Annotated in this window: 85 protein-coding genes and 8 pseudogenes; 57 read left to right on the forward strand and 36 right to left on the reverse strand. The window is 69.4% G+C overall.

Annotation, left to right across the window (positions count from 1 at the left end; genetic code table 11):
• From N4G66_RS29615 to N4G66_RS29630, 4 genes and pseudogenes are all read left to right on the forward strand, one after another.
• Nucleotides 1-481 (forward strand): annotated as a pseudogene (locus N4G66_RS29615) (IS200/IS605 family accessory protein TnpB-related protein); the annotation flags it as partial.
• Between the two features lie 226 nt (nucleotides 482-707).
• Complete coding sequence (locus N4G66_RS29620) at nucleotides 708-1559, forward strand: aldo/keto reductase (protein ID WP_261707319.1); 852 nt, start codon at nucleotides 708-710, stop codon at nucleotides 1557-1559.
• A gap of 41 nt (nucleotides 1560-1600) precedes the next feature.
• Nucleotides 1601-2416: a DUF427 domain-containing protein gene (locus tag N4G66_RS29625; protein WP_261707320.1), complete on the forward strand. Its 816-nt coding sequence runs from the start codon at nucleotides 1601-1603 to the stop codon at nucleotides 2414-2416.
• Nucleotides 2417-2500: 84 nt separating this feature from the next.
• Entirely contained in the window at nucleotides 2501-3640 is a 1140-nt protein-coding gene (locus N4G66_RS29630; RefSeq protein WP_261707321.1) for a winged helix DNA-binding domain-containing protein, read from the forward strand.
• 100 nt (nucleotides 3641-3740) lie between these two features.
• On the opposite strand, the gene N4G66_RS29635 is transcribed toward N4G66_RS29630, so the two are convergent.
• The gene (locus N4G66_RS29635) at nucleotides 3741-5285 is read right to left on the reverse strand and encodes an alpha/beta hydrolase (RefSeq protein ID WP_261707322.1); all 1545 of its coding nucleotides are present in this window, start codon (nucleotides 5283-5285) and stop codon (nucleotides 3741-3743) included.
• A 113-nt stretch (nucleotides 5286-5398) separates the two neighbouring features.
• On the opposite strand from N4G66_RS29635, the gene N4G66_RS29640 reads away from it, so the two are divergent.
• A complete protein-coding gene (locus N4G66_RS29640; RefSeq protein ID WP_261707394.1) occupies nucleotides 5399-6298 on the forward strand; it encodes a helix-turn-helix domain-containing protein in 900 nt (299 codons plus the stop codon).
• A gap of 64 nt (nucleotides 6299-6362) precedes the next feature.
• On the opposite strand, the gene N4G66_RS29645 is transcribed toward N4G66_RS29640, so the two are convergent.
• Complete coding sequence (locus N4G66_RS29645) at nucleotides 6363-6920, reverse strand: pyridoxamine 5'-phosphate oxidase family protein (protein WP_261707323.1); 558 nt, start codon at nucleotides 6918-6920, stop codon at nucleotides 6363-6365.
• A gap of 84 nt (nucleotides 6921-7004) precedes the next feature.
• On the opposite strand from N4G66_RS29645, the pseudogene N4G66_RS29650 reads away from it, so the two are divergent.
• Nucleotides 7005-7094 (forward strand): annotated as a pseudogene (locus N4G66_RS29650) (GNAT family N-acetyltransferase); the annotation flags it as partial.
• Between the two features lie 107 nt (nucleotides 7095-7201).
• Here the strand turns inward: N4G66_RS29650 and N4G66_RS29655 are convergent.
• On the reverse strand, nucleotides 7202-7459 hold the full coding sequence (locus N4G66_RS29655; protein WP_261707324.1) for a hypothetical protein: 258 nt from the start codon (nucleotides 7457-7459) through the stop codon (nucleotides 7202-7204).
• Between the two features lie 1323 nt (nucleotides 7460-8782).
• Between N4G66_RS29655 and N4G66_RS29660 the strand changes: the two genes are divergently transcribed.
• The 13 genes and pseudogenes from N4G66_RS29660 to sbnA all read left to right on the forward strand — a co-directional run bounded on the left by N4G66_RS29660 (nucleotide 8783) and on the right by sbnA (nucleotide 22830).
• Entirely contained in the window at nucleotides 8783-9550 is a 768-nt protein-coding gene (locus N4G66_RS29660; protein ID WP_315903706.1) for a virginiamycin B lyase family protein, read from the forward strand.
• 115 nt (nucleotides 9551-9665) lie between these two features.
• On the forward strand, nucleotides 9666-10382 hold the full coding sequence (locus tag N4G66_RS29665) for a maleylpyruvate isomerase family mycothiol-dependent enzyme (protein WP_261707326.1): 717 nt from the start codon (nucleotides 9666-9668) through the stop codon (nucleotides 10380-10382).
• Nucleotides 10383-10582: 200 nt separating this feature from the next.
• The gene (locus tag N4G66_RS29670) at nucleotides 10583-10792 is read left to right on the forward strand and encodes a hypothetical protein (RefSeq protein ID WP_261707327.1); all 210 of its coding nucleotides are present in this window, start codon (nucleotides 10583-10585) and stop codon (nucleotides 10790-10792) included.
• A 58-nt stretch (nucleotides 10793-10850) separates the two neighbouring features.
• On the forward strand, nucleotides 10851-11165 hold the full coding sequence (locus tag N4G66_RS29675) for a DUF6980 family protein (RefSeq protein ID WP_261707328.1): 315 nt from the start codon (nucleotides 10851-10853) through the stop codon (nucleotides 11163-11165).
• Between the two features lie 309 nt (nucleotides 11166-11474).
• On the forward strand, nucleotides 11475-11909 hold the full coding sequence (locus tag N4G66_RS29680; RefSeq protein WP_261707329.1) for a hypothetical protein: 435 nt from the start codon (nucleotides 11475-11477) through the stop codon (nucleotides 11907-11909).
• Between the two features lie 99 nt (nucleotides 11910-12008).
• A complete protein-coding gene (locus N4G66_RS29685; protein WP_261707330.1) occupies nucleotides 12009-12575 on the forward strand; it encodes a YceI family protein in 567 nt (188 codons plus the stop codon).
• 194 nt (nucleotides 12576-12769) lie between these two features.
• Complete coding sequence (locus N4G66_RS29690) at nucleotides 12770-13441, forward strand: SDR family NAD(P)-dependent oxidoreductase (RefSeq protein ID WP_261707331.1); 672 nt, start codon at nucleotides 12770-12772, stop codon at nucleotides 13439-13441.
• A gap of 180 nt (nucleotides 13442-13621) precedes the next feature.
• Nucleotides 13622-13879, forward strand: a pseudogene (locus N4G66_RS29695) (histidine kinase dimerization/phospho-acceptor domain-containing protein); the annotation flags it as partial.
• Between the two features lie 766 nt (nucleotides 13880-14645).
• The gene (locus tag N4G66_RS29700) at nucleotides 14646-17162 is read left to right on the forward strand and encodes a Pls/PosA family non-ribosomal peptide synthetase (RefSeq protein ID WP_261707332.1); all 2517 of its coding nucleotides are present in this window, start codon (nucleotides 14646-14648) and stop codon (nucleotides 17160-17162) included.
• The gene (locus N4G66_RS29705) at nucleotides 17159-19636 is read left to right on the forward strand and encodes a non-ribosomal peptide synthetase (RefSeq protein ID WP_261707333.1); all 2478 of its coding nucleotides are present in this window, start codon (nucleotides 17159-17161) and stop codon (nucleotides 19634-19636) included. Before N4G66_RS29700 ends, N4G66_RS29705 begins: the two co-directional genes overlap by 4 nt.
• A gap of 25 nt (nucleotides 19637-19661) precedes the next feature.
• Nucleotides 19662-20669 carry a TauD/TfdA family dioxygenase gene (locus N4G66_RS29710; protein ID WP_261707334.1) on the forward strand — a complete coding sequence of 336 codons (1008 nt, stop codon included), beginning with the start codon at nucleotides 19662-19664 and terminating at the stop codon, nucleotides 20667-20669.
• Entirely contained in the window at nucleotides 20666-21736 is a 1071-nt protein-coding gene (gene sbnB, locus N4G66_RS29715; RefSeq protein ID WP_261707335.1) for a 2,3-diaminopropionate biosynthesis protein SbnB, read from the forward strand. Before N4G66_RS29710 ends, sbnB begins: the two co-directional genes overlap by 4 nt.
• Nucleotides 21737-21828: 92 nt before the next feature.
• Nucleotides 21829-22830, forward strand: a complete 1002-nt coding sequence (sbnA, locus tag N4G66_RS29720; protein ID WP_261707336.1) for a 2,3-diaminopropionate biosynthesis protein SbnA — start codon at nucleotides 21829-21831, stop codon at nucleotides 22828-22830.
• Between the two features lie 633 nt (nucleotides 22831-23463).
• On the opposite strand, the gene N4G66_RS29725 is transcribed toward sbnA, so the two are convergent.
• The 4 genes from N4G66_RS29725 to N4G66_RS45715 all read right to left on the reverse strand — a co-directional run bounded on the left by N4G66_RS29725 (nucleotide 23464) and on the right by N4G66_RS45715 (nucleotide 26948).
• On the reverse strand, nucleotides 23464-24750 hold the full coding sequence (locus tag N4G66_RS29725) for an MFS transporter (protein ID WP_261707337.1): 1287 nt from the start codon (nucleotides 24748-24750) through the stop codon (nucleotides 23464-23466).
• A 190-nt stretch (nucleotides 24751-24940) separates the two neighbouring features.
• The gene (locus N4G66_RS29730) at nucleotides 24941-25864 is read right to left on the reverse strand and encodes an RNA polymerase sigma-70 factor (RefSeq protein WP_261707338.1); all 924 of its coding nucleotides are present in this window, start codon (nucleotides 25862-25864) and stop codon (nucleotides 24941-24943) included.
• A 55-nt stretch (nucleotides 25865-25919) separates the two neighbouring features.
• Complete coding sequence (locus N4G66_RS29735; protein ID WP_261707339.1) at nucleotides 25920-26393, reverse strand: carboxymuconolactone decarboxylase family protein; 474 nt, start codon at nucleotides 26391-26393, stop codon at nucleotides 25920-25922.
• A gap of 390 nt (nucleotides 26394-26783) precedes the next feature.
• On the reverse strand, nucleotides 26784-26948 hold the full coding sequence (locus N4G66_RS45715; protein WP_315903707.1) for a hypothetical protein: 165 nt from the start codon (nucleotides 26946-26948) through the stop codon (nucleotides 26784-26786).
• Nucleotides 26949-27880: 932 nt separating this feature from the next.
• Between N4G66_RS45715 and N4G66_RS29745 the strand changes: the two genes are divergently transcribed.
• Nucleotides 27881-28381: a GNAT family N-acetyltransferase gene (locus N4G66_RS29745; RefSeq protein WP_261707340.1), complete on the forward strand. Its 501-nt coding sequence runs from the start codon at nucleotides 27881-27883 to the stop codon at nucleotides 28379-28381.
• Between the two features lie 445 nt (nucleotides 28382-28826).
• Nucleotides 28827-29273, forward strand: a complete 447-nt coding sequence (locus N4G66_RS29750; RefSeq protein WP_261707341.1) for a hypothetical protein — start codon at nucleotides 28827-28829, stop codon at nucleotides 29271-29273.
• 35 nt (nucleotides 29274-29308) lie between these two features.
• Here N4G66_RS29750 and N4G66_RS29755 read toward each other — a convergent pair whose 3' ends face one another.
• The 4 genes and pseudogenes from N4G66_RS29755 to N4G66_RS29770 form a co-directional block, all read right to left on the reverse strand.
• A complete protein-coding gene (locus N4G66_RS29755) occupies nucleotides 29309-29845 on the reverse strand; it encodes a 2'-5' RNA ligase family protein (RefSeq protein ID WP_261707342.1) in 537 nt (178 codons plus the stop codon).
• Between the two features lie 132 nt (nucleotides 29846-29977).
• Nucleotides 29978-30583, reverse strand: coding sequence for a hypothetical protein (locus N4G66_RS29760; protein WP_261707343.1), 606 nt, complete (start codon nucleotides 30581-30583; stop codon nucleotides 29978-29980).
• A gap of 368 nt (nucleotides 30584-30951) precedes the next feature.
• Nucleotides 30952-31914 carry an NAD(P)H-dependent flavin oxidoreductase gene (locus tag N4G66_RS29765; RefSeq protein WP_261707344.1) on the reverse strand — a complete coding sequence of 321 codons (963 nt, stop codon included), beginning with the start codon at nucleotides 31912-31914 and terminating at the stop codon, nucleotides 30952-30954.
• A 153-nt stretch (nucleotides 31915-32067) separates the two neighbouring features.
• Nucleotides 32068-32257: pseudogene (locus N4G66_RS29770) on the reverse strand (SDR family oxidoreductase); the annotation flags it as partial.
• A gap of 314 nt (nucleotides 32258-32571) precedes the next feature.
• Here N4G66_RS29770 and N4G66_RS29775 point away from each other — a divergent pair.
• Nucleotides 32572-33072, forward strand: coding sequence for an SMI1/KNR4 family protein (locus N4G66_RS29775; RefSeq protein WP_261707395.1), 501 nt, complete (start codon nucleotides 32572-32574; stop codon nucleotides 33070-33072).
• Between the two features lie 174 nt (nucleotides 33073-33246).
• Here the strand turns inward: N4G66_RS29775 and N4G66_RS29780 are convergent, their stop codons facing one another.
• Nucleotides 33247-33864 carry a TOPRIM nucleotidyl transferase/hydrolase domain-containing protein gene (locus N4G66_RS29780; RefSeq protein ID WP_261707345.1) on the reverse strand — a complete coding sequence of 206 codons (618 nt, stop codon included), beginning with the start codon at nucleotides 33862-33864 and terminating at the stop codon, nucleotides 33247-33249.
• A 708-nt stretch (nucleotides 33865-34572) separates the two neighbouring features.
• On the opposite strand from N4G66_RS29780, the gene N4G66_RS29785 reads away from it, so the two are divergent.
• The 4 genes from N4G66_RS29785 to N4G66_RS29800 all read left to right on the forward strand — a co-directional run bounded on the left by N4G66_RS29785 (nucleotide 34573) and on the right by N4G66_RS29800 (nucleotide 40595).
• Nucleotides 34573-36471, forward strand: a complete 1899-nt coding sequence (locus tag N4G66_RS29785) for an N-acetylmuramoyl-L-alanine amidase (RefSeq protein WP_261707346.1) — start codon at nucleotides 34573-34575, stop codon at nucleotides 36469-36471.
• 797 nt (nucleotides 36472-37268) lie between these two features.
• Nucleotides 37269-38486, forward strand: a complete 1218-nt coding sequence (locus N4G66_RS29790; RefSeq protein WP_391858905.1) for a PP2C family protein-serine/threonine phosphatase — start codon at nucleotides 37269-37271, stop codon at nucleotides 38484-38486.
• A 52-nt stretch (nucleotides 38487-38538) separates the two neighbouring features.
• Nucleotides 38539-40149 (forward strand): sensor histidine kinase, encoded by a 1611-nt coding sequence (locus tag N4G66_RS29795; RefSeq protein ID WP_261707348.1) that lies wholly within the window; start codon nucleotides 38539-38541, stop codon nucleotides 40147-40149.
• Nucleotides 40146-40595, forward strand: coding sequence for a response regulator (locus N4G66_RS29800; RefSeq protein WP_261707349.1), 450 nt, complete (start codon nucleotides 40146-40148; stop codon nucleotides 40593-40595). Before N4G66_RS29795 ends, N4G66_RS29800 begins: the two co-directional genes overlap by 4 nt.
• 108 nt (nucleotides 40596-40703) lie before the next feature.
• Here N4G66_RS29800 and N4G66_RS29805 read toward each other — a convergent pair whose 3' ends face one another.
• The 6 genes from N4G66_RS29805 to N4G66_RS29830 all read right to left on the reverse strand — a co-directional run bounded on the left by N4G66_RS29805 (nucleotide 40704) and on the right by N4G66_RS29830 (nucleotide 54075).
• Nucleotides 40704-41123, reverse strand: coding sequence for a CBS domain-containing protein (locus tag N4G66_RS29805; RefSeq protein ID WP_261707350.1), 420 nt, complete (start codon nucleotides 41121-41123; stop codon nucleotides 40704-40706).
• Between the two features lie 344 nt (nucleotides 41124-41467).
• The gene (locus N4G66_RS29810; protein WP_261707351.1) at nucleotides 41468-43390 is read right to left on the reverse strand and encodes a hypothetical protein; all 1923 of its coding nucleotides are present in this window, start codon (nucleotides 43388-43390) and stop codon (nucleotides 41468-41470) included.
• Nucleotides 43387-47025 carry a vWA domain-containing protein gene (locus tag N4G66_RS29815; protein WP_261707352.1) on the reverse strand — a complete coding sequence of 1213 codons (3639 nt, stop codon included), beginning with the start codon at nucleotides 47023-47025 and terminating at the stop codon, nucleotides 43387-43389. Before N4G66_RS29815 ends, N4G66_RS29810 begins: the two co-directional genes overlap by 4 nt.
• Nucleotides 47022-48182 (reverse strand): ATP-binding protein, encoded by a 1161-nt coding sequence (locus N4G66_RS29820; protein ID WP_261707353.1) that lies wholly within the window; start codon nucleotides 48180-48182, stop codon nucleotides 47022-47024. The genes N4G66_RS29815 and N4G66_RS29820 overlap by 4 nt, the downstream gene beginning before the upstream one ends.
• 116 nt (nucleotides 48183-48298) lie before the next feature.
• Nucleotides 48299-53212, reverse strand: a complete 4914-nt coding sequence (locus N4G66_RS29825) for a DNA-binding protein (protein ID WP_261707354.1) — start codon at nucleotides 53210-53212, stop codon at nucleotides 48299-48301.
• A complete protein-coding gene (locus N4G66_RS29830) occupies nucleotides 53209-54075 on the reverse strand; it encodes a DUF4132 domain-containing protein (RefSeq protein ID WP_261707355.1) in 867 nt (288 codons plus the stop codon). Before N4G66_RS29830 ends, N4G66_RS29825 begins: the two co-directional genes overlap by 4 nt.
• Before the next feature lie 257 nt (nucleotides 54076-54332).
• Here N4G66_RS29830 and N4G66_RS45995 point away from each other — a divergent pair, with 257 nt between their 5' ends.
• Both N4G66_RS45995 and N4G66_RS29835 read left to right on the forward strand, forming a co-directional pair.
• Nucleotides 54333-54509 (forward strand): DUF6368 family protein, encoded by a 177-nt coding sequence (locus N4G66_RS45995; protein ID WP_391858906.1) that lies wholly within the window; start codon nucleotides 54333-54335, stop codon nucleotides 54507-54509.
• A gap of 41 nt (nucleotides 54510-54550) precedes the next feature.
• Complete coding sequence (locus tag N4G66_RS29835) at nucleotides 54551-55342, forward strand: inositol monophosphatase family protein (protein ID WP_261707396.1); 792 nt, start codon at nucleotides 54551-54553, stop codon at nucleotides 55340-55342.
• Between the two features lie 187 nt (nucleotides 55343-55529).
• On the opposite strand, the gene N4G66_RS29840 is transcribed toward N4G66_RS29835, so the two are convergent.
• Complete coding sequence (locus N4G66_RS29840) at nucleotides 55530-56102, reverse strand: DUF6197 family protein (protein WP_261707356.1); 573 nt, start codon at nucleotides 56100-56102, stop codon at nucleotides 55530-55532.
• 436 nt (nucleotides 56103-56538) lie between these two features.
• Between N4G66_RS29840 and N4G66_RS29845 the strand changes: the two genes are divergently transcribed.
• Nucleotides 56539-57297 (forward strand): hypothetical protein, encoded by a 759-nt coding sequence (locus tag N4G66_RS29845; protein ID WP_261707357.1) that lies wholly within the window; start codon nucleotides 56539-56541, stop codon nucleotides 57295-57297.
• 226 nt (nucleotides 57298-57523) lie between these two features.
• On the opposite strand, the gene N4G66_RS29850 is transcribed toward N4G66_RS29845, so the two are convergent.
• Nucleotides 57524-57937 carry a (R)-mandelonitrile lyase gene (locus N4G66_RS29850; protein WP_261707358.1) on the reverse strand — a complete coding sequence of 138 codons (414 nt, stop codon included), beginning with the start codon at nucleotides 57935-57937 and terminating at the stop codon, nucleotides 57524-57526.
• Nucleotides 57938-58186: 249 nt separating this feature from the next.
• Here N4G66_RS29850 and N4G66_RS29855 point away from each other — a divergent pair.
• Nucleotides 58187-58330 (forward strand): annotated as a pseudogene (locus N4G66_RS29855) (IS5/IS1182 family transposase); the annotation flags it as partial.
• 24 nt (nucleotides 58331-58354) lie between these two features.
• Here the strand turns inward: N4G66_RS29855 and N4G66_RS29860 are convergent.
• Complete coding sequence (locus N4G66_RS29860; protein ID WP_261707359.1) at nucleotides 58355-58738, reverse strand: winged helix-turn-helix transcriptional regulator; 384 nt, start codon at nucleotides 58736-58738, stop codon at nucleotides 58355-58357.
• A 94-nt stretch (nucleotides 58739-58832) separates the two neighbouring features.
• Between N4G66_RS29860 and N4G66_RS29865 the strand changes: the two genes are divergently transcribed.
• The 4 genes from N4G66_RS29865 (at nucleotide 58833) to N4G66_RS29880 (ending at nucleotide 64421) form a co-directional block, all read left to right on the forward strand.
• Nucleotides 58833-59477 carry an NADPH-dependent F420 reductase gene (locus tag N4G66_RS29865; protein ID WP_261707360.1) on the forward strand — a complete coding sequence of 215 codons (645 nt, stop codon included), beginning with the start codon at nucleotides 58833-58835 and terminating at the stop codon, nucleotides 59475-59477.
• A gap of 151 nt (nucleotides 59478-59628) precedes the next feature.
• The gene (locus N4G66_RS29870; protein ID WP_261707361.1) at nucleotides 59629-60561 is read left to right on the forward strand and encodes a hypothetical protein; all 933 of its coding nucleotides are present in this window, start codon (nucleotides 59629-59631) and stop codon (nucleotides 60559-60561) included.
• 182 nt (nucleotides 60562-60743) lie between these two features.
• Entirely contained in the window at nucleotides 60744-61766 is a 1023-nt protein-coding gene (gene denD, locus N4G66_RS29875) for a D-erythronate dehydrogenase (protein WP_261707362.1), read from the forward strand.
• Nucleotides 61767-62021: 255 nt separating this feature from the next.
• On the forward strand, nucleotides 62022-64421 hold the full coding sequence (locus tag N4G66_RS29880) for a beta-L-arabinofuranosidase domain-containing protein (RefSeq protein WP_261707363.1): 2400 nt from the start codon (nucleotides 62022-62024) through the stop codon (nucleotides 64419-64421).
• 131 nt (nucleotides 64422-64552) lie between these two features.
• Here the strand turns inward: N4G66_RS29880 and N4G66_RS29885 are convergent.
• Nucleotides 64553-64972: pseudogene (locus tag N4G66_RS29885) on the reverse strand (NUDIX domain-containing protein); the annotation flags it as partial.
• A gap of 450 nt (nucleotides 64973-65422) precedes the next feature.
• On the opposite strand from N4G66_RS29885, the gene N4G66_RS29890 reads away from it, so the two are divergent.
• The 3 genes from N4G66_RS29890 (at nucleotide 65423) to N4G66_RS29900 (ending at nucleotide 67017) form a co-directional block, all read left to right on the forward strand.
• The gene (locus N4G66_RS29890; RefSeq protein ID WP_261707397.1) at nucleotides 65423-65896 is read left to right on the forward strand and encodes a GNAT family N-acetyltransferase; all 474 of its coding nucleotides are present in this window, start codon (nucleotides 65423-65425) and stop codon (nucleotides 65894-65896) included.
• Nucleotides 65897-66148: 252 nt separating this feature from the next.
• Nucleotides 66149-66583: a MarR family winged helix-turn-helix transcriptional regulator gene (locus N4G66_RS29895; protein ID WP_261707364.1), complete on the forward strand. Its 435-nt coding sequence runs from the start codon at nucleotides 66149-66151 to the stop codon at nucleotides 66581-66583.
• Nucleotides 66580-67017 (forward strand): hypothetical protein, encoded by a 438-nt coding sequence (locus N4G66_RS29900; protein ID WP_261707365.1) that lies wholly within the window; start codon nucleotides 66580-66582, stop codon nucleotides 67015-67017. The genes N4G66_RS29895 and N4G66_RS29900 overlap by 4 nt, the downstream gene beginning before the upstream one ends.
• Nucleotides 67018-67382: 365 nt before the next feature.
• Here N4G66_RS29900 and N4G66_RS29905 read toward each other — a convergent pair whose 3' ends face one another.
• Nucleotides 67383-68759 carry a serine hydrolase domain-containing protein gene (locus tag N4G66_RS29905; RefSeq protein ID WP_261707366.1) on the reverse strand — a complete coding sequence of 459 codons (1377 nt, stop codon included), beginning with the start codon at nucleotides 68757-68759 and terminating at the stop codon, nucleotides 67383-67385.
• A 104-nt stretch (nucleotides 68760-68863) separates the two neighbouring features.
• Between N4G66_RS29905 and N4G66_RS29910 the strand changes: the two genes are divergently transcribed.
• Nucleotides 68864-69559, forward strand: a complete 696-nt coding sequence (locus N4G66_RS29910) for a TetR/AcrR family transcriptional regulator (protein ID WP_261707367.1) — start codon at nucleotides 68864-68866, stop codon at nucleotides 69557-69559.
• Between the two features lie 189 nt (nucleotides 69560-69748).
• Here N4G66_RS29910 and N4G66_RS29915 read toward each other — a convergent pair whose 3' ends face one another.
• The gene (locus N4G66_RS29915; RefSeq protein ID WP_391858908.1) at nucleotides 69749-70354 is read right to left on the reverse strand and encodes an HD domain-containing protein; all 606 of its coding nucleotides are present in this window, start codon (nucleotides 70352-70354) and stop codon (nucleotides 69749-69751) included.
• Between the two features lie 403 nt (nucleotides 70355-70757).
• Here N4G66_RS29915 and N4G66_RS29920 point away from each other — a divergent pair, with 403 nt between their 5' ends.
• Complete coding sequence (locus tag N4G66_RS29920) at nucleotides 70758-71231, forward strand: dienelactone hydrolase family protein (protein ID WP_391858907.1); 474 nt, start codon at nucleotides 70758-70760, stop codon at nucleotides 71229-71231.
• 132 nt (nucleotides 71232-71363) lie between these two features.
• On the opposite strand, the gene N4G66_RS29925 is transcribed toward N4G66_RS29920, so the two are convergent.
• Nucleotides 71364-71975 (reverse strand): glyoxalase, encoded by a 612-nt coding sequence (locus N4G66_RS29925; RefSeq protein ID WP_261707369.1) that lies wholly within the window; start codon nucleotides 71973-71975, stop codon nucleotides 71364-71366.
• Between the two features lie 184 nt (nucleotides 71976-72159).
• Nucleotides 72160-72657 (reverse strand): ABC transporter ATP-binding protein/permease, encoded by a 498-nt coding sequence (locus tag N4G66_RS29930; protein ID WP_261707370.1) that lies wholly within the window; start codon nucleotides 72655-72657, stop codon nucleotides 72160-72162.
• A gap of 495 nt (nucleotides 72658-73152) precedes the next feature.
• Here N4G66_RS29930 and N4G66_RS29935 point away from each other — a divergent pair, with 495 nt between their 5' ends.
• On the forward strand, nucleotides 73153-73689 hold the full coding sequence (locus N4G66_RS29935; RefSeq protein ID WP_261707371.1) for a DinB family protein: 537 nt from the start codon (nucleotides 73153-73155) through the stop codon (nucleotides 73687-73689).
• 396 nt (nucleotides 73690-74085) lie between these two features.
• On the forward strand, nucleotides 74086-74721 hold the full coding sequence (locus N4G66_RS29940) for an HAD-IA family hydrolase (RefSeq protein WP_261707372.1): 636 nt from the start codon (nucleotides 74086-74088) through the stop codon (nucleotides 74719-74721).
• 311 nt (nucleotides 74722-75032) lie between these two features.
• On the opposite strand, the gene N4G66_RS29945 is transcribed toward N4G66_RS29940, so the two are convergent.
• The 3 genes from N4G66_RS29945 to N4G66_RS29955 all read right to left on the reverse strand — a co-directional run bounded on the left by N4G66_RS29945 (nucleotide 75033) and on the right by N4G66_RS29955 (nucleotide 78120).
• Nucleotides 75033-75878 carry an alpha/beta fold hydrolase gene (locus N4G66_RS29945; RefSeq protein ID WP_261707373.1) on the reverse strand — a complete coding sequence of 282 codons (846 nt, stop codon included), beginning with the start codon at nucleotides 75876-75878 and terminating at the stop codon, nucleotides 75033-75035.
• Nucleotides 75879-76038: 160 nt separating this feature from the next.
• Nucleotides 76039-76782 carry an MBL fold metallo-hydrolase gene (locus N4G66_RS29950; RefSeq protein WP_261707374.1) on the reverse strand — a complete coding sequence of 248 codons (744 nt, stop codon included), beginning with the start codon at nucleotides 76780-76782 and terminating at the stop codon, nucleotides 76039-76041.
• 180 nt (nucleotides 76783-76962) lie between these two features.
• Nucleotides 76963-78120 carry an ROK family transcriptional regulator gene (locus tag N4G66_RS29955; RefSeq protein WP_261707375.1) on the reverse strand — a complete coding sequence of 386 codons (1158 nt, stop codon included), beginning with the start codon at nucleotides 78118-78120 and terminating at the stop codon, nucleotides 76963-76965.
• A 176-nt stretch (nucleotides 78121-78296) separates the two neighbouring features.
• Here N4G66_RS29955 and N4G66_RS29960 point away from each other — a divergent pair, with 176 nt between their 5' ends.
• On the forward strand, nucleotides 78297-81485 hold the full coding sequence (locus N4G66_RS29960; protein WP_261707376.1) for a glycoside hydrolase family 3 protein: 3189 nt from the start codon (nucleotides 78297-78299) through the stop codon (nucleotides 81483-81485).
• Nucleotides 81486-81780: 295 nt separating this feature from the next.
• On the opposite strand, the gene N4G66_RS29965 is transcribed toward N4G66_RS29960, so the two are convergent.
• Nucleotides 81781-82680 carry an alpha/beta hydrolase gene (locus N4G66_RS29965; RefSeq protein WP_261707377.1) on the reverse strand — a complete coding sequence of 300 codons (900 nt, stop codon included), beginning with the start codon at nucleotides 82678-82680 and terminating at the stop codon, nucleotides 81781-81783.
• A 160-nt stretch (nucleotides 82681-82840) separates the two neighbouring features.
• On the opposite strand from N4G66_RS29965, the gene N4G66_RS29970 reads away from it, so the two are divergent.
• Nucleotides 82841-83839: an Lrp/AsnC family transcriptional regulator gene (locus N4G66_RS29970; RefSeq protein ID WP_261707378.1), complete on the forward strand. Its 999-nt coding sequence runs from the start codon at nucleotides 82841-82843 to the stop codon at nucleotides 83837-83839.
• Nucleotides 83840-83911: 72 nt separating this feature from the next.
• Here the strand turns inward: N4G66_RS29970 and N4G66_RS29975 are convergent, their stop codons facing one another.
• Complete coding sequence (locus tag N4G66_RS29975; protein WP_261707379.1) at nucleotides 83912-84772, reverse strand: SDR family NAD(P)-dependent oxidoreductase; 861 nt, start codon at nucleotides 84770-84772, stop codon at nucleotides 83912-83914.
• 165 nt (nucleotides 84773-84937) lie between these two features.
• Here N4G66_RS29975 and N4G66_RS29980 point away from each other — a divergent pair, with 165 nt between their 5' ends.
• Nucleotides 84938-85789, forward strand: coding sequence for a helix-turn-helix transcriptional regulator (locus tag N4G66_RS29980; protein WP_261707399.1), 852 nt, complete (start codon nucleotides 84938-84940; stop codon nucleotides 85787-85789).
• Nucleotides 85790-86279: 490 nt separating this feature from the next.
• Here the strand turns inward: N4G66_RS29980 and tnpA are convergent, their stop codons facing one another.
• Complete coding sequence (gene tnpA, locus N4G66_RS29985; protein ID WP_261707380.1) at nucleotides 86280-86708, reverse strand: IS200/IS605 family transposase; 429 nt, start codon at nucleotides 86706-86708, stop codon at nucleotides 86280-86282.
• A 48-nt stretch (nucleotides 86709-86756) separates the two neighbouring features.
• Between tnpA and N4G66_RS29990 the strand changes: the two genes are divergently transcribed.
• The 5 genes from N4G66_RS29990 to N4G66_RS30015 all read left to right on the forward strand — a co-directional run bounded on the left by N4G66_RS29990 (nucleotide 86757) and on the right by N4G66_RS30015 (nucleotide 94352).
• Nucleotides 86757-87971: an RNA-guided endonuclease InsQ/TnpB family protein gene (locus N4G66_RS29990; protein WP_261707381.1), complete on the forward strand. Its 1215-nt coding sequence runs from the start codon at nucleotides 86757-86759 to the stop codon at nucleotides 87969-87971.
• A gap of 233 nt (nucleotides 87972-88204) precedes the next feature.
• Nucleotides 88205-89446, forward strand: a complete 1242-nt coding sequence (locus tag N4G66_RS29995; protein ID WP_261707382.1) for an FAD-dependent oxidoreductase — start codon at nucleotides 88205-88207, stop codon at nucleotides 89444-89446.
• 865 nt (nucleotides 89447-90311) lie between these two features.
• On the forward strand, nucleotides 90312-91172 hold the full coding sequence (locus N4G66_RS30005; protein WP_261707383.1) for a PaaX family transcriptional regulator: 861 nt from the start codon (nucleotides 90312-90314) through the stop codon (nucleotides 91170-91172).
• A 205-nt stretch (nucleotides 91173-91377) separates the two neighbouring features.
• Nucleotides 91378-92727: an alpha/beta hydrolase gene (locus N4G66_RS30010; protein ID WP_261707384.1), complete on the forward strand. Its 1350-nt coding sequence runs from the start codon at nucleotides 91378-91380 to the stop codon at nucleotides 92725-92727.
• Between the two features lie 53 nt (nucleotides 92728-92780).
• A complete protein-coding gene (locus N4G66_RS30015; RefSeq protein ID WP_261707385.1) occupies nucleotides 92781-94352 on the forward strand; it encodes an MFS transporter in 1572 nt (523 codons plus the stop codon).
• Between the two features lie 372 nt (nucleotides 94353-94724).
• Here the strand turns inward: N4G66_RS30015 and N4G66_RS30020 are convergent, their stop codons facing one another.
• Nucleotides 94725-95309, reverse strand: a complete 585-nt coding sequence (locus tag N4G66_RS30020; RefSeq protein WP_261707386.1) for a TerD family protein — start codon at nucleotides 95307-95309, stop codon at nucleotides 94725-94727.
• Between the two features lie 541 nt (nucleotides 95310-95850).
• On the opposite strand from N4G66_RS30020, the gene N4G66_RS30025 reads away from it, so the two are divergent.
• The 4 genes and pseudogenes from N4G66_RS30025 to N4G66_RS46240 form a co-directional block, all read left to right on the forward strand.
• Nucleotides 95851-96081, forward strand: coding sequence for a hypothetical protein (locus N4G66_RS30025; protein WP_261707387.1), 231 nt, complete (start codon nucleotides 95851-95853; stop codon nucleotides 96079-96081).
• Nucleotides 96082-96115: 34 nt separating this feature from the next.
• On the forward strand, nucleotides 96116-96265 hold the full coding sequence (locus N4G66_RS30030) for a hypothetical protein (protein WP_261707388.1): 150 nt from the start codon (nucleotides 96116-96118) through the stop codon (nucleotides 96263-96265).
• Nucleotides 96266-96329: 64 nt separating this feature from the next.
• Nucleotides 96330-97037 (forward strand): terpene synthase family protein, encoded by a 708-nt coding sequence (locus tag N4G66_RS30035; protein WP_261707400.1) that lies wholly within the window; start codon nucleotides 96330-96332, stop codon nucleotides 97035-97037.
• A 141-nt stretch (nucleotides 97038-97178) separates the two neighbouring features.
• Nucleotides 97179-97367, forward strand: a pseudogene (locus tag N4G66_RS46240) (N-acyl homoserine lactonase family protein); the annotation flags it as partial.
• 155 nt (nucleotides 97368-97522) lie between these two features.
• On the opposite strand, the gene N4G66_RS30040 reads toward N4G66_RS46240, so the two are convergent.
• Nucleotides 97523-98170, reverse strand: coding sequence for a class I SAM-dependent methyltransferase (locus N4G66_RS30040; RefSeq protein ID WP_261707389.1), 648 nt, complete (start codon nucleotides 98168-98170; stop codon nucleotides 97523-97525).
• Between the two features lie 694 nt (nucleotides 98171-98864).
• Between N4G66_RS30040 and N4G66_RS30045 the strand changes: the two genes are divergently transcribed.
• Together N4G66_RS30045 and N4G66_RS30050 are read left to right on the forward strand one after the other, a co-directional pair.
• On the forward strand, nucleotides 98865-101564 hold the full coding sequence (locus tag N4G66_RS30045) for an alpha-L-rhamnosidase-related protein (protein ID WP_261707390.1): 2700 nt from the start codon (nucleotides 98865-98867) through the stop codon (nucleotides 101562-101564).
• A gap of 119 nt (nucleotides 101565-101683) precedes the next feature.
• Nucleotides 101684-102637, forward strand: a complete 954-nt coding sequence (locus tag N4G66_RS30050; RefSeq protein WP_261707401.1) for an IS481 family transposase — start codon at nucleotides 101684-101686, stop codon at nucleotides 102635-102637.
• Nucleotides 102638-102808: 171 nt separating this feature from the next.
• On the opposite strand, the gene N4G66_RS30055 is transcribed toward N4G66_RS30050, so the two are convergent.
• Nucleotides 102809-103708: a GNAT family N-acetyltransferase gene (locus N4G66_RS30055; protein ID WP_261707391.1), complete on the reverse strand. Its 900-nt coding sequence runs from the start codon at nucleotides 103706-103708 to the stop codon at nucleotides 102809-102811.
• A 333-nt stretch (nucleotides 103709-104041) separates the two neighbouring features.
• On the opposite strand from N4G66_RS30055, the gene N4G66_RS30060 reads away from it, so the two are divergent.
• Together N4G66_RS30060 and N4G66_RS30065 are read left to right on the forward strand one after the other, a co-directional pair.
• Nucleotides 104042-104413 carry a BlaI/MecI/CopY family transcriptional regulator gene (locus N4G66_RS30060; protein WP_261707392.1) on the forward strand — a complete coding sequence of 124 codons (372 nt, stop codon included), beginning with the start codon at nucleotides 104042-104044 and terminating at the stop codon, nucleotides 104411-104413.
• Nucleotides 104410-105351: a M56 family metallopeptidase gene (locus tag N4G66_RS30065; RefSeq protein ID WP_261707393.1), complete on the forward strand. Its 942-nt coding sequence runs from the start codon at nucleotides 104410-104412 to the stop codon at nucleotides 105349-105351. The genes N4G66_RS30060 and N4G66_RS30065 overlap by 4 nt, the downstream gene beginning before the upstream one ends.
• A gap of 228 nt (nucleotides 105352-105579) precedes the next feature.
• Here the strand turns inward: N4G66_RS30065 and N4G66_RS30070 are convergent.
• A pseudogene (locus N4G66_RS30070) lies at nucleotides 105580-105703 on the reverse strand (2-oxoacid:ferredoxin oxidoreductase subunit beta); the annotation flags it as partial.

A 105703-nucleotide genomic window follows, 5' to 3' on the forward strand; every position in this document is an offset into this window, starting at 1 on the left:
ACACGGCCGCCGAAAGAAGTTCCGCAAACTGATCTCCGGCATGCCCGTCGCCCGGCTCCGCGCCCGGCTGGTGTCGATGGCCACCGAACTCGGCATCCCGCTGGTCGCGGTCGACCCCGCCTACACCTCCCGCTGGGGCGCCCAGCACTGGCAAAAACCCCTCACCAGCACCACCAGGAAAACCACCCGCCACGACGCAGCCGCCGTGGCCATCGGAAGGCGCGCCCTGGGGCATCCGATCCGGCGACGGACGGCACCGCCCCCGCACGACCGGAGTGATCGTGCGGGGCATCGGACCGTCCAGGCCGGACCTGGTTCCCCGGGGTGTGAGGAACCCCGCCCCCGCATTCCCGGACCACGGACACGATCCGTGCCGCCCGGACACGGAGCGAACGCGGGCAACCAGAACACCCAACACCGTCCGGGGCGTTCGACTGAGCATGGGTTCTGGCAACAGGACCCACTCCCGCTCAGTCTTTAGGAACGGTGCGCTCAGGTGCCATGGTCTCAGTGTCACACCGCGCCGACCTGCCGGGCGGCGCGATGGGGGCCCTGTCATTGTCCCCGAAGAGCCCGGCCTGCCGCCGGGACGGAATCCGCGGGAGGGTGGATCCATGACCCCCGCGGAGCCCGGGGGCCCGGTGGCGGTGCGGGCCGCAGACCGGCCGGCTCCCCCCGGCCCGCCCGAACAGCGAGGAAAGATCTCCATGCAGACCGTCACTCTCAACAACGGCGTCCAGATGCCCATCCTCGGCTTCGGCGTCTACCAGATTCCGCCGGAGCAGACCGAGCAGGCCGTCACCGAGGCCCTCGCGGCGGGATACCGGCTGCTCGACACCGCCGCCGCCTACGGCAACGAGGAAGCCGTCGGCCGTGCCGTCAAGAAGAGCGGCATCCCGCGCGAGGAACTGTTCGTCACCACCAAACTGTGGGTCCAGGACGCACCGGCCGAGGAGAACGCCCAGCGCGCCTTCGACGCCTCGACGCGCAAGCTCGGCCTGGACTACCTCGACCTGTACCTGATGCACCAGCCGTACGGCGACGTCTACGGCCAGTGGCGCGCCATGGAGGCCCTCAACCGCGAAGGCCGTGCCAAGGCGATCGGCGTCGCCAACTTCTACCCCGACCGTCTCGTCGACCTCGTCCTGAACAACGAGATCACGCCCGCGGTCAACCAGATCGAGACCCACCCCTTCTTCCAGCGCACCGCCGACCAGGACCTCATGCGCGAGCACGGTGTCCAGATCCAGTCGTGGGGCGGATTCGCCGAAGGCAAGAACGACCTGTTCACCAACGCGCTGCTGAGCGGGATCGGTGCCGAGCACGGCAAGTCCGTCGCGCAGGTCGTGCTCCGGTGGCTGACCCAGCGCGGTGTCGTCGCGATCCCCAAGTCGGTCCGCGCCGAGCGCATGGCGGAGAACATCGACATCTTCGGCTTCGAGCTCGACGACGACCAGATGGCCGCCATCTCCACCCTCGACACCGGCACGACGCTGTTCTTCGACCATCACGACCCGAAGATGGTCACCTGGCTCGCACCGCGACGCCTGGACGCCTGAACCAGCCGAATCACCCTGAGCAGTCCGAAGGAGGGCCGGTCATGACCACATTCCCCACCGCGCGAGCCGTCCGGACAACCCCGGAGGGCCTTCTGTGGGAGCCCAGCGAACGCTGGGTGCGCGGCCGCAAGGGCGAGGTCACCGTCGTGGACAGCAGGCACCCCGTCCTCGTCTGGGAGCCCGCGGTACCGGTTCCGCTGTACGCCTTCCCTCGCGAGGAGGTCCGCGAGGACCTGCTCCGCCCCGCGAAGAATCCCCCGACGGGCACGCACACCGGATCGCGGATCTTCTACGACCTCGAGCTCGACGGCGAGCTGATGGAGAACGCGGCCTGGACGTTCCCCGCCGCCGACCTGGCCGGCCACATCGCCTTCGAGTGGTTCCGGCGGGTGGGACGAGGTCTGGACCACTGGTACGAGGAGGAGGAAGAGATCTTCATCCACCCGCGGGACCCGCACAAACGGGTGGACGCGATGCCGAGCAGCCGCCACGTTCGGATCGAGGTCGACGGCACCCTCGTCGCCGACACCCACCGCCCGGTCCTGCTCTTCGAAACCGGCCTGCCGACGCGTTTCTACATCCCACGCGAGGACGTCCGCCTGGAACTGTTCGACCGCACCGACCACCACACCGGTTGCCCCTACAAGGGCACAGCCGAGTACTGGTCGTGGCGGGGTGGCGCCGCCGTCCCGGCGAACATCCTCTGGAGCTACGCGGAACCGCTGCCCGCGGTGGGCACGATCAAGAATCTCCTGGCCTTCTACAACGAGGCGGTCGACATCACCGTGGACGGCGAAGACCTGGAACGCCCCGTCACCCCGTTCACCGAAGCGCTCTCGGAACAGACGCCGAAGTGACGGTACCGACGACGCAGCCGGTGACGGGGAGCCTGCCTTGCACGACCCCGCGCCGGAGACCGGACAGTGCGCCATAATCCGGGCGTGCCCCTCACCGCGCGACAGCTCGCTCTGGCCACCCTGGACCGTCAACTCCTCCTGGAGCGGCGGCGTATCGACGTGGCGGAGGCGGTCCGTCAGGTCTGCGCACTGCAGGCACAGGCTCCGGCATCGCCGTACCTGGCTCTGTGGAACCGAGTTCAGGACTTCGTGCCCGAGGACCTCGACACGGCGTTCGCGGATCACCGGATCGTGAAAGCGACCCTCATGCGCGTCACACTGCACGCCGTCCACGCCGAGGACTACGTGTCCTACTACGCAGCCATGGCGAGCACACTGCGGGCGTCGCGGCTGTACGACCGCCGCTTCACCTCGACAGAGCTGACCGACGCCGACGCCGACGAGCTGCTCCCACAGCTTGCCGGGTTCCTGGCGCGACCCCACACCGGCGCCGAGGTGGAGGAAGAGGTCGCCGGGCAGCTCGGCGAGCACGCGCACCGCCTGTGGTGGGCGCTGCGGACATACGCCCCACTCCACCATGTGCCGACCGGCGGCCCCTGGTCGTTCACACAGCCGAACACCTACGCCGCTTCCCCCACGACCCCGGGGTCCGCGCCCCAGGACGCGGCAGCCGGGGCGCAGCGGCTGCTGCTCGCCTACCTGCGGGCTTTCGGACCCGCGTCGGCCCAGGACTTCGCCCGATTCACCCTGCTGGGGCGCCCGGTGATCGCCCAGGCACTGCACGACCTCGGAGACCAAGTGGTACGGGTGACCGGCCCGGACCGCGCCGTCCTGTTCGACCTGGCAGGCGCCACCGTGCCCGTCGAGGACACCCACGCGCCGCCGAGACTCCTGCCGATGTGGGACAGCACGCTGCTGGCCCACACCCTCCCCGGGCGGGTCATGCCCCAGGAATACCGGCCGCTGGTCGTCCGGCGCAACGGCGACATCCTGCCCACCCTGCTTGTCGACGGTCAGGTCGCCGGAGTGTGGCGCGCCGCCGACGGCGGACTGGAACTGACCACCTTCCGCAAACTCGGCAAGGCCGCGTGGCACGGTCTGACCGACGAGGCAGAGCAGCTGTCGGCGCTTCTCGCCGACCGGGATCCAGCCGTGTACCGGCGCTACCGGCATTGGTGGGACAAAGGGATTCCCGCTGCCGAGACCAGGATGGTCAAGGACTGACCGCGCTGCCGCACCGCGAAATCGGCCCGGTGCCGAGACGCCGACTGCGGTACGGACGGCGATGGCCAGCCGCAGGTGCCCCGGCACGGGCAGCGAAGGCTCAGCCCTTCAGATGACCCAGCACGGACCGCACCGCGCGTTCCACGGAGCGGCGCGCCTGCTCGGTGTGGTCGGTCGTCTCGAAACCGTGGTGGCCGAGTGGTACGTCGACCACCTCGACGTCGGCGTCGCACTCCTTGGCGGCAGCCAGGAACTCCTCGACCGTCACCGCGATCTCCGCGCGCTCCAGTTCCACCCGGGTCAACACGACGGGCAGCCGGCCCGCGGCCCGTACCGCGACCGCCGGGAGGAACCGGGACTCTACAAGCACCCATTGCGGCAGCGGTGCGAGGACCGGATAGGTCACCGCCACACACCGCAACCACGGCGGCGGCGCCGCGAGCCAGTCCGCCGACAACAGCCCGCCGGCGGAGAAGAACCACAGGGCCACGCGGTCTGCGTCGACGCGCGGATCAGCCCGTACGAGCTCGACCGCTTCGGCGATGTCCTCGGCGGCCCGTCCGTAGTCGGCGAGCTCGTGCAGCCGATGGTCCAGGGTGACGCCGACTGCTCCCATACCCGCCACGTAGCGGGCGTAGCCGAGGAACCCCGGCCAGTCGCGTGGAGTCGGCCGCACGTCGGGGTGGACCGGGCCGCCGTGGACGAACACCACCACCGGCCACGGACCTTCGGCTGCAGCGGGGCCGTCGGAGACACCGGCGGGGAGGCCACCGGGGAGGTGGAGATCGACCCGTCCGATCCGCTCGCGGTGCCGCTCCGGTACGTCCATCAGGAACGGGCGAAGATGCGCCGGCTGTTCGCGCACTGTGCCGGTCACCCGGTGGCCTCCTCCCGCGGCGGCCCGCAGCAGTACCTCGGCCACTTCGTCGGCGCGGGAGAGCATCGGCCAGTGCCCGGTGCCGAGTTCGAAGAAGCTCACCCGAGGCTCGGTGAGGACCTGGAAACGAGGGTCCCCCAATCCCACCAAGCCCTCGACCATGGCGATGCTCGAACCGTTGCCCGTACACAGGACGCCGGTCGTCGGCAGCGCGGAGGCCGCTCCCGACAGACGGAGCGGCTGGGTGAGCGTGCCCACCGGCTGCGGGACGGCGTTCTGCGCCAGCCGGGCCAGGACGGCCGACGGGAGATCGGCGACGCTGCCCCAGCGCCGCCACCCCTCAAGAGGCGGCGGAGGGATCAGCCATTCCTTCCCGGCCGCACCGGCCCCGCGCGACAGCCGGTCGCGGACCGCCTCGTCGGGTACCAGAGTCAGGGCCTGGTCGCCGTGCTGGGGCATGCCCGCGTCCAGGTGGACGATCCGGGCGATCCGCTCCGGACGCCGGTCGGCCGCGCCGAGTACCGGGTAGATGCCGTAGCAGTGACCGACCATCACCACCTCCGCCGCGTCCACCTCGTCGATCAGCCGCAGCAGATCGTGAACGTGCGTCTCCAGGTCCGTGTCGGGTCCCGCGGGCCGGCCGCGGTCGTCCATGCCGGTGAGCGTCACCGGATACGCCTTTGCCCCCGACTCCCGTAGCCGGGCGGCCACTTCCTGCCATACCCAGCCGCCGGTGTGGGCGCCCGCCACCAGAATGAATGCCGTCATCGCCGTCTCCTCGCACACTGTGGTCCGCGGGTCCGGCCGTACCGGCGCTCCGCGCTCGCCGGTACGGTAGGAACTCCCCCTGAGGGAGGTTCAAGTCCGTGTCCCCCGACAGCATGTGGAGCATCGGAGAGCTCGCAGAGCGCGCGGGCGTCACCGTCAAGACGGTCCGCTTCTACTCGGACCGGGGTCTGTTGCCCGAAGGCGCCCGCAGTACCGGCGGCCACCGCCGGTACGGGCCTGAGGCGCTCGACCGGCTCCACCTGATCCGCTCCCTGCGCACCCTTGATCTGCCGGTTCCCGATGTGGGACGGATCCTCGACCAGGAGGACACGCTGGAGGACGTCGTCGCGGGGCAGCTGCGGCAGATCGGCTCGCGGCTGACCGCCCTGCGCTGGCAGGAGGCGGCCCTCCAACTGCTCCAGGACTGCGCCCCCGAGGAACGCGCCGCGCGACTGCGGCTGATCGGTGCCGTGTCCGTCCCGCCCAGCACGGCACCACTGGCGCGCTTCTGGCGGCGCTGGCTGCCGCCACGGCTCCCGGCCCGCCTTGTCTCCGCCATCGTCGAACACTCCGTTCCGCCGCTCCCCGAAGGCCCGACGCCGGCCCAGGTGCTGGCCTTCACCCGGCTGCACGCCTTCGTCTCCGCCCCCTGCTCCGGCACGGGCAACGGCCAGCCCGCAGCACACCGGCCCGACGGGGGCCGTCCCGCTGTTCTCTACGACGGTCTCGTCGAGGCGTACGCGCTGGCGTCGCCGCAGCTGCGGTCGGAGCGGCCGCCGCACGCCGGCGAGGCACTCGACTGCTTCGTCTCCGCCTACGCCCGCTCACGCGGCGCGCGGGACACGCCGGCCTTTCGCCGCCGGCTCAGCGGGGTGCTGGCCGCGGACCCCCGTATCGACCACTACTGGAAACTCGCCGCCGAGCTCACCGACTCGTCGGAACCGACCCCCGGCGCCACCCACGACTGGCTCTGCGCCGCGCTGGACAGCGAGATGGCCCGCCCGGCGCACTGAACCGGGCGGGCCTCCCGGTGGCCTTCCCGGTGCCGGGCAGGCCACCGTCCGGTGTCAGCGTCGCTCAGAACGCCCACCGCGTATGGGTGTAGACCCCCTCGTCGCGACCGAAGCCGTACGCCGTGGCCGGGGCCACCGCAAACACCACCACGTCCCCTTTTCGGAACGCGTCCCCGATCCCGTGGAAGGTGCCCTCCGGCGAGGTGATGTGCGCCCCGTATTTCGCCTCGTACGCCGCGATCACCTTTTCCAGCACCGTCGGGTCGGCAACGGGCTCCGCCTTGCCCTCGATCACGAGGTCGAGCCCTTCGGTGAGCGAGTTCCCCCCGGTGGTCAGCGCGCAGTGGGCGTCATGAGCGAGGTTCTTCGCCTTCTGCTCACCAGCGCCGGTGGAGAAGTACAGCACCCCGTCGTGCCAGGCGGCGATCACGGGAGTGACGTGCAGCCGATCGTCCGGCCGCACCGTCGACAGCCAGAAGATCTCGGCGGCCTCCAGTAGCCGCTGGGCCTCGGTCCACTCGGTGGCGGTGACGTCCGCGGCACCCGGGCGGGGATTCAGTGCGGAGCTGTAGCGGGCATCGAGCTCGGCGGTGGGTTCCTTCGCGGAATCCTGTGTCGGCATGGCGGATCTCCCTTCCTCTTCCTGATAACGACCGGTCGCCCGCCCCGAAATCATCGCCGCGCCTGTTTGTTCTTCTCCAAGCTCAACTCCGAACGCGCCGGGTTCGCCCACGCCGCCGACACCACCTCGGTACTGGCCGGTCACCCCCGCATCCTGATGCGGCTCGACCTGCGCCGACGGTCCGGGCAGGCTCCGGAATGTGTGTCCGGGACGCGTCCGGGGCGAGGCGGGTCGGCGCGCTCAGCCCCGCACAGCGGCTTCGGGAGGGGGCCACGGCCAGATCAGGAAGCGACCATGGCGTTCAGCCCGTAGTCCAGCTCCGAGCCGTCGACCAGGACCGCCTCGACCGTGCGCGTACGGGGGTCGATGTCGGCCACGATCCCCTCCCCGGCGTAACGCGGGTAGCCCGTTTCGCCTGTCTCTCCGGTCGCTTCGACGACGGCCGATCGCACAGCCGAGTCCTGCGCGGAGGCAGCGTCCTTGTTCTCGACGTATTCGGGGACCAGCAGAACCGTGAAACGCTGCGACTCGGTAGTCATGCTCCGGTATCTAAGTACCTCTTCCGGCGTCTGTTGCGCAGGCGCACGGTAGGTCTCCGCACACCGGGTCCGTCGGGTGCCGGGCCGAGGAGCGTCCTGGAGGATCGCCGACGGCTCGCAAGGGGCGCCGAAGGGCTCGAGTCCGGAGCCGCCCCGGCTCTGTCGGCGTTCCTCGAAGCCGGCTCCGGTCGCGGTTGCGTGAAGGACGCCATGGCTGACACCTGGCGGATCGGACGCCGTTCGTGCGCCGCTCGGTCGGATCAGCCGGGTGTCTGCAGATCTGCGCGTCCCAGCATGTCGGCGAGGGGAATGCCGGTTCGGGCCGCTGCGATCCGACGTGCCCGCAACTGGGCTCGGGTACGGGGTCGGAACCCGGGTTCCTTGCCGCAGCCGCACGGCTCACGGCCTTCGTAACGCAGCCCGGCGTTGAGCACTGCGGCCACGACGGTCCAGGCCTTGGTGTCTCGGCGCCTCGGTGCCGCGAAATCGTGGCCGGCACAGGCCATGCGCTCTGCGCATCGAGGGCACCGGTGGTCGCCGGGCCCGGGATGCCGTTTGAACGCGATGCGGCAGGACACACACGCGTAGTGCAGCTTGTAGGGCTTCTCGGCGTAATAGCACACGAGCTGAACGTACCTGGCAGCGTGACGGCCGGCGAGACGGTTTCCGTGAGGCCCGCGATGACGGAGTCGAGGGGATACCGGACTCGGTACCAACGCCTGTGAGCTGGGCACCCCGCCGGGGATCCACGCTGCCCTCGACGAACTGCCGACCTCCGCCCCCGGCCGCCGCCCCAACGGCCGGTGGCGTCAGGGCGGCTCGTCGGTGGTTGTCGAGGGGCGCCGCGCAGGGGCCGCACGGGGGCGGTGCCGACGGCCTGCAGGATCGAGTGGGACGCCCGCCTCGCGCATGCTGCCGGGCACGCGGGTCGGCCGAGCGGGCGACGGCAGTGGGACGCGGCGCGTCATGGGGGGAAGGCATCGGTCATGCCGCCGACCTGGTCGCCGCCCGAACCCACGACGGCGTCTCCGCCTCCGGGCGGGCGCCCGTCGTATCAGCGGTGAGGCTCTGCACCTGAGCGGCGGCAACCGTTTCCGCAGACGGTCGGCGACGCGCCGACCGTCGAGAACAGATGGGTGAACAGTGAAGCGCAGGACAACGGAATCACGAACGCGCGAGACGTCGAGCGGTGATGGCCGCAGAGGGAGCTGGGCCCGGCTGCTCATGGCCACCGCAGGGGTCCTCGTGCTCTGTGCACTCCCTGCCGGACCGGCCGGTGCGACACAGGAAGACGGTTCCTCACCGGCCAGACCACCCCTGTTCGTGTCCGACTACGGCAACGACCGCGTGGTGAGACTGCCGGCGAACGGGGACGGTCAGACGACGGTCCCTCTCAACGGCGTGGTGCGTCCGACCGGACTGGCGTGGGACGCAGCCCGCGAGCTCTACGTCTCCGACACGGGTAACAACAGAGTGGTGAGGCTGGGGGCGAAGGGCGGGGAACAGTCCACCGTCCCCACCGTCGGCCTGTCACGCCCGCTGGGCCTCGCCGTCGACGCCCACGACAGCCTGTACATCGCCGACAGCTTCAACGACCGGGTGGTGAAGGTCCCCTCCGACGGCAGCGGCCAGACCACCGTCCCCACCACGGGACTGCTCCACCCCTGGGGCCTGGCCCTGGGCACCGGTGGGGACCTCTACATCTCCGACTTCGTCAACAACCGGGTGGTGAAGGTCCCAGCGGACGGCAGCGGTCAGACCACGGTCCCCACCGTCGGCCTGTCCCAACCGACCGGACTGGCACTGAACGCCGCAGGAGACCTCTACATCTCGGACAGCGGCAACAACCGCGTGGTGAAGGTGTCCGCGGGCAGCGGTACGCAGAGCACGGTGCCCACCACCGGTCTCAGCGGTCCGCTCGGCATCGCCCTGGACGGCCGCGGCTGCCTCTACGTGGCCGATGGACTCAACAATCGGGTGGTACGAGTACGGGAGGCCGGCGGTGGACAGGACACGCTTCCCGCTTCGGGCCTCAACGCCCCGACCGGTGTCGCGTTCCCGCCGATCGAGAAACGACCCACGGGGCACTGACCCCGGTCAGGGCTTTTCAGCCAGCTGTTGACCGGGGTGATTGCCGAACCTGAGAAGCCGTTGCTCAGGTCCGCCCGATGCTCGGTGACGACTACCCCGCCACTACGGTACGAACATGCTCGACACATTCGAGGAAGTCACCCGCTCCGGTGCCCGGATCACCGCCACCGTCGACGCGCTGACCGACCTGGAGATGCGTGCACCCACGACGCTGGCCGGCTGGACCCGCGGCCACGTCATCACCCACCTGGCTCACAGCGTCGGCGCCTACCAGCGGCTGCTCGCCGGGGCCCGCACCGGCATCGAACCCGCCCCGAGGACGGACGCCAAGGCGCTCGCCCGTGCCGTCCGGGAAGGCGCCGACCGCCCCGCGGCCGAACTCGCCACCGATCTGCGCAGCCGTTTTGCGTACCTGGCCGAAGACGTCACATCAATGCCAGTGGAACGTTGGGACACCCTGGTCACGGCACTGGCCGGCTGGCGGCACCCGGCCTGGTACACCCTCCACCGCTGTTGGCGCGAGTTCGAAACACACCACGTCGACCTGAACGTCGGCTACCGCACGACCGACTGGCCCAGCACGTACGTGACCTGGGCCCTCGACGACACCATCACGGCGCTCACCGCACGCGACTTCCCCCTCGCCCGGGTCGAAGCCCTCGACCTCGGCCGAACCTGGACCGTGTCCCCGACCGGCCCCGATATCACCGGCTCGGGCCACGCCCTCCTAGGCTGGCTCAGCGGCCGCGTGCTCGACCCCCCGCTCACGTCCGACCAGCCACTGCCGGTCCCGCCCGACTGGCCCCTACCACCAGCCCCCGGCTGGCGCTGATCGCGAAGACCTCCCTACGGGCCGCCGAGTTGTTCGGCAGCCCCTGCCGGCGTGCAGGGGCGGATCAGGGCTGGGCAGCACTCGTGGCCGGAGATTTCGGTCTGCCAGGTGCAGTTATCGACGGAGCTGCGGCCGTGTGGGGTGCTCGTCAGCAGGTGTGGGGGCAAGCGGCTGCTGAACATCATCATTGGAGCCGTCAAATGCGGCGCGAAGCGCACGAGGGCTTCGTCACGGGTGTCACCGAGGTGATCGATTCCTTTGGGGTCTTCGCGCGTGCTCTCTCGAACGGTGGTCGTGAGGCGGCGCGTGCCGAGACGGTGCGCAAGCTGGATGATCTTCTCTCGCTGGGGAACAGCCCATCCAGCACCGCCCATTGCGCGTCCGTCGGATCTCCACGTGCCACCCGGTGATCATTACAGACCGTGATCTACTTCTGGTCACGATGCCGGTCAACGAGAAGTCGAGGCCATGACCGATCACTGCTGCGAGGCGATGACCAGCCGCGTGAACGTGTGCTGCGACCAGCACGATGACCCCTTCGCCTGCCCGGACGCACTGGTCGACTTCAGCGCCAAGTTCCAGGAGTACGGGCTGATCATCCATGACGGCGGCACGTCGAGCATCACGATCGACTTCTGCCCCTGGTGCGGACGACGCCTCCCCGAGTCGCAGCGGGACCGATGGTTCGACGAGCTGGAGCGCCGCGGGATCGATCCCTGGGAGGACGAGGTGCCTGCCGAATTCCAGGACGACCGCTGGCTCGGCTCTCTGTACCAGGAGTAACGAACCAGCAGCCTCGGGCCACTTCCGTTGCACGGCCTAATACGCAGAGAAGCAGTTCCTGGAACCGGGGGCGGTGACGGTGAAGTCACACGCGACCGTATCGGCGTCCTCCGGCGTCGGGTGCTGCTGCAGGATCGCCGCTGTCGCACGCGTCCCGGCATCGAAGCATGTCGGGTTCTGCTTCACCTGTACTGACCTGGTCCGGGGTCTCCGGGGCCCAGCCGGTGGGGAGAATCAAATCGGCCCCCGTTTGACATGCTTCGAACGGATGGCAGGGTTGTATCTGGGGCCAATGTTGGGAGGCTCGGCATGGCATTCGGTTGGGCACGATCTTCCGCAGCTCGGCAACTTCCGCTCAGGCTCACGAGCGGCGCGTTCTTCCTGAACTCGGGGCTCTCGAAACTCGGTGCGGACGAGGCCACCGCCGAGAGGCTGCAGCAGTTCGCCGCCACGACCTACCCGTTCCTGGGCAGGCACGACTCCCACAAGTTCGTACGGCTGCTCTCCGCCGGGGAGCTCGCCATTGCCACGACACTGCTCCTGCCGGTCGTCCCTGCCGCTGTCGCCGGGGTTGCGCTCACCGCATTCTCCGTTGGCACCCTCGGGCTCTACCTGCGTACGCCGGGGATGCGACAGGAAGGCAGCCTGCGCCCGACCGAGCAGGGAACCGTGCTGGCCAAGGACGTCTGGATGCTGGGCATCGGCGTCTCCCTCATCGCCGAGGGCGTGTACGAACACCGCTGACGCACCACGAGCGCGTCAGCCCCACGGCTGCCGTACGCGCTCCGTGACCGTTATTGGATCCGTCCTGGTTGATGGGGTAAGTCAGGGGCGCATGTGGCCATGACCAAGTGGTTCTTCGAGCCTGGTCATACTGCGGCGGAGTTCCGCGCCAGGCACATGATGGTTACCTACGTGCGGGGGCAGCTCAAGAACGTGCACGGCTTGCTGGAGGTCGATGCCGACGAGCCGGAGAAGGCGCGCGTTGAGGCTACGGTTGACGCGACCCAGGTGTACACCGGTCAGCCCCAGCGCGACGCCCATCTCCGCAGTGCTGATTTCTTCGATGTCGAACACCACCCGACCTGGACGTTCGTCGGGTCGCGTGTTCATCAGGTGAGCGGAACCGAGTTCGAGGTGACCGGAGATCTCACGGTACGCGGCATGACGCGGCCCGTAACCTTCGACGTCACTTACTTGGGACAGTGGGATACCCCTTGGTGGGAGGAAGGGCGGGACCTCGGGCCCAGGCGCCGCGCCGGATTCACCGCCACGACACGTATCAACCGACATGACTTCGGGGTGAGTTGGAACGATGTGATCGACCGCAGCGGAGTGGTTGTCAGCCCCATGGTCGATGTCACGGTCGACGTCGAGGCGGTCCTCGAGCCCATCGAAACGGCCGCCTGAGCACGACCGGCTCGGGTTGCGAGCCGACAGCTTGATAGCGGGCGGCTGTCGCTGAAGCCGGTACCAGGTCTTGGACGACGGTGCGTGAAGAGGCCTGGCTTGTTGTGCAAGCGGACGGGTTCTCTGTGGCGACTGGTCGCCGAGGTGGGCAGCCCGCGTGCCGACGGATTCGGCAGTGAGAGGAGCGCTGAGCAGTGTCTACCGCGTCTACTGAGACCGTTGGGAGCCGGCGGGTCGCGGTCGTAACCGGCGGCGCTGGTGCGATCGGCGGTGCGATCGCCGCGCGGCTTGCGGTCAATCACACCGTGGTCGTGCTCGACCGCACCGGCGATGTCCCGGTCGATCTGGGTGATCCGGCCGATGTGCGCCGGGCCGCGCAACTGGTGCTGGACCGCTACGGCAGGTGCGATGTCCTGGTCCACTCGGCTGCAATGGTCGCCTTCGGACCGTTCGAGGACTTCGAACTCGACCTGTGGCGTCAGGTCCAGGCAGTGAACGTCGAGTCGGCGCTGCTGCTCACCCAGGCCTTCGCGCCGGGGATGCGTGAGCGGGGCTTCGGCAGGGTGGTCTTCATCGTGTCCAACACGTTCTGGCGTCCCCCGGGCGCGCACATGCTCGCGTACGTGGCGTCCAAAGGGGCGTTGATCGGCATGACCCACGCCCTCGCCGTCGGGCTCGGCGGCCACGGGATCGCGGTCACGGCTGTGGCCCCGGGGCTGACTCGCACTTCGGCTACCGGCGTCGTGCCGACGGCGGAGTTCGAGGAGGTCGCGGCGCTCCAGGCGCTGCCCCGGCCGCTCACCCCCGACGACACCGCAGCCGTGGTGGCGATGCTCGTCGGCGAGGACGCCGCCGCGCTGACGTAGGCTTCCAGCGGGCCAGGTGCGGGCGGACACGGCACACGACGGGTCATCACGAGCCCCCTGGCGGCGAGGCGACGGTCCTCTGCTACCGGCCTACTGCAGCTGTGACCCGCCGTCAACAAACCACCGCTAGTGTGATGCGCCAGAAATTCTGAGGGTTAGTTCTCCTCTGTTTTCTGGGTCGGTGACGGCGGCGACTTCGCGGCCCCCGAGGGCCCGGCGACCGCCGAACTCTCCGCGCTCAGCCGTGAGTTGGCGGCCACCAGTCGCAAGCTGGCCGAGTCCCGCGACCGCGAACGCGCCCTGGAGACCTCGCGCCGTGAGCTCGTCGCCTGGATCTCGCACGACCTGCGCACCCCGCTCGCCGGGCTGCGCGCGATGTCCGAGGCCCTGGAGGACGGCGTGGCGGCGGACCCGAACCGCTACCTGCGCCAGATCCGTAGATAGTCGCGGTAAGCATCAACGAGGGTCGGGCTCGCTGTGGCGCGCGTAGCGCTTTGCCGTATTGAGTGCGCACGCCGAGGCGGCGTGCGCACTCAACTATGCTCACGCCCCGGCCGGCAGATCGTGGACCTGCTGCCACCGCTCCTTGTCTCCGAGCAGAGCGTCGGGACGCCTGCGGGGATGCCGGCGACCAGGGTGAGGGTCTGGGCGATGCCGACGCCGTTGACGTTGGCCGCGGTCGTGATGACTCCCAGTGGCGTGCCGCGTCCCTCGCAGATCAGGTGGTGTTTGCCGCCCGTCACGCGCCGGCCGACCGGCGACCCGAGGCAGTCAGCGGATCGTCCGGGCTTGACAATTCCACGCCGGCTGAGGCAAGGCACACCGTTTTTCCTTGGGTAAACAGAGCGTTGCTTCCGCGCGGCGAGCTGACTGGTGGAGAGTGACCGGCGTTCCGTTGCGGCGGCAGTCAAGGCAGCTGTGGCCGGTGGCGAGGCTCAAGGGGGTCAGCGGGCGAAATCTGATATTTCTACCCATCAGGGCAATCCAGCCTCCCTGTCGGCTTCGAATGCCTCATAGAACGTCCGCGTGAGACTCGGACCAGGTGCGCTCCACGCAGAACCTGTCCACGGACGACTTACGGTCCGTGCCCAACGCTCCACGCGTCGTTCGTTCGCCTGGTCCGGTCCCGGGCCCTGCGGGCGACAGTGCCTCGAACCCGGAATACACCGAGGTTGCTGAGGCCGAATTCTCCCAGGGAGTTCCCATGACGGGAAAGCAGGTCGCCACCTTGTCCCAGAGCCCTCGGAATGTCGTGGCCGGCCGCCCGGTCGCAGATGCTCTGTCGCAGGTGCTCGCCGACGTGATGCACCTCGACCAGGTGGCAGCCGACAGTCACTTCTTCAACGACCTGGGTGCCGACTCCTTGATAATGGCTCGCTTTTGCGCCCGAGTCAGGAAGCATCCGGACCTCGGGCGGGTGTCGATGAGAGACGTCTACACACACCCCTCCATCGGGGCCCTGGCGCTCGCGATGGAGGCGTCCGTACCCGCCTATCTCCCAGAGCCGTCGATCCCCTGTCCGTCCACCCGCTCACTGGCGTCTCCCACAGGGAAGGCCAGGTATGTGGTGTGCGGGGCGCTACAACTCCTTGCCTTTGTCGGCTATTCGGGCCTCATCGCGTTCGTCAGCGTCCAAGGCTACGGGTGGATCTCCGCAGGGGCTGGTCTGTTCGATGTGTACCTTCGCTCTGTCCTCTTCGGTGCCGCAGTCTTCCTGGGGCTGTCCGGCCTGCCGGTCGCGGTGAAGTGGGTCCTGATCAGACGCTGGAAGCCCCAGCAGATACGTATCTGGAGCCTGGCGTACTTCCGTTTCTGGATCGTCAAAACGCTCGTCCGTTCGGATCCCCTCGTCCTGTTCGTCGGGTCTCCGCTCTACACGCTCTATCTCAAGGCGCTGGGCGCGAGAATCGGATCGGGCGTCGCGATCTTCTCCCGCAACATGCCTCTCTGTACCGACCTGCTCACCATCGGGGACTCCGCGGTCATTCGCAAGGACTCCTTCTTCGGCTGCTACCGCGCCCAGGGCGGCCTGATCCAGACCGGCACCGTGACTCTCGGGAAGGACACGGTCGTCGCCGAATCATCGGTGCTCGACATCGAGACATCGCTGGGCGACGGCGCCCGGCTGGCCCATGCGTCGGCCCTGCACAGCGGTCAGGCGGTGCCCGCCGGCGAGCACTGGCACGGATCACCCGCGCAGCGCGCCGGGGTGGAGTACGAGGTGGTGGGACCGGTTGCCTGCGGCGCCCTGCGCAGGTCGGCCCACGGCACCACCCAGTTGCTGAGCGCGCTGCTGCTGTATCTGCCGCTGGCTGTCGGCGGGATCGGCATCCTGCTTGCCGAAGCGCCCCAGCTCTCCGCGGTGCTGCAACCAGGGCCTACGGTCCTCACGACGTGGGCGTTCTACCGCGATGCCCTGGCGGTCTCGTTCGTACTGCTCTTCGTGATCACGCCGCTTGGATTCCTCCTGCTCGCGACCCTCCCCCGTTTGCTCAGTCGAACCATCACACCGGACAGGATCTATCCGCTCTACGGCTTCCACTACGGAGTGCACCGCGCGATCGCACTCCTGACAAACCGACGGTTCCTGACGCGGCTGTTCGGGGACAGCTCCGGCATCGTGCCCTATCTCTGGCTGCTCGGCTACGACCTCTCGCGGGTGGAGCAGACAGGGTCGAATTTCGGGACCGAGGTGAAGCACGAGACGCCGTACCTGAGTTCGGTGGGGACGGGAACGATGGTCGCCGACGGGCTGTCCATCAACAACGCCGAGTTCTCCAGCACGTCCTTTCGTGTGTCCCGGGCCACCATCGGGGCGCGCAATTTCCTGGGAAACAGGATCGCCTACCCCTCGCGGGGCAGGACCGGGGACAACTGTCTGCTGGCGACCAAGGTCATGGTCCCGGTCGACGGGAGGATCCGGGAGGACGTCGGCCTCCTGGGCTCGCCCAGCTTCGAGATCCCCCGCTCGGTCCGGCGCGACGGCAGCTTCGACCTGATGAACCGCGGTGAGGCGCTGCGCAGCGGCCTCGCCGCCAAGAATCGGCACAATGCCGCATCCATGGTGCTGTACCTGCTGGCGCGATGGTTCTACGCCTTCGTAGTCACGATGGTCGTATCGGGATCTGCTGAGCTCTACACCTCGATCGGCGCCGAGGCGGTCGCCCTGGGCAATGTCCTCGTCGTGGTCGTCAGCGCCGTGTACTTCGTCCTCGTGGAACGCGCGATCACAGCCTTCCACCCGCCGGGCCCGCTGTTCTGCTCGATCTACGACCGCCGCTTCTGGCGGCGTGAGCGTTACTGGAAGGTTCCGTCGGAGACCTACCTCCAGGTCTTCAACGGGACTCCCTTCAAGAGTGTGATCTGGCGCCTGCTGGGCGTCCGGATCGGCCGCAGGGTTTTCGACGACGGCTGCTATCTGACCGAACGCACGATGGTCACCATCGGGGACGAAGCCACCCTCAATGTGGGCAGTGTCGTCCAGTGCCACTCGCAGGAGGACGGCACCTTCAAGTCCGACCGTTCCACGCTCGGTTCCCGCTGCACACTCGGGGTCGGTGCGTTTGTGCATTACGGCGTGACGATCGGCGACGGAGCCGTGCTCGCACCGGACTCCTTCCTGATGAAGGGCGAAACCGTCCCGCAGGACGCCTCGTGGGGCGGGAATCCGGCCCGCCAGATCCGACCGGGCAGCGCTCCGGAAGAGGAGGCGACACGATGAACACGTCCGCACGGACCAGCGCGGAGTACTGGCGCGATGTGCTCCTCGCGGGTGGTTCCACCTCGGTGCCTCGGTGGACACGGACCCCGATGCCCGGCACTGCGGTGTCCGAGGCGGCCATCCCGGAACCTCTCGTCGCGGAGTTGGACCGTCTGGCAACGTCGACGGGCGTTTCCTCCACCTCCTTGATGCTGGCGGCCCACGCCAAGGTGCTCGCCGCCCTGTCCGGTGAATCCGCCGTCACAACGGGCTATGTCCCTGTCGCGCATACGTCTCCGCAGCTCTGCCGCCTGACGACCGGTACAGCATCGTGGCGGAGCCTGCTCCTGCACGCGCATGCCACCGAGGCGGAACTGCTGGCCCATCAGGAGTTTCCGGTAGAAGCTCTCCGAGAAGAGCTGGGCCTGCCCACCATCGTTCTTGAGACGGTGTTCGATCCGACCGGCGACGGTGTGCCCGTACAGGGCACCGTGCTGCACGTGGCCATCGCACGACACGACGGTCGGTCCGTCATCCGGCTGCGGTACAGGACTGAGGTCATCGACGACGCATGCGCCACCAGAATCGTCGGCTACCACCTCACAGCGCTCAGGTTGATCGCAGCCGATCCGGATGCCACGCACGGCAGGCAGAGCCTGTTGTCGCACGACGAACTCCGTTACCAGCTCGACGGTCTCGCAGGACCCTGCCGTGACCTGCCCGACCTGCGCTGTCACGAACTGTTCGAACAGCGAGTGCGCGCGCACCCGGAGGTCGTCGCAGCCGTGCAGAACGACCGACAGTGGACCTACCGGGAACTCAACAGCCGGGCAAACCAGATTGCACACGCATTGCTGAACGCCGGTCTGGGCCGGCAAGACGTCGTCGCCGTGGTGACCGAGCGGAGTCTGGAGTGGATGTCCGGCGTCCTTGGGGTCCTCAAGGCTGGCGGCGCCTATCTGCCCATCGAGCCCCACTTCCCGGCCCAACGCATCGCCGCCATGCTGACGCGGGCCGGGTGCGCGCTGGTGCTCACCGAATCCGGCAGCACCGCCACCCTTGACGGGGCCATGGAGCACCTACCGGAAATCCGGACGTTGCTCATCGACCGACTCTGTGAGCAGAGCGGCGATGACAGCGACCCCGGCGTCGCCGTCGCTTCCGACGGGCTCGCGTACGTCTTCTTCACCTCGGGCTCCACCGGCGAACCCAAGGGCGCGATGTGCGAGCACGCCGGACTGCTCAACCATCTGTTCGCGAAGATCGACGACCTGGAGGTCGGTGAGGGCGACGCGGTCGCCCAGACAGCGCCGCAGTGCTTCGACATCTCCCTGTGGCAGCTTCTGTCCGCACTGCTGGTCGGCGGCCGTACCCTGCTGGTCGACCAGGAGGCGATCCTGGACGTGGGGCGGTTCCTCGACACGCTGGCCGACGGCCGAGCTGGCGTGCTCCAGGTGGTGCCCTCCTATCTCGACGTGGTTCTGTCCTTCCTGGAACGACACCCGCGCGAACTACCCGATCTGCGCTGCGTGTCGGTCACCGGCGAGGCGGTGAAGAAGGACCTCGTCAAGCGCTGGTTCAGAGCCCAGCCCGACGTCCGGCTGGTCAATGCCTATGGGCTGACCGAGACGTCGGACGACACCAACCACGCGGTCATGGACCGCGTTCCAGACGGCGACCAGGTGCCGCTCGGTCGTCCAGTCAACAACGTGCGCGTCTACCTCGTCGACGAGCACCTCTCGCCCGTGCCGCTGGGCGCCCCTGGTGCGATCGCCTTCTCGGGGATCTGCGTCGGCCGTGGGTACATCAACGATCCCGAGCGGACCCGGGCGGCCTTCCTGCCGGATCCCTACCGGAAGGGCGAGCGGCTCCACCTCAGCGGCGACTACGGACGCTGGCTGCCCGACGGGCAGCTGGAGTTCCTGGGCCGCCGGGACAACCAGGTGAAGGTCCGCGGTTTCCGGATCGAGATCGGCGAAATCGAAGACGCACTACTGCGCGTACCAGGTGTGCACGACGCAGCGGTGGTGGTCGCCGAGGGGGCGGCCCGCGGCCGGCACCTGCTCGCCTTCTACAGTTCCGGGCGCCCGCTGAAGACCACCACCCTCCAGGAGCGGCTGGGGGGCATCCTGCCCGCCTACATGGTTCCGTCCGCCTTCAGCCGACGGGAGGCTCTGCCGCTCACCGACAACGGGAAGATCGACCGGGCGCAACTGACGTCACTCGCCGCGGAATCCAACCCGCTCGACGAGCACGGGGACGACACACCCCGCACTCCCACAGAGCGGCGTCTGGCCGCGGTCTGGGCCGAGGTTCTCGGCGTCCCGCGAAACCGTGTGGGCCGGCGGGACGACTTCTTCGACCGCGGCGGGACGTCCCTGTCAGCTGTCAGGGTGGCAATCTCCCTGGACCGGGAGGTCACGCTCAAGGACCTCGTCCGTCACCCCGTACTCACCGACCTGGCCGAGCTGGTCGACCGCCGCTCCGCGCCCTGAACCGATCGCCACCGTAAGGAGCGACATGTCTTCCATCGAATTGACCACCTCACCGATCGCCCTGGAACGGGAGCCTGGTCAGCCCGCGATGCTGCGGGTCCGGGGTGCCGACGACCCGGCCCGCTGGGCCACCGAAGCCCGGGAGGGGCTCAGTGCCGCGCTCGTCGAGCACGGCGCGGTCATGATCCGCGGGCTAAAGCTGCGCGACACGGCAGACGTCACGGCGGTTCTTGAGCAGTTGGACGTCGAACCAGTGGCGGAGAGGGAGACCTTCGCACAGAGGAAGACCTACACCTCTGGTGTGCATTCCGCGTCTCCCTGGCCGCCGAACCAGCCGATGTGCATGCACCACGAGCTGAGTTACACCCTCGATTTCCCCGGCCTCATGCTCTTCACATGCCTCACTGAGCCCACCGTTGGCGGAGCCACCTGCCTGGCCGACGCGGCGGCCGTCCTCGACGCGCTGCCCCGCGATCTGGTCGACCGGTTCGAGAGAGAAGGATGGCTGCTCACCCGTAACTACAACGACGAGATCGGGGCCACGCTGACCGAGGCCTTCGGCACCGCCGACCGGGATGCCGTGGAGAGCTACTGCCGCGCCCACGCCATCACGTTCGCCTGGCGGCCCGACGGCAGCCTGCAAACCGCCCAGCGCCGCAGTGCCGTGGTGCACCACCCGGTCAGCGGACGGCGCTGCTGGTTCAACCAGATCGCTTTCCTGAACGAGTGGACGCTCGCGCCTGAGGTACGGGAGTACCTGGTCGACGAGTACGGGGCCGACGGTCTGCCGTTCAACACGCGATACGGCAACGGCGACCCCCTCGACGAAGAGGTCGTCCGGCTCATCAACTCGGTCTACGAGGACCACACCGTACGCGTCCCGTGGCAGGCCGGCGACATGCTCGCTGTCGACAACGTGCGCACCGCACACAGCAGGGAAGCCTATGAGGGACCCCGCGACGTGGTCGTCGCGATGGCCTCCCCAACGCGGCTCGATACCTCCTCGCCGACGCTCGAAGTGGGGCTGCGATGAACGCCGGACATGCCCAGTCGACCCTCGCCCACGGCTCCAGCGAGATCATCGTGCCGCCATTCGCGGTGATCCCCGGCAGCCAGGTCCAGCGCGCCCTCGACGGTCGTGAGAAGGAGATCGTGGAGCTGGTCGAGGCCACCTACCGGCTGCACGGAGCAGGCAGAACGGTGAACCCTCCCTCCTCGTTCCTCCGCTTCCCAGACCGCCCCGCCTCGCGGATGATCGCCCTGCCCGCTTCGCTCGGTGGTGAGTCGCCGGTGGACGGAATGAAGTGGATCTCCAGCTTCCCGGAGAACGTGCGGTCCGGCATACCGCGAGCGTCTGCCGTTCTGATCCTCAACGACCCCAGCACCGGATACCCGTTCGCCTGCATGGAGAGCTCCATCATCAGCGCTACCCGGACGGCCGCATCCGCGGCATCGGCCGCCGACCGGCTCAGCCGTGACCGGCCGCGGCCAACACGCATCGGGTTCTTCGGAACGGGACTGATCGCCCGGTACGTTCACATGTTCCTCCAAGGCTCCGGTTGGTCGTTCGACGACATCGGGGTGTACGACCTCTCTCTCGACAGCGCCGCCGGATTCCGCATGTACGCGGAGCAATCCAGGAACGCCACCCGCGTCACAGTGCACCAGGGGCCTGAGGAACTGATCCGCACCAGCGATCTGGTGGTCTTCGCGACCGTGGCCGGAGAGCCGCATGTCAGCGATCCGGAGTGGTTCGACCACAACCCCGTGGTGCTGCACGTGTCGCTGAGGGATCTCGCCCCCCAGGTCCTGATGGCGTCGACCAACATCGTGGACGACATCGAGCACTGCCTCAGGGCTGCCACCTCACCCCATCTGACCGAACAGCTCACGGGAAACAGAGACTTCGTACACGGCACGCTGAACGACGTGATGGCGGGCCGGGTGGACGTGCCGGCAGACCGGCCCGCGGTGTTCTCACCGTTCGGCCTCGGCGTGCTCGATCTCGCGGTCGGGAGCTACGTCTACGACCAGGTGGCCCGCTCGGGCGAACTGCAGACCGTCGACGACTTCTTCCACGAACGACGCCGCTACGGATGACAGAAGCAGGCCCGTCAGTACGGCACCAGAAACACCTCACCCGGGCCACTGCCAGCACGCGCACCTAGCACCACACCGCAGAGGAGTTCGTCATGTCGGTCATATCCGTTCCTCAAGCCTTCAATGAAGAGGAGCTCTATGTCGACGTGGAGTCGATCTTCGGGCACTCGCTGCTCCTCAAGTGCGAGGGTTTCAACTTCGCAGGCTCGATCAAGCTCAAGGCAGCCGCCGAGATGGTGGCGTCGGCCGAACGCGACGGATCCCTGACGGCCGACTCCATTCTCGTCGAGTCCTCGTCCGGCAATCTCGGCGTGGCGCTGAGCATGATCGCGGCGAGCAAGGGATACCGCTTCGTCTGCGTGACGGACTCACGCTGCAACCTGTCGACGCGACTGATGATGGAGGCGCTGGGCAGCGAGGTGCACGTCGTCGTCGGCCAAGAAGCCAACGGCGGCTTTCTCAGTGCGCGGCTGGACCACGTCCGGCTGATGTGCGCCACCGATGACCGGTGCGTGTGGCTGAGCCAGTACTCCAATCCCGCCAACTGGAGGGCGCACTACCTCACGACGGCTCCGGAGATCGCCCGCTCGTTCCCTGAACTGGACGTCCTGTTCGTGGGTGCGGGGACGACCGGAACGCTGATGGGCTGCGCACGCTATTTCCGGGGCTGGCATCGTCCGGTGCGGATCATCGCTGTGGACAGCGTCGGCTCGGTCGCGTTCGGGGGTGCCCCCGGCCGCCGGATGATCCCGGGTCTGGGCATGAGCATGCGTCCGCCACTCCTGGACGAGTCCTACGTGGACGAGGTCGTGCAGGTCGAGGAGGCTGACACCATACGAGCCTGCCGCCGCCTGGCCAGACACGGCTTCCTCTTCGGCGGCTCCACCGGCACCGTAGTCAGCGGCTCGATTGACTGGCTGACGGACCACGGAGCGAAAGCGCTCACTGCGGTGGCCGTCGCACCGGACCTCGGGGAGCGATACCTCGACACCGTCTACCAGGACAACTGGGTCCAGGACCTGTACGGCGAGGACCCGCTCGACGACGCCCAGCTCGCCCCAGCCAGTTTCCCGGCATACCGCCCCGACCGTTGAAACGGTCGGCGGTCGCTCCCTCACACCACCGCCACCCACGCCAAGGGCCGCTCGACGCAGCGAAGAGGAGGCAGATTGGTATGTCATGTTTAGAGGTCGTTTTCATCAGTAGAGTCTGTTTGATCCAAACATGTCGCCGTGATGAGACTCGGCTCTTGAGGCGCCGGTGTTCCTTGCGGTCGGTGAGACTGAGCGGACGACCGGATTGTCTGTCTCATCCCAGCGAGCCTGTCTCATTCCAAAGAGTCGCCGTATCGGCGATTGCGCCTACCGCGGCGCGCTCTGACCCGTTGCGTGAGAGGTGTGAGTGGCCTTCTGGGGATGCTGAAGTGGAACAAATTGCGTGGAAGCGACCTCTAAGCGGGAGTCGGGAAGCGCACCATGGGGGCGGTGTGAGCTGCGAGGGCGACGCGGATGAAGCGGAAGACGATCGGACGACCGTTACGCACCCTCGGGCACGGCACGGCACGGCACGGCACGGCACGGTGCGGGTGGAGGAAGACTCCAGCGGTCGTCAGTGGGCGACGTGTTCGAAGTCGTGCCGAGTCGCTTGTGACCTGCGATGTCTCGTTGACCGGGTCCATGACAAAAGGCCAGGAGTAACCATGACTACCGCCATGCCGGCCGTGTACGTCAGGGTGCTTCCGGTACGGGGACGTCCGCGGGCTGGAGAGGCGGGGCGTCGACGCAGGGATCGGGGACGAATCCGCCGCGCAGTTCCGGCGTCTTCGCGCCGACCAGAGCGACCGCGAACAGGCAGAGGAGCCCGCCGCTGACGAGTGCGGTCGCCCCCGAGGTCCAGCCGGCGACCACACCGCCGCGCAGGTTACCGAGGTTGGGGCCGGCCTGGCCGACGATCTGCTCGGCCGCCGTCACCCGGCCCAGCAGGGCGTCCGGCGTGTGGGTCTGCACGATCGTGCTGCGCGAGATCACCGAGACGGCGTCGGCGGCCCCGGCGAGGACCAGGAGTCCGAGGCCGGCCCACGGATCGCGCGTCAGGCCGAACGCCGCGAGCGCCGCACCCCAGATCCCCGCACCGCAGAGCATCACCGGCCCGGGGCGCCCCAGCCGCGTGACCGGGCCGGACAGCGCGGACGCGGCTGTGCCGCCGACGGCGAGAGCGGACAGGAACAGACCGAGAGTGCGCGGACTGCCGCCGAATCGTTCGGCGTTGACCAGCGGAAAGAGACTGGCCGGCATCGAGAGCACGGTGGCGGCCAGGTCGGTGATCAGGGCGCCGCGGACCGCCCGGTGCCCGGCCAGGAAGCGGAGGCCGTCCAGCACCCCGTGCAGTCCGGCCCGGGACGGTTCACCCGCGGGCGACAGGGCGGGCAGGCCGAACGCGCCGTAGAAGGCGAGCCCGAAGGAGAGGGTGTCGACGAGGTAACAGGGGCCGATGCCGACCCAGCCGAGCAGGATGCCGCCGAGCGCCGGACCGGCGAGCATCATCGCCTGACCGGTGACCTGCTGGAGCGCCAGCCCGGCCGCCACCTGGTCCTTCGGCAGCAGCCTCGGCACGAAGACGCCCGCCGCGGGACCGCCGACCGCCGCACAGCAGGACTGCGCGGCGACCAGGCCGAGCACACCCACCACCGGAACGTGCCCGGTGAAACCCTGCACCGCGAGCAGCAGCGAGACGACCGCCTGACCGACGGTGGCGAACAGGAAGATGCGCCGACGGTCGCCGCGGTCCGCCCACGAGCCGGCGAACAGCCCGAACAACACCATCGGCAGCGCCTGCGCCAGCCCCACCGCGCCGGTCCAGACGGTGCTGTGTGTCATGTCCCAGACCTGGTACATGACGGTGACCATGGTCATGAAACTGCCGAGCACGGACACGGTCCGGCCGATCAGCAGACGCCTGAAGACGGGGGACGTACGCAGAGGCCGAACGTCGATCAGGGTTCGGGCGAGACTCATGAGGGGCGGCGGCATGCGCGGGGGTGGTTCACGTCGCGGAGAGTAGCGGGCGCGCCCTGGCCAGGGCGAATCGTTTTGACCTCAGCCTTTGCTGGTGGTGAGCACGACGAAGAGCTGCGGCGCACGGGCCACGCGATCGTCACACGGCTCGGCTGAATCCCGTAGAAGCCCCCCGTACGGACCTACGGCGTCAATTCATCTGCCGGCGGGCCTGCCTCACCTCGCGATCGACGGCCCAGGCGTCGGCCACCGGCCCGAGGTGGCCGAGCTTGTCGGGATTGATCACCGATCGGATGGCCTGGATCCGCCCCTCGAGCACATCGAGGGCCAGGATGTGCAGGATCTTGCCGTCCCGGGCGCGGAAGATCGCACCGGGCTGGCCGTTGACCTCGTGCGGCTCGAACGTCACATCGATCCGGGCCATCAGAGGGAAGACGGCGGCAAGGAGCCGGGCCACGTTCTCGGCCCCGCTGACGGCCCTCGCCAGACGCGGGGCCCTGCCTCCGCCGTCCCCGACCAGTTGTACGTCGGCGGCCAGCAGATTCCGCAGAGCGCCCACATCGCCGTCTCTCAACGCGTCGAAGAACCGGGCCGCCAGTTCCTGCCGCTCCTGCCGGTCCACTTCGAACCGAGGCCGTCCGGCTTCCATGTGCCGCCGTGCCCGCACCAGCAACTGCCGGCACGCCGCCTCCGAACGTCCGACCGCCGACGCGATCTCGTCGAACCCGAACGCGAAGACCTCCCGCAGCACGAACACCGACCGCTCGAGCGGGCTGAGTCGTTCCAGCAACAGCAGCGCCGCCATCGACACGGAGTCGGCCAGCTCCGCCGAGCGTTCCGGATCCTGGTAGGGATCACTCAGCAACGGCTCGGGAAGCCACGAGCCCACGTACTCCTCCCGCCGTACGCGCGCGGAGCGCAGTACGTCGATCGACACGCGTGTCACCGTGGCGGACAGAAAGGCCTTGGCGGAGGTGGGCGGGGTCGTCGAGCGGTCGAACCGGAGCCATGTCTCCTGCACCGCGTCCTCCGCCTCACTCACACTGCCCAGAATCCGGTAGGCGATCGAGAACAGCAGCGGTCGCAGCTCCTCGAACTCCTCAACCTTGTTCACGGCGAAACCTCTCCCGTGGCCCGGAGCCGGGCCCCGAACCAGTCGCTGTTGCCGTTCAGTGGAACTGTCCGGGCTCGTAGCCGCCGGCCGGCTGCTGGGTGATGATGTTCAGCCGGTTCACCGAGTTCATGAAGGAAACCAGGATCACCAGGGCTGTGAGCTGTTCCTCGTCGTAGTGCTTGACGGCGTACGCCCACACCTCGTCGCTGACGCCCTTGGCCGCATCCGCGACCCGGGTCCCTTCTTCAGCCAGCGCCAGCGCGGCCCGCTCGGCCTCGGTGAAGACCGTGGCCTCCCGCCACGCCGCGACCAGGTTCAGCCGTACCGAGGTCTCGCCGGCAGCGGCGGCCTCCTTGGTGTGCATGTCGATGCAGGCGGCGCATCCGTTGACCTGGCTCACCCGCAGTGCCACCAGCTCCTGCGTGGCGGCGGGGAGCGGCGAGTCCTTGAGCGCCTTGCCCGCCGACATGAAGTACTTGAGGGCCTTACCGGCGGTCGGGCTGGCGAAGTAGTTCAGCCGCGGATCCATGGGGCGCTCCCTGTGGTCGTAAAGGGTTACACCCCCTGAGACGAGGTAGCCCGGCTTCCTGTGACATGGACGAATGCGACCCGCGCCTCATCACCGTCGGCGCGCGGCAGCCGGCGGAGCGCGTGCGGTCAAGGATCTTCGCGTGCGGTCAAGGGATCTTCGAGGACGGCCATGGCCGGTCAGTACTCGATGCCATCTCCACGAGCGTCGGAAGGGGTAAGTCCCCGTCCGACAGCCGCAGTTGCCCCGATGCCGGAGACGGCATTGTCAGTGCCCGTCAGCATACTGACGCCCATGCAGATGACGGAGGACTCACTCAGACGCGCCTGGCACCAGCTGGCCGCAGGTTCTGACCTGCTCGACGACGCCATGCTCCCGGCCATCGGTACATCACGCGACCAGTACGAACGGCTCATGGGTGATCCGGGCGGCCTGTTCCTCGTTCTGGACGTGGAGGGCACTGTGCGCGGCTACCGCAGTCCCTACCAGGAGATCTTCGCGACCCAGGACCTCGACGAGGTGCTGTACCTCGCCGCTGAAGAGGCGGTCCGTCATCTCGCCGAGTACATCGCGGCCCGTTCCCCGGGGCACGGCCCGGTCAGCAACCTCGTCACCGGCCAGGCCCAGATGCTCGACCGGATCAAGCCCGCATGGGGACGTAGATTCCGCAGCGGAGGCATGGACGCAACGCAGTCCGCGCAGCCGTGCGGACGCGACCCACTGGAACGTCTCGCCTGGGTAGCCCACACATGGCGGGACCAGGACCCCTACACCCACCTCGAATTCTTCCGCGGCGAGGGGATCAGCGCCGAACGGATCGCCCTCCTCTACGGAGCCGACCCCGAGCAGACCGCCGCCGGGACACGCCTGTCCGATCTGCGCAGCACGGATGACCCCGGCCGTGACCACTGGGAATCCGACTGGGAGACCTTCTCCTTCGGGCAGGCAGGCGACTGGGTCTTCCTGATGTACCACGACACACCGAGCGGCACCGGGGGCGACAGCGCGGCTCTCACCCGGCTCGGGGTCGCAGAGACGGTGCGGCTGAGCGTCTGCGCCGCGAAGGCCGTCTACACCTTCGCCTACACACGCGACGGCCGTCTCGTGGACGACGGCCGAGGTGGTCTGGAACTGATCTGGTACGACCGTGGCCGCACCCCCTGCTACCGGGGCGGCCGCCTCGACTTCCTCAACCAGGCCATACGCCGCGCCGAACTCGACCACCCGGAACTGACCAGCACGTTCGCACTGTACTTCCACGCTCTGGACGACGCGCTCGGCCTTCAACTGCCCCAGCGGGACATCCAGGAGGCACGGTCCGGGCCGCACGATGGGCCCGTGGTGACGCAGGCCGAGGATGAGGCACGCGGGTCAGCGCGGACACACGTGCCCGCACCGCGCGTTGAAGCAGGAAGCCCCGGGAAAGGTCACACGACCCGGGCCCGGATCACTGGACTTCAGGCCGGGGAGCACGTCAACCTGCCCGGATGTCACCATTGCTGCTTTCCCCTCTCCGCTTCTCCCCGGAGGAGATCACCGAGGTCGTCGGCCTCTACACGAGCAACCCGGAGTACTGCCGTGCTGCGGGCGAGTACGACCCTGAGCGTATTCCGGCCGACGCGGTCGAGGCCGATCTGCGGGAGGAAGCGGAGACCGAGGGCTGTGAGGTCCTGCTCGCCCGCGAGGGGCAGGGCCGGATCGTCGGCTTGTTGTGCCTGCTCGACCGTCACCCCACAGACGGACATCCGTGGATCGGGCTGCTGCTGGTGCACGGGAGTCTTCACCGGCACGGGGTCGGCCGACGGCTGGCCGGGCTGGTGGAGGAGCGCTTCCGCCGCGAGGGGAGGGACGGCATCCGGCTGGCTGTCCTGGAGAACAACCCTGCCGCCTCGGCCTTCTGGAGCTCCCTCGGCTGGCAGGAGATCGACCGCCGCACCGACCGCCAGTACCGGCGTCCCTGCATCGTCATGCACAAGCAACTGATCTGAGGGCTGAGTCGTCCTTGCCGTCCTCGCCGAACCCAAGGGCTGAGGGACGCTGTTGGAGGCATCGCGAGCACGGAAGTGAGTACGGATACTCACGACTGAGGACAGGGAGGGCTCCTAGCATGGGCTCGATCTTGGAGCGGGGGACGCAGAGGTGGGGGAGGGGCTTGTGGGCAAGGGAGCGTCAGGGGAGGCCGGACAGTGGTGGTCCGGGCAGCGCGGCAGGGGTGTCCTGGCGGCGGCTCTGGTCGTCCTGGCGACGGTGTCGCTCGGCGGCTGCGGTACGGAGCGGGTGACCACGGGGGCGACCGGCGGTACCACGACGCATGAGGGATCCGGAAGCACGCCCGGGACCGGAAGCACGCCCGGGACCGCAAGCACGCCCGGGTCCGGAACCACGCCCAAGACCGGAACCACGCCGGGGGCCGAAACCACTCCTAGTTCACCCGTGGGGTCTCCCTACGTGGAACCGGGAGCCGGCGACGGCGCCCCTCACTACCGCGAGAACAACGGCTTCCGGATCGCGGGTCAGATGTCCGCAGCGAGCGCCAAGGACGCCCAGCACGAGGCCGCTCGCATCGAACCGGTGCTCAAGCGGCTGTGGCAGCAGAAGACGTGGGATCCGAAGTCGGTCCGCGCCGCGATGCTGAAGCTCGGCTACCAGGAGGAGCGTTTCGACGCCAAGTGGAACCTGATCGGCGGGACACTGCAGGTCAAGCCGATGGACTCCCGTTTCGAGAACGGCAGGGAGGTCACTCCCGAGGGTGCACGGGTGGGCCTGCGTGTCCATGACGACGCCTGTGTCACGGCGTTCGTGCAGAAGACCAACTATCAGGTCTCCACCAACGGCCCCTACCCGGAAGCGGGTTGCTTCGAGCCGCAGGCCGGTCACTGAGAGCCGACGGCCGAGCGCTCTCGCTCGGCGCGGTGTCAGCGGAGCGCGAACGACGCCCGCTGCTGCCACTGTGATCCGTCATGGACGAAGAGATCGACCGACGACACGCGGGCAATGACGGGAAGCCGGCCGTGAAGGTCGGCTTCGGCCACGTCCAGGACGGCATCGTCTTGCGCCTGGGCGATGGTCAGATGCGGGACGATGTCATCGAACTGCCCGCCGTACGGCGGGGTTTCGGGCCAACGCTGCACGATGGCCTCGGTGAGCCGGCGAAATGACGCGTCCGGTTCAGGGGCGAGATAGAGAGTCCCGGGGAAACGACCGAAGTGCTCGAACCGGGCCTCGAAGGGCTGATGACATCCGATCACACCATCGATGGCGGCCAAGGTGCCGCTGTCGATGCGGGTCTCGTCGAGAAAGGGGAAGAGCACGGTGACATGCGCCGGGACACCCGCCACGGCGGACGGGTCCAGCCGCTCCCGCCACGCCCGTACAACAGGTTCCAGTTCAGGGACCCTCACGACCAGTCCGGACTGCCCTGCCTGAGATTCGCTGGAGTCGTCACCTGCCATCGCACATGTCTATCAGTTCTGTCAGCGAGTCAGCGAGTACAGAAGGCCGCGATCGATTGCTGAAGACGGGCTTTACGGGGTTCCGTCCGATCGTCTGGATCGCTTGCCCTCTCGAGGTGCGCACTTCACGCGTCACGGTCGCAGGCCCGCCTGCCTGAGTGTCACCTTGGACAGATCGGCGATGACCTGCTGGTCTCCGCGCCGCCAGGCATCGGCGAGGCCACCCGGCGGGGCGGAGACCGCGGCGAGATCGCGCTGCGGTCCGGTCAGCGCGCGCAGCGCGAGCAGGTCCGCGCCTCCAGGGGCGTCGAGGAGACGCCGGGTGGTGGCGCTGCGCCGGATCCAGTGGAGGCGCGGCGGCAGCCACAACAGCAGTACGAAGGCCACCGAGAGGACGATCAGGGCGACTGCGGCCAGCGTGGCCACGCGGCCCACCAGATCCTCCAGGGACTGTCCGGCGTCGGAAAGACCGGTGGCGGCATCGGCGGCGGACAGGAGCGGCTTCTTCAGAGAACCTCCGACGAACGGCACCTTCGAAGCCGCGTCGCCGGCGTCACCGAGACCGCCGGCGAGGCTGTCGCCCGCGCTCTGGGCCTTCCTGCCCGGCTCGGCCAGCAGCAGGATCGCGTCGCGGACGGCCAGGGCGAACCAGACAGCGGCCGCGATCAGGACCACGGCGATCAGGTCGGCCAGCACCTGACGGCTCCGACGCGCTGGGGTCTGGGCGTAAAGGCGCATGGGCGTTCTCCTGTTCCGGCGATGCCGTAGACCGGACCGGCCCAGCCACGTGAGGTGCGGTGGTCGTGATGCCGAGGCTCGGCCGGTCGCGTGCGTACGTGGGAGTGGAAGAGGGTCTCGAGGCGCGGGTGTCCACGGCCCGTGAGCTGAGTCGAAGTGGTCCGAGTGGTGTGTCGTGCCGGCTGCCGATGGGTTGTCACGGGGGTGGGTCGGAACAGTTCTTCGGGGCATGGTGACATTCCGTCAGAGCGACTACCCGTCTTTCGCGAAGTTGTGCATGGCGCCGGACGCGGGGCAGACGCCCCTGGCCGTAGTGGCCGACATTCCGGCCATGGTGTGCCGCTCCCGTCCGTGACGTCCGGCTCCCGTCAGTGACGTCCCGCTCGGGCCAGGGCATGGCCGGCCTCCGAGGCAAGGGTGGCGACAAGCTCGGCTGCGGGTGGCAGGTCGGTGACGAGGTCGATGCCCTCGCCCGCCCAGACCGGCGACGCGGGCACATCACCGCGTGCCACATCAGCCTCATATGCCTGGCGGGTTGCCGCGGGGTCCGCCGCGAGCTCTGCTTCCCGGCCCCTCCATCGGTCGAGGTACGGGTGGTCCAGCGTGCGGGCCGAGTACGTCGACGGCCATCGCGAGTTTCGGGCGATGTCGAGGATGCGGTTGCGTTCCGTGTCCTGCCCGCGTCCCTCGACGAGCGCCTTGGCGGTCGAGGGGTCGATGAGTGCCTCGGCCGTCGCCTGGAAGCGGGTGCCGATGAGCGCCCCGGCGGCGCCCAGGGCCAGGACGGCGGCCACGCCCCGTCCGTCGGCGATCCCACCGGCCGCCAGTACCGGCACTGTCTCGGCCAGGTCCACCACGACCGGTACGAAGGGGAGCGTGGATCGCCCGTGCCGGGCGCCGTGTCCACCGCTCTCCGTGCCCTGCGCCACGATGACGTCGGCGCCCAGGGCCACCGCCTGCTCGGCTTCCTCCAGATCGGTGACCTGGATGATCACCGCCGCACCGGCGTCACGGACCCGTTCGACGTACGGGCTCGGATCCCCGAAGGAGAACATCACAGCTCTGGGGCTGTGCTCCAGAGCCTGTTCGACCACGTCCATATTGGTCGCCCAGGCTTGGAACCCGACGCCCCACGGCTTTCCGGCACCCGCCACGATCGGCAGCTCGCGTGCCAGCCAATCCGGGTCGCCGCCTCCGGCGCCCACCAGGCCGAGCCCGCCCCCGCACGAGACGGCGGCCGCCAGTTCGCCGCCGGCCGATCCGCCCATCGGAGCCAAGGCGATCGGATGCTGGACACCGAACAACTTCGTGAACGCCGTCGACAAAGTCATGACTGCCATCGTCGCCCTACTCGGTACACGAGGGGAAGACGGCGCAGCGCCCCCGGAGCGTGGCCGCGCGGAGGCGTGGTCATCGGCGCGCATGGTGAACGTGAAGTCCTCGGCCGGCCGGCTGTCGGTCGCCCCGATGCGGACGGCGCCGCTTCATCCCTCCGCCCCGTCCCGCAGCGCGTCCGACACGGGCACGACACCGCCGTGCGCGGTCAGGCCGTCGTCCACGGGGATCTCCGCAGCGGTGATGAAGGACGACTCGTCCGACAGCAGGAAGGCGCCCCCGGGAGCGATCCCTGGCGACCGTTCCGGTTCGGCCCAGCGGGATCTCGCGGATGTCCGCCGGCATGGTGCAGGGTGGAGGTCATGCTTGCCGATCATCAGGAGTACGAGGTAGTGGTCACGGCCGTGACTCCAGCCGGGACCGCCGTCCACGTGGACGGGCACGACGGTTTCATCGACCAGGCGAAGCACCCCTCATGGTGGTCGGACAGGCCTCGTCCCGTGGTCGGCGACCGAATGCCCGCGGTGGTGCTGGACTCCTCCAGGACCCCACCACGCTTGAGCGCCCTGCCGGGCGACATGCGGGCCGCCCGGAGTCTGCGTCACACCGAACCGCTCTCGCGTATCTGTCCGCCCCCTGGAGACGGCCGAACCGTGGAGTGGGCCGCCGTGGAGGAGGAGTTGGGCGTCGAGCTGCCTGCCGACTACAAGCGGCTCGTTCGGATGTACGGGGGAGGGGTGTTCGCGGGAGTGCTCTGGCTGCTGGAACCGGGCTGTCCGGATCCGATGTACGACATGCTCACCCAGACCGCGGAATGCGAGGAGATCCTCGCCGAACTCTGGGAATCCGGTGAGGACAAGCCGTCAGAACTCCACGAGGGCAACGTCGGACTGGTGCCCTGGGGGTACGCGGAAGGCGGAGGACACTACCTCTACTGGCTGGTCCGGCCCGGCGTCGAGCCCGAGGAATGGAGCGTCATCCTCAATGAGGGACGCGGCCCCCTCTGGGAGACGTATCCGATGTCGTGCAGCCAGTTCCTCCTCGAAGTGGTTGCGGGCACGACGACGTCGTTCTACTTCACCGACCTGGACGACATCGTCGCGCCGGACGACAGGAACCGCTTCGAGCCCAACTCGCGGATCCTCGGCCAGTAGTCGAGCAACTCGCTTGACTGGTGGGGCTGTTCGCTGCGCCGGAGCTGACCAGCGCCTGACGCCAGGCGAGTTGCGGGAACCGCTTTCGACGGATGGTGCCGGGGCTGCGCCCCGGACGCCGGCGGATTTCCGCGCTCGACGGAGTCTTTGTGCCGGGAATGACGGCCCCAGTGGTCAGAGGCTCATGAGCAAGTCGTCGAGCGGAGCGGGTACGCGGTCGGGGGCGAGGGCCTCGACAAGGACGCGGCCATAGTGGATCTTGCGTCCCTTCTTCGTGCCGAGGAAACGCCGCAACTGCTGGTGTGAGGTGCGGCCCCGCTGTGCGGGCTGGCGCAGGAAGGTGCGCAGGGCTCGCAGGTCGCCCTCGGCCCGGACGAGTTCCTCCACGCGTGCCACGCCCAGCGCGCGGATGAGCTCGTCCTCCAGATCCGCCGCGCAGACGAAGAACCCCTGCTCTGCCGCACCGGCCCGCTCCAAGCCGCGGGCGTAGTAGCCACGCTCCGCCTCGTCGCACAGTCCCGTGAGACGGAGGCCCAGGCCGGGCGGCCCGAGGAGACGGGCGAAGCGCCCTACGCTCATGGCACCGCCCATCGCCAGGACGCAGACGCCTTCGGCTTCCAGGTCCCGGTCCCGGCTGCCGGCCAGTGCGTTGACCGCCGCGACATCGCTCGGCCCTTCGAGCAGAACGACCGCTCGGACGGACAGCCGCGCGGCCAGCTCGTGCGCGGGGTCGCCGGGGCCGCCGGCCGCCCACGCCGTAACCGCTCTCCGGAACGACTCCATGTCAGTCACGCGACGAGTCTGATCTCTTCCCGGTCGGCACGGTAGCCAATTTTCCTCGGAACGCCGACCAGCGCTGAACAGTCGGACCAGCGTGTCGGCGAACGCGGTCCGACAAGATGGCCCCTGACGCACTGTCGGTCATGCCGCATGCCGGACGATTCCTCTGGCCGGCCCGGACAGCGGAACCCCGCCAACCGCGGCAGGGGCTTGAACCTGCCGTCGGCAGCTGGGGCGCGTCTCGGCCGGAGGTTGGGGCAGGCCTCGGCAACCGCCGAATGTCCCTCGCTGCCGCCGAAGCCGCTCTTGAACCCGGCGAGACCGCGGATTCCCGGGGTGCTCACAACTCTTCTGCACGGGGCTGTCCCGATGCGGGACGGATTCCGACCTCGTTCGCTGAATGTCTCGCGCTATCGCATTCTGTCCGCGATGGCAATCCCATGGCTCAAAAGGCTGCTTGCACGGCCGAGTTCACCTGCATATAGTTCCAACGCGCCTGATCCATAAGGATTTTGACGCCTCGACATGACATGCGACATCGCGGTGGCCGGTCCTTTCGGGACCGTTCGCCATTCGGCGATCTCGGCATTTTCCTCATGTTCCCGCCTTGAAGCGGCCTCGGCTCGGCCATCCGGCGGACAACGCCGCTCACTCTTTCCCAGCTGTTCTGGAGTACGGAAACACGTGAAGACGAAGAAGACAACGGTCAAGGCTTCCTGCATGCCTGTGGCACGGTATCGGCTGATGGGTCTGGCCGCCGCGAGTGTGCTCACCGCGGGAGCCTTGACCGCCGTGGTGCCGGCGACCGCACAGGCCGGGACCGCTGTGCCGTCAGGGCCGGACACGCAGCAACACGCTTTCGCGGCGGCGGCTGCCAAGTACCGTATCCCCGCCGAGGTGTTGCTCGCCGTGGCGTATCAGGAGTCGGCGTGGGACGCCCACTTGGGCCAGATGAGCACCAGCGGCGGCTACGGCCCGATGCACCTGACCGATGTCACCCCCGCGAGCCTGGCCGGCGGTCCGGCCGGGGCGGTGGGTCGAGCGGACCTTGCCGCGATGGCGAAGGACCCCAGCCTGCACACGCTGCAGGCTGCGGCGAAGCTCACCGGCCTGTCCCCTGCCCGACTGCGCGACGACCCCGCAGCCAACATCGAGGGAGGTGCCGCGCTGCTCGCCTCCTACCAGCAGACCGTGACCGGCGGCCGGCCGTCGGACGCCGGCCAGTGGTACGGAGCGGTGGCCCGCTACAGCGGCTCGTCGCAGAAGCGGGGCGCCACGGCGTTCGCCGACCGCGTCTACGCCACCATCAGGACCGGGGCCGCGCGCACCACCCTCGACGGCCAGCGGGTGTCGATGAGTGCTGACCGGAAAGTCCGCCTCGCGACCGGGCAGTTGAGCACGCTCTCCCTGACCGGCGTCGCGGCATCCGCGGCGACCGAGTGCCCGCCGGAGGTCTCGTGCACGTTCGTGCCGGCGGCGTCGTCCAACGGCCAGGTCTCCAACCGGCCCGACAACGGCATCAGGATCGACACCATTGTCATCCATGACACCGAGTCGTCGTACGAGGCCGCCATCTCGACGTTCCAGAACCCGGGCGGCGGTGCCGCACACTATGTGATGCGGTCCTCGGACGGCGCGGTGACGCAGATGGTGCCCACCAAGGACATCGCCTTCCACGCCGGCAACTACTCGACGAACCTGCACTCCATCGGCATCGAGCACGAGGGTTACGCCGCGCACGGAGGCACCTGGTACACCGAGGCGCAGTACGAGGCCACGGCGTCTCTGGTGCGGTATCTCTCGGACCGCTTCGGCATACCGCTGGACCGTGAGCACATCATCGGCCACGACAATGTCGCCGGCCCCAACTCCAGCCTCGTCGCGGGCATGCACTGGGACCCGGGCACCTCCTGGGACTGGGAGCACTTCATGAACCTGCTCGGCTCCCCGGTGGCGGGAGAGCGCGGGGTCGGGCCGGTCGGCTCGGCGGTGACGATCACCCCCGGCTTCACCGAGAACCAGCAGACCGTGCAGATCTGCCCCGGCGACGACCCCACCGGTGCGACTCCCGCCTGCACCGGTCAGCAGCAGTCCTCCAACTTCGTCTTCCTGCGCACCGCGCCCGGCGACACCGCCCCGCTCTTCGGTGACCAGGCCATTCACAAGGGCGGCGCGGGCACCGACCGGATCAGCGACTGGGGATCCACCGCGCAGGCGGGACAGCAGTTCGTGGTGGCCGACGTCAACGGCGACTGGACCGCCATCTGGTACAGCGGCGCGAAGGTCTGGTTCTACAACCCGGGCGGCGTCAACACCACTCCCGCGTACGGCGTGACGCTGGTCTCGGCCGCGGGCGCCGCGTCGGTGGCCGTCTACGGCTCCAGCTACCCCGACCGAGCGGAGTACCCCGCCGGGCTGTCCCCCTCGACGCAGGCGCCCATCAGCTACTACACCGTCCCCGCCGGTCAGGCGTACGTCGCCACCCGGCCGCCGGCCAACACCGACGACTACTTCACGTCCGGGGCGGTCGTCACCGGTGCCAAGCAGATGTACACCATCCAGTACAACCACCGGGTCGCGCTGGTCTACTCCGCGGATGTGACCGCGAGCGGCTCGTGACCACGGGATCCAGCTCAGCGCGCTGACCCGCCGATTGAGCCTCGAAAGAACGTAAGGGGCCTCCGCCTCCGGGCGGATTCGAGGGGCCGTCGCCACACGTGACCGCGTTGAGCGAACCGCGAACCGCGAACCGCGGGCCGTGGGCAGTTTTACGCATGCGCTCGGCCGGGTTTCCGGCCGAGCGCATGCGCGACGGCAAGTCCGCGTCAGCCTGTGCCGCCCAGGCTGCATACGGGAACCACACATGCAGGGGGCGGAGGCCAAGGGTTTCACGATCGGGGACAAGCTCGGTGCCGCCACCCCGGCGTTGATATTCGCCGCAGCCCATTTCCATCGGGCTTTGGGCGGCGACAACGCGGTGCCGGCCCTTGATGCTGCGGAACCTTTGCTTCATCGCGGGTGGGCCGTCCTTCGGGATGTACCCGCTGAAAGTCGGTGGCCGCGGGCCGTCACCCTTGTTCCAGGCCGACTTGTAGGGCGGGGGCCGGAGGAAGGAAGTCGGACGTGCGGTGGCGGGGCGCGCGCGGGCAGCTGAGAGAAGCCGGTTCCGGAAGCGCGGAACGCTCGGCGCCGGAACCAGGAGCACATTCGGCCGGTGAGCCCCAAGGCCTCAAGTACGGCTTACCTGCCGCGTTGTTCGAGTTGTTGAGCCGGGGGCGAACGGCGAGGGCTACTGCGCGGTGGCGCAAGAAGCGCCAAGTTCGTTCTGTGTACGCCGATGCAAGCGTGAGTATGCTCGCGGAGTTGTCCGTCAGGGAGCGGCGGAATGGTGGCGGGTGTGGGGGGTTCATTCAATGATGACGTCGCAGCCCGGGGCTGCCGGCGTGGCTTCGCCCGAGCTGGACCGCACAGCGGCCTGGGGGACGGAAGAGCCGTCGGTGCTGCTGGTGGAGGACGACCCGGGCGACGCGCTGCTCGTGGAGGAGATGGTCGCCGACAGCGCGCTCGGTATGCGCCTGCGGTGGGTGCGCTCGATGGCCGAGGCGTGCGAGGTGCTCGCGTCCGAGGTCCCGGACTGCGTACTGCTCGACCTGCACCTCCCGGACGCGCAGGGCGTGGAGGCGGTGTCGCGGGTGCGCGAGCGCGCCGAACACGTCGCCGTCGTGGTGCTCACCGGACTCGCCGAGGAGGGGACCGGTCTGGCCGCTGTGGCGGCGGGCGCACAGGACTACCTGGTCAAGGGCCGGGTCGAGCCGGAACTGTTCGGACGGGCGGTCCGCTACGCGATCCAGCGCAAGCAGGCCGAGCAGGACGCGGTGGCCTTGCAGGCAAGCCAGATGCAGGCGCGGGAGAACGCCCGCCTGGAGCGGGGGCTGCTGCCGCGCCCGCTGCTGCGCGGGGACGGCGTGGAGGTCGTGACCCGATACCGGCCCGGCCGCGCGCACGCACTGCTGGGCGGGGACTTCTACGACATCGTGCAGAGCGCCGACGGCAGCGTGCACGCCATGATCGGTGACGTCTCCGGGCACGGTCCGGACGAGGCCGCTCTCGGGGTCGCGCTGCGCATAGCCTGGCGCACCCTCGTACTCAGCGGTGTCACGGGCGCCGACCAAGTGGGCCGGCTCGAGGAGATTCTGATGGTCGAGCGGGCCACGGTGGGAGTCTTCGCCACCCTGGTCATCCTCACCGTCAGCCCCGGCCAACGGCGCGTTCGGATGGTGCGGGCCGGCCATCACGGTGTGCTGCTGTGCGCGAGCGGCGGGGTCGAGTGGGTGGAGGTCAGGGGCGGGCCGGCGCTCGGGATCGTTCCCGGCGGGGCACGCTGGCCCGTGGAAGAGCTGGCGTTCCCGGAGGGTGCGGCCCTGGTGCTGTTCACCGACGGCCTCTTCGAAGGGCGCGTCGGGCGCGGTACGGAGCGGCTGGGCGAGGAGGGACTGCTGGCGGTGGCACGTGAGCTGGCCGATCTGGCACCGGCCGCGTTCGTCGACGGGTTGATCCAGCGGGCCGAGACGCTGGCCGAGGGACAGGGCGGCCTGGCCGACGACGTCGCCGTGCTCTATCTGCGCTGGGGCTGATGGGTGTGAAGGAGCGCGTGAGAACAGTGAGTCCGAGGACGGGATACGGAACATGACCGGCGAGCGGTGGGCCGGACGCCGGCTGACGGTGCAGAGCTGGATCAGGCTGGTGCTGGCGCTCATGGCGCTGCTGGTGGTCGTGGGCTCCGTGATCGGCTCCGGGCTGCTCCAGCGGACGGCCTCGGTCACCGACCATCTGCTCCTGGACATCGAGCCCGCGCAGACGGAGGCGTACCGGCTGCAGGCAGCTCTGGTGAACCAGGAGACGGGAATCCGGGGCTACGCCATCGCAGCCGACCGCCAGTTCCTGGACCCCTACGCACAGGGCAAGACGGACGAGGCGCATGCCGCCGCCCGGATGCGCGCCCTCATCGGCGACCGCCCCGAACTCCTCGACGACCTGCAGACGGTCGAGACGAGGGCGGCGGAGTGGCGGCGCACCTACGCCGAACCCCTCGTGGCGGGCGTCAAACCGGGCAGGCCGCGAACGATCGACCAGGCGACCGCCGAACGCGGCAAGAAGGCCTTCGACCGCATTCGCAGCGCTGCGGTCAAGCAGAACGCCGGACTGGCGGCGGCGGCCCAGGACGGCCGGGACCAGTTGAGGTCCTCGCGGAAGGTCCGCGACGCGGTGCTCATCGCCATGGTCGTGGTGTTCCTGGCGACCGGCGTGGTGCTGACGATCCTGATCCGCGTGCTGGTTGCACGTCCGCTGGAGGACCTGCAGATCGCCACCCGCCGGGTGGCGCGGGGTGACTTCGACCATGTCATCACCGGCGGCGGACCCGCCGACCTCACCGCGGTGGCCACGGATGTGGAGAACATGCGGCAGCGGATAGTCGCGGAACTGGCCTCCTCCCGGGAGCAGCAGGAGATCCTCACCCGGCAGGCCGCCGACCTGGACGCGCAGGCCGTGGAGCTGCGCCGCTCCAACGCCGAGCTCGAACAGTTCGCCTATGTGGCCTCCCACGATCTGCAGGAACCGTTGCGCAAGGTGGCCTCGTTCTGCCAGCTGCTGGAGAAGCGCTACGGCGACCAGTTGGACGACCGGGCCCGGCAGTACATCGACTTCGCCGTCGACGGCGCCAAGCGCATGCAGATCCTCATCAACGACCTGCTCACGTTCTCCCGCGTGGGCCGTGTCAACGACGCCCGCCTTCCGGTCGATCTCGACCAGGTACTCGGCAAGGCGCTGGTCAACCTGGACAGCGCTGTCACCGACAGCGGCGCCCGCGTCGACCGGCCCGACGAGCTGCCCCGGATCGTCGGGGACCCGACGCTCATGACGATGCTCTGGCAGAACCTGGTCGGCAACGCCGTCAAGTTCCGCCACCCCGAACGCCCACCGCACATCCGGATCACGTGCGAGCGGGACCCGGAGAACCTCGACGCCTGGCGCCTGTGCGTCACGGACAACGGCATCGGTATCCCCGCCGAGTTCGAGGACAAGGTCTTCGTCATCTTCCAGCGGCTGCACAGCCGCGATGCCTACGGTGGCACCGGCATCGGCCTCGCGCTGTGCAAGAAGATCGTCGAGTACCACGGCGGCCACATCTGGATCGACACGTCCCACACCGACGGCACACGCTTCTGCTTCACTCTCCCGTCCACCGACGCGGGGGACACCCTTCCCGCCGGTACCGAAGACAAGGCCCTGATATGACAACACCCGCCGGCACTCCCATCGACGTCCTCCTCGTAGAGGACGACCCGGGCGACGAGCTCATGACCCGGGAGGCGTTCGAGGACAACAAGATCGGCAACACCCTGCACGTGGCGCGGGACGGCGAGGAGGCGCTCGACTTCCTCTACCGGCGCGGCGCCCACACCGACGTGCCGCAGCCCGACCTGATCCTCCTCGACCTCAACCTGCCCAAGTACGACGGCCGGCAGGTCCTGGAGAAGATCAAGTCGGACCCTGCCCTGTCGCACATCCCGGTCGTGGTGCTGACCACCTCCGCTGCGGAGGAGGACATCCTGCGCAGCTACAAACTGCACGCCAACGCCTATGTCACCAAGCCGGTCGATCTGAACCAGTTCATCGCGGCCGTCCGCCAGATCGACGACTTCTTCGTCCAGGTGGTGCGCCTGCCCCGGCAGAACGGCTGACCGCCGGGGCACCACGCAGTCCGAAGGGAAACCACCGGGCCCGGTCTCCACCGGCCCGCCGGGATCCGCGGAGGCGCCGGGCAGGGAGCCGCTCCCCTCGAGCGCTCGTCACTCGTTGGGCGCGGCGGTGGTTATGGCGGACAGGACGGAGTCGGGTTCGTTCTCCACGGCGATGTCGCCGAGCGTGACGATGCCGACCGGGCGGCCGTCGTCGACGACCGGAATGCGCCGGACGGCGCGCTGGCGCATGAGGGTGACAGCCCGGTCGATGTCGTCGTCGGGCGAGACCGTGACCAGTACGTCGCTACAGGCCTGCGCCGCGGTCACGTGGTCGATGTTCCCGCCCCGGCACATCACGCGGACGACAAGATCCCGGTCGGTGACGACGCCGCGCAGACGTCCGCCTTCGGTGACCAGTACGGCGCCGATCCCCTCGTCCCGCATGTACCGGGCGACATCGGTGACAGGGGTCCGGGGGAGGACCGACCGAGGCGGCCCGGTCATCACATCACGCACTGCCTCAACCATCGCATCGCCTTTCGCCGTGAACGCGAGTCCCTTCGAGACCGTCCGCCACCCTGAGCCTTGGCATCCTCCGCCACTGTTCCGCGGCTGCACCGGGCGGCAAGCACTTCACAGGGCGCATGCCCGCTCCTGGCCATGACAGTCGGCCGGCTCAGTGGGTGACCGGCCTTTCACGGGCGCCACCACATAGCCGGCCGCGCAGTCCGCAGGCAGGTGTGCCCGCCGCGATCCCCGCAGGCACCACGCTGCCATCCTCAGCGCCGGCCTCAACTCAAGTGCCAAGAACACCTGGCGGACCCGCTCCACCCCGAGCCGGGTCCGGCCGCCGGGAACCATGAGGCGGGTGATCAGGAACTGGCCGTCTCCGGCTGCCAGGTGGCTTGTATCAACGCCCGCTCGACGCCCGTCAGATAGACGGCCGCGGCGAGCCACGCCCGTGCGTAGCCGTCCGGGTCGGCATCGCCGGTGCGGCCGAAGACGTCGCGGGTGCGTCGGTCGGCCTCCGCGGTGAGATCGGCCGCCAAGTCCGCGGCCGTGTGGAAGCCGCCGCGTCGCATGGCTGCCCCGCCCCCGGTCCGGTCGCCGTCGCGCGCGGGTTCGGCGACGGCTCTGCGGCCACCCGACACGGCGATCTCGATCAGCCGGCGCAGCCGCCACAGGGGAGCCTCCGCCAACGGGTCCGGTGGGACGTCGCTCGGGCCGTCCAGGGCGGGCGCGGCGGGCAGGACGTCCGTGGGCGGGAGATGCGCGCCCTCCAGGCGGTCGTAGCCCAGGTCGGCGCGGCCCTGCCAGTCCGCGGGCAGTCGCAACGTCGCCTCGGTGTCCGGCAGCGGGGCGACCGCGAGGGGGCGGAGAGTGGCAGCGCGGTCGGGGTCCAGGCGGCCGATCACGCGGAGCCGCAGCCCCGGCCTGGACGCGAGCCGGCGGAAGTTGGCCGTGTGGGCGAGGCCGGGATGGCCGCTGGACGGGGCCAGCCGGATCAACAGGCCGTCTCCGTCCGGCTGTCCGGGCGGCAGTTCCCGGGCGATCAGATGCTCCCCGACCGCTCCGACGAGGATCAGGTCGCAGCCGACCAGCTCGCGCGCCGCCTGTTCGGCCCGCTCCGGGTCTGCGCCCGGTGCCACGGCGAGCCGTTCGGCGACGGACTCGGTCAACGGGCGGGCGAACAGTGCGGCGAGCGGGCCCGATGTCCACGACTGACCGGTGAGCGGGGTCGCCCGTACCCCCTTGCCGGAGCCGAGGCGGCCGTCGGAGGAGACCGTCGCGCCGGAGATCAGCAGCCCGCCACGGGCGAGTTGGGCGTGATCGAGGCTTCCCGAGCCGAGCGCGACGGTGGCCGTGGCCGCTCCCTGGGCTCGGGCCGGACCGCCGGGCTTGACGTCGGCGACGGAGAACCAGCGTCCGTCGTCGGAGACGAGATGGGTGACGACACCGCCGTAGCCGGTGGCCGCGATCACGGGTTCCCGGCACACGCCGTGAACCCGCAGGCTGCCGCCCGGTCGGTAACTGCGGCGGGCAGTGCCGATCAACGCCTGATCCGGGTCGGCCACGGCCAACAGCGCGGTGGTGAGCAGCAGTTCGCGCACATTCGCGATGAGGTCGCCCAGCCGGTGGCCGTCGTGGCGGGCGCGTGCGCCCCGCAGCCCACGTACGACCCGCAGCGCGGCTGCCTCGGCGCGGTGCAGCCCTGCGAGGCGCGCCCTGTGTGCGGCTCGTAGCAACTCGGCCTGGGGGACCGCGCCCGCGGTGGGCACCCCGGCGGCGAGCACGGCCGCTGCCGCCGTCCACAGTTCGGACGCGGCGGCCAGCTGGGCGTCGGTGAGGGGGACGGTCTCCCCGGGCTCCGCGAGGGTCTCCTCGGCGCACCGGGCACCCGGCCCGGTGCCGGTCGAAGCGCCGAGCGCCCCGTCTGCCGCGGCGTCGGAATCCTCCTGCGGCGCGCTGTCGCCGACGGAACCCGCTTCGGCGTCCGCCTCCGCGTCGGCCAGTGGGCAGGCGCCGAGGACAGCGGCCCGGTGCAGGCACCGGGGGGCGAGCAGGCAACTGCACACCACCTGGTCCGCGTCGGTGACGGTGCCGGAGGAACCGGGTGCGAGCGTGACCTCCGCGTCCTCACCACACCGCACGCGCCGCACAGCGCCGTCGGCGACGACAGGTGCGGTCGCGTACGACTCGATCGCGGCATCCAGCTTCTTGCGCAGCCTGGTGGTCAGGCTCTCCACGGCGGCGGCGACCACATCGGGCGCCACCGGGGGCAGTTCGGCGTTCATCGGGTCTCTCCGCGGAGACGGTCGCCCACCCAGCGGGCGAGGGCGAGGGGACTGAGCGCGGCGACGGGCATGCCGGCCGCGACGAGTTGCTGGGCGACGGGCACCGAGTAGCGCGGGGTGCCCGTGTCGTCCAGGGCGGCGCATCCCATCAGGTGCACCCCGGAGCTCGCCAGGGCCCGTACCTCGCCGAGGAGCCCGCCCAGCGGGTAGCCCTCCTCGAAGTCGCTCACCACCACCACGAGGGTCCGGCTGGGCACGGTGACCAGGGAGCGGGCGTGTGCCAGCCCGGCCGCGATGTGGGTGCCGCCGCCGACCCGCACCTCCAGGAGCAGCGACAACGGGTCCTCGACCCGGTCCGTCAGGTCGATCACGTCCGTCGAGAACGCGAGGAAGTGCGTGGACAGGGTGGGGACGCCGCCCAGAACGGCCGCGGTCAGGGCCGACCAGATGACGGAGGCCTCCATCGACCCGGACACGTCGACCACGAGGATGAGGCGCCAGTCCGCCTCCTTGCGCGAGCGGGTGCTGAACACCGGTCGCTCCGGTACGACCACGGTCCGTCCGTCGGCCGTCCGGCGCGCGTGGGCGAGGTTGGCCCGCAGGGTGCGCGGCAGGTCGAGCCGGCCGCCGGGCCGCCTGGTGGGGCGTGGTGTCGCGAGCCCGGTGAGGGCCGGGCGCATCCGGGTGGCGAGTTCCTTGGCCAGTTCGTCGACCAGACGACGTACGAGAGGGCGCAGCCTGGCCAGTTGCTGTTCGGGCATTCCGCCGGCGAGGGACAGGACGGAGGTGAGCAGGTCGACCGAGGGGCGGACCGCGGCGGGGTCGAGTTCGGCCAGTACGTCGGAGCGCCCCTGGTCGGCGGCGCGTGCCAGCACCTCCTCACGGACCTCCGCGCCGAACAGCGCCTCCAGTTCCTCGGCCCATTCGCGGGCTGTCGGGAAGGACGCGTCCCGGCCGCCGCTCTGCCCCCGGGCGCCGCTTTCCCGGCCGAGGTCGGCGGAGCCCTCACCGCGGCCGGTGCCGTACAACTCGTCGAGCGCGTGCGCGTATCGGCGGGCGTTCTGCGGGAGTTTGTCGGTCTCCCGGCCGAGAAGCAGCCGCCAGCGGTCGGTGGGGGTGATCCGGAGCGTGGCGGACGGCGCCGTGGAGGCGGGTGTCTCCGCGGAGCGCGGTACGGCGGAGGGTACGGGTGATGTGGGGCGCTCGGGATCGTCCGGGACTGTGGGGAGCCGGGAATCCGCGGGCGCCGCAGCGTTCGGCCCGGCCGGCAGACGCAGCGCGCGGAGGGCCTCGAGCCCTGCCGCGTCCGCGGCCGTCCACAGGGCGAGGAGTCTCGGCGAGGCGGTGAGCGACAGGTCGAGACGGTCGCCGAGCCGCTCGGTCACGGTGCGCAGGAGACGGTCGCGGCCTGCCGGGGTGAGCGTGTCGAAGCCCCCGCGCAGGGCGGGCAGCCGGTCGAGGAAGCCCTGGTCGGCGAGCGTGTCGATGCGGTCGAGAAGCGGGTCCAGCGCCGTCGGCGCCGACTGGAGGAGCGCGGCCGCACCGCTGAGCAGCCCGCCGAGCCGACGGCCCAGCGCATGCCGTGCCTCCGGGCCGGTTGCCGTGTCGATCCAGCCCGCCGTACGGGCGCCGAGCATGGCGGCGTCGTCGAGGTCGAGCAGGACCCGGGCTGCCAGCGCCGCGCCCTGGACGATCGGGGAGCCCGTGCGAGCGAGGGTGCCGAGGGCGTCGTCCATCCGCAGTCCGAGACGGTGTTCACCGGCCCGTGAGGCCAGCTCGATGAGCGCGGCCGCGTCCTCCGGCCGGTCACTGCCCGCCAACCCGGGCAGGGCGCGGACCGCCGACTCCAGGAGGCCGGTGGCCAGTTCGGCGGCGGTCTGTCGGCTGTCCTTGGTGGTGCCGGGCAGGTGGCCGCGGCACAGCGTCTCCAGCAGATCGAGTGCGGTGAGGAGTTCGGGCAGTGTGGCCGTGGCGGGGAGCACGATGGCGGCATCGGTGAGCCGCTCGGCCACCAGCGCCGGCAGATCGCAGCGGGCGGCCGCACCGAGCGCCGCGAGGACATGGGCGCAGGTGGGACCGCCGTCCGCCGACTCCCTGCGGAAGGTCTCCCGCAGGGTGCCCTCGGCGGCCAGGGCCGCGGTCACACCGCGTATCCCGGCCAGGTCCAGCCGTACGGGGACGGCAGGCGTCCACGACACCCGCCACCGGGTGGTCAGTGCGGCCGCGTCGCCCGTTCCGGCCACCGCCACGGCCTCGCCGTAGCCCGCGCCGCAGACCGCGAGGCGCTGGAGCAGGATTTCGCGGCGCCCGTCGAGAGCGGAGCGGAGCGGGTCGAGCCGTACCTCGCGCGACGCGGGGTCGTCCGGTCCGGGCAGCCGCAGTGCGACGACCTCCGCCTCCACGCACGGGCCGAGACCCGAGCGCGGGGTGCCCGGCGCGATCCGGCCCCGGTCGGTGCCGACCAGGACCACTTCGAGCGCCCGCGCGAGGGCTCGGCCGCGGCCGAGCGGTTCGCCCTGGCCCATCACGCTCGTCAGCGCTTCGATGAGCTCGCCGCGCCCCGGCGCCGCGAGTCCGCGCACCCGGGCGAGATCACCTGCCATCCGCAGGGTCTCGGCGGCCTCGCCCGTTCCGGCGCTGTGCCCGGCCGCGCGGAGCTCCCGGCACACGTCGGTGACCGCTCGCGCGGCCGCGCCCTGCACCCGCTCGGGATCGCCTCCGGCCCGGAAGACCGCCTGCTGCCAGCGCGGGTCGCGGATGCCGGCCGGGTAGCCGGAACGGGAGTCCAGCAGATCGAAGGCGTAGGGGACGAGGGAGGTGACGACGCCCGGGTGCTTCCCGGCAACGCTGTGATCGGCCGCCCTCGACACCGCAGCGGCGGCACCCGGAACCGGAACCGTATCGGGCGGCAGGGCGGCTGCCGTCAGTGCCGGGGCGTGGAACGCGCCGACGACGGCCGCGACCCGGCGCCCGTCCCCCGCGGCGCGGGTGATCGTCTCGCGCATGTGGGCCTCACGGGCCAGGTCCACCGCCGGTACTCCGCCCTGGGCCTCGGCGTCGCTGCGCAGTGCCCAACCGACGCCGAGGGCGGCACGGCGGATCGCCTCGGGGGCGGATCCCGGGGCGAGGACCTCCACACAGCGGTCCCACAGATCGTCGCCGGCACGGCCGGTCCCGGACGCGGCGAGGGCGTTCCCGAAGGAGACGGGAGCGGCCGGGGCCACCTCGGCGACCGCGGTGCGGGTGTCGCCCGAGGGGAGGGGGCCGTCCGCGTTCCACCGCGGATCGGACATCGGCAGATCGCAGCACACGACCTCCGCTCCCCGCTCGCGCGCCCAGCGGACCGCGGCCAGCTCCGGGGAGAAGTCGGCGAACGGGTAGAAGCCGAGCCGCCCGTTCTCACCCGCCCCGGCGAGCGCGACCGGCGCGATGGTGCCCGGCGCGGCCAGATGGGTCAGCCACGGCTGGAAGTCGGCGGGCAGTTCGACGCATACGACCTCCGCCCCGCACGCGTCGAGCAGGGCGGGCAGCGCCGCGGCGAGTGCCGGGCTGTGGTGCCGTACCCCCAGCAGGTACGGCACCACGGAGTCGGCGAGGGCGGTGACAGCCGCCCGTGGATCCTGGGTGTGCGTCACCGGAGGTTCTCCCGCAGGTCCCAGAGACGGCGCCACAGCGCCGATCCGTCCTCGGCGCGGCGGCGCACCGGACCGTCCCAGTAGCCGAGCAGGCGCGCGTGGTCGGCCGGGTCGTCCTTGCGGACCACGCCCAGCAGGTGACCGGGGACCAGATCGAGGGAGTCGGCACCGGGAAGATAGGCGGCGGCCACCCCGAGGGAGACGGCGACCTGTACGGCCTCGGCCGTGGACATCACCGTGCCGGGCCGCTCCACGTCCCAGCCCTCCGCGGACCGCCCGGCCCGCAGGTCGCGGAAGACGGTGACCAGCACATCCAGCACCGCGTCGTCGACGCCGAAGACGGCGCCCGCCCGCTCGACGGCCGCCACGGCCTGCCGCCGTACGAGTTCCGTCTCGGCGTCGACGTCGGCGATCGGGTGCACGGTCTCGAAGTTGAAGCGGCGCTTGAGCGCGGCCGACATCTCCGAGACACCGCGGTCACGCAGGTTCGCGGTGGCGATCACGGTGAATCCGGGAGCGGCCGAGACCTGGGCGTCGTCCGTGCCGGCCAGTTCGGGCACACTCATCCGACGGTCGGACAGGATCGACACCAGGGCGTCCTGTACTTCGGGCAGACAGCGGGTGATCTCCTCGACGCGGGCCACCCGGCCGGCGCGCATGGCGGCCAGCACCGGGGAGTCGACCAGCGCCTTCGGCGTGGGGCCCTGTGCGAGGAGCAGGGCGTAGTTCCACCCGTAGCGCATCGCGTCCTCCGTGGTGCCGGCCGTGCCCTGCACGGTCAGCGCGCTGGTGCCGCAGACGGCGGCGGACAGCAGTTCGGAGAGCATCGACTTGGCTGTGCCCGGCTCACCGACGAGCAGGAGCCCGCGCTCTCCGGCGAGGGTGACCACGCATCGTTCCACCAGGGCGCGTTCGCCGACGAACTTGGGGGCGATCACCAGACGGTCCGGCAGGGTCGCGTGCCGCTCGGGGAGCTTGAGGGCCTCCCCGCCGCTGCCGCAGACGAAGGTGATCGCGGAGCGGGGTGTCAGCCACCAGCCGGGCGGGCGGGGGCCTGTGTCGTGGGCGGCGAGGAAGGCGAGTTCGGTGGCGTGGCGCTCTTCGGCGGGCAGGGTCTGCCGGGCCGGAGGGGCCGTCGCCGTGTCGGTCGGGGGCATGCGTTCGTCCTTGTTCGGTGGGTCGGTCTGTCGTCGTGGCAGGGGGTGCCGGGGGCACCGGCCGGTCGGGCCGGTGCCCCCGGGAGGTAGGCCGTGGGCGGCGCCCCGGAGGCAGGTCAGCGGCGGCGTCCCCGCCGCACCTTGAGCTGCTCGAACCGGGGCCCTTCGCCTTCCCGGACCAGTTGCCAGGCCCTGCGGTACAGGTCCGCGGCCGGTTCGGTCGGCACGATCGCGGCCAGCAGAGCCTCCTCACCGCTCAGCAGGCCGTCGAACAGCGGCCGCTTCCACTGCTCCAGCGGAACGCGCGGAGCCTTGGGGTCCACCCAGCCACCGGGCAGGAAGAGCGAACGTCCGGCCCTGGTGCGGGTGGCCTCCACCACCAGGTCGGTGGCGGCCAGTTCGGTTCGGGCCGCCTTGAGGCGGGCCGGCTTCCACCCCGTCCACCGGGCCGTCATCCGGTCGGTCGGGTCGGGCATGGCGAGCAGCATCAGATAGAGCGTGGCGGCGTCCTCGCCGACGCCGTACTCCTTGGCGGCCTCGGTCACCAGGTCCGGCACGGAGCGGCCCGGGTCCTGCGGCCACCAGGTGCCGTCCGCGGCCCGCTCGCCCGCCTGCGGGTCGCCCGGATCGGCGAGCAGGGCCGCGAAGCGGGAGGAGCGGGCCAGACGCAGCGCCACCTCGGCCTGGTAGGGGCGTTGGCCCTCGACGCGCAGTGCGGGCAGGTACGGGTCCTGGCCCGCCTCGTCGAGCAGGGCGACCCGGACGGCGGGGGACGGCTGGTCGTCGTGGGTGGCGAGGACGACGGCACCGTACCGCTCGAAGCCCTTGCCGACCTCGGTCGGTGCGCCCGCGGTCTTCCGGAAGGCGGGGAGACTGACGTACTGCCCTAGGTCGAGCATCAGCCCGGGGTGGGCCAGCCGCTCGCGTACGGCGTCGAGCGCGGCCGGCAGCGAGGCGCGGATCGGATCGCCGGCGGGCAGACGGTGGGCGAGCCAGGCGGCGAGGCCGATGGCGCCGACGAGCGTCGCTCCGTCGAATCCGACCGACTTCTTGTCGACGGGCTTGACCCGGTCGCCCTCGACCGCCCACTCCAGGTCCTGGGTGAGCCGGGGCTCACCGGCCGGGTTCAGCAGTGCGGGCAGCGCCTGGCGGACGGTCCACGGCCCGTGCTTGAACGCGCGTACCGCGTCGCTGAGCAACTCCTCGGGTACGGCCGCCCGTCGGCCCATCCTGCTGTTCCAGACCTCGGCCGCGGCGGCCCAGTCCGGCCCTTCGGTCCACAGCCGGGCGGGTTCGGCGGGCAGCAGTGCGGCCACGACCGCGGCACGGATCGCCGGATCGACCTGGCGCAGCTCATCCTTGGCGACCGCCGCCGGAGCGGCCTTCACCCCGATGGCATCGCGTGCCTGCGGTGTCAGGAACATTCGCTCGTAGACATCGACCTGCGGCAGACCGGCCACGATCAGCCGGGCCATGGTCTCGGTGACGCCCGTCAGGCGCGCGAACTCCTCGGCGGCCTGCGGGAACCAGGGCGCCGGTCCGCGCGCGGCCAGCTCCGTGAGAAACGCGCCGAGCCGGCCCTCGTGCCCGCCCTCGCCCAGTGGGGCCGACGCCCGGAGCGTGTAGGGCTCCGGGGTCTCGAAGCGCCCGGCCGGATCGTGGAAGTATCCGCTGAACACGCAGTCGTCGTCATCTTGTGAGACGCGTCCCACCACGGCGATGAAGGAACCCCCGCCCAGCGGCAGCAGCCCGTTCCACGCGCCCTCACGCCACTCGCCCGACGGGGTGCGCAGCGGACCTTCCTCTTCCAGGAGCAGCTTCACCTTGCGCCAGTGCGAGGGCTCGGCGGCCGGAACCAGGCCCAGGGCGTCGAACTCGGCGAGCAGCGCGTGCAGCGCCTCCCGGTGATCGTCGGGGGTGGTGCGGGCCGCCGTGCGGAAGGCCAGGGCGCTCACGCGGTCGAGCAGTGTCTCCAGGCCGGGCTGGCCGACGGGGAACCGGCGTCCGTCGGCGTGGAGGTGTGCGGCCGGTCCCTCCGCCCCGGCGTCGCCGGGGAGCTGGGCGGCTCGCTTCAGCTCGCGCAGGGCGCGGAACACGGTGTCGGTCTGGACGTCACGGTTCCACCAGGAGCGGGTGGATCCGCCGAGACCGTTCATCGCGTCGAGGAGCACGGCGTCCGGTGGCCCGGCCGGGCCTTCGTCCTGCAGACCGCCGTCGAGGGTCCGGGTGAGCCGGTCGGCCGCCGCGTCCAGGACGGCCTGCTGACCGGCCGCGTGGCGCACGACCCCGGCGATGCCCGTGACCAGCGCGGTGTGGGTGACCGGGAGGAGGGAACGGATCGCCTCGGGCAGCGCCTCCTTGTTCTCGTGGGCCGCGGCGGACAGCAGGGCCGCCGCCGTGTCCCGGTCGATGTCGCGCAGCGCCTTGGAGCCGCCCGGGTCGCGGGCTGTCAGGCACTCCCAGTACTGCACCGGCGGCAGCAGCAGCGAGCCTTCGCCGAAGGCGCCGGGCGCACGGTCGGTCTTGGCCACCGAGGTGGTCACGCCGTCCGTGTCCACGATGGCGAGCTGCCAGCTGTTGCGGACGACGGCCCGCGCCTCGTCGGTTCCGGGGAAGACGACGAGCGTGGCGGGACGGCCGGCGTCCGCGGGCACGGTGACGGTGTGTCCGGAAAGGTCCTGGGCGCGCACGGAGCCGTCGGGCAGCCGCACCACGCGCAGTCCGGCCAGCCCGTCCACGGGCGTCGAGGCCGGCGCGACGCCGGAGGCCGGCGAGGGGCGCAGCCGGCCGCTGTCGACGCTGCTGCCCTCGGGGGCGTCACGCAGCGCGTCCGCGAGGAAGGCGGGCCTGCTCATACGGCCCCGCTCACCTGTCATCGGGTCGAACTCGTGCCAGCCGTGCGCCTGGTGGTCCTCGCCCTCCGCGTGCCACACCCAGTACGAGACGCCGTCGCAGAGCAGGTGCCGCTCCTGGGGCACGGTGGTGTCCCCGGCCTGCAGGACCGCGCCGCCGGTGGTCCGGCCGCCGCCCGGCAGGGGCAGCGTGATCGGCATGTCGCCCCGGTACCAGTCCATCTGGGTGCCCCGGGTGTTGCGGGCGCCTTCCAGGGATTCGGGGCGGTCGGCGCGGGTGTGCCAGTAGCCGCGCAGGCCGTCGGTGCGGTCGTTCCAGTAGACGAGGAGCTCTCCGTCCACATGGTGGAAGCCGGGATCGCCCCAGCTGCTGTTCGCCGGGATCCGCAGGTCGTGCGTGAGGAGGGTGCCCCCGGCGCCGATCACCCGGGCCTGGGCGGCGCCGGCGACGATGAGGTTCGGCCAGGCGTCGGCGACGATCACGTCCTCGATGTCGGCCTTGGGAACGAGGGAGGCGACCGCGTCCTCCCAGGCGGGCCAGCCGAGTTCGTCGAAGAGCCCGGCCCGCAGGGTGCGCGCCAGCACCGGCGCGAGGTCGGTTCCGGCGGCCTCACGTACCTCGTCCTCGGCCAGCGCCAGCGCCTCGGCGGGCAGCCACTTCAGCCGGGCCAGCGCTTCGGGCAGCTGGGGCAGGCCGACCGCGGTGAACCGCCGTACGACGGTGCGCACCCAGTCCGCGAGCAGCGGGCTGCCGCCCGGCGACGCCGAGAGAAGCCTGATCGCCCGCAGCGTGTGCTCGTCGTTGACGAACCGGTCGGCGCCCCGCTGAAAGGCGTCGTGGAAACGGGTGTCCGCGGCCAGCGACACCAGGTCACGGTGTCCTTCTCCAAGGGCCCACTGCGTCAGCAGCAGAGTCTCGTCCTTCTGCGGAGCGGCCACCGGAATGCCCAGGGACAGCAGCAGGTCGATCAGGTCCAGGTCGTGGAGGACCTTCAACGCGCCACCGGACGCGGCGAGTTCGGTCCGCAGCCGGTCCGCCGTCCGTTCCACCAGTGGATACAGCTCAGCCATACGACTGGAGGCACGCCAGGACCGGGCCCGCTCCCGGTAGGTCAGGAACCGCTCCAGCCAGCCCGCCGCGCCGTCATGCGGCCGCCGGTCCCCGGGAAGGGAGGCGTCCCAGAGTCCCGCCGTCGCACCGGAGGCCTCCAGCAGCCCGAGCCACATCGCCGGCATCTCGCTGTCGTGGCTCGAAGGGAGCAGGTCGAGCAGGGTGCCCCGCACGCTCGGCTCGCGCGCGGCCAGCGCCACCAGCGCCGTACGGTGCCCCTTCCACCAGCCGGCCGACGCGCGCAAGGTGGCCGGCAGACCGAGGAGTTCGGACAGGTACTCCTGTTCGGCGAGGTTCACGTCCCGGCCGGCGGCCCGGGCCAGCTTGCGCAGGTCGTTCGCCATCTGCGCCGACGGCGGCAGCCCGCCCGCCGTCCGGCGCAGGCACAGCCGGGTGAAGCGCCGCAGCGCCTCCTCGGCCGGCACGCGCGCCGCCAACTCCCTGGCGTAGGCGGACAGCACCTTCACCGGGAGCGCTCCGGCCAGCGCGAACTCCAGGAACACGGCGTCCAGCCGCTCCTCCTGGACCGTCAGCCCGTGCTCCGCCTCGGCCTTGCGGGCGCGGGTGAACAACTGGGCCGCGTATGTGGCGTTCTCCTCCGCGAGGAACACGCGCCCGGCCTGCTCGTAGAACGTGGGCAGGAAGTGCGGCACCGAGGCCGCCAACCGCTCACCGAGCTCCACGAAGGCGTCCAGCGCGGCCTTCGGACGGGACTTGGTCTGCCGGGCCGCCCGCTCCAGGTCCGGAACGACGCCCAGCGCGTGATGACCGTCCTTCGGGTGGTGCACCAGCACCCACTCCGGGAAGCCCAGAGACTGGCGCAGCCCGAACCCGACCACCGCGGGCTCGGCGTCCCGCTCCAGGCCGAGGAATCCGGCGGCCAGGTCCTCGGCCGCACCCAGTTCGCCGGCGACCAGCCGCACCACCACCCGCTCGTCCAGGCCCGGGTGACGGTACGTCCGCGCCGTCAGGGGCACCCCCCGCTCCCCGGCGTCATCCGTGTCGGGCGGCAGCACCGCGCCCGCCGTCAGCAGTTCCTCGTACGACACCTGCGTCCCCCCGCTCATGCGTTCTTGCCCTCCTCGATGACGCGGCCGGCGTACAGTGCCGCGGCCATCCGCATCCCCTCCGACCAGGCCACCGGTCCCACCTCGCGCAGCGGCAGCGCGCGGCCGTCCTGGTCCTGCCAGGTGAGCGCGCCGGTCTCGACCCCGTCCTCCCAGTACGGCTCCCCGATCCACACCGAGGCCTCGACGGTGCGTCCGCCGTCCCGCACCCGGGCGGTCGCGTAACCACCCGACACGCGGTAGCCGAGCGAACTGGCGCGTGCGGCGAGCGCGAAGCGGGAGCGGAACGAGCCCCCGGTGAAGTCCCGCACCTCGGTGGACTTGGGGTCGAGGTCCTCGGGCCGCCGCCACATCGCGCGGTGGATCTGCTCGACGCGCTGGACCATGCCCAGTTCGGCCGCGAACTCCCGCAGGTCGTCGAGGTCCGGCAGCAGCACCGGGTGCGGCAGCGTGACCGTGCGCGGGGCCATCCGGACGGTCTCGCCGTCCAGGTTCACCAGCCGCAGCTCGCCGGCTTCCGTGGCGCCGCGCAGGAAGCCCACTTCGTCCGGGTCGTCGCCGACCACGGCCAGATCGCGCAGCGCGGACTGCCAGGCCTCGTCGGGCCACACCCGGGCCAGCAGCCCGGTGGGTACGGGCAGCGACGACACCATCCACGCGTCGACCTGCGCGACACACGCCGTGGCATGACGGTCCAGCCACTCGGCGAACCGTCGGAGCCGGTCCACCTCCGGGTGGTCCTTGAGCGCGCGCGGCAGCGACTTCAACTGCCGCCCCGCCGACCGGCCCGAGGTGGCACGCGCCGCCACCCGCCCCTCCACAAGGGCGACTTCATACCCGTCACCCGCTGACAGCCAACCCACGAGCCACAGCCTTCCGCGTCAAGAACACAAGATTGAGAGCACAGTTCACCCAGGTCAGTCCGCCCGGGCCGAATGCGACTATGCGCTGAACGCTAGCGTCGGCCACTGACAATCGGTCCCGGCGCCCACACAGGTCCCGCTCGGCGCATCGAAGCCCTTGCCGGTCTGCGCGGAGCGTCTCCGCGCTCAGGTGACGGTTCGCAGCCGGGAGATGGGGGAGTGAGCGGGGTGAGCTCACGGCCCTGCTGACCGCGGCTGTGACGGATGTGCTCGGAGGCGTCACCGACGCCGAACTCCGTGAGGATCAAGTGCCGATCGTGGCCGGCCTTCCGGGCACTGTCGCGACGGTGACGGATCCGTGGGACGCGGCGTACGGCTCAGCGGAATTCCTCAGAGCGTGGGCCCGCCGACCGGGCTTCCGGCTCGTGAAGTGACCGCCGGCCCGTCCGCTGGTCCCGCCGATATCCTGCGTGACGTGATCAACTCATATGCGAGCCTTGACGATGCCGAGGTCGCGACAGCCGCGGCATTGGCAGGTGCGGACGTGGTGCGCACCATGTACGGCCGACGGCTCACACGCATCGACAAGGGTGGCGGAGACTTCGCCACCGCCGCCGATGTGGAGGCCGAGAAGGTGATCCTCAACGTCCTTCGTGCCGCCCGGCCCGACGACGCCGTGCTCGGCGAAGAGGGTGGGCAGCAGGGTCCGGCGGAAGCCGTGCGTCAATGGCTGGTGGATCCCCTGTGCGGCACGCTGAACTACGCGGTCGGCAACATGCTGGTGGCGGTCAACGTGGCGCTTCGCGGCGGTGCCGCGGCGGTGGCCGATCCGTTCAGCGGCGAGGTCTTCTTCACCGACGGCGAGCAGGCCTGGGTGCGGCAGGACGGTGCCGATGCCCGACTGGCGCCGACGTCCGCCAGCCGACTCGTCGACGTCAATCTCGACCCGCCGTTCACGAGCGCGCCCGGCTTCCGGGCCGTGAACCTGCTGGCGCAGCCCGACTTCGTGGCACGTTTCCGGCCCCGGGTCGTGTCCACGACTCTGGCGCTGGCCTGGGTTGCCGCCGGTAAGCGCGCCGCGTACGTGACGGACGGCGGCGACCTGTCCGGGAGCGTGCACTTCGCCGCCGGCATCGCCTTGTGCCGGGCCGCCGGCTGCGTGGTCACCGGAATCGACGGTGCGCCGATCGGGCAGTCAGGCGTCGGACTTGTGGCGGCCGCCGACGCCGAAACCCACCGGCAACTGATGTCCATGATCCGCAACTGAAGCGGGTACCGCGCCTGCTCGTCATGCACTGTGCCCGCCTGTCGGACGGTGCTGCAGCGGGTTTTTGGAGTGGATGACGAGATGCTCCTCGCCGCACTGATCAAGGTTGCCTCACGTGGTCGTACGGCAGCCGATGGTGTCGCAGTCGATCCGGACGCCGGCGACCGTCCTGTCCTGGCGCGCGGACTCAGATGCCACGCGCATCCGCGAGAATGCAGGCCTGCTCCATCATGCGCGTCGGTTCACGGCCGTTGGCCCAGGCGTCATTGAAGGAGGGTACCGATTCCACGTGGGGGCCGAACCGTCTGCGGATCGCGTCCAGCAGCACCTCCAGGGCCTGAGCCTCCAGGCTCCGGTCGCCGCAGGATTCCATCCGGATGGCACCCTGCGAACACAGGCTCCCGTCTTCATCGATCAGTGCTCCCGCGCACCAGCCTCCTTCCTGCAGCCGCAGGGAGGCACGGTGCAGGAGCGCCGCAATGGGTGTGGCGTACGGGCCTGGCGCCGGGAGCGGCGCGGTGGGAGCCATGGGGGCCGCGATGTGGGACCAGTCGACGGGGGCGGTATCGATGTGCGCGGTGTTGACCTCGTACGCGACGGCCGCCAGCGCGAGCCGCGCGTCCATGTCCTCCTTGACGGCGGCCAAGCGGGCCTCCAGACCGTCGGCGGGACGCCGCACCGGCCTCGCGCCGACGGATGGGGCGTCGCCGGAGGAGTCGGTGTGGGCTGGTCCGGTGGCAGTGCGCGCGGAGGGCTGCATGTTGGATGGATTCCTCGCGCGCGGGTGCGCCCAGCGCCGCCAAACGGGCGGTACTCGCAAGACGTGCCGCGGGGCTGGCGCGGTATCTGCACGATCCGCGGCCGCTGCCGCGGTGCCGGACCGGCATCTGCACGACCCGCGGCCGCCTCCTCATCGGAACAGGGATCCTGACGAAGCGGAACCGGGGCGTCGACAACCGGCAAGGGATCGATGCGGCTGACCTCGACCGCCTCAATTCGCTTTCACCACAGGTGAATTGCTGCCATGATCGCCATCGGTCTCCCACGGTGGGCCGGTAGGCGGTCGGGGCCCGGGTGCGTGCGGTGAGGTGTGCGGCCACAGCCCAACGAGCGGCCTCCGGCGTGCTGGCGCAGTGGCCGGAGGAGATCACATCGCGCATGCGTAGAACACTCCGCGCGCTCAACAGACCGGACAGGTGGGGAACACAGTGGTTCGTCGGACTGGTGTCCGTGTAGCGGCTGCCTTGCTCGTCGTGCTTTCGTCGGTCACGGCGTGCGGGGGCGGATCGGGGCATGGACGCGGGGAAGACGCCACGTCGGAAGCGGACAGCGAGCGGTCAGCGTCCAGAACTCCGGAGACGCTGTTGAGCGCGCCGGATCTTGAGCGTGTGGCGGTCACGGGCAAGGACCTCGCCGGATACGAGGTGAACCCTGAGCCGGCGCGGGCCGCGGCTTCCCACCGGAAAGTCGCCCCGGCCTCCTGCGGACCGATTCCCATGGCAATGGCGCTCAACAGCCCCTACCCCGCCACAACTCGCATCGCCCGGCTGTTCTCCGCGAAGGATCACAGCCCCGGAGTATCCATGAGCCTTTCCTCGTTCAGCGCCGAGGACGGGAAGCGGGTGGTCGATGCCGTCCGTACGGCGGCCAAGGAGTGCAGGACCTTCTACGATGCCTTCACCGATTTTCAGTACTCGTCGGTCGAAGTCCGACCCGACCCGGGATACGGCGACGAATCCGTCTCCCTGAGGTTCATCCAGATCTTGCCTGCCGTAGGCAAAGAGGTTGCGCCTGTCAAGGTTCCTCAGGCCGTGGTGGTCGTACGAAAGGGGACGGCCGTCTTGATGTTCCACAGCTTCAACAACCCTTCGCGGCGCAAAGGCCCGGCCGGAGTGCCGGACGCTGTTGTGAAGGGCCAAATGGAGAAACTCGGTGATCTGGGCAAGTCCGGATGATCTCTGAGCAGATGCCCGCTCGCAGGTCGTGGACGCCGAGGAAGCCGCCGGAAGTCCTGGGAACCTCGGGGGAGTCGGGGGCGCCCCTCCCTCGTCGTCGCGCCACTCGCTGACAGCCGCAGTCACTTGGGTCGGACCAACAGGATCCTCGTGGCGTGCCGCTCCGGCGTCACGGCGGTGCCGGAGCGGCGGACCGGAGCAACTCTTCTCCGGCCTCCCTCGACCTTCAGACCTTGACGGTGGCGAGGGCGGCGGCGTACTGCTCCTCGCTGACAGGCTCCAGCCAGGTGGTCCCGTCGCCGTTGCCGTCACCGACCACCAGGGCGATGTGCGCCATGAGGGTCGTGTCGGTGGCGCCGTGCCAGTGCTCCTCGCCGGCCGGGCACTTGACGATCTCGCCGGCGCTCACGCGTACGACGTCCCCGTCGCGGGTGCCTACCAGGCCGATACCGTCGGTGATGTACAGAACCTGGCCGAGCGCGTGGGAGTGCCAGTTGGTGTGGGCGCCCGGGGTGAAGCGCACCAGACCGGCCGTGAGGCGGGCGGGCTCGGCGGGTGTCTCGATCATGTTGAGGTAGACGTCGCCGGTGAAACGCTCGGCGGGGGCCTTCAGCGTGGTGGTGGAGGTGATGTGTTCCATGGCTCTCTTCTTCGATCGGGAGGAGGTGCCTGGGCTGATCCTCAGGCGTTGCCGTAGGGGAGGTCGGATCCGAGCTCGCGCGAGGCCAGCCGTCGGCCTGCGCGCGCAGCGCGTCGGCCTTGACGGTGACGGCTCCGATCGCGTCGGCGACGAAGCGGCCCGGGCTGCTCCCGACTGACGAGGGTGAGCAGGGCGGTGGCCAGTTCTGCCTGGTCGCCGGACTGCTGACCGTTCATGGACTGCCAGACCCGGCTCGCCCGCTGCTATGAGTGGCGCGCCACCGTCATCGACGCCTTCTTCGACCTCGCCGACACGAGCATCACCGTACGCAGTCTGATACGGCAGGCATGGACGACCCACCGCTGGGACGAACGCCCGAACCGCCGACCATGACCCGCACCCTTCTCCGCACGACTCTTATCTGACCGCTGCTCGGTTGCCGCTGCCAGCGCTGTGGTGCTCTTGAGCGGCAAGCACCTGATCGGCGTGATCGATCGCCCACTGGCCGAGGGCAGCCAGTGGTCCGTCGGCGAGGCTGCCGCCCAACTCGGACAGCTCATACGCCACGGAGCGGTCGGCCGGCGTGGTGATCCGTACGACCAAGCCGTTGGCGTGCAGACGGTGAAGCGTCTGGGTCAGGACCTTGTCGCTGACGCCCGCGATGTCACTCAGAAGGTCGATCCGGCGGCGTCTGCCCGTTCGCAGCGCCATCAGTACCACTGGGTCCCAGGTGTGAGCGATCAAGTCGGCGGCCAGGCGCACCGCACAGTCGGCGGCGAAGGGCGGGCAGTGGTCGTTCACGCGTCTCTTCCTACCGGATTCGGGCCTACCGATCGGTAGGCCCGAGGTTCCTACCGTAGCGAGGCATCAGCCCTTCGAGGAATGAGAGAGCGACGTGCGTATCGGAATCCTGGGCACCGGCGTGATGGCCTCGGCACTGGCGGAGGCGTGGACGCGACGTGGACATCACGTCCTCGTCGGAGGCCGTTCACAGGACAAGGCTCGGGCGATCGCCGAGCGGCTCGGCGACGCGGTCGAGGCGGTCGACCCCGTGCAGGTGGCCAGGGCGAGCGATGCCGTGGTCGTGGCAGTGGCATGGGAGGGGCTCGACCAGGTGCTCGCTCTCGCCGAGGCCGACGAGGGGTCGTTGGCGGGCAAGGCCGTGATCGACTGCACCAACGCAGTCGACTACACCTCCGGCCTGCTCAAGCCGCCCACCGGGTCGGTCGTACAGCACATCGCCGAGCGAGCCGTAGGCAGCCGGGTGGTCAAGGCGTTGCACCTGTTCGCGGGAACGGGCTGGCTGGCGCCGACGCCGTCGGGGCAACCGAAGCGGACCGTGGCGATGTGCGGCGACGACGACGCGGCGCTCGGCATCGCCGCCGAACTGATCCGCGACCTCGGTGGCGTGCCCGCCGTGATAGGCGGACTGGAGCACGCCCGGCAGCTTGAAGACGTGGCGGGTTTCGTCATGCGGCTGGTCGCGGCGGGCCACAACCCAGTCACCGCCGTGCCCGTCGTCGACCGGTCGCAGGACTGACCACGTCGCTCGTCGCATGCGCTGCGAGACGACCGGCACTCGCACCCGGCAGCACCCATCCGGGGTCAGGCAGTGCGGTCACGATCTCCGCCGGACTGCGGGCCGGATCGAGGCACTCATGCCGGCCCGGATAAGTGTCTACGATTTCGGCATGCAGCGCAGCGATGTCACGAGTGACGACGGCACTTGGGTGGGCCTGTCCCTGGACGTACAGGATCGCCGTCTGCCAGGGCTGTGCGTGTTCAGTGCCGGGGCGCGGCTGCTGGTCTCCCGGCGGTCGCGCCCTGTGCTGCTTGCCGTTGTCGACGAGCAACTCCAGGGCGTGGACTTCTGGCGCACCGACGAGTACCGCTCCGTCGTTCCCCCGTTGCGCGCCGATGCGGGGCGTGCCCTGGCGGGCAGCCCGCAACGATGGGCCCACCGCTTCGCGCAGTACCTCATCGACTCGCTGGACAGCCCGCTGCACGAGGGCCGATGGCTGCTCTCATGCCAGAATCCGCTCCTGCGGTGGCGCCACGCCGATACTTCACACGCCGAGTACTGGCGCTCGATGCTCATCGACGGCCATCCGGACGGCTACATCGACTGGTTCTTCCACTCCTGGGGGTGGGAGGTCCTTCCGCTGCGGCCGATGCCCGATAGCGACGACAGCCGGGTCAAGGCGTACCGCAAGCAGGCCCGGGAAGGAACGCTCCCACCCGTCCTGCTGTGGTGGGTCAGCGGCCTGGACTGCCATCTCGTCCTGGACGGCCACGCCCGGCTCGCGGCGGCGATCGCCGAATCCGTCGAGCCTCCGCTGCTGCAGTTGCACCGCACGGTGCCGCGCGATGACCTGGCCGCGCGCATCGATGAGGCAGTGGGCTTCTACGAGGACGAACTGGCACGCTTCGCCGAACTCCGCGCGGTCCACGGTCCCACTGTCCCGGACGGTGCCGCCACCACCGGCCCTCAGCTCGTCCGCCTCCTCCACGACCTGAACACCGCGCAACAGCCGAGCTGGGCCTGGCCCCTGTCCGGCGGGGAGGCCCAGTGGCGCCGCATTGCACGCCAGGTGACCGCCGGCCAGGACTGGCCCCGTACCTGAGCCCTGCCGGATCCCTCCATCACTGGTGACAGGGTGTGGTGGATTCGCCGCTGGACGAGGATGCTGCTGCGCGTCCGAAGATATGGGTAGGGACATGCAGGACGGGCCGCCGCAGAAGAGGGCGGGGCATACCGCGGCGGCGTCCACGATGCTGCGGTCGGCCATTGGCGAGGAGACGCCACATGAGGATCATCGTCACGGGTGCGTCAGGATTCCTCGGGCGTCTGCTGGTCGGGCGCCTGCTGCGGACGCGGACGTTCGACGGCGTACCGATCACCCGGTTGGTCCTCGTCGACCACGTCGTCGGGCCGGGCTTCGCGTCGGCGGACGACCCGCTTGTGGACGTGGTGCACGGTGATCTGACCGACCGTCTCGATGACGTGTTCGCCGAGCCGGTTGACGTGGTGTTCCATCTTGCCGCTGCCGTGTCGGCCGAGTGCGAGGCGGACTTCGACCTGGGTATGGGCGCGAACCTCGACACCACTCGTGCTCTGCTGGAGGCGGCTCGGGCGCAGTCGCCGGCCGGCGGGGCCGTACCGCGGATGCTGTTTGCCAGCAGCCTCGCCGTCTATGGCTCCACCCCGGAGCTTCCCCTGCCGTCCGTGGTCAGCGAGGCGACTGTGCCCCTGCCTCAGTCGAGTTACGGAACGCAGAAACTCGTGTGCGAACACCTGATCGCGGACTTCACTCGCCGTGGCTTCATCGACGGCCGGGTCGTCCGACTGATGACCGTCGTGGTGCGGCCCGGGCGGCCGAACGCGGCTGCCTCGGGCTTCCTGTCCTCCATCATCCGCGAGCCACTCGCCCGACTCCCCGCAACCTGTCCCGTGGCCCCCGGCACGCAGGTGGCCCTGGCCTCGCCGCGACGCACCATCGAGGGAATCCTCCGTGTCGCGGAGGCCGAGCGCGGCACCGGACCGGGACGCCTGGAGGGTCGCCTGCCGGTCAACCTTCCCGCACTCACGGTCGGCGTCGCCGAGATGCTCGCCACGCTGCGACAGGTGGCCGGCTCCGCCGCCACCGACCTGGTGACCTTCACACCCGACCCTGCCATCGCGGCCGTCGTCGGTTCGTGGCCGGCCGTCATCGACAACCGGCGCGCCGCCGGGCTCGGTCTGGAGCCCGACCCGAGTTTCCTGTCAGTGGTCCAGGACTACGTGACAGATCACCCCGACGCGGTCACCCTTCACCGCCCTCGCGGGTAACGCTGACGCCGCTGCCCGGGTGATCGCGCGGGTGCTCTTCGTGGCGCGCGTGAACTCTGGACAGGCGGACCTGGCCGTGCTGTCATGTCCGCGGCACCATTTCCAACGTTGTAGAAGATCGCAGCGCTTCCCGCCTCCTTCCGCATTCACGCTGTGGATCCGCTTCTGGATGATCCGGCGTTGTCCGGCGTTGTCCGATAAAGAGACAACGTTGTCGCACTGCAAGCCGACTCCTCTCGAAGGCAGGTCACCCGCATGTCAATGAGCAGGCGGAAAATCCTCGGTATGGGCTCCAGCGCCTTGGGAGCCGCGGCTCTCGGAGTCACTTTCGCGGGAGGTGCGGCCGCGGCTCCCCAACCGCGAGCCGAAACGCAGGTGCCCGACCGATTCCAGAAGCTGCCGCCCGGCAGTGTGGTCGCCCGTGGCTGGCTCGCCGGCCAACTCCGTTTGCAGCTCGACGGATTGTGCGGCACGTACGAAAACCTCTCGCACTTCCTCGACCTCTCCACCACCGGCTGGGTTCACCCCGAGCGCAACGCCTGGGAGGAGGTGCCGTACTGGCTGCGCGGCTACATACCGCTGGCCATCGCCACAGGGGACGCACACGCGCTGACCCGCTCGCGCGAGTGGGTGGACGGGATCCTCGCAACCCAGGACAGCGACGGCTTCTTCGGACCGCGCGCCTTACGCACCGCACTCAACGGCGGCCCGGACTTCTGGCCTTTCCTGCCGCTCCTGCAGGCCCTGCGGACACACGAGGAGTACACCCACGACCAGCGGGTCGTGCCGTTCCTGGTCCGTTTCCTTCGCTACATGAACGCCCAGGGGCCGGGCGCCTTCAACACCAGCTGGGTGTCCTACCGTTGGGGTGACGGTCTCGACATCGTCGTATGGCTCCACCGCCGGACCGGCGAGGCGTTCCTGCTCGATCTCGCCGCCAAGATGCACACCTACGGCGTCGACTGGACCGGCGCCACCCCGAGTCGGCACAACGTGAACATCGCCCAGGGCTTCCGGGAGCCCGCTCAGTATGCCCAGTTGACCGGTTCCGCCGATCTCACCCGGGCCACCTATCGTGCCTACGACGCCGTCATGGGCACCTACGGACGGTTCCCCGGTGGCGGGTTGGCCGGCGACGAGAACTTCCGCCCCGGTTTCACAGACCCCCGGCAGGGCTTCGAGACCTGCGGCATTGTCGAATTCATGGCCAGCCACGAGCTGTTGACCCGGATCACCGGCGATCCGGTGTGGGCGGACCGCTGTGAGGACCTGGCCTTCAACATGCTCCCGGCCTCCCTCGACCCCGACGGAAAATCCGTTCACTACATCACCAGCGCCAACAGCGTCGACCTCGACAACCGTCCCAAGACGCAAGGGCAGTTCCAGAACGGCTTCGCCATGCAGGCCTTCCAGGCCGGCGTCGACCAGTACCGGTGCTGTCCGCACAACTACGGCATGGGCTGGCCGTACTTCACCGAGGAACTCTGGCTCGCCAGTGCCGACGGCGGTCTCGCCGCCGCGCTCTACGCTCCGAGCAGGGTCCGAGCCACGGTCGCCGGCGGAACGACGGTCACCGTCACCGAAGAAACGGGCTATCCCTTCGAGGACACGGTCACCCTCACCGTCTCCACGCCCCGTCCCGTGCGCTTCCCCCTGCAGTTGCGCGTGCCGGGCTGGTGCAAAGGGCCGCGGCTACAGGTCAACGGCACTTCAGTGGCGGCCTCGGACGGGCCGTCCTGGGCGCGGGTGGAGCGAACCTGGCGCGACGGCGACGTCGTCCGTCTGCAGTTGCCTCAGCAGGCCAAGCTGCGTTCCTGGCCCGGCCAGCACGGCGCAGTCGGCGTCGACAGAGGTCCGCTGGCCTACTCTCTGAAGATCGGCGAACGCTACGACCGCTACGCGGGAGATGACACGTTCCCCGCATACGAGGTCCACGCGACCACCGCATGGAACTACGGTCTCCTCCCCGAGACCCCGCTGACGCCCGTACAGACCAGTGCTGTCGTGCCGGATCAGCCGTTCACTCCCGGCACGACGCCTCTGCACATCTCGGCGCAGGTCCGGAAGATCCCGGAGTGGGTCGCGGACGACGAACATGTCGTCGCACCGCTCCAGGACAGTCCCGCCCGCAGCGAGGCTCCAGTGGAGACGGTCACCCTCATCCCCATGGGCTCCGCGCGGCTTCGCATCACGTCTTTCCCCACGGCGGCACCCGACGGCCGGGCCTGGACGCCGGAACCACCCTTCCGCAGGCTCGCCAACAAGAACAGCGGAAAGGTCCTCGCCGTCGACGGGATGTCCACCGAGAACAGCGCACGCGTCGTGCAGTTCGACAACACGGGGACGGGTGACCACGCCTGGCAGCTCGTCGACAAGGGGGACGGCTGGTATCTGATCCGCAACGGCAACAGTGGCAAGGTACTTGGCGTCGACCGCATGTCCATGGACAACAGCGCGATCGTCGTGCAATTCGAGGACAACGGAACAGACGATCACTTGTGGACTCTGGTCGCCAACGGCGACGGCTGGTATCGCATCCGCAACAAGAACAGCGGCAAAGTCCTAGGCGTGGACCGGATGTCCACCGACAACAGCGCGCAGGTGGTCCAGTTCGACGACAACGGAACGGCCGACCACTTGTGGCGGTTCCTGTGAACTCCTGAGCCAGGCGCGGCGATGGACCAGCGGTCGTGGCCCGGAGTCTCATTGGCCGCGGCAACCGGCTTGGCCCGTTCCTGCAAGCCGGCTGCTGCGACGCCGAGTGGGCCGGCCTCAGCGCGTCGCTGTCATGCGCGGCCGTCCGTCGCGGTCGCTGTGGGCGCCTTGTGGTGGGCGTGCGGGGTGAAATACGCGGGTGCGTGGTCGATCGGCAGGCCGGGTCGCCAGGCTGTGAGGATCCGGGCGCTGCACACGCACAGACCGTCAGGCAGCCGGTCCAGGGGGTACCGGGCGCAGTTGTCGGCACTCTCCTCCGGTTGCTTGGCCGGCCGGCCCTGCCAGGCGCCCACGACGGCGCCGACGGTGACCCGCACGACGTCATCGACGTGGTCGACGAGTGTGCCCAGGAGCGTGACGTCGTCGGGCCGTGTGATCAGCCCGGTTTCCTCGGCGAGTTCACGGATCACGGTCGTTTCGAGGGATTCCCCGGCTTCGACGGTTCCGCCGGGCAGTGGTCCTCTCCGTCGCGTTCCGAGAACCAGCTTCCGATCATCCCGGCGAACCTTCTACTCTCAGGGCAGGTGAAGTTGGGCTCTCGCCCATGCCGCGGGCTCCCAGACCCCGAGCCGTGACTCACTTGTGAGGCCAGCTGGAGCCGCATCGCCGACTGCGCGGCTCCAGCCTCGCGCCCTCCAGGACGTGCAGGCGAGGCAACCCCCGCAGCCCCGCGCCGGCGTCCGGAGGGCACTCGCGCGAGGAGTGACCGGGGGGAGCCTCGGTCCCTCGCGCTCCCGGCCGCCGCCGCGCAGCGCGGCGGCGGCCGGGCCCCGGGCGCGCTCAGTGAGATCGACTGGACCTCGCTGAGACGGGACTTCACCGGAAGCGGGACAGGTCTTCGTGAGGTGATCGTGCGCCCCGTCGTCGCAGGTACCGGCAGAGCGGACCACCAGGCCCGTGGTCGCGCTGTTGTCCTGGCGCGACGCTGCCAGATGCCTGTCATGATCGTCTTCATGGGGATAGACATAGCGTCGGCCCAGGTGGCCGACTTCCACCAGGTCTTGAGGGATCACCCCCGCTACTGGGGTGAACGCGACCTGCGCTCTCTGCACCTTCTGGCATTGGTGCAGGAGTTCGGATCCATGTGCCTGGTTGCCCGTGCCGAGGACGGAATCCGTGGGTACGTCTTCGGGTTTGTCACGCCGAACGGCACCGGCTACGTGCATCTGATCGCGACGCGGGACGATGCCCGTGGAACGGGTCTCGGGCGCCGTATGTACGCGGCGTTCGCTGAAGCGGCGGAGCGTCACGGTGCACGGCGGTTGAAGGCGATCACGTCCGTCGAGAACGCCGGATCAATCGCCTTCCATCGCGGCCTCGGCTTCGACGTGAGGATTGTCGACGACTACAACGGCCCCGGCCGGACCATGGCCGTCTTCCACCGAGACCTGCCGCTCGACATCTCGGCGCCCTGACCGACCAGCCGCCACTGATGTCGATCCCCAAGCCGTAGGCGGGGTGGACGCGTCCGTCAGCCTCTCCTGAAATGTACCTGTCGGCCGCGGGTGGTTGTTCTTCGTGGCGAGTACCGCTTGCCTGCGCGGCTGCCGTCTGAAGGCAGGCAAGCAGGTCAGCCGCGGGCCACGAGGGGGAGCCGGGCTCGGCGGCATCGAGATCACCCAAGAAGAGCTTGCGGTCGGTAATACGATTTCGTAATATACGAAATCGTGAAGTCCGAATCCGTATCCCCCGAACGGTCCGCGCTGCTGACCCTGCAGCGCGCGACCCACGCCACCTTGCACCTGATCGCCACCGAACTCGTCGACCTCGACCTGACCGCCTCCGAGATCAACGCACTGGCCAACCTCGCCGACGGTACGGGTCGCACCGTGTCCCAACTGGGCGCAGCCGTCGGTGCGCGTCCCACGACTCTGACGAGCGTGCTCGATCGTCTGGAGCGACGCGGGCACATCACCCGTGGCACGCGCGCCGGTGACCGCCGCTCGGTGCTCATCGAACTCACCGAATCCGGGCACGCGACGGCAGGGCTGATCAAGCAGACGCTGAACGATCTCGAGAGGCGGGCGCTGGACGGTCTGCCCGCTGAGGCGGTCGCCGGCTTCTACGCCGTCCTGGATGCGCTGACGCGGGAGGGGAGATGACGGCGCCCGACGACCGCGTGCACGAGGAGCCCTCGCCGTTCACGGAGTTGATGGGAGAGGTGATGGCCGACGCCGAACGCTTCGGGCACCGCCAGCACATTCACCTCACGTGGTTGGCCGTCCGGCGGAACGGAACGGCCGAGGCCGTGGACCTGGTCAGCGACGGCATCCGGCGCACCGCCCGCTACGCGGGCGTTCCGCAGAAGTACAACTCCACCGTCAGCCGTGCCTGGGTCGAGCTGGTGGGTCACCACGCGGATGAGTCGGACGCCGCCGACTTCGACAGCTTCGCGAGCGAGTGTCCCGCGCTCCTCGACAAGAAGCTGCTGACTCGTTTCTACCGGCCCGCAACGCTGGCAGACGCGGCGGCCAGGACCGGTTGGGTCGAGCCCGACCTCGCTCCCTTCCCTTGGCGTCAAGGTGTCAAGGCCTGAAGGAGTGACGGGATGCGGCCTACTTCTGCTCCGTACGCTTCATCCTCCGATGTGCCGTCGTGTGCCGTTCACTTCGCGCGCTCACCGTACGTGCCGAGTCCATCCGAACGCGGTGGCAGCGGTGTGCTGGGCGAGTTCGGGCAGGCAGCTGCGAGCGGAGAGCTGAACGGCCGCCGTCGGAGCGGGCAGTTCATGGGAGATCCGGATCAGTGGCGCATGCGATGGAGGCCGTCACCGTGTCCTGCCGCGTAGGAACGGGTCGCACCAACTCCGGTACTGAGGTGCGTCGTGACGGCATGTCGGCCGGCGACCGGTTCGGGGCGCCGACACGGGCGGCGCTCGGGGCCGCCCGTGCCGTGTCGGGATCAGGACGTTCGAGAGGCCCTGCCGAACAGCCGGCCGGCCAGGTCGATGCCTGTGACCGTGCCGTTGGCGTCGCGGGAGAAGTAGCCGCGCTGCCCCTCGAGGCCGCCTTCGGTGATGACGTAGTCGTCCCCGTCGCCGGGAAGGAAGCCGATGCTCGCGGCCGGGTAGTCCGGAGGCATGTCTTCGTCCGATGCCTCGCGGATCTCCGTCTTGATTCCGACCTCCAAGGTGAGGCGGGTGCCGTCGGTGGCGATGTCGAGGTTCAGGGCGTCGATCTCGTAGTGGCCGACGACTTGTTGGGCCTTTGCTTCGTCGTACGGGAGCGGCTCCGCCGTCTTTTCGGCGAAACCGAGGTAGTGCTCGAGCGCCCACCGCACGACGGACTGGTTGAACGGGTAGCCGTCCGGACCGACGTTGGCCAGGGATGCCACTGCGAAATTACGCTCGGGCACGATGAGCAACTCGGCGAACTGGCCGTTGCCCGATCCGCCGCTGCCGATCCCGTGGAGGCCGTCGAAGTCGTGCAGGAACCAGCAGATGCCGAAACCGTCGCCGAGCGAGCTGCCGCGCATTTCGACTGTCTGCTCCCGCATCCGGTGCAGGTCCGCGGCGGGCAGCACGCCGTCGCCGTCGCCGAGTTGGAACCGTGCCCAGCGCAGCAGATCGCTCATCGAGGAGGCAAGGCCGCCGCCGGGGTTGTCGCCGCGGGCGCCCTCTTTGAACGCGTTCCAGGGCCGGGCGGCTCGCAGTACCCCGTCCTCGCCGCGGTTGTAGCCCACGGCGAACTTGCGGATCATCACCTCCGCCAGTCCGTACACCGTGTCCTCCAGGCCCACCGGCTCCAGGACGAGTGAGGTCATGGCCTGCTCGAAGGGAAGCCCGGTGACCTTCTCGACGATCCGGCCGGCCAGGTTGTAGCCGGCCTGGCTGTACGAGGCGCGGGCCCCGGGCGGTGCGATCAGTGGAAGTCCGGGCAGTTTCGCCACCAGCCCGGCCAGGGAACGGTCGCCCTCGCCGTCGTCGATCAGGTTCCAGTCCAGGCCCGCGGTGTGGTTCAGCAGGTTCAGGACGGTGATCTGTGCCGCGGCCTGCTCGTCGGCCAGCTTCAGTTCGGGCACGTAGCGCTGCACCGGCGCGTCCAGGTCCACCTTTCCCTGGGCGACCAGACACATCAGCGCGGTGGCGGTGAAGGTCTTGGACACCGATGCCAGAGGGAAGAGGGTCTTCTCGTCGACCGGCAGCGGGTTGGCGAGGCTGGTCACACCGTGCGAGGCGTAGATCTCCTGGCCGTCCAGCAGCACCCCGACGGCGACACCGGGAACGCCGAGCTCCGTGGCCTGCGACGTCACGAACTCCGACAGCTTGTCCTGCGACATGGCTCCCCCGTCCGATGATTGAACTAAGTACGAGTAGGAGCGTAGGACTCGCTTGAACAAAGTGCAAGACCCGTCATGAACTAAGTTCAAGTACTCTGGTGGCCATGCCGCGAGACACGCTGACCGCAGACCGGATCCTTCGTGCGGCCATCGAGCTGCTCGACGACGAGGGGTTGGACGGCCTCAATATGCGGAGCCTGGCCCAACGCCTCGGCTCGGCCGCCACGGCCGTCTACTGGCACATCAAGAACAAGGACGACCTGGTCCGGCTCGCCAGCGACGCGGTCTGGAGCGAGGTCGAGGCGCCCGATCTCGACGCCACTGACTGGCGCACGGCGGCCGCCGCCCATGCCGTCGGCATGCACGCGATGCTCACCCGACACCCCTGGCTCGTCCAGGCGTTCGGCAGCCACCTCCTGCACGGACCCGCCCAGGCCCGGCACAACGACCTCAGCCTGGCCATCTACGAAAAGGCGGGTTTCGCCGACGCGGACGCGGACCGGGCGGCAGGTGCCGCGCTCGCCTTCGTGCTCGGCAGCACGCTCGGTCCCGCCGCGCAGGTCTCCCTGAACCGTCGGCTGAACAGGAGCGGCGCGGACGCCGAGCAGCTGATGGCGGATGCCATGAAACGCGCCACCGAGACCGCCCTGCAATTCCCGCACCTGCGGAAACGCCTCGACACCACGGCCGCCGCGGAGTACGCGGGAGCGCCCGACAAGTCCTTCGAGTTCGGCCTCCAGTCCCTCCTCGACGGCTTCGAGGCCCGCCTGGCCGCCGACCGCGCGGGGGCAGGCCGGTGACACGCACGCCTACAGGACGGTGGGGGCCGATATCAGGGCACCCGGTTCCCGGCCTCGACGGTCAGCCACGTGCTCTTCTTCGGACGGCGGTCCTCGGGGGAGCCCCAGCTCGGCGGTGATCCCACGTGGGCGGAGAGCTGCCTCGTTCTCGGAGAACCATCTCGTGAGCGCGGCCGGGAGGTTCGGCGGTCATCGGCCGCTCCCGTCCGCGGGGTGGGACATCTGGAAGGCGAGGCGTTCATCGGCCTGATCACCGATGCGCGTGAGCACGCTGTCCAGGTCGAGGAACTCCTCCCAGACCGACCTTCCGCTCGCCACCACCAGTCCGGCGACGACAAGGTCTTCGAGTTCGGGGACCCGCTTGTTCTTCCAGATCTTGTCGGCCAGGCTGACCAGGAGGTCTTCCATTCCGGCCTCCTGGGCGGTCCAAGCAGCGTGCGTTGCGGCGAAGCGTGCCATGACGGAATCGACGCCTTGCGCCATGAGCAGCGCACGGCCGGCTTCCTCGTGTTGTGCGCCGGGAGCAGACAACTCGGCAGGGTGCAGGCTCTTTCCGATGTCGTGGGTGGCGGCCCCGAAGAGAACAGCCTCCGCGTTGATCCCCAGATCCAGGTTGCGGCCGGCGATCCATTCGAGAAGTTGCCCTGCAACGTCGTGGACTGCCCGCAGATGGGCGACCAGGCGCGGCGGTGCGTCAACGTCGTGAAGCAGTTCGGCAGCTTCGATCGGCAGTGGACGGAGCGGGGGCTGATCGGTGTCATGGAGGGCGATCGACAGTACTCGCGAGGTCGTCACCGCGGCAGGGTAGCCCTGGCTGCTGGCTGCTGGCTGCTGGCTGCTGGCTGCTGGCTGCTGGCTGGTCGCGGTGGGTGTCTGGTTGGGTGGTTGGGTGGGTGCGACAGCAGCGTGGACCGACCGTCGGGTTGTGGATGGCGGTGTGGTTGTGCGGGGGTTTCGTTTGTCCCGGGGTGCTGGTGTGGTTCCGGGGGTGCTCTGGCTGGGGCCTTCTCCCATCGCGTCGCCTCCTCCACTGGTCCTGTTGGGGCACGGGGGCAGTGGGCACAAGAGCAGCGAGCGGATCTGTGCTCTGGCTCGCTGGTTCGCGTCGCGTGCCGGTGTTGCCGTGCTCGCGATCGATGGGCCTTACCACGGCGAACGAGTCCCCGCTCCGTTGCCTGCCGCGGAGTACCAGGCCCGTATGGCCGAGGAGGGGATCGATGTCGTCCTCGACCGGATGACGGACGACTGGCGGGCGGCTGTGGACGCCCTCGGTGCCTCGGGCGTCGCGGACACCGGCAGCCTCGCCTACCTGGGGATGTCCATGGGAACGCGGTTCGGCATCCCGTTGGCGGCCGCCTTGGGCGGCCGGCTCCGTTGCGTGGTCCTCGGCAAGTTCGGCCTTCGGCAAGGACCAGGTCTGCACAAGGGCCTGGAGTCGCCGGAGCGCATCGCGGCGGACGCCCGGCGGATCACAGCCCCCGCCCTGTTTCACGTCCAGTGGCACGACGACATCTTTCCCAGGGAGGGCCAGCTGGCCCTCTTCGATGAACTGGGGTCACAGGACAAGCAGTTGGTCGGCTACGCCGGTCCCCACGGCGAGACAAGGCCTGATGCCGCAGCCCTCTGGTGCGAATTTGTTTCCCGCCACGTGGCGGCTCAGCTCGGGCGGTGAGTCTGCGGTGGCAGTTCAGGATGCGGGCGACGCCGTTCGGTGCGGTGGCTCACGTCGTGCCGGACTTGCTGCGCCAGGTCCAGAGGGGCAGGGCAGAGCAGGGCAGGGGTAGCGGTCAGGGGTGTGCGGGTGTCAGGAGGCTTCCCAGGTGAAGCCGTCCGGGTCGGTGAATGCCGTGGTGGAGCTGGTGACGGCGACCCGGTGTGATCCGCTGCCGTCGTTGGGGACGCCGAGGTCCTTGGCCAGGCCGGGGCGCTTGTAGAGCGCGAGTTTGACCTGGTTCGGTTCGGCAGTGGCGAATTCCGCGTACTTGCCGCCGAAGCTCTTCGCGACGGTCAGGCCCTGCTCGACGTAGAACCGCTTGCTCGCTTTCACGTCCTCGACGCCGAGCAGGAGCACTGTCTCGTCGATGGTTCCGGTGGCCGGGCCGGTGTCCTTCTTCGCCGAGGTTGCGATCTTCCAGATCGTTCCGTCCGGGGCCTGTACGACGCCGCCGTAGCCCCACAGGGATTTCGACGCGGGCTTCAGTGATGTGGCGCCGGCCGTGAGAGCGGTGTCGATGAGGCTGCTGACGTCGGCCGGCTGGGACACGGTGAGAGCCAAGGTGAATCCGCGGAAGCCGGTCGTGGGTGCCTCGGAGGCGCGCAGGCGCAGCTGGGGGCCGAGTTTGAAGGCGGCGTCGTAGAAGTTCTGGGCGGTGGCGGAGTCGTCCACCTCGAGGGTGACGGATGCGATGGAAGTCATGCAGATCACGCTAGCCGCGGCTCGGTGACGGTGGCTTCTTCAATCCTGCTCGATCCGGTCACCGGGTGGTTCACCTGCCCTGCCGTCCTGGGCGGACTGCCCATTGTGCCGGGTTCGTGGAGTGGCGAGGAAGGGCCGGCCGGCTGCGGGAGCGGTTGCCCCCTCCTGCCCGTCCTGCCCTTCTTCAACATCCGGTGACTGCCTGGCTCGCGATGAGCTGTCGGTAGGGGGCGCAGCGTGCGAGGAGCGTGGGGTGGTTGCCGGTGTCGGTGATGGTTCCTTGGCTGAGCATGATCACGTGGTGGGCGTGCTGGACGGTGGAGAGGCGGTGCGCGACGACGATGACGGCGCGTGTTGTGGCGAGGTCTTCGATGATGGTGCGGAAGCGCTGTTCGTTGAGGCCGTCGAGTTGGCTGGTGGGTTCGTCGAGGAGGACGATCTCGGCGTCGGAGAGCAGGGCGCGTGCGAGTGCCATGCGTTGTCTCTGGCCGCCGGAGAGGTCTGTTTCGCGGCCCAGGCGGATGTCGAGGCCCTGGGGGAGGCGGGTGATGTCTTCGGTGAGTCCGACGGCGTCCAGGGCGGTGGCGAGTTCGGTGTCGGTGGCGGGGGTGGTGCGGCCGAGCTGGAGGTTCTCGCGGGCGGTGGCTTCACGGGAGCCATCGCACCGCAGGCCCGCCCCCAACGGCCTTGGTACGGCATGCCTGTGTCGTGCTCCTACGTGAACACGCGTCGCCGGTAGCGTAGTTGCCGAGCAGGTGCCTCGCCGCCGCGTGCGACCTCGCGGCCCGGCTGCCGGCGTCGGGGCGTCGACCACGTTCGAGGAGAGCTCATGTCCGGTAGTGCGAGCGGCAGTTGGTGATCCGGATGCCCGCCGGTCTTCACGGTCGTTTGACAGCACCGGGTGCGGCCGGCGCGGCACGCCTGGTTCACGCTGAACTGTCAGTATCCGAGGCTGGGTTCGTGGTGTGAGTGACTACTGCGAACCTGTTCCTGGCGGTGGACCTGCCGCCAGACCTATCCGAGCCGACTCTTCAGGAACCGATTGGGTTCCATGCGCAAGGGGGTCTTCCTTGGGTGACCGTGCCTGATGTGAGGTGGCAGTACGGCCCCGCCGCAGGCCCGAAAGGTCCGCGTACGTTCGACGAAGAGACCTGATGACGAGTAGGGAGACCCCATCGTGGGCGACATTGTGGTCCAGAAGGTTGTTCGGCCCGCGCGCGTGAAGTCGGGCCCATGGCTGGAGGTGATCGCGTCGAACCTGGAGTACCACCGAGCGACCTTCATGTGGAAGTGCGAGGGGCTCTCGGACGCGGAGCTGCGGCAACGGCCCTTGCGGTCTTCGGAGTTGACCCTGCTCGGGCTCATGCGTCATCTGCAGGGGGTCGAGCGTGCCTGGTTCCAGCGGACGCTGGCGGGCGCAACGCCTCGGTTCTTCTCCTACCGCACCTCCGTCACCGCTGCCGGTGACGAGTGGTACGACGAGTCGGACCCCACGTCGGCCATGGAGGTCTACGAGGACTACTTGAAGGCGTGCGAGGAGTCGCGGCAGGTCTTCGCGCAGGTGACCGGCGACCCCGCGCGGATCGTGCCGAACCCGGAGTTCGGGCACACCGATGTGCGGTTCGTGCTCGAGCACGTGATCGAGGAGTACGCCCGCCACGTCGGACACGCGGACCTCCTGCGCGAAGCCATCGACGGCGCCACCGGTGAGTGACCCGTCCTCTGGCCACCGCGTGGCTGGTGCCGTCATGCCGTGACGGCGGACGAGCGTCTGGCGCAGTGGTCATCGCGCAGCCACAAGCTGGAGTTGGGCGGCGGTCGGACCAGGACGTGCTGGAAGGCTCCCGGCCCGGCACGGAACAGGTGGTCCGGCCGTTGACGGTGACCTGTATCTGATGGCCGGTGGCCGGGCTGCCCTGGCTCCGTGGGCTCGGACAGCCTGCTCCCATGCCACGGCCAAGCATCTCAGGAGGCGCTGCGGACATCACGGTCTGCCCGGTGGGTCTCGCCGACCTGGTGACCGATGTACGCGAGCCCGGTGTGCCTGTGCGCCCCGTCGTCTTTAACGGATGAGCCTTCCAGGGATCGGTGCGGGGAGCAGACTATCGGCGTGACTGAGAGCTGCCCGGCTGATTCGTTCCTGCCTTGTGCCGCCGTGCTCTGCGATGTCGACGGCGTACTGCGGCACTGGCCCGCTGACGACGACATTGAGCAGGCCCACGGGCTGCCCGCCGGCTCCCTCGCCGCCGCGGCCTTCGCGCCCGCTCGTGTCAACCCCGCCATCACAGGCGAGATCACCGACGAACAGTGGCGGTCCAACGTGGCGGCGGACCTCGCCGACACCTGCGGCTCCCGCGAGCGGGCTCGCGCCGCCGTGACCGCCTGGTCCGGTCGCGCCCCGTTCGTGGACCTGGAACTGGTGGCCCTGCTCACCCGGGTCCGCGAGGTCGCCCGCGTCGCCCTGGTCTCCAACGGAACGACCCGTCTGGAGCAGGACCTCGCCCGTCAGGGACTGGACGGCGTTGCCCACACGGTGGTGAACACCGCCCGCATCGGCGTGGTGAAGCCCGATCCCAGGATCTACCGCATCGCTGCCGAACGCGTCGGGGTCACCGCTGAGCGCTGTCTGTTCGTCGACGACATCGCGGTGAACGTCAGGGCGGCCCGCGAGGCAGGCATGACAGGTCTCCACTACCGTCGGATCGACGATCTGCGCACAGCGCTCGTGCCCCTGCTCGGACGCTAGCCGCCGACGGCACCTTGTGCGGCGGGGTCCGACAGCGGTGCGACACGAACTCCCGTACGCACCTCGGTGGTTCCACCTGGGAGAATCGCCCAGCGATACGACCCGTCGGAACCTCGAACAGAGCCTGCCAGCGGGCGGAATCTGTGCTGTGACCTGCGGCCACCACCTGATCTTCCGCCTTCACACACCGATGATCACCGGTGACCGCAGGCCTTTCCGGACCGGCCCCGACCGTCCGGTGCCGGTGAACTTCGTGAGCGTGTCAGCGAAGGCTGGGTGAGCGCGCACCGCGCGGCGTCACGCCGGGATCATCAGTGGCCGGAGTGGTCCGCGAGCCAGTCCAGGGCGGCCCCGCCCGTGTTGAGGACGGAGATGTGTCCGTCGTCCGGGCTCAGTCGCAGTTCTGCCGCGGGGCAGCGGCTCGCGAGCCACTGGCTGTGCGAGCTGGGCACGATCCGGTCCTGGCCGCCGTGCAGGAGGAGGACCGGCGCGACGACCTGCCCGGGGTCGAATCCCCAGGGCGTGACATAGGCCAGGTCGTCGTCGATCAGCCCGCCCGGACCGGCCGCCACGGCTGGACCGACTACATCACCGAACCAGGACCACTCACCAGAGAGTGCGGCGTGATCGGCCGGGGTGAACATGTCCGGGTCGTACTGGGCACCCGCCTCGTAGCTCTCCTTCGCCGCTCGCCCCGCGGCGGCCGCGCGCAGGGACCCCACCCCGGAGTCCGTCATACCTGCGAACCAGTCGAGCCCTTCGGCGCCGAACGGGGCCAGCCCTGCCACGCTGACCACGGCGAGGACACGTTCTGGCAGCAGCGCGCCGCATGCCAAGGCGTGCGGACCGCCACCGGAATGGCCCATGACTACGAACTGATCGATGCTCAGCGCGTCGGCGATGGCCGAGACGTCGGCAGCCACCGATGCCACGTTCCGGTCCGGGCGAGGGGTTGATCCCCCGTATCCGGGACGGTCGTACGACACCCAGCGGATGCCGAGCCGGGCAGCGGCCGGGAAGAGGGGCTCGGGTGGTGCGCCGATGTTCGGCGTGCCGTGGTGCCAGAAGACGGCGAAGCCGTCGTCCGAGTCATCCGCGCCGGTGTCGTAGACATGCAGCCTGCGACCGTCGCTCAGCTCCAGGTCGGTCTCCGTCACATCGCCACCTCTGACGCCTCAGCATCCCCGGTCACTCTACAACTGGCGTACAGGTACTCCAGGCGTAGATCGTGAGGATGCTGGTCGGTGCGGGTGTCCGGTCTCAGGAAGTGGTCTCACCGGTCTCGGCCGGCAGGGCGGCCGGATGGCCTTGGGCGCTTCAGTGGAGGTCGATGACGAGACCGCTGTCGGCGACCGCGATGTCGCCGTCGTACACCCGGCGGGCAGCGTCTATGGAGACATGTGGGTCCGATCCGGGCCACAGATGGGTGAGCAGGAGGCGACCCACATGCGCTTGAGCGGCGTACTGGCCGGCCTGCCGCGCGCTGGAGAGGTACTGCGCGGAGTGCTCGGGCACCTCCTCGGCATAGGTGGCCTCGGCGATGAGTACATCGGCATCCCGCGCCAGGTCCGTGATGTCGGGGCACGGCCCGGTGTCACCGGTGTAGGCCAGCCGCCGCCCACCCGCCGTCAGCCGGATGCCGGCGTTGGGCACCCAGTGAGGCAACGACCAGGTCGCCACCTCGAGCGGACCGATCTCGAACCGTGCGCCCGGTGTGAAGTCGTGCAGCAGGTACGAGGCGTCCAGCATTCCCGGCCGGTCCAGTGCAAGGACCGCATCGAGTGCCCGGGGTGGGGCAAAGACAGGAAGCGCGGGCGGCGGGTCGTTGTCCAGCGCCCTGGCCCGCAGCAGCGGGTTCAGGTCGGAGCAGTGGTCGGGATGGCCGTGACTGATCAGGACCGCGTCGACGCCCTGGGGAGTCGTGTGCTCCAGCAGCCGGGGAAGGGCGGCGTAGCCGAGGTCGACGACGAGCCGGAAGCCCTCGTGCTCCACGAGGAAACCACTGCACGCCAGACCAGCCGACGGCCACGCACCACAGCCCCCCAGCACAGTGATCCGCATGGGCATCACGATACGAGACCCGCCGGCCGGCTCGTGCTCCCTCGATCGCAGGAGGCTGCCCGTTTCCTCGGCAGGGCGGGTCAGAGGCGGAGAAAGCGGGTGGGTTGCTCATGGCGCGGCCGGCCGGCGGCTCGTACGAGTGCGCCTGCTGCCCGGTCTCGGGGCCCCTGGGCCTCTGGGTCAGCTGCGGGCGAGCGCGCCGGCGAGCGCTGCCGCGCCGACCAGTTCCGCGTTCTGTCCGAGCTGGGCGGGCAGGATGTCGAGGGACGCGGCGATCGCCGGCTGGGCGTTGTGCTGCACCGCCGAGGCGACACCTTCCAGCAGGGGGCTGCCCATGGCCCCGAGTTCGCCGCCGATGATGAGTGCGGCCGGGTTGAGGAGGTTGCTCAGGACGGACAGGACCCCTCCGAGCATGCGGCCCGCGTCGTTCAGGATGCGCCGGGTGGTGGCGTCGTCCGGAAGGTCCGCGAGCGACGCGTCGGGATCCAGGTTGGGATGGGTGTGGGCGACCTGCGCCATGACCGGGGAGACGGAGACGACTGCCTCCAGGCAGCCGCGTCGGCCGCACCGGCACAGTTCCGTGTATCCGTGCAGCGGTGTGTGGCCGATCTCCCCGGCGAAACCGAGCGATCCCCGGTAGGGCTCGCCGCCCAGCACGATGCCCGCGCCTATGCCGTGGGACACCTTCACATAGAGGAAGTCCGTGTAGCCCCGGCCGGCGCCTCGCCGCAGTTCACCGTAGGCGCCGAGGACGGCGTCGTTCTCGACGTGGACCCGCAGACCCAGCCGGTGTTCCAGCTCCCGTCGGGGATCGAGGCCGACCCAGCTGGAGAGGATGGTGGGTGAACGGACCAGGCCGGAGGCCGAGTCCAGCGGGCCGGGAATGCCGACGACCACGGTGGAGAGGTCATCGACGTCGTGGTCCTGGCGAAGGGCCCTGAGCATCTCTGCGGCGGCGTCCATGGCCTGGGCCGCACACAGGTCGATGTCCAGGTCGGCGCGTCGCTGGGCGATCATGTGGCCGGAGCCGTCGACGACGGCGACGTTGATGTGGTTGTGTCCGAAGTCGAGTGCCGCGGAACTGCTTCGGCGGGAGACGCATCGCAGGACGCCTGCGGGGCGCCCGCTGCCGCTGCCCGGTCCCTTGGCCGCCGGATCGCCCTCCGCCACGCGCCCCTCGGCTATCAGCCGCGAGACGGCGTGGTTGACCGTGCTGCGGGACAGACCGGTGGCCTCGACGAGGTGCGCGCGCGTGAGGGCCCCGCCGCCCTGCATGACACGGAAGATCTCTTCTCGGGTCCTGTTGCGCGGCGAGGAGCGATCGGAGGTCACGTCCATGCGCCGATGATAGTGATCGCCTCCCATTACGCCAATCATTGGCGTAATTGTTGCCATGGTTTGACGCAAAACCCGAGAATCGCAGTGGTTTTCAGTCATTGACGGACTGAAAGGTGCTCCATAACCTCCTCTTGCGTCCAGCTCTCAGCCGGACGGGGACAGAGAGGACGCTGCCGATGACCTTCCTTGCGCGACACCCCCGGACCAGACCGGTGATCGTGGCCGCCGCAGCCTCGGTCGTGGCGTCCACGCTGATGTTCGGTGGGTGGATTCCCGCGGAGGCGGAGGCCACCGATCCCCAGTCCGTGGGGCTGGAGGAGGCCGACGCCGCGCTGTCCCGCCAGGCGGCCGAGCAGGGCATGGTCCTGCTGGAGAACCACGAGCGGGCACTCCCCATCGAGCCCTCCGGCAGCATCGCCCTCTACGGCGTCGGCGCCTACCGGACCGTCAAGGGCGGCACCGGCTCGGGCAACGTGGACAACCGGTACACCATCACCGTCCGCCAGGGCCTGGAGAACGCCGGCTACACCGTGACCACCGGCGACGCCTACTGGTCGGCCATGACCAGCGCCTACGACACCAAGTACGGCACCCCCTCCGGCGTCCTCATCGGCCCGGCGATCGACTACGCCTCCGTGGAACAGCCGCTGACCGCGGCGACGGTGAAACCGACCGCCGAGACCGGCACCGCCGTGTACGTCATCGCACGCAACTCCGGTGAGGGATTCGACCGTTCCTCCGGCAAGGGCGACTATCTCCTCGGTGACATCGAGCGGGCCAACCTCGAACTGCTCGGCCGCACCTACCGGCACGTGGTCGTGGTCATCAACTCCGGCGGCATCATCGACACCAGCTTCTACCGGCAGATCAACGCCGCCGAGAAGGACTCCTCCGGCGGCCGGGCACTGGACGCGATGCTGCTGATGAGCCAGGCCGGCCAGGAGAGCGGCAACGCCCTGGTCGACGTCCTCGACGGGACCACCACCCCCTCCGGGAAGCTCACCGACACCTGGGCGTCCAGCTACTCCGCCTACCCGGCCTCCGGGACCTTCGCGAACAACGACGGCAACTCGGCGACCGAGGAATACAGCGAGGGCATCTACGTCGGCTACCGCTACTTCGACTCCTTCTACCGCACGATCAACGAGAGCGATCCGGCGTCCGTCGTCAACTACCCCTTCGGCTACGGCGGTTCCTACACCGACTTCGGCATCCAGACCCAGAAGGTGACCGCGAACGCCGAGCACGTGACCGTCACCGCCAAGGTCACCAACACCGGACACCGCTACAGCGGCAAGGAGACCGTGCAGGTCTACGTCTCCGCCCCGCAGGCTGGTGCCGACAAGGCCTACCAGCAGCTGGCCGGGTACGCGAAGACCGACAACCTGCCGCCCGGTGCCTCGCAGACCGTGACGATCCGCTTCAACACCTCCTCACTGGCCTCCTACAGTGAACCCCGTGCCGCGTGGGTCCTCGACGCCGGCGAGTATCTGGTCCGCGTCGGCAATTCCTCCCGTACCAGCCACGTCGCCGCCAAGCTGAACCTGGCGAAGGCCGTGGTGACCGAGCAGGACCACGCGGAACTGACCGACCAGAAGCCCGCGGCCGAACTCTCCAGCACCCCGGCCGACTTCTACACGTACGCCGACGAGGAAGGGGAGATCGCCGCCGCCCGGCGCATCACGCTCGACCCCAGCTCGTTCCACACCCAGAACAACGCCTCCGCCTACGAGCAGGACGTCACCGTCGACTCCTCCTCGCCCTACTACGCCCTCGACGGGGCGCAGGTCTCCTCCACCACCGTCTACCTCGACCGCGGTGAGACGGACTGGGAAGGAACCGGCGCCCCTTACACACCCAAGACCGGCGAGAGGGTCCAGTACGTCCGTCCCGACTCGGGCGACACTCTGTACGACGTCGTCAAGGGCAGGACCTCGATCGAGCGGTTCGTCGCCGGACTCTCCGTGAAGCAGCTGGCCGACCTCGTGGAAGGCTCCGGCGTCCCCGGCACCACCGCGTCAGCCGTCGGGGCCGCCGGATACACCACCGGCGCCCACGAAGACCTCGGCATCCCGAGCATGACCCTGTCCGACGGGCCTGCCGGGCTCCGGCTCACGCAGCAACTGCCCACCACCCCGGCCACGTACCAGTACGCCACCGCCTGGCCCATCGGCACCCTCCTCGCCCAGACCTGGGACCGCGACCTGGTCGATCAGGTCGGCACCGCCGTCGGCAAGGAGATGAACGTCTACGGTGTCGCCCTGTGGCTTGCCCCCGGCATGAACATCCACCGCGACCCGCTCAACGGCCGCAACTTCGAGTACTACTCGGAGGACCCCCTCGTCTCCGGACTCACCGCGGCCGCCACCACCCAGGGCGTCCAGAGCAACCCCGGCGTGGGCGTGACCATCAAGCACTTCGCCGGCAACAACCAGGAAACCGCCCGCAACTCCGGCAACGACATCGCAGGCGAGCGGGCCCTGCGCGAGATCGAGCTCAAGGGCTTCGAGATCGCCGTCAAGGCAGCCCAGCCGATGTCCGTCATGAGCTCGTACAACAAGGTCAACGGGACCTACGCCTCCGGCAACTACGACCTGCTCACCGACGTGCTGCGCGGCGAGTGGGGGTTCAAAGGCACCGTGATGACCGACTGGGGCGGCGCTCACGGCGCCACCCGCACCATGTACTCCGGCAACGACCTCATCGAGCCCGGCGGCAGACCCTCCGACATCGTCAACGCGACCGTCAAAGCCACGCCGACCATCGACATCACCGGCCTGCCCGCCTACACCAAGACCGCCAGAAGCACCGGCTTCACCAGCTACACCTTCCAGCTCGGCGGACTCACCCTGGCTGCCGGCGGCACCGCCGGCATCACCTCCACCGTGGACTCCTCGACCGACCTGTCGAAGGCTCCGCTGTCCGGCACCACCGTCATCGACGCGATCAACAACCAGACCTACACCGCCCACCCGAAGTACACCTCGGTCGAGGACGCCTACCGGGCCGTCCAGGACCTGCTCGCCTCCTCCGCCCTGACCGCAGCCCAGAAGGCGGCGATCACGGTCTCGAACGTGCAGCACGCCACTGCGGGAGACACCGCGAGCCCCGTGACCGCTTACACCGTCACCCTCACCGGCAACTACCCCGCCGCCAGCGCCTACACGATGCGCCTGGGCGACCTCCAGCGCAGCGCGATCCGGATCCTCACCATGGCGTCCAGGACCACCTCGTTCCAGCAACTGGCCAGGTCCCATGACGTGGGGGAAATCTCGGTGGGCTCCTACACCAGGCAGTTCAAGGACCTCGACCCGGCGGTCACCTCCACCAAGGGCCGGGTCGACCAGTCCCACCACAAGCACTGACCGGACCGGACGGCGGCCGACGACGACCGGCCGCCACCCGACGTGCACCCCCTGCTGTGACGCTGACTCATGGGTGGTCCGGGGCGGCTCGAGCCGTGTACCGGGCGCCCGGGGGAGGCACGCCGGGAAGGCGGACGGCGAGCGAGTCGATGGCGGACGGTGGCTACAGCCGATGGCCGACGGTGGCCACCGTCTCCGTGCCCGGCGCGGGACGGCAGTCACCGTCTCCGTGTCCAGCTCGGGACGGGCCCGACGATCGGCGGGCTGGGCGGGTTCGACCGCGCGCCGGGCCCGATCACCGCAGGTGCTTCTCGAGGAACGCGATCTCCGCCTCGACGGCTTGTTCGTGCGCATCGAGGAACGGGGCGTAGTGACGGCCGGGGAGATGAAGTACCTCGGAGTCCGGTGCGTTGTGGGCGGCCCGGACGGCTGGGCCGGGAAGCGCGCTCTGGTCCTGGTCGCACACGACCACCAGCAGAGGGCATTGAATACGAGGGGCGTGGCGTCCTGGTCGGTACCCGCCGATCTGCAGCGCGATCCGAGCGGCGACCGTCCGCTCCCAGTTCGGGTAGCGGTGATCGGGATCCAGAGCGCGGTCCCCGTCCATGGCGTCGGCCGTGGTGAGCGAGGCGACGGCGCCGCGTACTCCCGCCGTGGGGACGAGCAACGGCGGCCGCCCGAGGAGGCTGCCGAGCGCGTCCGCGATGCCTCGGCCGAAGAGCCGGAGGAACGCGAGAGGGGTCATGGAGCGCAGCGCGTGTGGCGCGAGTGCGGGGCCGTCGACCAGCGGTGACTGGGCGATGGCGGAGGCCAGCCGTGGGTTGTCGGCCGCGACCTGGAAGATGTGGCCGCCGGCGAGGGAGAACCCCCAGAGCGAGATCTTGTCGGGATCCACGTCGGGCAGTTCCGCCGCGCAGCCGATCGCGGCCTGCCAGTCGGCGCGTTGCTCATCGAGGCGGACCACCTGGCGCGGCACGCCCCCGCTCTCCCCGAACCCCCGGTGGTCGAAGGCCAGGACGGCGAAGCCCGCGTCGTGGAATCGCTGTGCGAAGCGGTCCGAGGCCGGCTCCTTCGTGACGGCGGTTCCTCCGGCCATGATCACGCAGCCGCCGTTGGTGCCTGGATAGTGCCATGCGGCGCATGTGGTGTCGCCGCTGGTGAAGCGTAGTTTCTTCCGTTCCTTGAGGGCGGGCATATCGGCCTCCGTGGTGGATTCGGTCGTTCCTGTGAGGGCGTTCCTGGTTTGGTCCGCCGACCCGAGCGAGGGAAAGGAGTGGGTGCGGATGACATCCATCGTCGGGCGCGGTCACCGAGACGGGCGCCGCAGCGCGGCGGAATGAGCGAAACTTGTCCCCATGGCACACGTATCGGCGGATTCCGTACTGAGCCTCACGGACCAGCGGCTGGTGGCCGCTCTGCAGTGCGACGGCCGTGTCACCGCGGAACGGGCGGCCCAGATACTGGGTCTCAGCTCTGCGACCGTGCGCCGCCGTCTGCACGTGCTGCGGGCCGACGGCACCGTGCGTGTGGTGATCTCACCTGTCGCCCGGCCGCGCAACGGAGGCTCTGCCGGGGCGCTGTTCCTGCGCATCCGGGTCCTGCGAGGAAGGCTGGACACGATCGTGGCCGCGCTCGCCGGGCGCGATGACATCTCGTTCATCGACGTCAGCACCTCGGGTGACGAGATCTTCGCGGTCGCCCGTACCGAGCCGGGATCGCGTGATCCGTTGGTTTTCCGCCAACTGCCCTCCACCCAGGCGGTCACGTCCTTGGAGAGCGCCACGGTGCTGCACGTCTTCCGGCTCACGTCCGAGTGGCGTCACAACGTCCTGACGGCACCGGAACGCGCGGCCCTCACCCCGGCCGAGCCGGTCCCCGGCCGGACGTCTTCCGGATCCCCGGGCCCGTACGGCGTCGACACCGATCCCCTGGAACAGTCCCTCATCGACGCGCTCACCCCCGACGCGCGCCTCTCCGCCGCGGAGCTGGCCGGGCGCACCGGACACGCGGAGACCACGGTCCGCCGACGCATCGCCCAACTGGCCGCACAGGGCCGTCTGATCACCCAGGTTCAGGTGGACACGCGCCGTCTCGGGCTGCCCATCGAGGCCAAACTCCTGTTGCACGTGGCCCCCGACCATCTGGCCGCCGCCGGAAAGGCGCTGGCGGATCATCCTTCGGTGCACGGGGCGTTCGCGACCACGGGACCCTCGAACCTCCACGCGGCCGCGTACTTCTGTGACCTGACAGCCCTCTACGACTTCCTCTCCCGCGACTTGGTCGGCCTGGGAATCACCCGTGTCGAGACGGCCATCGTCGGCCGCGTCGTCAAACGGGGCGGCGCGGGTGTCTGACCGGCTCCGGCGCCGCACCGACCGGCGATGTCCTGGCAGCGCGACGAAACGGCAAAGGGGCCTTCAGACAGCTCATCGGGCGACCGACCCGATGAGGTCGGTGGTCGCGTCCCACAACCGACCGGCCATGGCCGAGTCGAGACCGGCCTTGCCCTGCCGGCGGACGGCCGGGGAGCCCCGGAGACCGCCCAGGCCGTCCGGCCCTACGTAGGAGTTGCCTGGGACGTCTTGGGTCGCGGCGTAGAGCAGAGACAGCGCTCCGCGCTCCGGGTGGTTGGTGAGGAACGTGAGCCGGTTGATGACGTTCGACCGGGAGTGGGCCGCCAGCGTGGTGCGGGCGATGCCCGGACTCGCGAGCACCGAACGTACCGGGCTGCCGTCGGCGGTCAGCCGACGCTGCAGCTCCAGCGAGAACAGGACGACAGCGAGCTTCGACGCCTCGTAGGCACGCATCCCGTGATGCCTGCGCGTGCGCCAGTCGAGGTCGTCCAGGTCGATCCGGCCCTGCCGGTGCAACTCGCTGGTGACGTGCACGACGCGGTCGGTGATGCGCTCAAGCAGCAAGGTGGTCAGCAGAAAGGGACCGGTGTGGTTGGTGGTGGTCTGCAGATCGAGGCCGTCGGCGGTCCGCGCGGCGGGGATGTCCATCACGCCGGCGTTGTTGATCAGGATGTCGATATCGCCGGACCAGGAGCCGGCGAAGGCTCGTACCGAGGCCAGATCCGACACGTCGAGGGGCCGGATGTCGAAGCTGCCGGGCAGTTCGGCCACGGCGCGGCGGGCCTTGCCGGTGTCGCGTACCCCCAGCACGACGCGGGCACCGGCGCGCGAGAGCTCGCGTGCCGTGATCAGGCCGAGGCCTCGGCCTGCACCCGTGATCACCACCGTACGGCCGGTCAGGTCCGGGAGGTCATTCGCTGTCCAACTCGTCATGGGTCCTGTCTCCGTGGTTCGCGGGTTCGCGGGTTCGGGGCGATCGGTGATCGCATCGCCAGTGAACTCGTCGCACCGCGGGCGCTGGAAGGACACGCGCAACCACTGACCGGCAGGTCGTGGCTAAGGCGCGCCGGATGGCCAACGATGGGGACCATGGACCACATGTTCGACCGCTCGTCCCTGGGCGCCTTCCTGCGCACCCGGCGTGCGGCGCTGCAACCGGAGGACGTCGGGTTGCGTCGCGGGCAGCGTCGGCGTGCCCCGGGCCTGCGCCGCGAGGAGGTGGCGGAACTGTGCACCATGTCCGCCGACTACTTCGCCCGGCTGGAACGCGGCGACGGGCCGCAACCGTCGGAACAGATGGTCGCGGCCCTCTCCCGCGGTCTGCGGCTGACCCCGGACGAACGCGATCACCTGTTCCTGCTCGCCGGCTACCGCACCGCCCGCCGTGATCTGAGGCGTCACCATGTGAGCCCCGGGCTGATGCGGGTCATGGACGGCTTGACCGGCGCCACCGCGCAGGTCATGGGCCCGCTGGGCGAGACGTTGCTGCAGACGCCGTCCGCGGTGGCACTGCTCGGCGACCAGACCCGGTACACGGGCAACGCCCGCAGTGCGACGTACCGGTGGTTCACCGATCCGGCCGCCCGTGAGCGGTACCACCCCGAGGAGCACGACGACAACAGCCGGATCAACGCCGCGCTGCTGCGCGCGGCTGTCACCCGGGACGGGCCAGGCTCTCCAGCGGCGGACTTGGCGGACGTCCTGCTGCGCACCAGTGATGAGTTCGCCCGATGGTGGGAGCGGCACGAGGTGGGCCTGAGATGGAGCGAGACCAAACGATTCGTCCATCCCCAAGTGGGGCGGCTGGACCTGTACTGCCAGCTCCTGCTCGAGCCGGACCAGGGACAGGCGCTGCTCATATTCACCGCCACCCCGGGTACGCGGAGCCACGAGAAACTCGCCCTGCTCACCGTGCTGGGCACCGACCGTTTCGCCGCCGGTACCGAGTGACACCACCCGTGGTGTCGGCGACACCGGCTCGGAACGGAGCCGACAGAACCAGGCCCCAAGGTCCTGACTTTGGTGGTGATGTCGGTGGGGTGCCGGGTACTTGGACACGTCGAGTGCCGCATTCCCCGAACGGTGTGTACATATCGGCACCGCAACAGGCGAGTTGGTGATGCGGATCTTCTCCGAACGCATGGCCGGGCTCAGGCGTTGAGCTGGGATGCTGCGAGGTAGATGGGGTGTTCGATCTCAGGTGGTTCGCGATTGCCTCGCCTGCGAGGGCGTCCCTGCGGAAGATGCGCCATCGCTTCGCCGCCGCTGCGCCCGTCCTTCGTACCGGATCCGGCATGGCTGGTGCGCGGCGGGACCCAACAGTCGTCTACGGCCATCCCTTGATATTCGCGTGGAATCCCGGCCTTCGGGCCGGGCGGGAATGCGATGCTCGGTCTGGAGGCGCGAAGCGCCGGAGATCACTGCGTTTGTGTGGTGACGGTCAGGCCGGCCGTTTCTGGCTCTCGATGTACTCCTTGACGATGCTCAGTGGCGCGCCGGCGCAGGATCCGGCGAAGTAGGACGGGGACCAGAACACTGGGCCGGTCCCGATCCGGTTGATCCGGCCGGTGTACTCCGCTCGCAGGTAGCGGGAGCTGACGCCCTTGAGGCTGTTGACGAGCTTGGACAGGGCGATCTTCGGCGGGTAGTGCACGAGCAGGTGGACGTGATCGCCTTCGCCGTTGAACTCCCGCAGTTCCGCGCCGAAGCTTTCGCACACATCGCGCATGATCTCCTCGCAGCGCGTCAGCATCTCGCCGTTGAAGATCTCCCGCCGGTATTTCGTGACGAACACCAAGTGTGCGTGGAGGTTGAAAACGACATGATTTCCTCGTCGGACATCGGGATCTGGTTCCCAGCGCGGTGACATACACCAAGTGTAGTAGGATCGAGTGGACTCGACCGGGGGGTGGGCTGGATGATCCGTGCGTACAGATTCCTGCTGCGGCCCACCGTCCGTCAGGCGCAGGCACTTTCCGAGATGCTGCGGGATCACTGCTCCCTCTACAACGGGGCCCTGCAGGAACGCCGCGACGCCTACCGGCACCCGTCGAAGACCAGCGTCCAGTACGGGATGCAGTCCGCGCAGCTCAAGGAGATCCGGGCATTCGACCCGGAGCGCCAGGGCCGCTGGTCCTTCAGCTCGCAGCAGGCCACTCTGCGCCGCCTGGACAAGGCGTTCGCCGCGTTCTTCCGGCGCGCCAAGTCCGGCGACACCCCGGGCTACCCGCGCTTTCGCGGGGTGAACTGGTTCGACACGGTGGACTTCCCCAAGGACGGGGACGGCTGCCGCTGGGACTCCACCCCGCACGACCCGGTCACCCGCGTCCGCCTCCAGGGTGTCGGGCATGTGAAGGTCAACCAGCACCGCGCCGTGAAAGGCAGGGTCAAGACCGTCTCCGTCAAGCGTGAGGGCCGCAAGTGGTTCGTGGTGCTCACCGCCGAACAGGACCAACCGCAGCCGCTGCCCGCGACTGGCAGCGTGGTCGGGATCGACCTGGGCATCGCGAACTTCCTCGCCGACTCGAACGGCGTCTTCGTGCCCAACCCGCGCCACGGCCGTCGTGCGGCCACCAAGCTCCAGGCCGCGCAGCAGGCACTGTCGCGCTTCCCGCGCCGCAAGGCCAAGGACCGCACCGCCAACCACCAGCGCGCGGTGGAGAAGGTCGCCCGACTGCACGGCAAGATCCGCCGTCAGCGGCTGGACCACGCGCACAAGATCGCCCTGGACCTGGTCCGCGCACACGATGTCATCGCGCACGAGGACCTCCAGATCCGCAACATGAGCAAGGTCCCAGCATCGAAGCCCGACCCCGGCCGGTCGGGCGTGTTCCTGCCCAACGGGGCAGCCGCCAAGGCCGGACTCAACAAGTCGATCAGCGATGCCGGTTGGGGGGTGTTCCTGACGATCCTGCACGCCAAGGCTGAGAGCGCCGGACGGGAAGTGATCGCCGTGGACCCCCGCAACACCTCACGCACCTGCCCCCACTGCGGGCACACCGCCAAGGAGAACCGGCCCACACAGGAAAGATTCTGCTGCCTCTTGTGCGGCCACACCGCGCACGCCGACACGGTCGGGGCAGTCAACGTTCTACGGGCCGGGCTGGTCCGTCGCCACGCCGACCCGGCATAGCGAGAAGCCCCGTCCTTCAGGACGGGGAGGAGTCACGAACTTGCCGCCGGTGACACCGGATGTCATCCTCCCCGGAGTTGCCTCCCGGCTGCCCGAGTCACTCGCTGTGCCAGGTTTATCCGTCAGGGCGCGTCCGCCGATCGCCGGGTCAACAACCTTGCCACGGCGAGAGATTGCCCTCGGACGGCATCGAGCAAGCGAGCGGAACGAAGTTGAGGGCGGGTGGTTTGCAGATGCGCGTGGCAGTCGTCGGAGCCGGTCTCGGCGGCCTTTGTCTGGCCCAGGGGCTCAGACGGGCCGGCATCGATGTCGTCGTGTACGAGCGCGACTTCGGCCTGGACGCCCGACAGCAGGGCTACCGACTGCACATCGACGGACGGGCCGCGCAGGGGCTTCAGGCGTGTCTTCCGCCGGAGTTGTACGACTTGTTCCTGGCGACCGCGAGCAGCCCCAGCCGACAGGTCACCGTCGTGACCAAGCAGCTCAAGCCGCTGCACCGTGTCGAGTTCCCCGAGCCGGACATGTCCGTCCCCGCCAGGGTGAACACCTCGGTGGACCGGTTCGTGCTGCGGACGATCCTGCTGGCCGGGCTGGAAGACCTCGTGAGATTCGGGAAGACGTTCGTCCGCTATGAACAGGACGACAAGGACCCCGCAGGCGGCGTACGGGCCTTCTTCGAGGACGGTACCCAGGACGTCGCCGACGTCCTGGTGGGCGCGGACGGCGTAGGCTCCCGCGTCCGGGGTCAGTACCTGCCGCTGGCGCGAGTGCGGGACACCGGGGACCGGGTGCTGTACGGGAAGACACCACTCAGCGACGAGAGGGCCGCCCGACTGCCGGGCATGCTGTGGGACGGCTTCGCCGCCGTCGTGGGTTCGCGCAAGCTGGGCATGGCCCTCGGGCTGGTGCGGTTCCAGGAGCGGCCCGCCGATGCCGCGGCCCGGCTCTGGCCTGCGGCGGACTTCGAGGGCGCGGACTCGTACGTCATGTGGGCGTTGTCGGGGAAGGGCAGCGCGTTCCCGGCCGACGGACGCATGCGGGCGCTGGACGGCTCGGGGCTGCGGGCCATCGCCGAGGATCTGGTCTCGGGCTGGCATCCCCACCTGCGGCAGCTGGTCGTCGGGGCGGCACCGGAGGAGACGTTCTTCGTCGGCATCCGCACCTCTGACCCGGTCGGACCGTGGCCGACGACGACGGTCACGCTGCTCGGGGACGCGATCCACGCGATGCCGCCCAGCAGGGGTTCCGGCGCGAACATCGCCCTCAAGGATGCGGGCCGGCTGTGCGCCGAGCTGACGCGGGTGGCCGAGGGCGGGCAGGAACTGCTGGAAGGGATCGGGCGCTACGAGAGCGACATGATCGACTACGGTTTCACCGCGGTACGCGACTCCTTGGCGGTGGCTCGCCAGGGCGGCGGTCCGGTGGCGACCGCGGCCTCCCTCCTCTCCCGGCTGACCGGTCGTCGCACCGCCTGACGGGCGGGCGGGAGCCGATCGGTTCCCGCCGAGACCCGGTCGTGGTGACCGCCCCAGTCGGCCGTCGAACCGCCGACGGCCCTGCGGGACGACGGCCGCGGCTGCCGGGAGCGCTCGGAAACGCAAGCCGCGCTCGTCGTGTGGTTCGCCGCCTTGCGATGGTTGCCGCACACGGCACGATCCCAAGGGGGCGAAGGTGGATCAGTACGAGCGGGCGTGCGTGGCACCCGCACGTTGAGCCCACGGGGGATTCGTCGATTGTCGGGCGGCAGCCGGGATGAACCCATTCGGCAGAGGGAGCCCGGTTCCGGATAGGGCTGCGCACCCCGGTGACCCCGAGGCCGCTCTCACGGAATATGAGCAAGCCCTGCTCTCACGGAATACGAGCAAGCCCTGTTTCCCCGCAGTGCAGCGGCCGCCACCGACGGCGCCCAGCTCCACGAACTTCTCTTCGGCGACAACACACCCCAAGGACTGATCGACATGTTCACCGGACACGGGCAGGACCGATGAGCCACTCAGTGTGTGGGCCCAGGGGGCATCGATGAATCGGCCAGGGCGTGCTGTCGAGCCGGCGTCGGCTACTGCTCGAGAGCGGCGCCGCCATCGGCTCCAGGAAGCGGAGCAGGCATAGCGGCAGAGGTGGGCGGTGGAGGAAGAGCACTGGGAGAGCCGGTTCCGGCGAGCGCGTACGTCTTGGCGTCGGACCGGTGGGGTGACGCTCCGCCAGGTCCCCGAGGCGCTGCCGGTCACCTTCCATTCCCCGTGCTCCGGTCTCCGATATTGAACTGTTTATTGATTGCAGTCACAGAAGTGACACGTTTCTTGGAGTGGGGACGGTGCACGTTCGCCCCGGGCCTACGCTATGGCGGTGACCAGTGTCGATGTCGCGGCCGAAACCACGGCCGGGAGCGGTCCCGAGCCGCGAACCCAGTCCCTGATGCTGACCTTCTTCGGCGCGCATGTGCTGGGTCGGTCCATCGCCGTGTCGTCGGGCAGTGTGATCGCCGCTCTGGGGAGGGTGGGCACTACTGAGGATGCTGTCCGGACGACGCTGAACCGGATGGTCAAACGGGGTTTGCTGGAGCGTCGCCGTCAGGGCCGGAAGACCTATTTCGGGCTGACGCCGCACGCCGTCCAGGTGCTGACGGACGGCAGGGACCGTATCTGGCGCACCGGCGCGGTCAACCGGGACTGGGACGGACGGTGGACGATGGTGGGCTTTTCGCTCCCCGAGGCCTGGAGCCGTGAGCGGCACGATCTGCGCTCCCGTCTGATCTGGGCGGGCTTCGGGCCGTTGCAGAACGGCCTGTGGGTGGCCCCGACGCGTGTCGACGTCCGCGAGATGGTGGCGGGTCTGGGCCTGGAGCCGTACCTGAGGGTGTTCCGGGCCGAAGTGGAGTCACCGACCGACGTCCGTGAGGTGCTGGAGCAGGCGTTCGACGTGCCGGCCATCGGTGCAAGGTACCGGGTGTTCCTGGAACGCTGGGACCGCACCGACCCGCTGCCCGCAGCGGCCTCCGGCGACGAACTGGCAGGTCAGCTCCTGCTGCACACCGACTGGCTCGACCTGGTGCGGCGCGACCCGCATCTGCCCGCCGAGCATCTTCCGGCGGACTGGCCCGCCGCCCGGGCGGAGACTGTCTTCCGCGGTCTGGCCAGCCGCTGGGAGCGCTCGGCACTGCGGGCCGCCGCAGACATTCTCGACACTCTGCCCCTGGGCTGACCTGCTCCCGGAGCCTCGGGTGCCTGCCTGTGCGGACCCGTTCCCGGGCCTCGGGCGCCTACCTGTGCGGACTCGCCTCGCGGATCTTTCTCGCGGGCCTGCCTGTCGCATTATTGGGCAGTCTATTGACGGCAATCAAAAAAGAGCCCTAAGTTCGCAGCGCGCAGCAGCTTGCTCCCCCCATTCGACTTGCGGAGCCGCCGTCATGCCCCGACCCCGTCTTTCGACCCTCGCCGCCTGCACGACAGCCCTCGCCACCACACTGCTCGGGTCGGCGACAGGCGCCCAAGCCGCGGCCAGCGAGGACTACTCCGGCACTCTGTCCGACGGTGCCACCTGGATCGCGGACAAACCCGCGCAGTGGAACGGCACCCTGCTCCTGTTCAGCCACGGATTCGGACCGACTGTCGCCGCCGACGCCCCGTCGGCCGCCGCGCAGCAGGCACTGCTGGACGCCGGCTATGCCCTCGCCGGCTCCTCCTACGACCCGCACGGCTCGATGTGGGCGCTCGACTCGGCCGAGCGGGACCAGTTCGCCGCGCTCGCCGCCTTTCGGGGGCAGGTCGGCACCCCGACCCGGGTCATCTCCGTGGGTCTGTCCATGGGCGGCCTGATCAATGCCCAGATCGCCCGGGACGGTGCGGGACGCGTCGACGGCTCGCTCGGCCTGTGCGGCCTGGTCGCGGGTGGCGTCGACCTGGACAACTACCAACTGGACGCCGAGTACACCCTGGCCACGTTCTTCGACCCGGCCGACGCCGACAACCTCGTGAACCTCGGCGGCCAGGCCGACGCCGCTGCTCTCGCCGACCGGCTCTCGAAGGCGGTGGAGACGGCGCAGCAGACCCCGGCAGGGCGCGCCCGGATCGCACTGGCGGCCGCCTACCTCAACCTGGCCGACTGGGCACCCGGTCAACAGCCTCCCGCCCGCGACGACTTCGCGGGCCAGGAACAGCAGCAGTACGCATGGCTGGCCCAAGGCCTGCTCCGCTTCATCATCCCGGCGCGCTGGTCGGTGGAGCAGTCCGCGGGCGGCAACACGTCGTGGAACACGGGCGTCGACTACGCGGGGCTGCTGCACAAGTCCGCCCACGCCAAGCAGGTCGCAGCGCTCTACCGCGACGCCGGGCTCAACCTCCGCACCGACCTGAACCGGCTCACCCGCGGTGCGGACGTCATGGCCGACCCTGCCGCGGTGGCTCATCTGAAGCGGACCTCCACCGCCGGTCAGGGGGTGGCTGTGCCGCTGCTGGACATTCACACCACCGCCGACCAACTCGTGCCCGTCGAGCAGGAGTCGGCCTTCGCCGAGAGGGTGCGCAGGGCCGGTGACTCCGCACGGCTGCGCCAGGCCTACGTCGCCCGTCAGAGCCACTGCAACTTCACTACCGCGGAAGTGATCGCCGGCCTTCACGCCGTAGAGCACCGGCTGGACACCGGGCACTGGGACGACGCGGCCACCGCTGAAGAACTCCAGCACAGCGCAACCGAGTTGAACCTCGGGGGCGCCGCCTTCACCGATTACCGGCCGAGCCGTCCGACCGGCACGCGCTGACCGCGTGGCCGTTGCCTTCGCACCCCGAGATTCCCGCCCCTCAGGAGCCCTCCGTGTCAACGACGACCGAACCCTCCGTCAGAACCGCCACCGGCCCCGGCCTGACCACAGGCACCCTGGTCGCCGGTCTCCTCGCCGTCTGCCTCGCCCAGATCGGCCTGGCCATACCGGCCACCCTCAACGGGTTGTTCCAGTCCGACCTGCACCCCGTCGGCTCACAGCTCACCTGGATCTCCGACGCCTTCCTGCTCCCGGTGGCCGTACTGGAGCTGACCTTCGGCCTGCTCGGCGACCTCTTCGGCCGAAAGCGGCTGCTGGTCGGCGGCGCCGCACTGCTCGCCGTAGGAGAAGTGGTCAGCGCCACCGCCTCCGGCGTCCACCAACTCTGGACCGGACAGGCCCTGGCCGGCCTGGGCGCGGCCGCCCTGTTCCCGACCTCACTCGCCATCCTGGCCGCCGGGACCACCTCGCCCGCACAGCGCGCCCGGGTCATCGCCATGTGGGCGGCCCTGCTGTCCACCGGCGGGTTCCTCGCCCCGCTGCTCGGCGGCGTCACCGCCACCTACGGCTCGTGGCGCTGGTCCTTCGTCGTCGTCACCGCCGTCGCCGCGGCGAGCGCCGCCATCAGTGCTCGGTTCGCCGTCAACTCCAGTGCCCCCGAGGGACGTTCGATCGACATCGCAGGCCAACTGACCATAGGAATGGGTCTGTTCGCCCTGCTCTATGCCATCATCCAGGGTCCCACGGACGGATGGGGCTCGCCCTCGATCGTCATCGCCTTCGTGCTGGCGGCCGTGTTCCTCGCTGCCTTCGTCCTGGCGGAGAGGCGCGCCAAGTCTCCGCTGCTGCGGCTCGACCTGTTCCGCAACCGTGCCTTCACGGTCGCCTCCGCCGTGGCCGTGGTGGGGATGTTCGCCTTCCTGGGCACCGCCTACTCCGTCAGCATCCGCCTCGGCCCGGTGCAGGACCAAGCACCGATGCGGACGGGCCTGGCATTCGTCCTGCTCAACGGCATTGCGCTGGTGATGCTGCCGCTGACCGAGCGGCTGCTACGGACGGTGGCTCCGGGGTTGCTGCTGAGCGCCGGGCTGCTGCTGATTGCGGCGGGCGACTACTGGGCGGCCACGCTGCCGATCACCGACAGCGCGTTCACCTCGCTGATTCTGCCGCTCGGCCTGGTCGGCCTGGGCTTCGCGATCACCGTCTCGTCGATCACGGCGACCGCCGTCAACACCGTGCCGCTGCGCCTGGCCGGCATGGCAAGCGCCACCACCAACCTGCTGCGCGACTTCGGCTTCACCCTCGGTCCGGCGGTCATCGGCGCGGTGGCCCTCAGCCGCGCGGCGAGCGACTTCTCGAACTCTCTGCACGACTCCGCCCTCCCTGGGGCTCTCAAGGGAGCGGGCACGGCCGTACTGGAAGAGGGTGGCCCCCTCGCGGTGAACGGCGCCTCGGCCGCGTCCCCCGAACTGGCCGACCTGCACCCGCTCGCCCTGGACGCCCTCGGCCACGGCTATTCGATCGGCTTCGTGGTCTGCGGCTCGGCCGCACTGTTCTCCGCGTTGCTGGCCCTCGTCACACTCCGTGGTCGAGCCGCCTCGCGCGACGAATCCTCCGGACAGTAAGACGGCGCGGCATGGGCGCTGCCTGATCCCCCGGGCCGTCCAACGGGTCCTCCGCTCCGGCGTACTCCGTGTGACACACGGTTTGCCGGTCGGCGCCGGTGCCGGCGCGGTAGGGGAGTGGGAGTGCGTGGGGCGGACCCGTCGACTCGGTCCACTTCACCGTGCGGAATACGTCCTGGGGTCGAGCCTGCAAATCCTCCGCGATGGATGCAACGCCGCTGCAACACGTCACCTCCGTGCAGGCGCGGCATACGAGTCGTGAGGCCGATCCTTTCCGGGCTGTCGCCGGCAGCGCGGGCCGGCGACAGCCAACAGCACGGACCCTTGCCCGCGGACGCGAGCTTCAGACGGGTACCGGCCTCAGATACGGGTCTACTTGCTCAGGGCGAAGCGCATCAGGGCCTGTTCATCACCCTGCTTGATCTTTCCCGTCACGTTGATCACTTCAAGCTTCCAGGTACCGGCGACCCGCACGGCCTTGGCCACGGCGCAGCCGTTGTCCTGGGTGAGCAGGCTGGGCCAGATGTCCGCGACTTGCTGGGAGCTGCCGCCGGTTGCGTCGTAGACCTTGAAGCTGATGTTGCGTGCCTTCTGGAAGGAGCTTCCCTTCTTGAAGGCGGCGGCTACGAACACGATCGACGTGATGTGGGCAGGGATGCGTGCGAACTCCACCGAGACGGTTTCATCGTCGCCGTCGCCGTGTCCGTTCTGGTTGTCACCGCTGTGTATCAGGGAGCCGTTGCCCATGGGGTCGAGGGAATCGAGGCCGGCCAGGCGCACCGGGTCTGAGCCGTGCATGGCGACGGCGATCAGGTCGAGGTCGGTGCCGCTCTTGAGGCGGAGCTTGCCCATGACTCCTCCGCTGCTGCCTGCCGTAGGGTCCCATGACACCCCGATGGACAGGTGGGTTACTCCGTCCAGGTCGGCCGGGCCGTCTTCCTTGGTGAGCGTGATCATGCTTGGGCCATCCTCCGGTGAAAGGGACTACAACACGCAGAGTGTGCCTGGCGCTCAAATGGTTCCATGCGCTGGGTCCCAGCGTGCCCGCCGCCGGGAAGAGTGGGGCCCCGAGTATCCGTCGGCAGATCAGCTGAGCAAGGCAGTGTCCGGCGCCGCACGGGCATCAACTCTGCCGCCTGCTGGGCGTCGGTCGCCTGATGTCCGCTGGTCCGGATCGGGCCACTCGTATCCGTCGCGTCCTCGAACCGCGTACGACCGAAAACCGTCGGAGGGGCGGCTTTCAACAACTGCTTGCTCCGCCATGTCCACGGACAGTGGTCCGTCCCGGGTGGGCGGACAGCTCGTGGTCGTTGCCGACGGACAGCTCGGCTGCCTGACCAGAACCATGAATGATCATCTGTGCGGGCCGGCGGCAGTGGGTGTCGCCTCGGCGCTCGTGGGGCGCTCACGGGGTGCCGATGAGGTGCCGACTCACGGACCGTTCGCACGTCGGCTCCCACCGGAGGCGTCCAGCGGGTGATCATGCATGATGGCCGCCATGAGGGAATGGATGCAGGCTCGTCCGTGGTGGCAGGAACTGCTGATGAACTGGCTGCTGTTCAGCGTCGGGGTTCTGGTTTTCGGTGCCCTGTTCGCGGTGACGCTCGGTTGGACCGATACGGTGCCGCGCAACGCCTTCAAGTTCCTGACGATCACCCTTGCGTGGTCGGCGCTGGTGACTCCGTTTGCGCGGTGGCGGCGCCGGGCGCGCAGTTCGACCGCCCGGTGATTTCGTCTCTGTGGTCCTGCTGGTCGCTGTCATCGTGCGAGGGGGGCGGGGGGACGACGTCCTGACCGATCCCGCTCTGCGGCCGACCGGGCGCAGCGCTCCCGAAGACAGGGGCAGGCCCGTGGTCCTTCCCCTGCTCGTCGTCAATACGGCGCTGGCCCTCGCACTCCTGGTGTTCGGCTGACCACCGGTGGCCGGGCCGTCGTGGTAGCGGACCCGCGGGAGACCGCCGTGCCGCGACCCGCGTGGTGCCTTCACCCGGAGAATCCTCACAGATCTGCGCAAGGCTGCGTGGAATCCGGGCTGTTGTGTCCCAGAGCTGGGCGCGCAGCACCGACGGAGCGGATCCCGGCTCGGTCGCGCGGACCGCACACGAATGGGAGTACTACTTCGCATCCCAGGCCCACGAGGCGATAGGCCGACTCCGTGGGACCCCGGCGGACATGGAGACCTACCTCCAGGTCCGGCGCGGCATCGCCGGTACCGACCTGCCGCTCTCCCTCGGTGAGCGGGCCGCCGGCATCACCGTCCCCGCGGCCGCCTTCCACAGCCCGCAGCTGCGGATCATGAGGCAGGCAGCCATCGACGTCACCTTCATGTGCAACGACGTCTACTCGTTGGAGAAGGAGGAAGCGCGCGGCGACATGGACAACCTCGTCCTGGTCATCGAACACAGCCGCCGCTGCACCCGCGACGAAGCGATCAGCCACGCCCGCCGGGAGGTCCGTCGGCGCGCCGAACGGTTTCAGGAACTCGCCCTGCAGATGCCCGCCCTGTGCGCACAACTGAGGCTGACCGGCGGGGCAGCGGCCGCCGTGGACACGTACATCGAGATCATGGGCGCGTGGATGAGCGGATATCACGCCTGGCAGACCCAGACCCAGCGCTACACGAGGGCACCCCACGTCCTCCCCAGCACCGGACCTGGTTACTTCGACCAGATCCTCGGCGCGTGACAGCACCTTGCAGGCGCCGTCAGTTCCGGGTGTGAGCAGTTGCGGCGCAGGAAGCAGCCGACCTCGCCGAAGCCGTCCGCATGGAAGCCTCCGCCCGCGCCCACCGGCTGCGCCCGCTGCGCAACCTCGGAGCGGGACTGACTTCTTTCTGACACCGGCATCGGCAGCGCCGACTCCGAGACCGAGGCGCACTACCGACCCCGCCGCCGTGCACGGCGAGAGGCACGGCGGGAATCCTCTCCTGTGGGCGGGAAGCCGATCCTGGTCCAGACAGCCGAGCCGGCCGCGGCCCGCCGGGGCAACTACACGATCGAGGAGCTTGCCGACTTCGACCCGCGACGTGACGCGGTACGTGCGAGTGGCCGGTCCAACAGTTGTCGGAGATGCCGGTGCAGAAGGGGCCAGGAACGTTCAACCAGAGCCGGTCCCCCCAACGCTCGCCGAAGGACGTCTCGGGCTCGTGTGTTCGATCGGAAGGCCTCTGTCTAGGCTTTGCGGGCGAGCAGTTGAACCTCCTGGAACTGCCGCCGGTCGGTGGGCTGAGGCTCGCGAACCATCCGGGCCACCTCGGCCAACCCGGACTCGCGCAGCATCGCGGCGAGATGATCAGGCCACCACCGATAGGCCGGCGCGACGGTGTGATCGAAGACCTGCGTCGGGTGGGAGGGATCATCGCTTGCCGAAAAGCCGACCAGAAGGTGGCCGCCAGGTGCCAGCACACGATGGAACTCAGCCAGGATGACGGGGAGTTCCTGCGGGGGAGTGTGGATGATGGACCAACGTGAGAGTACGCCGCCGAGCACGCCGTCGGCGATGTTCGACGCGGTCATCGAGCCTACGTCGAACCGCAGGCCCGGATAGGCCTGCCGAGCCAACTTGATCATTGCAGGAGAGACGTCGACACCGAACGCCGCCAGCCCCAGCTCATCCAGATAAGCGGTGATATGGCCAGGCCCGCACCCCAGATCCGCGACTTGGCCGTCCCCACTCGCACTTGCGACCTCGGCGAAGGCGTTCAAGATCGCGCGGTCCAGCGGGCTGTCACGCAGCGTGTCGCGGAACAGCTCCGCATAGGTGGGGGCAACAGCGTCGTAAGCATCGCGGGTGACACTGAGGGCATCGTGTTCGACCATGCTCGCGACAGTAGTTCCTGGCTCCGAGGCGAGCCGAGAGAATCACGAGTTCCCTCCCGCCCGTTCGCCCGGGCTGTCGCCAGTTCGGAGAGACAGGCGTCGGATGCCCTCGACTCCGGCCCGATGTGACTCGTCTCGCTAGTTGTCGTCCTACGAGGACCCCGACCTGGGGTTTCGATGACCGATCGGCACGATATCTGTCGTGAAATCGGCAGGCTTCTTGTCGTCTGGTGGGCATTGGCGGGCAAATTCCCCGACCCGGCGCTGGTCCGTGCGCGCAAACGGCTCGAACACCTCCGCCGCGAACGTCTCCAACTCACCGCGCACCAGCGCAATCTCGTCCGGAGTCGCACACCCTCCGCCTGGGCCTGGACGGGCTGGAGGATCTGGGCGGGCAGGGCCGCAAACGACGGATCACCGAGGCCGAACGCTCGAGGATCATCGGCCTGGTCGAGCAGCACCCACCAGTCCCGAGAGCCTCCCAGGCCTGCCGGCAGGCCTGGGAGGCGCGACGAGGCCTGCGCTATGGGTTGACGTACTTACAGCTCCTGCATAGCTTGCGTCTTGCAGTATCGAATTGAATCGTTTCAAAATAATTCGAGCCGTCATCCGCCCGCCCTGGCCTGCGCATTCCTCGGCGGAGCATCGTCGCGTCCGGATCATCAAGGGAAGCACCCGCAACCTCGGAGTACGCATGATCATTTACGGCAGAAGGCATCTACCCCGTAGACGCAGCTCGACCGGCGCAGCCATCTCGCTGGGCCTGGCCCTCATCCTCGCCATGCTCGCCCAGCCGATGGCACCGTCCGCCACAGCAGCGACGCGGGCTCTCGTCTCCGCAGAGCGTGCAGCCCACTCCAAGGCGCCCCGAGTCCCCAGTGACTGGCGGGAGTACGTCCAGACTCCGAAGCGTTCCGATGTGTGCCCGGTTTCCGTGGTCAGCACGTCAGGCGCTGTCGAAGGCGCCCGGAACCTTCTGTGCGGCGGGTCGGGCGGAGCAACGCTGACCTACGTCGACGGCGGAGAAGCACCGACCGTCCTTCTCGACTATGGCCAAGAGGTAGGCGGCCTGCCCTACTTCAACGTCTCTGCCAAGTCCGGGTCCCCGACCTTGAAGGCCGCGTACAGCGAGGGCCTGCAGTACATGAGCCCGTCCGGTGACGGGTCGCCGCCATGGGCCGACGGCGACAGTTCTCGATCCAACACCTACCAGGTCTCTGGACCGGGCACGATCACCAACCGCTCCGCGCAGGGAGGCGAGCGGTACCAGCAGATCACGCTCTCCACGCCAGGCCGCCTGACACTGAGCAAGGTCGGAATCGACTACATCGCCGACCGCACCCAGGCAGACGGGTACGGGGGCCACTTCCTCTCGAGTTCGGACGAGTTGAACAAGATCTGGTACGCCGGTGCGTACACCTTGCAGACCGATCTCGTTCCGGCCAACTCCCTTCCCGGGTCCTGGTCCGTCCAGGACGGCGCTTTGAATGCCGGCGGTTCGAAGATCAATGACGGTGCCGGGGTCCTGAATCGTGGAGCCTCCTGGAGCGACTACACGACGACCTTCCGGACGAAGATTCTCCACAACCAGGCCGGGTGGATGGTCCGCGCGCAGAACTCTCAGAACGGCTACCTGTTCATTCTCGACGACAGCACCGACACCGGCGGTGCCCCGAATACGCTGCAGAAGTTCAACGTCCATGACGGGGCCTACACCAGCCTCGGCTCCGTAGCTCTGCCGTCCTCCGTGGACGAGGGGACCTGGCACACCGTGGCTACCACGGTGTCCGGAGCCGACATGACGATCTCGCTGGACGGCAGGCAGATCGACCGCGTCGACACGTCGGCTCTGCCCTCCGGCGCCGTTGCCGATCCAGCTGGGACCATAGGGTTTCGTGAGTTCGGCGACGAGAAGGCGGCCTTCAAGGACCTCACTGTCGTCAGCAGTACGGGCACGACGCTCTACAGCACCGCTCTGACCGCTCCCGCCGCGCTCGCCGACTTCACTCCACCGGGGTCCAACGCGCTGGCGTCGGTGCTCGACGGAGCCAGGCGCGACCGTGCGATCTGGAGCGGCGACATCCTGGTCGAGGGCCTCACCGACTACTACTCCGTGAACAACCCGGAGTACATCAAGCAGTCCCTGAACCTGCTGGGCAGCCGGCAGCTTTCCAGCGGGTTCGTTCCCGGCGCCCTTCACCCGGCGACCGTGCCGCACCTCGGACCGCTCACCCCGGGCGACACGACCACCTACTCGGCCACGTACTCCATGTACTTCGTCACCGGCCTGGCAAGCTACTACCTCCACACCGGCGACAAGGATTTCATCGCCAGGCAATGGCCCGTCGTCAAGCGTGAGCTCGCCTGGAACGCGACGCGGCTCGACGGGAACGGCTTGTTCTCGACCAGAGCCGGAGTCGACGGCGCGGACTGGAACTTCTACGACAGCGACAAGGGCGGCGAGGTCTCCGCTTACAACATCCTTTACTACAAGACACTGCTCGACGGTGCGGCACTGGCGACCGCCGCAGGAGAGGCCTCACAAGCCGCTGCCTACAGGGCGGATGCCGAGACGCTGAAGACGCGGATCAATGAACGTCTCTACGACTCGAAGAGCGGCCTCTACAAAATCAGTGACACCCAGTCAGGAGTCGCGCAGGACGCCAACGCCCTGGCCGTCCTGTACGGAGTCGCGCCGTCCTCGAAGCATGAGGAGATCCTGGCCAAGCTCAAGTCGGCCCTGTGGAGCTCCCCTTACGGACCGCTTCCCTTCTCCTCCGACGCAGGCAACAAAGACCTGGTCAGCCCCTTCATCAGTGGGTTCGAACTCCAGGCACGCCTGGCGGCCGGCGACACCGCGAACGCGCAGGAGCTCTTGCACAATGTGTGGGGTCACATGATCGCTGCGGGCCCGAACCGCACCGGGACCATGTGGGAGAACATCTCCGGCCGCGACGGGACACCTGGCCTGGGGTCGGGGACGAGCCTGTCCCACGGGTGGTCCACAGCCCCGACATCCGCATTGTCGAGCTACGTCCTGGGCGTTCGTCCGGATACAGCGGGATACACCAGCTGGACAGTCCAGCCCCACCCCGGAGACCTCACCTGGACGCGAGGAATCGTTCCTACCCCGCAAGGCGACATCGACGTCCGCTGGACTGCCAGGACTGGCGCTGATCGGTTCAGTCTGACCGTCAATGCCCCCAAGGCCACCAGTGGCACCATCGCGATCCCGGTCTCCGGCCAGGCCCGCACCGTCGCCGTCAACGGCAAGGTGGTGTGGCGTCACGGGGCCTTCACTGCTGCGGCTGGAGTTACCGGTGGCCACTTTGAATCCGGCTACGTCTACCTGAAGGTGAAGCAGCACGGCAGCTACAAGGTCACCTCGCGCTAGGTGTTCTGTCCCGGGAGGTTGTGGACGGGTGAGCCAGGTCTCGGCTGAGGAATCTTGAACGGGTGAGGGCCTTCCGGTTCGGTGTGGATTGCGACGTCTACACCAACCGAAAGGCCCTCGTGGTCCACCGTAATGCACCCCTGACCGAGACCGGCCGTCTGCGTCTGGCCCGCTGCGTGGTCGAGGACGGCTGGCCGCTGCGTCGGGCCGCCGAACGCTTCCAGGTCTCACCGACCACGGCACAGCGATGGGCCGACCGCTACCGGGCCCTTGGTGAGGCCGGGATGGCCGACCGCCCCTCCCGGCCTCGCCTGAGCCCGCGCCAGACACCGACCCGCACCGAACGCCGGATCATCAAGGTCCGCGTCCTGCGCCGGTGGGGCCCGGCCCGCATCGCGCACCTGCTGGGCCTGGTGCCCTCGACCGTGCACTGGGTGCTGACCCGCTACCGCCTGGCCCGGCTCACCCACCTGGACCGGGCCACCGGCCGCGTCATCCGCCGCTATGAACGCGACCGGCCCGGCGAGCTGATGCACGTGGACATCAAAAAGCTCGGCAACATCCCCGACGGCGGCGGCCACAAGACCCTGGGCCGCCAGGCCGGCCGCAAGACCCGCTCGAACGTCGGCTACAGCTACATCCACACCGCCGTCGACGACCACTCCCGCCTCGCCTACAGCGAGATACACACCGACGAGAAGAAGGAGACCGCCACCGGCTTCTGGCAACGGGCCCAGGCGTTCTTCACTTCGTGCGGGATCACCGTCGAACGAGTCCTGACCGACAACGGCGCCTGCTACAAGTCCCACGTCTGGCGCGACACACTCGCAGCGGCCGGGATCACCCACAAGCGAACCCGGCCCTACCGGCCGCAGACGAACGGCAAGGTCGAACGCCTCAACCGCACCCTGCTGGAGGAGTGGGCCTACGCCCGCCCCTACCGCTCAGAAACCGAACGACGCGACGCGTTCCCGCAATGGCTGCACACCTACAATCACCACCGCGGACACACCGCGCTCGCAGGCAAACCACCCGCCAGCCGCGTCCCCAACCTCACAGGGCAATACAGCTAGGGGCCGACTGTCATCACGACAGATGTCTTGCCGACGCCACAGTCAGCGTGACGAGTCACACCCGATCCGGACCAGATGCCCCGGCTTGAGGAGATCCACGGCAACCTCCTCGACCGCCTGGAGAAGCAAAGGACCAGGGATAGCCAGATCGTGCTTCGGGCGGTCGTGTTCCTACCCGGCTTCTGGTGCGCCGTAGGAGAACTCGTACCCGGTGAAGTCGGCGACGTGGACGTATCCGATGCGCTGGTAGAGGGCGTTGCTGGTGGGGTTGGCGGGGTCCGTGAAGAGCACGACGTCCGTCGCGCCCGCGGCCAGCGCGGCTCTGCTGACCTCGACGGTCACGGCCCCCGCGTAGCCGCGGCCCCGGAGGTGGGACGGGGTGTAGACGGGGTCCACCCGGATCATGCCGCCGACCATGGAGGTCGCGGCCGCCATGGAGGCGGGAATGCCGTCCGGGGTCTCCCAGAACGTGAAGTGTCTGTCGGCGAAGCGCGAGTCGGCCCAGGAGCCGGCGTCAATGGCCGCTATGGAGACGTTCTCTCCGACATCGACGCAGAACTCGCGGCACCAGCGCACGACGTGCTCGTGATCCTGCTCGCCCGCGACGCGACCCCGCCCCTCCGGGCGCGGCTGCGGCGGGGTGAGTCCGCGGAGACGGTAGAGATGCGTCCGCCAGAAGGGCACCGGCACAGCGCCCGTGTGCCGCTGCCATGCCTCGGCGAAAGCGGTGGCGGTGTCGTGGTCCGCGATGACGTTGGAGGGGGAGTGACCGAGGCCGGCCAGGTGAGCGGCGAGCGTACCGGCCTGCTCGGCGGAGAGCGGGGTGAGGCCCAGACGGCCGCGCGGAGTCCGGTAGAAGATGGCGCGAACCTGACCTGCTGCCTCCAGCCGGCCGAAGACGGTGGCTGCAGGGCCGTGTGGGTCTGTCCCACGTGTTCGCGGTCCCGCTCGCAATTTGTCGATGTCCGTCAGTGGCGTGTTGTGCAGGGCGGGGCGCGAGCGCAGGAAGTCTCCCGCTCGGGCGAGGAAGGCGTCGACGTCTTCGGTGAGGTGCCAGTCATCCGGGCGCATGCTTCATGATCCCCGCTGAACTCGGCTCGGGGCGCACTTGCCTGGAGATGAGCCGTCGCCACGACCGGGCCCGCGCTTTTCGGCCGGGCGAGGCAACTGCTGCTGATCACCTCCGCTCCTCCGGACGGGGCGTCGGAGACGTCGCAGGTGTGCGCAGCGACATCGGCGACGGAGGGCGGCCGCGCCGCTGAGTCGTCGGACGCGGAATCCGAGTGCCGTGCCGGCTGCGATGGCCGCCTTGGATAATGAGGGCGCGGGCGTCGGCCAGGGGCTGTGCCTCAAAGAGAAGCGGATCTGCTGCGCTGTGGAGCGCCCGGGGGAGAGGAAGAGGCCATGACAGACACGGACGGCGAGCGCCGACCTGCCGGTGAGTTGGAGGCGAGTGTGCTCGCGGCGTTGTGGGCGGCGGCCAAGCCGCAGACCGCGGCGCAGGTCAGGGCCGCGATGGCGCAGCCGCTCGCTCGTACCACTGTCGCGACTCTGCTGGCCCGTCTCTGCGACAAGGGGGCCGTCGGGCGCAGCCCTGGGAAGCGGGGGTTCGTGTATTTCCCCGTGGCCGACTCGCACGGGCTGACGGCTCGCCGTATGCACCGCGAACTCGATCAGGACGGTGATCGGAGCATGGTGCTGGCCCGGTTCGTCGAGGGGCTGAGTCCAGAGGACGAGGTCGAGTTGAAGCGCTTGTTGGGGGAGAACGGGCAGTGATCGCGCTGCTGCTGCTTCCGTTGGTGCTCCCGTTCGCCCTGCCGTCGCTCGCCAGGCGGGTCGTGCTTCGTGTGCACCCCGACGTGGCGCTGTGGACCGTCACTTCGGCGGCGACGGTACTGGCGATCGGCGTCGTGGCGTGCCTGGGCGTTCTGTCGCTGCCGATCGCACTCGCGGTTCCGGCACTCGGTCGGCTGGCCGAGCTGATGCAGCCGCTCGACGCGGGTCCTGCGGCAGTCGTGCGGGCCTTGTCCGTCCTCGCCGGGGGAGCGCTCGCGGTCACCTGTCTCACCGCTGGGCGACGGGGGCTGGCAGAGGTGCGGCGATTCCGTGCGGCGCACGGCGATGTCACAGACCTGCCGCACGTCGGCGGACTCTGCGTCGTGGACGACGTCCGGGCGCAGGCGTACGCGCTGGGCGGCACTCGCCGCAAGGAGAGCCGGATCGTGGTCACCACGGGCATGCTGCGCGCTTTGACCCCGCCGGAGCGTGAGGCTCTTCTCGCGCACGAGCGGGCTCATCTCACCGGGCGTCATCATGTCTTTCTCGCCGCGGCGCAGTTCGCCGGATGGTGTCATCCTGCGCTTGCCGCTGTCGTGGCGCAGGTGTCCTTCGCGGCCGAACGTGTCGCGGACGAAGCGGCCGCGGAGGCCACCAAGGACCGCAGGCTGACGGCTCACGCCGTGGGCCGCGCGGCACTCGCCGCGACACGTGACGGGGGCCGTGCCGTCCCGCCGCCTTTCGCCGCGGGAGCCTCCAGCGGGCCGGTACCCGTCCGGGTGAGGGCCCTGCTTGAGCAGGTGCCGTCCCGTCGGTTCGCAGGGACCGTGGTCGCTGTGGTTCTGGTGTGCGGGGTCGCCGGGGCGTCGTCCATCGCGGGCGCGGTGTCACTGCACCGCGATGTCGAGGTCGCCCAGGGTGAGGATCCCGGCGACTGAACCGGCAGGCGGGCTAAGGGACTTGACCCTCGTGTGACTCCCGCCGGGGGCGGGAGTCCGGCGTGCTGGAGGGATGCGCCGTGGACTGCGGCGGGGGCCGCGTCGGCGCGAACCACGTACTGATCAGCGTGTCGAACGAGCCTGGTTGTCGCCCTCTCCCGCCCTCTGCTGTCCCCCTGAATGGTGATTAGGTAAACCGCGGGCCCCGGGAGAGACCACCGGCGTCCGTCACCCGACGACGGTCCAGGTGTCGCCGCCGGCGAGGAGTGCGGCGAGGTCGCCTTTGCCGTTCTGTTCGATGGCGGTGTCGAGCTGGTCGGCCATCTGCGTGTCGTAGACCGGCCGGTCGATT

It is taken from the genome of Streptomyces rhizosphaerihabitans (assembly GCF_025399795.1).
GTDB lineage: Bacteria > Actinomycetota > Actinomycetes > Streptomycetales > Streptomycetaceae > Streptomyces > Streptomyces rhizosphaerihabitans.

Bases quoted from the DNA above. Each gene is read 5' to 3' on its own strand.
- N4G66_RS29620 (WP_261707319.1), top strand. From the start codon at position 708: ATGCAGACCGTCACTCTCAACAACGGCGTCCAGATGCCCATCCTCGGC.
- N4G66_RS29625 (WP_261707320.1), top strand. From the start codon at position 1,601: ATGACCACATTCCCCACCGCGCGAGCCGTCCGGACAACCCCGGAGGGC.
- N4G66_RS29635 (WP_261707322.1), bottom strand. From the start codon at position 5,285: ATGACGGCATTCATTCTGGTGGCGGGCGCCCACACCGGCGGCTGGGTA.
- N4G66_RS29640 (WP_261707394.1), top strand. From the start codon at position 5,399: ATGTGGAGCATCGGAGAGCTCGCAGAGCGCGCGGGCGTCACCGTCAAG.
- N4G66_RS29645 (WP_261707323.1), bottom strand. From the start codon at position 6,920: ATGCCGACACAGGATTCCGCGAAGGAACCCACCGCCGAGCTCGATGCC.
- N4G66_RS29655 (WP_261707324.1), bottom strand. From the start codon at position 7,459: ATGACTACCGAGTCGCAGCGTTTCACGGTTCTGCTGGTCCCCGAATAC.
- N4G66_RS29665 (WP_261707326.1), top strand. From the start codon at position 9,666: ATGCTCGACACATTCGAGGAAGTCACCCGCTCCGGTGCCCGGATCACC.
- N4G66_RS29670 (WP_261707327.1), top strand. From the start codon at position 10,583: ATGCGGCGCGAAGCGCACGAGGGCTTCGTCACGGGTGTCACCGAGGTG.
- N4G66_RS29675 (WP_261707328.1), top strand. From the start codon at position 10,851: ATGACCGATCACTGCTGCGAGGCGATGACCAGCCGCGTGAACGTGTGC.
- N4G66_RS29680 (WP_261707329.1), top strand. From the start codon at position 11,475: ATGGCATTCGGTTGGGCACGATCTTCCGCAGCTCGGCAACTTCCGCTC.
- N4G66_RS29685 (WP_261707330.1), top strand. From the start codon at position 12,009: ATGACCAAGTGGTTCTTCGAGCCTGGTCATACTGCGGCGGAGTTCCGC.
- N4G66_RS29700 (WP_261707332.1), top strand. From the start codon at position 14,646: ATGACGGGAAAGCAGGTCGCCACCTTGTCCCAGAGCCCTCGGAATGTC.
- N4G66_RS29705 (WP_261707333.1), top strand. From the start codon at position 17,159: ATGAACACGTCCGCACGGACCAGCGCGGAGTACTGGCGCGATGTGCTC.
- N4G66_RS29710 (WP_261707334.1), top strand. From the start codon at position 19,662: ATGTCTTCCATCGAATTGACCACCTCACCGATCGCCCTGGAACGGGAG.
- sbnB (WP_261707335.1), top strand. From the start codon at position 20,666: ATGAACGCCGGACATGCCCAGTCGACCCTCGCCCACGGCTCCAGCGAG.
- sbnA (WP_261707336.1), top strand. From the start codon at position 21,829: ATGTCGGTCATATCCGTTCCTCAAGCCTTCAATGAAGAGGAGCTCTAT.
- N4G66_RS29725 (WP_261707337.1), bottom strand. From the start codon at position 24,750: ATGAGTCTCGCCCGAACCCTGATCGACGTTCGGCCTCTGCGTACGTCC.
- N4G66_RS29735 (WP_261707339.1), bottom strand. From the start codon at position 26,393: ATGGATCCGCGGCTGAACTACTTCGCCAGCCCGACCGCCGGTAAGGCC.
- N4G66_RS45715 (WP_315903707.1), bottom strand. From the start codon at position 26,948: ATGACGGACCGCCTCTTCAGCGGCGAGGTACAGCACCTCGTCGAGGTC.
- N4G66_RS29745 (WP_261707340.1), top strand. From the start codon at position 27,881: ATGTCACCATTGCTGCTTTCCCCTCTCCGCTTCTCCCCGGAGGAGATC.
- N4G66_RS29755 (WP_261707342.1), bottom strand. From the start codon at position 29,845: ATGGCAGGTGACGACTCCAGCGAATCTCAGGCAGGGCAGTCCGGACTG.
- N4G66_RS29760 (WP_261707343.1), bottom strand. From the start codon at position 30,583: ATGCGCCTTTACGCCCAGACCCCAGCGCGTCGGAGCCGTCAGGTGCTG.
- N4G66_RS29765 (WP_261707344.1), bottom strand. From the start codon at position 31,914: ATGACTTTGTCGACGGCGTTCACGAAGTTGTTCGGTGTCCAGCATCCG.
- N4G66_RS29785 (WP_261707346.1), top strand. From the start codon at position 34,573: ATGCCTGTGGCACGGTATCGGCTGATGGGTCTGGCCGCCGCGAGTGTG.
- N4G66_RS29790 (WP_391858905.1), top strand. From the start codon at position 37,269: ATGACGTCGCAGCCCGGGGCTGCCGGCGTGGCTTCGCCCGAGCTGGAC.
- N4G66_RS29795 (WP_261707348.1), top strand. From the start codon at position 38,539: ATGACCGGCGAGCGGTGGGCCGGACGCCGGCTGACGGTGCAGAGCTGG.
- N4G66_RS29800 (WP_261707349.1), top strand. From the start codon at position 40,146: ATGACAACACCCGCCGGCACTCCCATCGACGTCCTCCTCGTAGAGGAC.
- N4G66_RS29805 (WP_261707350.1), bottom strand. From the start codon at position 41,123: ATGGTTGAGGCAGTGCGTGATGTGATGACCGGGCCGCCTCGGTCGGTC.
- N4G66_RS29810 (WP_261707351.1), bottom strand. From the start codon at position 43,390: ATGAACGCCGAACTGCCCCCGGTGGCGCCCGATGTGGTCGCCGCCGCC.
- N4G66_RS29820 (WP_261707353.1), bottom strand. From the start codon at position 48,182: ATGCCCCCGACCGACACGGCGACGGCCCCTCCGGCCCGGCAGACCCTG.
- N4G66_RS29825 (WP_261707354.1), bottom strand. From the start codon at position 53,212: ATGAGCGGGGGGACGCAGGTGTCGTACGAGGAACTGCTGACGGCGGGC.
- N4G66_RS29840 (WP_261707356.1), bottom strand. From the start codon at position 56,102: ATGCAGCCCTCCGCGCGCACTGCCACCGGACCAGCCCACACCGACTCC.
- N4G66_RS29850 (WP_261707358.1), bottom strand. From the start codon at position 57,937: ATGGAACACATCACCTCCACCACCACGCTGAAGGCCCCCGCCGAGCGT.
- N4G66_RS29870 (WP_261707361.1), top strand. From the start codon at position 59,629: ATGCAGCGCAGCGATGTCACGAGTGACGACGGCACTTGGGTGGGCCTG.
- denD (WP_261707362.1), top strand. From the start codon at position 60,744: ATGAGGATCATCGTCACGGGTGCGTCAGGATTCCTCGGGCGTCTGCTG.
- N4G66_RS29880 (WP_261707363.1), top strand. From the start codon at position 62,022: ATGTCAATGAGCAGGCGGAAAATCCTCGGTATGGGCTCCAGCGCCTTG.
- N4G66_RS29890 (WP_261707397.1), top strand. From the start codon at position 65,423: ATGATCGTCTTCATGGGGATAGACATAGCGTCGGCCCAGGTGGCCGAC.
- N4G66_RS29900 (WP_261707365.1), top strand. From the start codon at position 66,580: ATGACGGCGCCCGACGACCGCGTGCACGAGGAGCCCTCGCCGTTCACG.
- N4G66_RS29905 (WP_261707366.1), bottom strand. From the start codon at position 68,759: ATGTCGCAGGACAAGCTGTCGGAGTTCGTGACGTCGCAGGCCACGGAG.
- N4G66_RS29910 (WP_261707367.1), top strand. From the start codon at position 68,864: ATGCCGCGAGACACGCTGACCGCAGACCGGATCCTTCGTGCGGCCATC.
- N4G66_RS29920 (WP_391858907.1), top strand. From the start codon at position 70,758: ATGGCCGAGGAGGGGATCGATGTCGTCCTCGACCGGATGACGGACGAC.
- N4G66_RS29925 (WP_261707369.1), bottom strand. From the start codon at position 71,975: ATGACTTCCATCGCATCCGTCACCCTCGAGGTGGACGACTCCGCCACC.
- N4G66_RS29950 (WP_261707374.1), bottom strand. From the start codon at position 76,782: ATGCGGATCACTGTGCTGGGGGGCTGTGGTGCGTGGCCGTCGGCTGGT.
- N4G66_RS29955 (WP_261707375.1), bottom strand. From the start codon at position 78,120: ATGGACGTGACCTCCGATCGCTCCTCGCCGCGCAACAGGACCCGAGAA.
- N4G66_RS29960 (WP_261707376.1), top strand. From the start codon at position 78,297: ATGACCTTCCTTGCGCGACACCCCCGGACCAGACCGGTGATCGTGGCC.
- N4G66_RS29965 (WP_261707377.1), bottom strand. From the start codon at position 82,680: ATGCCCGCCCTCAAGGAACGGAAGAAACTACGCTTCACCAGCGGCGAC.
- N4G66_RS29970 (WP_261707378.1), top strand. From the start codon at position 82,841: ATGGCACACGTATCGGCGGATTCCGTACTGAGCCTCACGGACCAGCGG.
- N4G66_RS29975 (WP_261707379.1), bottom strand. From the start codon at position 84,772: ATGACGAGTTGGACAGCGAATGACCTCCCGGACCTGACCGGCCGTACG.
- N4G66_RS29980 (WP_261707399.1), top strand. From the start codon at position 84,938: ATGTTCGACCGCTCGTCCCTGGGCGCCTTCCTGCGCACCCGGCGTGCG.
- tnpA (WP_261707380.1), bottom strand. From the start codon at position 86,708: ATGTCACCGCGCTGGGAACCAGATCCCGATGTCCGACGAGGAAATCAT.
- N4G66_RS29990 (WP_261707381.1), top strand. From the start codon at position 86,757: ATGATCCGTGCGTACAGATTCCTGCTGCGGCCCACCGTCCGTCAGGCG.
- N4G66_RS29995 (WP_261707382.1), top strand. From the start codon at position 88,205: ATGCGCGTGGCAGTCGTCGGAGCCGGTCTCGGCGGCCTTTGTCTGGCC.
- N4G66_RS30005 (WP_261707383.1), top strand. From the start codon at position 90,312: ATGGCGGTGACCAGTGTCGATGTCGCGGCCGAAACCACGGCCGGGAGC.
- N4G66_RS30010 (WP_261707384.1), top strand. From the start codon at position 91,378: ATGCCCCGACCCCGTCTTTCGACCCTCGCCGCCTGCACGACAGCCCTC.
- N4G66_RS30020 (WP_261707386.1), bottom strand. From the start codon at position 95,309: ATGATCACGCTCACCAAGGAAGACGGCCCGGCCGACCTGGACGGAGTA.
- N4G66_RS30025 (WP_261707387.1), top strand. From the start codon at position 95,851: ATGAGGGAATGGATGCAGGCTCGTCCGTGGTGGCAGGAACTGCTGATG.
- N4G66_RS30040 (WP_261707389.1), bottom strand. From the start codon at position 98,170: ATGGTCGAACACGATGCCCTCAGTGTCACCCGCGATGCTTACGACGCT.
- N4G66_RS30045 (WP_261707390.1), top strand. From the start codon at position 98,865: ATGATCATTTACGGCAGAAGGCATCTACCCCGTAGACGCAGCTCGACC.
- N4G66_RS30055 (WP_261707391.1), bottom strand. From the start codon at position 103,708: ATGCGCCCGGATGACTGGCACCTCACCGAAGACGTCGACGCCTTCCTC.
- N4G66_RS30060 (WP_261707392.1), top strand. From the start codon at position 104,042: ATGACAGACACGGACGGCGAGCGCCGACCTGCCGGTGAGTTGGAGGCG.